Annotated in this window: 109 protein-coding genes, 2 tRNA genes and 1 riboswitch (2 of these 112 running past the window's edge); of the genes, 66 read left to right on the top strand and 45 right to left on the bottom strand. The window is 60.0% G+C overall.

The genetic code is table 11. From position 1 onward, the window contains the following. The 3 genes from purH to ACN0SC_RS13835 form a co-directional block, all read right to left on the bottom strand. Nucleotides 1–1,316, bottom strand: partial view of a bifunctional phosphoribosylaminoimidazolecarboxamide formyltransferase/IMP cyclohydrolase gene (gene purH, locus ACN0SC_RS13845; RefSeq protein WP_417250270.1) — the 5' portion only. Its footprint begins 274 nt before the window's first position; only the first 1,316 of its 1,590 coding nucleotides appear in the window; the start codon lies at nt 1,314–1,316; its stop codon lies off the left edge, out of view. Between the two features lie 29 nt (nt 1,317–1,345). Then, nucleotides 1,346–3,049, bottom strand: coding sequence for a heparinase II/III family protein (locus ACN0SC_RS13840; RefSeq protein ID WP_417250269.1), 1,704 nt, complete (start codon nt 3,047–3,049; stop codon nt 1,346–1,348). Nucleotides 3,050–3,183: 134 nt separating this feature from the next. Then, the gene (locus ACN0SC_RS13835) at nt 3,184–4,467 is read right to left on the bottom strand and encodes an RsmB/NOP family class I SAM-dependent RNA methyltransferase (protein ID WP_417250268.1); all 1,284 of its coding nucleotides are present in this window, start codon (nt 4,465–4,467) and stop codon (nt 3,184–3,186) included. 47 nt (nt 4,468–4,514) lie between these two features. Between ACN0SC_RS13835 and ACN0SC_RS13830 the strand changes: the two genes are divergently transcribed. Further along, nucleotides 4,515–4,730: a DUF1674 domain-containing protein gene (locus tag ACN0SC_RS13830; protein WP_417250267.1), complete on the top strand. Its 216-nt coding sequence runs from the start codon at nt 4,515–4,517 to the stop codon at nt 4,728–4,730. 40 nt (nt 4,731–4,770) lie between these two features. Here ACN0SC_RS13830 and dapB read toward each other — a convergent pair whose 3' ends face one another. Beyond that, nucleotides 4,771–5,580: a 4-hydroxy-tetrahydrodipicolinate reductase gene (dapB, locus tag ACN0SC_RS13825; protein ID WP_417250266.1), complete on the bottom strand. Its 810-nt coding sequence runs from the start codon at nt 5,578–5,580 to the stop codon at nt 4,771–4,773. 104 nt (nt 5,581–5,684) lie between these two features. On the opposite strand from dapB, the gene rbfA reads away from it, so the two are divergent. The 3 genes from rbfA to ACN0SC_RS13810 are packed head-to-tail and all read left to right on the top strand — an operon-like array spanning nt 5,685 to nt 7,580. Further along, nucleotides 5,685–6,104 (top strand): 30S ribosome-binding factor RbfA, encoded by a 420-nt coding sequence (gene rbfA / locus ACN0SC_RS13820; RefSeq protein WP_417250265.1) that lies wholly within the window; start codon nt 5,685–5,687, stop codon nt 6,102–6,104. Next, nucleotides 6,104–7,012, top strand: a complete 909-nt coding sequence (gene truB, locus ACN0SC_RS13815; protein WP_417250264.1) for a tRNA pseudouridine(55) synthase TruB — start codon at nt 6,104–6,106, stop codon at nt 7,010–7,012. The genes rbfA and truB overlap by 1 nt, the downstream gene beginning before the upstream one ends. A gap of 55 nt (nt 7,013–7,067) precedes the next feature. Continuing rightward, nucleotides 7,068–7,580 carry a DUF1643 domain-containing protein gene (locus ACN0SC_RS13810; RefSeq protein ID WP_417250263.1) on the top strand — a complete coding sequence of 171 codons (513 nt, stop codon included), beginning with the start codon at nt 7,068–7,070 and terminating at the stop codon, nt 7,578–7,580. A 20-nt stretch (nt 7,581–7,600) separates the two neighbouring features. Here the strand turns inward: ACN0SC_RS13810 and ACN0SC_RS13805 are convergent, their stop codons facing one another. Next, nucleotides 7,601–8,599 carry a calcium-binding protein gene (locus ACN0SC_RS13805; protein ID WP_417250262.1) on the bottom strand — a complete coding sequence of 333 codons (999 nt, stop codon included), beginning with the start codon at nt 8,597–8,599 and terminating at the stop codon, nt 7,601–7,603. A gap of 213 nt (nt 8,600–8,812) precedes the next feature. On the opposite strand from ACN0SC_RS13805, the gene ACN0SC_RS13800 reads away from it, so the two are divergent. Both ACN0SC_RS13800 and rpsO read left to right on the top strand, forming a co-directional pair. After that, nucleotides 8,813–9,115: a DUF5665 domain-containing protein gene (locus tag ACN0SC_RS13800; protein WP_417250261.1), complete on the top strand. Its 303-nt coding sequence runs from the start codon at nt 8,813–8,815 to the stop codon at nt 9,113–9,115. Between the two features lie 194 nt (nt 9,116–9,309). Next, nucleotides 9,310–9,579, top strand: a complete 270-nt coding sequence (gene rpsO / locus ACN0SC_RS13795; RefSeq protein ID WP_417250260.1) for a 30S ribosomal protein S15 — start codon at nt 9,310–9,312, stop codon at nt 9,577–9,579. A 135-nt stretch (nt 9,580–9,714) separates the two neighbouring features. On the opposite strand, the gene ACN0SC_RS13790 is transcribed toward rpsO, so the two are convergent. Next, the gene (locus ACN0SC_RS13790) at nt 9,715–10,425 is read right to left on the bottom strand and encodes an SGNH/GDSL hydrolase family protein (RefSeq protein ID WP_417250259.1); all 711 of its coding nucleotides are present in this window, start codon (nt 10,423–10,425) and stop codon (nt 9,715–9,717) included. Between the two features lie 284 nt (nt 10,426–10,709). Here ACN0SC_RS13790 and pnp point away from each other — a divergent pair, with 284 nt between their 5' ends. Both pnp and ACN0SC_RS13780 read left to right on the top strand, forming a co-directional pair. Then, complete coding sequence (gene pnp, locus ACN0SC_RS13785; protein WP_417250258.1) at nt 10,710–12,842, top strand: polyribonucleotide nucleotidyltransferase; 2,133 nt, start codon at nt 10,710–10,712, stop codon at nt 12,840–12,842. An 84-nt stretch (nt 12,843–12,926) separates the two neighbouring features. Further along, on the top strand, nt 12,927–13,679 hold the full coding sequence (locus ACN0SC_RS13780) for a glycosyltransferase family 25 protein (RefSeq protein ID WP_417250257.1): 753 nt from the start codon (nt 12,927–12,929) through the stop codon (nt 13,677–13,679). Between the two features lie 12 nt (nt 13,680–13,691). Here ACN0SC_RS13780 and ACN0SC_RS13775 read toward each other — a convergent pair whose 3' ends face one another. From ACN0SC_RS13775 to ACN0SC_RS13760, 4 genes are all read right to left on the bottom strand, one after another. Then, nucleotides 13,692–14,468 (bottom strand): Stf0 family sulfotransferase, encoded by a 777-nt coding sequence (locus tag ACN0SC_RS13775; RefSeq protein ID WP_417250256.1) that lies wholly within the window; start codon nt 14,466–14,468, stop codon nt 13,692–13,694. Between the two features lie 197 nt (nt 14,469–14,665). Continuing rightward, on the bottom strand, nt 14,666–15,319 hold the full coding sequence (locus ACN0SC_RS13770; RefSeq protein ID WP_417250255.1) for a peroxiredoxin: 654 nt from the start codon (nt 15,317–15,319) through the stop codon (nt 14,666–14,668). Between the two features lie 112 nt (nt 15,320–15,431). Then, entirely contained in the window at nt 15,432–16,079 is a 648-nt protein-coding gene (locus ACN0SC_RS13765) for an RluA family pseudouridine synthase (RefSeq protein ID WP_417250254.1), read from the bottom strand. Nucleotides 16,080–16,088: 9 nt separating this feature from the next. Then, nucleotides 16,089–16,547: a GAF domain-containing protein gene (locus ACN0SC_RS13760; RefSeq protein WP_417250253.1), complete on the bottom strand. Its 459-nt coding sequence runs from the start codon at nt 16,545–16,547 to the stop codon at nt 16,089–16,091. A gap of 108 nt (nt 16,548–16,655) precedes the next feature. Between ACN0SC_RS13760 and ACN0SC_RS13755 the strand changes: the two genes are divergently transcribed. Beyond that, a complete protein-coding gene (locus ACN0SC_RS13755) occupies nt 16,656–16,997 on the top strand; it encodes an STAS domain-containing protein (RefSeq protein WP_417250252.1) in 342 nt (113 codons plus the stop codon). A gap of 6 nt (nt 16,998–17,003) precedes the next feature. Next, the gene (locus ACN0SC_RS13750) at nt 17,004–17,480 is read left to right on the top strand and encodes an ATP-binding protein (RefSeq protein WP_417250251.1); all 477 of its coding nucleotides are present in this window, start codon (nt 17,004–17,006) and stop codon (nt 17,478–17,480) included. Between the two features lie 53 nt (nt 17,481–17,533). Here the strand turns inward: ACN0SC_RS13750 and hspQ are convergent, their stop codons facing one another. Further along, entirely contained in the window at nt 17,534–17,860 is a 327-nt protein-coding gene (gene hspQ / locus ACN0SC_RS13745; RefSeq protein WP_417250250.1) for a heat shock protein HspQ, read from the bottom strand. An 85-nt stretch (nt 17,861–17,945) separates the two neighbouring features. Here hspQ and ACN0SC_RS13740 point away from each other — a divergent pair, with 85 nt between their 5' ends. Further along, nucleotides 17,946–18,827 carry an AEC family transporter gene (locus tag ACN0SC_RS13740; protein WP_417250249.1) on the top strand — a complete coding sequence of 294 codons (882 nt, stop codon included), beginning with the start codon at nt 17,946–17,948 and terminating at the stop codon, nt 18,825–18,827. Nucleotides 18,828–18,917: 90 nt separating this feature from the next. Further along, on the top strand, nt 18,918–19,502 hold the full coding sequence (locus ACN0SC_RS13735) for a lytic transglycosylase (RefSeq protein WP_417250248.1): 585 nt from the start codon (nt 18,918–18,920) through the stop codon (nt 19,500–19,502). Nucleotides 19,503–19,522: 20 nt separating this feature from the next. On the opposite strand, the gene ACN0SC_RS13730 is transcribed toward ACN0SC_RS13735, so the two are convergent. Next, complete coding sequence (locus ACN0SC_RS13730; protein ID WP_417250247.1) at nt 19,523–20,128, bottom strand: LolA family protein; 606 nt, start codon at nt 20,126–20,128, stop codon at nt 19,523–19,525. A gap of 205 nt (nt 20,129–20,333) precedes the next feature. Here ACN0SC_RS13730 and ACN0SC_RS13725 point away from each other — a divergent pair, with 205 nt between their 5' ends. Beyond that, nucleotides 20,334–20,651 carry a DMT family transporter gene (locus ACN0SC_RS13725; RefSeq protein WP_417250246.1) on the top strand — a complete coding sequence of 106 codons (318 nt, stop codon included), beginning with the start codon at nt 20,334–20,336 and terminating at the stop codon, nt 20,649–20,651. A 54-nt stretch (nt 20,652–20,705) separates the two neighbouring features. On the opposite strand, the gene ACN0SC_RS13720 is transcribed toward ACN0SC_RS13725, so the two are convergent. The 3 genes from ACN0SC_RS13720 to ACN0SC_RS13710 form a co-directional block, all read right to left on the bottom strand. After that, nucleotides 20,706–23,648, bottom strand: coding sequence for a DNA translocase FtsK (locus tag ACN0SC_RS13720; protein WP_417250245.1), 2,943 nt, complete (start codon nt 23,646–23,648; stop codon nt 20,706–20,708). A 13-nt stretch (nt 23,649–23,661) separates the two neighbouring features. Beyond that, the gene (locus ACN0SC_RS13715; protein WP_417250244.1) at nt 23,662–24,843 is read right to left on the bottom strand and encodes an aminotransferase class I/II-fold pyridoxal phosphate-dependent enzyme; all 1,182 of its coding nucleotides are present in this window, start codon (nt 24,841–24,843) and stop codon (nt 23,662–23,664) included. Between the two features lie 147 nt (nt 24,844–24,990). Continuing rightward, entirely contained in the window at nt 24,991–26,319 is a 1,329-nt protein-coding gene (locus ACN0SC_RS13710) for an amidase (protein ID WP_417250243.1), read from the bottom strand. Between the two features lie 84 nt (nt 26,320–26,403). Here ACN0SC_RS13710 and ACN0SC_RS13705 point away from each other — a divergent pair, with 84 nt between their 5' ends. Continuing rightward, complete coding sequence (locus ACN0SC_RS13705; protein ID WP_417250242.1) at nt 26,404–27,627, top strand: FAD-dependent monooxygenase; 1,224 nt, start codon at nt 26,404–26,406, stop codon at nt 27,625–27,627. Here ACN0SC_RS13705 and ACN0SC_RS13700 read toward each other — a convergent pair. The 5 genes from ACN0SC_RS13700 to ACN0SC_RS13680 all read right to left on the bottom strand — a co-directional run bounded on the left by ACN0SC_RS13700 (nt 27,624) and on the right by ACN0SC_RS13680 (nt 31,198). Further along, nucleotides 27,624–27,812 (bottom strand): Trm112 family protein, encoded by a 189-nt coding sequence (locus ACN0SC_RS13700; RefSeq protein WP_417250241.1) that lies wholly within the window; start codon nt 27,810–27,812, stop codon nt 27,624–27,626. The two genes, ACN0SC_RS13705 and ACN0SC_RS13700, sit on opposite strands and share 4 nt — an antisense overlap. Next, nucleotides 27,812–28,441, bottom strand: a complete 630-nt coding sequence (locus tag ACN0SC_RS13695; protein WP_417250240.1) for an LON peptidase substrate-binding domain-containing protein — start codon at nt 28,439–28,441, stop codon at nt 27,812–27,814. Before ACN0SC_RS13695 ends, ACN0SC_RS13700 begins: the two co-directional genes overlap by 1 nt. Before the next feature lie 27 nt (nt 28,442–28,468). After that, entirely contained in the window at nt 28,469–29,380 is a 912-nt protein-coding gene (gene trxA, locus ACN0SC_RS13690; RefSeq protein WP_417250239.1) for a thioredoxin, read from the bottom strand. A gap of 70 nt (nt 29,381–29,450) precedes the next feature. After that, nucleotides 29,451–30,239: an exodeoxyribonuclease III gene (locus ACN0SC_RS13685; RefSeq protein WP_417250238.1), complete on the bottom strand. Its 789-nt coding sequence runs from the start codon at nt 30,237–30,239 to the stop codon at nt 29,451–29,453. A gap of 272 nt (nt 30,240–30,511) precedes the next feature. Then, nucleotides 30,512–31,198, bottom strand: coding sequence for a response regulator transcription factor (locus ACN0SC_RS13680; RefSeq protein WP_417250237.1), 687 nt, complete (start codon nt 31,196–31,198; stop codon nt 30,512–30,514). Nucleotides 31,199–31,367: 169 nt separating this feature from the next. Between ACN0SC_RS13680 and ribA the strand changes: the two genes are divergently transcribed. Continuing rightward, entirely contained in the window at nt 31,368–32,453 is a 1,086-nt protein-coding gene (gene ribA / locus ACN0SC_RS13675) for a GTP cyclohydrolase II (protein WP_417250236.1), read from the top strand. 23 nt (nt 32,454–32,476) lie between these two features. Continuing rightward, nucleotides 32,477–32,962 (top strand): L,D-transpeptidase family protein, encoded by a 486-nt coding sequence (locus tag ACN0SC_RS13670; RefSeq protein WP_417250295.1) that lies wholly within the window; start codon nt 32,477–32,479, stop codon nt 32,960–32,962. A 126-nt stretch (nt 32,963–33,088) separates the two neighbouring features. On the opposite strand, the gene ACN0SC_RS13665 is transcribed toward ACN0SC_RS13670, so the two are convergent. Further along, nucleotides 33,089–33,742: a YggS family pyridoxal phosphate-dependent enzyme gene (locus ACN0SC_RS13665; RefSeq protein WP_417250235.1), complete on the bottom strand. Its 654-nt coding sequence runs from the start codon at nt 33,740–33,742 to the stop codon at nt 33,089–33,091. A gap of 227 nt (nt 33,743–33,969) precedes the next feature. Between ACN0SC_RS13665 and ACN0SC_RS13660 the strand changes: the two genes are divergently transcribed. The 5 genes from ACN0SC_RS13660 to holA all read left to right on the top strand — a co-directional run bounded on the left by ACN0SC_RS13660 (nt 33,970) and on the right by holA (nt 39,913). After that, entirely contained in the window at nt 33,970–35,046 is a 1,077-nt protein-coding gene (locus ACN0SC_RS13660) for a porin (RefSeq protein WP_417250234.1), read from the top strand. Nucleotides 35,047–35,205: 159 nt separating this feature from the next. After that, nucleotides 35,206–35,760 carry a DUF3576 domain-containing protein gene (locus ACN0SC_RS13655; protein ID WP_417250233.1) on the top strand — a complete coding sequence of 185 codons (555 nt, stop codon included), beginning with the start codon at nt 35,206–35,208 and terminating at the stop codon, nt 35,758–35,760. Between the two features lie 100 nt (nt 35,761–35,860). Beyond that, nucleotides 35,861–38,410 (top strand): leucine--tRNA ligase, encoded by a 2,550-nt coding sequence (gene leuS / locus ACN0SC_RS13650; protein WP_417250232.1) that lies wholly within the window; start codon nt 35,861–35,863, stop codon nt 38,408–38,410. After that, on the top strand, nt 38,397–38,891 hold the full coding sequence (locus tag ACN0SC_RS13645) for a hypothetical protein (RefSeq protein WP_417250231.1): 495 nt from the start codon (nt 38,397–38,399) through the stop codon (nt 38,889–38,891). Before leuS ends, ACN0SC_RS13645 begins: the two co-directional genes overlap by 14 nt. Then, nucleotides 38,888–39,913, top strand: a complete 1,026-nt coding sequence (gene holA / locus ACN0SC_RS13640) for a DNA polymerase III subunit delta (protein WP_417250230.1) — start codon at nt 38,888–38,890, stop codon at nt 39,911–39,913. Before ACN0SC_RS13645 ends, holA begins: the two co-directional genes overlap by 4 nt. Here the strand turns inward: holA and ACN0SC_RS13635 are convergent. Further along, nucleotides 39,879–41,057 carry a TIGR03862 family flavoprotein gene (locus ACN0SC_RS13635; RefSeq protein ID WP_417250229.1) on the bottom strand — a complete coding sequence of 393 codons (1,179 nt, stop codon included), beginning with the start codon at nt 41,055–41,057 and terminating at the stop codon, nt 39,879–39,881. The two genes, holA and ACN0SC_RS13635, sit on opposite strands and share 35 nt — an antisense overlap. Beyond that, a complete protein-coding gene (locus ACN0SC_RS13630; protein WP_417250228.1) occupies nt 41,054–41,671 on the bottom strand; it encodes an enoyl-CoA hydratase/isomerase family protein in 618 nt (205 codons plus the stop codon). The genes ACN0SC_RS13635 and ACN0SC_RS13630 overlap by 4 nt, the downstream gene beginning before the upstream one ends. A gap of 141 nt (nt 41,672–41,812) precedes the next feature. Between ACN0SC_RS13630 and ACN0SC_RS13625 the strand changes: the two genes are divergently transcribed. The 3 genes from ACN0SC_RS13625 to ACN0SC_RS13615 are packed head-to-tail and all read left to right on the top strand — an operon-like array spanning nt 41,813 to nt 45,430. Beyond that, complete coding sequence (locus ACN0SC_RS13625) at nt 41,813–43,297, top strand: DUF2125 domain-containing protein (RefSeq protein ID WP_417250227.1); 1,485 nt, start codon at nt 41,813–41,815, stop codon at nt 43,295–43,297. A gap of 17 nt (nt 43,298–43,314) precedes the next feature. After that, a complete protein-coding gene (locus ACN0SC_RS13620; protein ID WP_417250226.1) occupies nt 43,315–44,661 on the top strand; it encodes a TldD/PmbA family protein in 1,347 nt (448 codons plus the stop codon). Next, the gene (locus tag ACN0SC_RS13615; RefSeq protein ID WP_417250225.1) at nt 44,648–45,430 is read left to right on the top strand and encodes an inositol monophosphatase family protein; all 783 of its coding nucleotides are present in this window, start codon (nt 44,648–44,650) and stop codon (nt 45,428–45,430) included. The genes ACN0SC_RS13620 and ACN0SC_RS13615 overlap by 14 nt, the downstream gene beginning before the upstream one ends. Before the next feature lie 6 nt (nt 45,431–45,436). Here the strand turns inward: ACN0SC_RS13615 and ACN0SC_RS13610 are convergent, their stop codons facing one another. Beyond that, nucleotides 45,437–46,657: a glycosyl transferase gene (locus ACN0SC_RS13610; protein WP_417250224.1), complete on the bottom strand. Its 1,221-nt coding sequence runs from the start codon at nt 46,655–46,657 to the stop codon at nt 45,437–45,439. Further along, nucleotides 46,650–47,456: an HAD-IIB family hydrolase gene (locus tag ACN0SC_RS13605; protein WP_417250223.1), complete on the bottom strand. Its 807-nt coding sequence runs from the start codon at nt 47,454–47,456 to the stop codon at nt 46,650–46,652. The genes ACN0SC_RS13610 and ACN0SC_RS13605 overlap by 8 nt, the downstream gene beginning before the upstream one ends. Nucleotides 47,457–47,624: 168 nt before the next feature. Here ACN0SC_RS13605 and ACN0SC_RS13600 point away from each other — a divergent pair, with 168 nt between their 5' ends. Genes ACN0SC_RS13600 through lpxK form a run of 3 tightly spaced genes read left to right on the top strand, consistent with a single transcriptional unit; the run spans nt 47,625 to nt 50,156 of the window. Then, nucleotides 47,625–47,870, top strand: coding sequence for a DUF4170 domain-containing protein (locus ACN0SC_RS13600; RefSeq protein WP_417250222.1), 246 nt, complete (start codon nt 47,625–47,627; stop codon nt 47,868–47,870). A gap of 12 nt (nt 47,871–47,882) precedes the next feature. Continuing rightward, nucleotides 47,883–49,160, top strand: coding sequence for a 3-deoxy-D-manno-octulosonic acid transferase (locus tag ACN0SC_RS13595; RefSeq protein WP_417250221.1), 1,278 nt, complete (start codon nt 47,883–47,885; stop codon nt 49,158–49,160). Nucleotides 49,161–49,163: 3 nt separating this feature from the next. Next, a complete protein-coding gene (gene lpxK / locus ACN0SC_RS13590) occupies nt 49,164–50,156 on the top strand; it encodes a tetraacyldisaccharide 4'-kinase (RefSeq protein ID WP_417250220.1) in 993 nt (330 codons plus the stop codon). A 15-nt stretch (nt 50,157–50,171) separates the two neighbouring features. Here the strand turns inward: lpxK and ACN0SC_RS13585 are convergent, their stop codons facing one another. Both ACN0SC_RS13585 and ACN0SC_RS13580 read right to left on the bottom strand, forming a co-directional pair. Continuing rightward, the gene (locus tag ACN0SC_RS13585) at nt 50,172–50,804 is read right to left on the bottom strand and encodes a DsbA family protein (RefSeq protein ID WP_417250219.1); all 633 of its coding nucleotides are present in this window, start codon (nt 50,802–50,804) and stop codon (nt 50,172–50,174) included. A 4-nt stretch (nt 50,805–50,808) separates the two neighbouring features. After that, nucleotides 50,809–51,345, bottom strand: coding sequence for a DUF721 domain-containing protein (locus ACN0SC_RS13580; protein ID WP_417250218.1), 537 nt, complete (start codon nt 51,343–51,345; stop codon nt 50,809–50,811). A gap of 79 nt (nt 51,346–51,424) precedes the next feature. Between ACN0SC_RS13580 and mutY the strand changes: the two genes are divergently transcribed. Beyond that, the gene (gene mutY, locus ACN0SC_RS13575) at nt 51,425–52,498 is read left to right on the top strand and encodes an A/G-specific adenine glycosylase (protein WP_417250217.1); all 1,074 of its coding nucleotides are present in this window, start codon (nt 51,425–51,427) and stop codon (nt 52,496–52,498) included. A 32-nt stretch (nt 52,499–52,530) separates the two neighbouring features. After that, nucleotides 52,531–53,664 (top strand): alkane 1-monooxygenase, encoded by a 1,134-nt coding sequence (locus tag ACN0SC_RS13570; RefSeq protein ID WP_417250216.1) that lies wholly within the window; start codon nt 52,531–52,533, stop codon nt 53,662–53,664. A gap of 198 nt (nt 53,665–53,862) precedes the next feature. Here the strand turns inward: ACN0SC_RS13570 and ACN0SC_RS13565 are convergent, their stop codons facing one another. The 3 genes from ACN0SC_RS13565 to ACN0SC_RS13555 form a co-directional block, all read right to left on the bottom strand. Continuing rightward, complete coding sequence (locus ACN0SC_RS13565) at nt 53,863–54,963, bottom strand: site-specific DNA-methyltransferase (protein ID WP_417250215.1); 1,101 nt, start codon at nt 54,961–54,963, stop codon at nt 53,863–53,865. Nucleotides 54,964–55,077: 114 nt separating this feature from the next. Further along, a complete protein-coding gene (locus ACN0SC_RS13560; protein WP_417250214.1) occupies nt 55,078–55,716 on the bottom strand; it encodes a ribonuclease HII in 639 nt (212 codons plus the stop codon). 128 nt (nt 55,717–55,844) lie between these two features. After that, the gene (locus ACN0SC_RS13555; RefSeq protein WP_417250213.1) at nt 55,845–56,285 is read right to left on the bottom strand and encodes a hypothetical protein; all 441 of its coding nucleotides are present in this window, start codon (nt 56,283–56,285) and stop codon (nt 55,845–55,847) included. 171 nt (nt 56,286–56,456) lie between these two features. On the opposite strand from ACN0SC_RS13555, the gene ACN0SC_RS13550 reads away from it, so the two are divergent. From ACN0SC_RS13550 to ACN0SC_RS13490, 13 genes are all read left to right on the top strand, one after another. Then, complete coding sequence (locus tag ACN0SC_RS13550) at nt 56,457–56,756, top strand: hypothetical protein (protein WP_417250212.1); 300 nt, start codon at nt 56,457–56,459, stop codon at nt 56,754–56,756. Then, nucleotides 56,728–57,426 carry a winged helix-turn-helix domain-containing protein gene (locus ACN0SC_RS13545; protein ID WP_417250211.1) on the top strand — a complete coding sequence of 233 codons (699 nt, stop codon included), beginning with the start codon at nt 56,728–56,730 and terminating at the stop codon, nt 57,424–57,426. Before ACN0SC_RS13550 ends, ACN0SC_RS13545 begins: the two co-directional genes overlap by 29 nt. A gap of 541 nt (nt 57,427–57,967) precedes the next feature. Then, nucleotides 57,968–58,825, top strand: coding sequence for a sulfotransferase family protein (locus ACN0SC_RS13540; RefSeq protein WP_417250210.1), 858 nt, complete (start codon nt 57,968–57,970; stop codon nt 58,823–58,825). Beyond that, the gene (locus ACN0SC_RS13535; protein WP_417250209.1) at nt 58,822–60,048 is read left to right on the top strand and encodes a DegT/DnrJ/EryC1/StrS family aminotransferase; all 1,227 of its coding nucleotides are present in this window, start codon (nt 58,822–58,824) and stop codon (nt 60,046–60,048) included. Before ACN0SC_RS13540 ends, ACN0SC_RS13535 begins: the two co-directional genes overlap by 4 nt. Further along, the gene (locus ACN0SC_RS13530) at nt 60,045–60,716 is read left to right on the top strand and encodes a sugar transferase (protein WP_417250208.1); all 672 of its coding nucleotides are present in this window, start codon (nt 60,045–60,047) and stop codon (nt 60,714–60,716) included. The genes ACN0SC_RS13535 and ACN0SC_RS13530 overlap by 4 nt, the downstream gene beginning before the upstream one ends. Next, nucleotides 60,713–61,900, top strand: coding sequence for a glycosyltransferase family 4 protein (locus tag ACN0SC_RS13525; RefSeq protein WP_417250207.1), 1,188 nt, complete (start codon nt 60,713–60,715; stop codon nt 61,898–61,900). The genes ACN0SC_RS13530 and ACN0SC_RS13525 overlap by 4 nt, the downstream gene beginning before the upstream one ends. 4 nt (nt 61,901–61,904) lie before the next feature. Beyond that, on the top strand, nt 61,905–62,654 hold the full coding sequence (locus tag ACN0SC_RS13520; protein WP_417250206.1) for a sulfotransferase domain-containing protein: 750 nt from the start codon (nt 61,905–61,907) through the stop codon (nt 62,652–62,654). After that, complete coding sequence (locus tag ACN0SC_RS13515; RefSeq protein WP_417250205.1) at nt 62,644–63,693, top strand: hypothetical protein; 1,050 nt, start codon at nt 62,644–62,646, stop codon at nt 63,691–63,693. The genes ACN0SC_RS13520 and ACN0SC_RS13515 overlap by 11 nt, the downstream gene beginning before the upstream one ends. Further along, nucleotides 63,686–64,900, top strand: coding sequence for a hypothetical protein (locus tag ACN0SC_RS13510; RefSeq protein WP_417250204.1), 1,215 nt, complete (start codon nt 63,686–63,688; stop codon nt 64,898–64,900). Before ACN0SC_RS13515 ends, ACN0SC_RS13510 begins: the two co-directional genes overlap by 8 nt. Beyond that, complete coding sequence (locus ACN0SC_RS13505) at nt 64,894–65,517, top strand: hypothetical protein (RefSeq protein WP_417250203.1); 624 nt, start codon at nt 64,894–64,896, stop codon at nt 65,515–65,517. The genes ACN0SC_RS13510 and ACN0SC_RS13505 overlap by 7 nt, the downstream gene beginning before the upstream one ends. Nucleotides 65,518–65,539: 22 nt before the next feature. Further along, entirely contained in the window at nt 65,540–66,859 is a 1,320-nt protein-coding gene (locus ACN0SC_RS13500) for a lipopolysaccharide biosynthesis protein (RefSeq protein WP_417250202.1), read from the top strand. A gap of 80 nt (nt 66,860–66,939) precedes the next feature. Next, the gene (locus ACN0SC_RS13495; RefSeq protein WP_417250201.1) at nt 66,940–67,689 is read left to right on the top strand and encodes a metallophosphoesterase; all 750 of its coding nucleotides are present in this window, start codon (nt 66,940–66,942) and stop codon (nt 67,687–67,689) included. Between the two features lie 95 nt (nt 67,690–67,784). Next, nucleotides 67,785–69,884 carry a GumC family protein gene (locus ACN0SC_RS13490; protein WP_417250200.1) on the top strand — a complete coding sequence of 700 codons (2,100 nt, stop codon included), beginning with the start codon at nt 67,785–67,787 and terminating at the stop codon, nt 69,882–69,884. 92 nt (nt 69,885–69,976) lie between these two features. On the opposite strand, the gene ACN0SC_RS13485 is transcribed toward ACN0SC_RS13490, so the two are convergent. The 4 genes from ACN0SC_RS13485 to ACN0SC_RS13470 all read right to left on the bottom strand — a co-directional run bounded on the left by ACN0SC_RS13485 (nt 69,977) and on the right by ACN0SC_RS13470 (nt 75,018). Next, nucleotides 69,977–71,797, bottom strand: coding sequence for a polysaccharide biosynthesis protein (locus ACN0SC_RS13485; protein ID WP_417250199.1), 1,821 nt, complete (start codon nt 71,795–71,797; stop codon nt 69,977–69,979). A gap of 173 nt (nt 71,798–71,970) precedes the next feature. Continuing rightward, nucleotides 71,971–73,326, bottom strand: a complete 1,356-nt coding sequence (locus ACN0SC_RS13480) for a polysaccharide biosynthesis/export family protein (protein ID WP_417250198.1) — start codon at nt 73,324–73,326, stop codon at nt 71,971–71,973. Nucleotides 73,327–73,521: 195 nt separating this feature from the next. Continuing rightward, nucleotides 73,522–73,788 (bottom strand): DUF6525 family protein, encoded by a 267-nt coding sequence (locus tag ACN0SC_RS13475; protein ID WP_417250197.1) that lies wholly within the window; start codon nt 73,786–73,788, stop codon nt 73,522–73,524. 15 nt (nt 73,789–73,803) lie between these two features. Beyond that, nucleotides 73,804–75,018, bottom strand: coding sequence for a GTP-binding protein (locus tag ACN0SC_RS13470; protein ID WP_417250196.1), 1,215 nt, complete (start codon nt 75,016–75,018; stop codon nt 73,804–73,806). Nucleotides 75,019–75,123: 105 nt separating this feature from the next. Here ACN0SC_RS13470 and ACN0SC_RS13465 point away from each other — a divergent pair, with 105 nt between their 5' ends. After that, complete coding sequence (locus tag ACN0SC_RS13465) at nt 75,124–75,552, top strand: Rrf2 family transcriptional regulator (protein ID WP_417250195.1); 429 nt, start codon at nt 75,124–75,126, stop codon at nt 75,550–75,552. Between the two features lie 40 nt (nt 75,553–75,592). Here the strand turns inward: ACN0SC_RS13465 and nusG are convergent, their stop codons facing one another. After that, nucleotides 75,593–76,111 (bottom strand): transcription termination/antitermination protein NusG, encoded by a 519-nt coding sequence (gene nusG / locus ACN0SC_RS13460; protein ID WP_417250194.1) that lies wholly within the window; start codon nt 76,109–76,111, stop codon nt 75,593–75,595. A gap of 266 nt (nt 76,112–76,377) precedes the next feature. Here nusG and ACN0SC_RS13455 point away from each other — a divergent pair, with 266 nt between their 5' ends. The 3 genes from ACN0SC_RS13455 to wecB are packed head-to-tail and all read left to right on the top strand — an operon-like array spanning nt 76,378 to nt 79,702. Then, on the top strand, nt 76,378–77,424 hold the full coding sequence (locus ACN0SC_RS13455; protein ID WP_417250193.1) for a polysaccharide biosynthesis protein: 1,047 nt from the start codon (nt 76,378–76,380) through the stop codon (nt 77,422–77,424). Beyond that, the gene (locus ACN0SC_RS13450; protein ID WP_417250192.1) at nt 77,421–78,545 is read left to right on the top strand and encodes an NAD-dependent epimerase/dehydratase family protein; all 1,125 of its coding nucleotides are present in this window, start codon (nt 77,421–77,423) and stop codon (nt 78,543–78,545) included. Before ACN0SC_RS13455 ends, ACN0SC_RS13450 begins: the two co-directional genes overlap by 4 nt. Next, nucleotides 78,542–79,702, top strand: coding sequence for a non-hydrolyzing UDP-N-acetylglucosamine 2-epimerase (wecB, locus tag ACN0SC_RS13445; RefSeq protein WP_417250191.1), 1,161 nt, complete (start codon nt 78,542–78,544; stop codon nt 79,700–79,702). The genes ACN0SC_RS13450 and wecB overlap by 4 nt, the downstream gene beginning before the upstream one ends. 41 nt (nt 79,703–79,743) lie before the next feature. On the opposite strand, the gene ACN0SC_RS13440 is transcribed toward wecB, so the two are convergent. Continuing rightward, nucleotides 79,744–79,820 (bottom strand) — tRNA-Arg (locus ACN0SC_RS13440). A gap of 294 nt (nt 79,821–80,114) precedes the next feature. Between ACN0SC_RS13440 and ACN0SC_RS13435 the strand changes: the two genes are divergently transcribed. Next, nucleotides 80,115–81,173 (top strand): LacI family DNA-binding transcriptional regulator, encoded by a 1,059-nt coding sequence (locus ACN0SC_RS13435; protein ID WP_417250190.1) that lies wholly within the window; start codon nt 80,115–80,117, stop codon nt 81,171–81,173. A 157-nt stretch (nt 81,174–81,330) separates the two neighbouring features. Then, entirely contained in the window at nt 81,331–83,175 is a 1,845-nt protein-coding gene (ilvD, locus tag ACN0SC_RS13430; protein WP_417250189.1) for a dihydroxy-acid dehydratase, read from the top strand. Nucleotides 83,176–83,415: 240 nt separating this feature from the next. Here ilvD and ACN0SC_RS13425 read toward each other — a convergent pair. Continuing rightward, nucleotides 83,416–83,502, bottom strand: a tRNA-Leu gene (locus ACN0SC_RS13425). 144 nt (nt 83,503–83,646) lie between these two features. Between ACN0SC_RS13425 and ACN0SC_RS13420 the strand changes: the two genes are divergently transcribed. Then, nucleotides 83,647–84,636, top strand: a complete 990-nt coding sequence (locus tag ACN0SC_RS13420) for a complex I NDUFA9 subunit family protein (RefSeq protein WP_417250188.1) — start codon at nt 83,647–83,649, stop codon at nt 84,634–84,636. A gap of 55 nt (nt 84,637–84,691) precedes the next feature. Here the strand turns inward: ACN0SC_RS13420 and ACN0SC_RS13415 are convergent, their stop codons facing one another. Further along, complete coding sequence (locus ACN0SC_RS13415; RefSeq protein WP_417250187.1) at nt 84,692–85,495, bottom strand: undecaprenyl-diphosphate phosphatase; 804 nt, start codon at nt 85,493–85,495, stop codon at nt 84,692–84,694. A gap of 225 nt (nt 85,496–85,720) precedes the next feature. Here ACN0SC_RS13415 and ACN0SC_RS13410 point away from each other — a divergent pair, with 225 nt between their 5' ends. The 6 genes from ACN0SC_RS13410 to ACN0SC_RS13385 all read left to right on the top strand — a co-directional run bounded on the left by ACN0SC_RS13410 (nt 85,721) and on the right by ACN0SC_RS13385 (nt 95,480). Next, complete coding sequence (locus ACN0SC_RS13410) at nt 85,721–87,154, top strand: NAD(P)-dependent oxidoreductase (protein ID WP_417250186.1); 1,434 nt, start codon at nt 85,721–85,723, stop codon at nt 87,152–87,154. Nucleotides 87,155–87,310: 156 nt separating this feature from the next. Continuing rightward, nucleotides 87,311–91,846 carry a glutamate synthase large subunit gene (gene gltB, locus ACN0SC_RS13405; RefSeq protein ID WP_417250185.1) on the top strand — a complete coding sequence of 1,512 codons (4,536 nt, stop codon included), beginning with the start codon at nt 87,311–87,313 and terminating at the stop codon, nt 91,844–91,846. A 114-nt stretch (nt 91,847–91,960) separates the two neighbouring features. Next, nucleotides 91,961–92,710: a monofunctional biosynthetic peptidoglycan transglycosylase gene (mtgA, locus tag ACN0SC_RS13400; protein ID WP_417250184.1), complete on the top strand. Its 750-nt coding sequence runs from the start codon at nt 91,961–91,963 to the stop codon at nt 92,708–92,710. A gap of 48 nt (nt 92,711–92,758) precedes the next feature. Continuing rightward, on the top strand, nt 92,759–93,424 hold the full coding sequence (locus ACN0SC_RS13395) for a glutathione S-transferase family protein (RefSeq protein ID WP_417250183.1): 666 nt from the start codon (nt 92,759–92,761) through the stop codon (nt 93,422–93,424). 29 nt (nt 93,425–93,453) lie between these two features. Continuing rightward, nucleotides 93,454–94,494 (top strand): tRNA epoxyqueuosine(34) reductase QueG, encoded by a 1,041-nt coding sequence (gene queG, locus ACN0SC_RS13390; RefSeq protein WP_417250182.1) that lies wholly within the window; start codon nt 93,454–93,456, stop codon nt 94,492–94,494. A 68-nt stretch (nt 94,495–94,562) separates the two neighbouring features. Beyond that, nucleotides 94,563–95,480: a DMT family transporter gene (locus tag ACN0SC_RS13385; RefSeq protein WP_417250181.1), complete on the top strand. Its 918-nt coding sequence runs from the start codon at nt 94,563–94,565 to the stop codon at nt 95,478–95,480. Nucleotides 95,481–95,484: 4 nt separating this feature from the next. On the opposite strand, the gene ACN0SC_RS13380 is transcribed toward ACN0SC_RS13385, so the two are convergent. Next, nucleotides 95,485–95,979, bottom strand: coding sequence for a hypothetical protein (locus tag ACN0SC_RS13380; RefSeq protein ID WP_417250180.1), 495 nt, complete (start codon nt 95,977–95,979; stop codon nt 95,485–95,487). An 80-nt stretch (nt 95,980–96,059) separates the two neighbouring features. Next, a complete protein-coding gene (locus ACN0SC_RS13375) occupies nt 96,060–96,929 on the bottom strand; it encodes a branched-chain amino acid aminotransferase (protein ID WP_417250179.1) in 870 nt (289 codons plus the stop codon). A 133-nt stretch (nt 96,930–97,062) separates the two neighbouring features. On the opposite strand from ACN0SC_RS13375, the gene ACN0SC_RS13370 reads away from it, so the two are divergent. From ACN0SC_RS13370 to dxs, 5 genes are all read left to right on the top strand, one after another. Next, nucleotides 97,063–97,575 (top strand): MarR family winged helix-turn-helix transcriptional regulator, encoded by a 513-nt coding sequence (locus ACN0SC_RS13370; RefSeq protein ID WP_417250178.1) that lies wholly within the window; start codon nt 97,063–97,065, stop codon nt 97,573–97,575. Then, entirely contained in the window at nt 97,572–98,270 is a 699-nt protein-coding gene (locus ACN0SC_RS13365) for a response regulator (protein WP_417250177.1), read from the top strand. Before ACN0SC_RS13370 ends, ACN0SC_RS13365 begins: the two co-directional genes overlap by 4 nt. A 102-nt stretch (nt 98,271–98,372) precedes the next feature. Beyond that, complete coding sequence (locus tag ACN0SC_RS13360) at nt 98,373–98,615, top strand: exodeoxyribonuclease VII small subunit (protein WP_417250176.1); 243 nt, start codon at nt 98,373–98,375, stop codon at nt 98,613–98,615. Next, nucleotides 98,616–99,482 carry a polyprenyl synthetase family protein gene (locus ACN0SC_RS13355; RefSeq protein ID WP_417250175.1) on the top strand — a complete coding sequence of 289 codons (867 nt, stop codon included), beginning with the start codon at nt 98,616–98,618 and terminating at the stop codon, nt 99,480–99,482. Nucleotides 99,483–99,494: 12 nt separating this feature from the next. Then, a complete protein-coding gene (gene dxs / locus ACN0SC_RS13350; RefSeq protein ID WP_417250174.1) occupies nt 99,495–101,423 on the top strand; it encodes a 1-deoxy-D-xylulose-5-phosphate synthase in 1,929 nt (642 codons plus the stop codon). Nucleotides 101,424–101,427: 4 nt separating this feature from the next. Here the strand turns inward: dxs and ACN0SC_RS13345 are convergent, their stop codons facing one another. Together ACN0SC_RS13345 and ACN0SC_RS13340 are read right to left on the bottom strand one after the other, a co-directional pair. Further along, nucleotides 101,428–102,015 carry an exopolysaccharide biosynthesis protein gene (locus ACN0SC_RS13345; RefSeq protein WP_417250173.1) on the bottom strand — a complete coding sequence of 196 codons (588 nt, stop codon included), beginning with the start codon at nt 102,013–102,015 and terminating at the stop codon, nt 101,428–101,430. Nucleotides 102,016–102,061: 46 nt separating this feature from the next. After that, nucleotides 102,062–102,928 carry an SDR family oxidoreductase gene (locus tag ACN0SC_RS13340; protein ID WP_417250172.1) on the bottom strand — a complete coding sequence of 289 codons (867 nt, stop codon included), beginning with the start codon at nt 102,926–102,928 and terminating at the stop codon, nt 102,062–102,064. A gap of 150 nt (nt 102,929–103,078) precedes the next feature. Between ACN0SC_RS13340 and ACN0SC_RS13335 the strand changes: the two genes are divergently transcribed. The 3 genes from ACN0SC_RS13335 (at nt 103,079) to ACN0SC_RS13325 (ending at nt 105,877) form a co-directional block, all read left to right on the top strand. Continuing rightward, entirely contained in the window at nt 103,079–104,530 is a 1,452-nt protein-coding gene (locus ACN0SC_RS13335; RefSeq protein WP_417250294.1) for an AMP nucleosidase, read from the top strand. Nucleotides 104,531–104,662: 132 nt separating this feature from the next. Next, nucleotides 104,663–104,950: an HU family DNA-binding protein gene (locus tag ACN0SC_RS13330; RefSeq protein ID WP_417250171.1), complete on the top strand. Its 288-nt coding sequence runs from the start codon at nt 104,663–104,665 to the stop codon at nt 104,948–104,950. Nucleotides 104,951–105,016: 66 nt separating this feature from the next. Further along, on the top strand, nt 105,017–105,877 hold the full coding sequence (locus tag ACN0SC_RS13325; protein WP_417250170.1) for a DMT family transporter: 861 nt from the start codon (nt 105,017–105,019) through the stop codon (nt 105,875–105,877). Between the two features lie 17 nt (nt 105,878–105,894). On the opposite strand, the gene aroC is transcribed toward ACN0SC_RS13325, so the two are convergent. Then, nucleotides 105,895–106,998 carry a chorismate synthase gene (gene aroC / locus ACN0SC_RS13320; RefSeq protein ID WP_417250169.1) on the bottom strand — a complete coding sequence of 368 codons (1,104 nt, stop codon included), beginning with the start codon at nt 106,996–106,998 and terminating at the stop codon, nt 105,895–105,897. 96 nt (nt 106,999–107,094) lie between these two features. Continuing rightward, a riboswitch (TPP riboswitch) is annotated at nt 107,095–107,198 on the top strand. A 38-nt stretch (nt 107,199–107,236) separates the two neighbouring features. Between aroC and thiB the strand changes: the two genes are divergently transcribed. Genes thiB through ACN0SC_RS13305 form a run of 3 tightly spaced genes read left to right on the top strand, consistent with a single transcriptional unit; the run spans nt 107,237 to nt 110,425 of the window. Further along, the gene (gene thiB / locus ACN0SC_RS13315; RefSeq protein ID WP_417250168.1) at nt 107,237–108,211 is read left to right on the top strand and encodes a thiamine ABC transporter substrate binding subunit; all 975 of its coding nucleotides are present in this window, start codon (nt 107,237–107,239) and stop codon (nt 108,209–108,211) included. Beyond that, entirely contained in the window at nt 108,187–109,737 is a 1,551-nt protein-coding gene (locus ACN0SC_RS13310) for a thiamine/thiamine pyrophosphate ABC transporter permease ThiP (RefSeq protein ID WP_417250167.1), read from the top strand. Before thiB ends, ACN0SC_RS13310 begins: the two co-directional genes overlap by 25 nt. Continuing rightward, nucleotides 109,724–110,425 carry an ATP-binding cassette domain-containing protein gene (locus tag ACN0SC_RS13305; RefSeq protein ID WP_417250166.1) on the top strand — a complete coding sequence of 234 codons (702 nt, stop codon included), beginning with the start codon at nt 109,724–109,726 and terminating at the stop codon, nt 110,423–110,425. Before ACN0SC_RS13310 ends, ACN0SC_RS13305 begins: the two co-directional genes overlap by 14 nt. Before the next feature lie 87 nt (nt 110,426–110,512). Here the strand turns inward: ACN0SC_RS13305 and ACN0SC_RS13300 are convergent, their stop codons facing one another. Then, nucleotides 110,513–111,331, bottom strand: a complete 819-nt coding sequence (locus ACN0SC_RS13300) for a cytochrome c1 (protein WP_417250165.1) — start codon at nt 111,329–111,331, stop codon at nt 110,513–110,515. A gap of 17 nt (nt 111,332–111,348) precedes the next feature. After that, nucleotides 111,349–111,605: the end of a cytochrome b gene (petB, locus tag ACN0SC_RS13295; protein WP_417250164.1), read on the bottom strand. It continues 1,069 nt past the right edge of the window; only the last 257 of its 1,326 coding nucleotides appear in the window; its start codon lies beyond the right edge, outside the window — the gene reads right to left on this strand; the stop codon is at nt 111,349–111,351.

Genomic DNA, 111,605 nt, shown 5'->3' with positions numbered 1-111,605 from the left:
CCCGCGCCGACGCCGACTGTGGCCTGATCCTTGACGTAGACGATGGCGTTCGACTTGACGTGTTTGCCAACTTTCCACGCGAACAGAAGATCTCTGAGCTGCTCTTCGGTCGGCGCTTTTTCTGTCACAACCTTGAGATCATCGAGACCCACGAAGCCCGCGTCCTTGTCTTGGAACAGATAGCCGCCCGCAACTTGACGGATCGTGCTGGGCTTCTCCAGAACATTGGGCAGGCCCTCGGTCGTCAACAGGCGCAGGTTCTTCTTCGCAGCGAAAATCTCCTTGGCCTCGTCAGAGGCACCAGGGGCGATGACAACTTCCGTGAAGATCTCGGTAATCGCCGCCGCAGTGTCCGCATCAAGTGCTTGGTTCAGCGCAACGATCCCGCCAAAGGCCGAGGTGCGATCGCAGTCAAAAGCCTTTTTATAGGCCTCCAGCAATGTCGCGCCCTTGGCCACGCCGCAGGGATTGGCGTGCTTGATAATCGCCACAGCAGGCGTTTCGGCGGGATCAAACTCGGCGACCAACTCAAAGGCTGCATCGGTGTCGTTGATGTTGTTGTAGGACAGTTCCTTGCCCTGATGTTGGGTCGCGGTAGCAACTCCCGCACGCGCGGAACCATCGGCGTAGAAAGCGGCTTCCTGATGGGGGTTCTCACCGTAGCGCAGGGTCTGTTTGATCTGACCAGCAACCACGCGGCGGCGCGGAGCGGTCTCGCCAATCGCGCCCGCCATCCAGTTCGACACTGTGGCGTCATAGGCCCCCGTGCGAGCATAGGCGATCTGCGCCATTTTCTGACGGAAGGCATAGGAGGTCTGACCGTCATTCGCATCAAGCTCGGCAATCAGCGCGTCGTAATCCTCGACATCCACCACAGTCGTCACAAACCCGTGGTTTTTCGCCGCTGCACGGATCATCGCCGGACCGCCAATGTCGATGTTTTCGATCATCTCGTCATAATCGGCACCGCGCGCCAAGGCGGCCTCGAACGGGTAGAGGTTCACAACCAACAGGTCGATGCCGCCGATCCCGTGTTCATCCATTGCAGCCACATGCTCGGCATTGTCTCGCAGCGCCAGAAGACCGCCGTGCACATTGGGGTGAAGCGTTTTTACCCGCCCGTCCATCATCTCGGGAAAGCCCGTGACATCAGCCACGTCGCGCACTTCCAGCCCCGCATCGCGCAACGTCTTGGCCGAGCCGCCCGTGGAGAGCAATTCCACCCCTCGCCCAGCAAGCGCCTGACCCAGTTCGACAAGGCCGGTTTTATCTGAAACGGAAAGAAGCGCGCGCTTCACGGGTGCAAGATCGGTCATATGGAAATCCCCAGAGTGTTGTCCCTAAATCAGGTCAGAATCTCGTCGTCCATCTCGAGATCGCGCAGGGTCGTCGGTGTTTCCTGCGCCTTCGCGAGTGTCCAACGGACGCGGGTCGCATAATCCATTGCGGCGGCAGATAGAACCACTTGTTTCGTCGCACGCGGCTTTAATCGCCCTTTTTCGAGATAAACCGACGGTTCAAGCGTCAATTTTGCCCGTCCGTCGTGCCGAAACACCCAAATCTCGCCCGACTTGAGCGCCATTGACACAGCCGCTCCACCCATATCCAGTTCCGCGTCAACGTCAGGATGCAGATGGAACCGCACATGGAAGGGGATGCCCTGAAGCCCAAGTCGATCCATTGCACGGTCAAACCGCTTCTCGTCCGCGGGTGTGATCGTGGCCAACGTATCCTCCCCCGCTATTCCGCGCCCGTCATGGCTGAGATCAATCTGGCGGATATGGGTCAGACCGTGACTCGACACGTAACCGTTGTGTCCGCCAACGAAGCCTGAGTCGTCTCCCGAATTGCGCATTTCGATCCGCACGTCATCGGGCACGTCGACCAACAATTCGCGCATGTGTCCGCCGATCATCCGACGCCCGCCCAGACGAGAGGACGAATATCCCTTGATCCCCAAGGTCGAATGCGAGGGCGTGGCCCGTCCTGCACGCCGCATGTCGGGCCCGAAACTCGATCCCGCACCACAGTTGACGACGAGCGGACGGCGCCCCGATGTCACCTCGAAAGCCAACGTGGAGGCATGCGCATTAAAGGAATACTCCTGCGCGGGTGGCGACGCGGCATCGACAATCACCGATGTGCGCCCCGCGTGCATACGAAGGTAGCCCATGTGCAATCCTGCGCGCGGAGCATCCTTATTACCTGAAGTCGCCAGTGCATGATCGAGCCGCCCCTCGGCCCCGCGACCTCCGCCATGGAACCGTGCCAAAGCACCGTCCGAATGCCGCAAGGCGCGTAGGGTGGTGGCGATCCGCGTGATCGCGGTCATATGCGGTCCCTCGACAAACCTGCCCGACTCCGACAGCGACGTCGCCGCCCACGTCAAAAGCGTAAAGACTTCGAGTAACTCTTCAGGGTTCCGCGTCGGCAATCCGCCATCACGATCAATCTGGGCCTCGCACTCACGCCCCAGAGCCTTCACCGCCGTGGGCACATGCCCCTCCATCCCGTTCAGCGACAGCCCCGAATAGATCAACCCCGTCAACGCCTCGAAGCGCGGCAAGCCCGCCGAGGCAGTATGCCAACGCCGCGCGAGGAAAATGGTCTGCTGTGCGAGGGTTTTATAGAAGTCGTCACTAACGCGCGTGTCCTGCCCTGACAGGAAGAAAAGCGCATGGTTGATCCACCGAATAAGCCGCCGTCCCGTCAGATCAGGCGTCCATCCTGGCCCCGAACCGCGCGCGAAACGCTCCATCCAGCCGATGATCCACTCCTGCGCCCGCTTGCGCGCCTTCAGATCACCAACGGCGGCGAGATCGTCGAGCCATGCAAACCCGTGCAATTCCTCGACGAATGCAGGACTCGGCGCTTCGATATCCCAAATGGACGTGTCGGGGGCCTCGACCAGATGACCCGCAAAAAGGAAATTCCCCGCGATCAACTGCCGCCCCTTGGCAAAGGAGCCGATGCTCTTGGGTTCAGGCGTGGAAACAAACCCCGTCGCAGGTTTTGCCCGCGCCGCGCGCCACGCATGAAACCGGTTCATGCGACGAATTCGTTTCGCTCGCCAATCATCCTGTTGCGACATACCGCCTGCCTCGCCCATGATTTTGGGCCGTTGTTTTGCGGGCAAGGATAGCGCCCCGAAATCGCGCTGTCATCGGTGATCTGGGATGCAGATTACAAGCGGCGGAAAACGGTGATGAAAAACCCGTCCATACCCCCTTGATCGGCCCAGAAGTCGGGTCGCGTGCGCAGGCCTTCGTCGCCGATCCACGCAGGGTCAACTCCCGCCACAGCCCGCAACGCATCAAGATCGACGGACACCCCCTCGTGCCGCTTCAATGCATCGCGCACCTGTTCCTCGCCCTCGTCGATAAGCAGGCTACAAGTGCAATAGACCAAACGCCCCTTCGGCTTGAGCAGGCCCAAAGCACGGTCAATCAGGTACTCCTGCAACTCGAACAGCCCTGGAAAATCGCTGCCATCCTTGGCGTAAGGAAGATCGGGGTGGCGGCGGATTGTGCCCGTTGCGGTACAGGGCGCATCTAGCAGGATCGCATCAAACGGCCCGCCCTCGTATTCCAGAGCGTCCTCCACCACCGTCGCGGCATTTAATCCGCACCGGTCAAGGTTCTCGCGCACGCGCTTCATACGGCTGTCGGAAATGTCGAGCGCGGTCACATCAGCACCCGCCGCCGCAATTTGCATCGTCTTGCCACCTGGCGCGGCGCACATATCGAGCACGCGCTCACCTGCCTTGGCGGACAGAACCTGCGCGGGGAGCGCAGCGGCAGCATCTTGCACCCACCAGTCACCCGCCTTGAATCCGTCGAGTTTCGTCACTTGAACCGAGCTGTCGAGCCGCACCGAGCCCGTCGGCAAAACCTTACCGCCCACGGCCTTGGCCACGGCATCTGTATCCCCCTTTGCGCTGAGATCGAGCGGCGCGCCTGCAGCATGTGCCGCCTCCACCGCCGCCACGACCTCCTTGCCGTAATCCGCAATGAGAGGTTTGCGAAGCCATTTGGGCAGCATCGGCGCAGGAAGCCCGTCCCACTTCGCTGCATCGTCGGCGACTTTGCGCAGCACCGCATTAACCAACCCTTTGAAATGCCGCGACTTCGGGCGCTCATCCATCAATGCGACATAGGCATTCACCACGCCATGTGCCGCCTCGCCCGCCGCGCAAATCTCGAAGGTTCCCAGTCGCAACGCATTCATCACGTGCGGCGCGGGGCGCTTCGACAGATGTGGCCCAAGCATTCGATCACAGCGGTCCAGCACGCGTAAAGCCTCGACCACCAACCGTTGCGCACGCGCACGGTCGTCGGCCTCCAGCCCAGCAAGACGTTTGGACAGTGTTTCAGACAGCAACCGCTTTTCGACGGTTACAGCATCGAGAAGCGCCAACGCAGCGCGGCGCGGGTCAAGTCCCGCGACTTTTGAAGAGCTTGTATTCATGCCTTTTCCGCGTATATCAGAATGCACAGACGGACAAGGAAATCCCGATGACCAAGCCATCCAAGACCCCGATTGAAGTAGATGGACGTGACATATCCGATCTGCCGCCCGCCGCACAACGCGCGCTGATCGAGGCTGCCGAACGCCGCAAGCAGGCACAAAAGGAACGCGACGCTATGCCCATCGAATTGGGTGGGCGCGACGGTCCCGAACCTGTGCGCTATGGCGATTGGGAGAAAAAGGGTCTCGCGATAGATTTCTGAGCGCGCACGAGCGCAGGTCTCTCCGCCGCGCGCGGGTCCGTTACAGGCCCAACACGTCGAACATATCGTATTGACCTGGCTTCTGCCCCTGCCCCCAGAGCGCGGCCTTGAGCGCCCCCTTGGCAAAGAGCGAACGGTCGCGGGCAACGTGGCGCAGGGTGATCTGGTCCTCGCCCGAGATGAACATCACGTCATGCTCGCCCACGATGTCGCCGCCCCGAATAACCGCAAACCCGATGTCGCCTTTCTTGCGCGCGCCAGTGATGCCGTCGCGCCCCGAATCGCGCTTCTCCGCCAGACTGACACCGCGCCCCTCCGCCGCTGCTTCGCCAAGCATCAACGCAGTGCCCGATGGCGCGTCGACTTTACGATTATGGTGCGCTTCGACGATCTCGATATCGTAATCCTCGTCCAAGGCCTGCGCGATCATCTTCGTCGCCTTAACCAGAATATTGACGCCCAAAGACATATTCCCCGCGCGCACAATCGTGGCGTGGCGGGAGGCGGGCTCCAGCGCAGCGATATCCTCTTCTGTCATGCCCGTGGTGCCGATGACATGAACGCAATTGGCCTGCGCCGCGACCTCGGCAAATGCAACGGTGGCCGCAGGCGCAGTGAAGTCGATGACCGCCTGCGCCTTAGCGAAGGTTTCCAATACGTCGTCTGAAACGATCACCCCGTTGGGCTGTCCGCCCATCATCTCGCCCACATCCTCGCCGACCCAGTCGTGACCCGACCGCTCCAGCGCGCCAACGAGTTTGCATTTCTCGGAAGCCAACACGGTCTTGATGACCATCTGACCCATTCGGCCCGATGCGCCTGTTACGACGATCCCTGGAACATCACTCATCGCTGGTCTCCCTTTCGCGAATTTCTCGGCGTGGTTTAGCGTGGGGGCGGCGATTTGGCAAAGGTCTGCTTGCGTGCGGGGGCATTCGGGACTATCTCGCCCCCATGGCAAAACGTTCCCATTCAGGCGGGCCCAGTGGCTCGCACCGCACCCTACGTGTCGGCGAAGCGATCCGTCGCAGGCTTTCCGAGCTGCTGACCCGTGGTGAAATTCATGACCCTGCTCTCACCGCGATGTCGATCACGGTGGGCGAAGTGCGCGTGTCGCCCGACCTGCGCGTAGCTACGGCCTTCATCCTACCGCTCGGCGGAAAGGATGCCGAAGAGGCCCTCCTCGCGCTGCGTCGGAACAAGGGCGAGATCCGTCACCATGTAGGCAAGGCCCTCGGGATCAAGCACACGCCCGAGATGCGCTTTGCACTCGACGACACTTTTGATCGCATGGACGCCACCCGTGCCATGTTCGCCGATGAACGTGTCCAGCGCGATCTGGCCAAAGACGACGATAGCGACGAGGACGCGTAATGGCGCGACGCAAGAAGGGACGCGACATCCACGGCTGGCTGGTTGTGGACAAACCCGCAGGTCCAACCTCCACCACAGTTGTTAACAAAGTCCGCTGGGCGCTTGACGCCAAGAAGGCAGGTCACGCGGGCACGCTCGACCCTGACGCAACTGGCGTTCTCGCCATCGCGCTTGGCGAAGCAACGAAGACCGTCCCCTTCATCACCGATGCGCTCAAGTCCTATCGGTTCTCGGTGCGCTTCGGCATTGCGACCAACACCGACGATGCGGAAGGTGAGGAAATTGCAACCTCCGACGCGCGACCGTCGGATGACGAGATCCTTGAGGCTCTGCGCGCCTTCGAGGGTGACATCATGCAGGTGCCGCCCAAATTCTCCGCCGTCAAAATCGACGGCGAACGCGCCTACAAGCGCGCCCGCGACGACGAGGAATTCGAGATTGCCGCCCGCCCGCTCTACGTGGATGAGATGGTCTTTGTCGAACGGCCCGACGCGGATCACGCGATCATTGACATGGTCTGTGGCAAAGGTGGCTACGTGCGTTCAATCGCGCGCGACCTTGGAGAAGCTCTGGGCTGCTACGGCCATGTCGAATGGCTGCGCCGTGAGTGGTCAGGCCCGTGGGAAGCAGCTGAAGGGATCTCCTTGTCAAAGGTCGAGGAACTGGCGCGCACGGAAGAACTCGACAGCTACCTGCGCCCCGTCGAAGAGGGCCTCGCCGATCTCTCAATGATGCGCGCGACACCTGAAGGGGCGACACGGCTTTTGAACGGCAACCCTGGCGGCGTTTACCCTGCTGATGGCGTGGAATACGGCGACGAGGTCTGGGTCTCTTTCGAGGGCAAGCCCCTTGCCGTAGGGCGTTTCAAGTCGGGCGAGGTTCACCCCTCGCGGGTCTTTAACCTCTGACGCCGAACGATGCGGTCTACTTGCGCACCTGTCGCATTCGGGTCATCAAAGGCGCATGATCGAACGCAGCCATACCAAGGGCGACGCCCCCTCCACCGCCGTCTATTCCGACTGCGAGCGTTACCGTTACTCGCTCACGCGAACATGGGACGCGGCGGGGCGCAAGGCGCTGTTTATCATGCTCAATCCGTCCACCGCCACCGAAGTGCAAAACGACCCCACAGTGGAACGCTGCGAACGGCGTGCGCGGACCTTGGGGTTCGGGGCCTTTTGCGTGACCAATATCTTTGCGTGGCGCGACACTGATCCACGCAAGATGCGCGCCGTCGCCGATCCCGTTGGCCCCGAAAACGACCGCACGATTTTGGCGTTTACCGATTGGGCCGATCAGATCATCTGCGCTTGGGGCACGCATGGTGCGCACCTAAACCGTGGGGCGCAGATGGAGACCCTTCTGCGCGCAACTGGCCGACCGCTCTATCATCTGGGTCTGTCGAAGGCGGGGCATCCGAAGCATCCGCTTTATATCTCTTACGAGACCCAACCCGAACTGTGGGAAGTGCCTTGAAAGGTTAACGGTTTCGAGCGCTATGCAACGCGGACCACAATGTCACCCGCCGTGAGGCCCGTTGCGCCGTTAACCACCGCGACATTGACACCGTTCACGAAGACCTCGCTCGACAATCCGTCCTCGGTTTCCCCAACCGTAACCTCCATATCCCCGCGCGCGGCCGTGACTTTATCGACCTCGATCATGATCACATCCTCTGCGTGTGCATAGTCGGTGATGGTGACAGCTGGCGCACCATTGGAACCGTCGAAATACAGACCGAATCCGTCGCTCCCAGCACCACCCGTCATGACATAGGTTGAGCCATCATCCCGACCTGCAAACAACAGATCATGACCATCGCCACCGTCCATGATCGCGGCCCCATCACCGCCATAAATTGTGTCATTTCCATCATTTGCATGAACCACAGAAGCGTCATCACCGAGAGCTATGGTGTCGTCGCCATTGCCACCGTTGACGATATTGAGCGTGCCATCTGTATCGAAAGTTAGCCCGCCTTCCTCCTCGACGATATTGGCCGCCACACCCCCGCTTTGCGGGTCGTCGGGCAGGACCAGGACATCGCCGTCGTCGCCGAGATCGTAAACGTCGATGCCGCCAGAATTGTCACCTACGACATCGTCCTTATCCACGTTGGGCGAAAGCACACTATCATCAGGCGAACCGACAGGACCTGCGACATCGGGTTTGTCGGGGTCATTGACGCCAAGAACCACATCCGAGGGCGAACCTATCGGCCCCGCCGTGTCGGGTGTGGCGGGATCATTGGCCTCAAGGATACCATCGCCGAAATTCGCGCCGTTCCCGTTCTCGACCCCACTCCATGAATTTTCTTCAATTTCAGGAAGTTCCGAATAGGCGAATTCCAGAAGATCACCATTCGTGGCCATGTCCATAGACATAGCCTCATCCGATTGATCAACGGCAGCATCCCCTTCGCCCTCATCCCCATCGTCGCCCACAAGCGTAAAGGCAGCAGGAACAAGCCCGAGCAATGCAAGAGCCCACAACATAGTCACACCCACAAAATTAGTCAGAGATTCTTATATCATTTGGCGGGGCTTGGCTCCTAGGAAAAGATAGATCAAAGTTAACCTAAACAACTGTTTTCAAGTCCGAATATCACCCTGCTCCACCCCGTCCCTTGCGGCCAAGGCACCCGCTCATAAATGCCGAAACCGATACGAGATATGGCGCGGGTGAGGCGGGTTTGCTATGAGACCATCATGGCAAAACACACCGACATCCCCGCCTCGCAATCCGCAATCGACGCGCTGACCGAAGAGGTCAACCGATTGAACAATCATAAGTTTCTGCGCATCCAGAACTCGACAGCACGGATGCTCTGGTACCAGTTCCTGCGCGGGCTGATGTTCGGGTTTGGCTCGGTTGTGGGGGCGTCGATCGTGGTGTCGATCGTGGGCTATGTCCTCAACCAGATGGAAGTCGTGCCCATCATCGGGGAATGGGCGAAACAACTCGCCTCCGAGATCATGGTGCAAACGGACCGTGTCGAAACGGGGCAGTAGCCCCCAAGGCCCCGTCCGCAAAGAGCACCTACCGTCACACCCGCACGAAGCGTACGAAACCTCTTCCTTTTTGCGCAGAATCCGCCTATACGCGCCCATCTCCGCTTGAATTGGCGGGGAAAGATTCTCCAAGGGCCCTGCTGGACGACATCCCGGCTTGCGCCATAACCCTTTGTTTATGAAAGGAGACCCCGATGTCGATTACTGCCGAGAAGAAGGCTGAGCTGATCAAGGAATTCGCCACCAAAGAAGGCGATACTGGTTCCCCCGAAGTGCAGGTCGCAATCCTGACCTCCCGCATTTCCACGCTCACCGAGCACTTCAAAACCCACAAAAAAGACAACCATGGCCGTCGCGGCCTTCTGATGATGGTTGCGCAGCGTCGTAAGCTTCTTGACTACGTCAAAGGCAAAGACGAAGCCCGCTACCAAGACCTCATCAAGCGTCTGGGTATCCGTCGCTAAGACGGTTTTCCAATACGGAATTTACGGAAAGCGCGTCCTTCGGGGCGCGCTTTTTCGTCATGGCGGGCGGGTTTCAGTGCGCATAAGAGTTAATGCAGCATGCATTGCGCGGAAGTCCACCACCGACACCGAGCGTCAGCGCGTCTTGTCGGCCTTTCGGATCACATCGGCAATTCGCGCCGCAATCGCCGCCGCGCCCTTGACTGAAGGATGGATACGGTCGCGGGTGTGGAAGCTGCGGTCACCCTCGGGAACGATATCCGTGAGCGGAACGAAGTACACCCCCCTGTCGCGCCGCGCCATTGCCGCCAATCGCGCCTCAAGCGTGTCACCCTCGTCGGCGCATCCCTCGATCAAAGAGCCAATGCCAGGGCTGCGCAGATAGCCGACGTAGACGACGCGTGCGCCCGTGGAACGCAGGTGCGCGATCAGTTCGGGAATTTTCCCCATTGCGCCATCCGCGCCGATCATCCGTTCGATCCGTGTATCACAAGCGCGACAGCCGCAGGCGAACATCAGATCGTTGCCGCCGCCATTGACCACCACCCAATCCCACGTGCCCTCTATGACCTGCGCCGATATCCGCATCCCCATAGCGCCCGTGAGCGGTAAGGCATGGATAACCTTCGCACCGTTCTTGGACATATTGCGCACAGGCTCGCCAAGTGCCTCCGCCAGAGCATCACCGACGGCGGCCCCCTTTTCGCGGTGCGAGGCGAGCATACTGTCACCGATCATCAGAATGCGGGGTGTCTCGGCACAAAGCGGGCTGGCGTAGGTGGCGAAGAGCGCGAAGGCAAACGCCATGGCGCGCAAGACAGTGGCGGGTGCGGCTATTTGGATCACGAGGCAGAACTCTTTCGCTAAAGGATCGCGGCTCATTCAGGCGTAGCCCGCACGTGCGTGCCGATCAAGGGTGCCGCAAAGGCGGATTGGCCTCCGCAGAGCCACCTACGGCACGAATGTTTTGCTAAATCCTTGCCAATGATGTATGCGCGAGAGCATCTGAGACGTAGGCGCGACGACCCCCGCGCTTGTGACGTAAGGATGATGGGGTCGGCGGCAATGGGGCCGCCATTCAAAACGGGAGACCCGCAGGGGCGGGAGTGCTCCCAACTAGGAAACGATATATGTTCAACGAAGTGAAAAAGACCATCCAGTGGGGCGAAGAAGAGCTTACACTGGAATCGGGTAAGGTTGCGCGTCAGGCTGACGGCACCGTTATCGCCACATTGGGCGAGACCTCTGTTATGGCAAACGTGACTTACGCGCGCCAACAGAAACCTGGGCAGGACTTCTTCCCGCTCACGGTTCACTACCAAGAGAAATACTATGCCGCCGGTAAAGTTCCGGGCGGCTTTTTCAAACGCGAAGCGCGTCCGACCGAGAAAGAGACGCTGACTGCCCGTTTGATCGACCGTCCGATCCGTCCGCTGTTCGCACCAGGTTTCAAGAACGAAGTTCTGGTGATGTGTACTGTTCTGTCGCACGACCTCGTCAACGATCCCGATGTTGTCGCGATGATCGCGGCCTCCGCGGCTCTGACGATTTCGGGCGTTCCGTTCATGGGCCCGATTGCCTGTGCGCGCGTGGGTTACGAGGATGGCGAATACATCCTGAACCCGACCGTCGACGATATGCACAAGCTGCGCGAGAACCCCGATCAGCGTCTTGATCTGGTTGTTGCAGGCACGAAAGACGCCGTGATGATGGTGGAATCGGAAGCCTACGAGCTGACCGAGGACGAAATGCTCGGCGCTGTGAGCTTCGCGCATGAGCAGATCCAGCCCGTCATCGACCTGATCATTGATCTGGCCGAAGAATGTGCGAAAGAGCCCTTCGACTTTCAGGCGCCTGACTATTCGGACCTGTTCGAAGCTGTGAAAGCGGCTGGCGAAACGGCGATGAAAGAAGCCTATGCGATCACCGACAAGCAGGAGCGTGTAGCTGCTGTTGCGGCCGCAAAGGAAGCCATCAAGGAATCGCTGACCGAAGAGCAGCTTGAGGACGCAAACCTCAGCGCGGCACTCAAGAAGCTCGAATCCACCGTCCTGCGTGGCACGGTTGTGAAAGAAGGCAAGCGGATCGACGGCCGTGCGCTCGACGAAGTGCGTCCGATCGAATGCGAAACGGGCTTCCTGCCCCGTACGCACGGCTCGGCGCTCTTCACTCGTGGCGAGACACAGGGTCTTGTCGTGACCACACTCGGCACCGGTGACGACGAGCAGATGATCGACGCGCTTACGGGCACCTACAAGTCGAACTTCCTGCTGCACTACAACTTCCCTCCCTACTCGGTTGGCGAAGTGGGCCGTGTCGGCTCTCCGGGCCGTCGTGAAATCGGTCACGGTAAGCTGGCTTGGCGTGCGCTTCAGGCTGTTCTGCCTGCCGCAACCGACTTCCCCTACACAATTCGTGTGGTCTCCGAGATTACCGAATCCAACGGCTCTTCCTCGATGGCTTCCGTCTGTGGCGGTTCGCTCTCGATGATGGATGCGGGTGTTCCGCTCAAGTCCGCTGTTGCGGGTGTGGCCATGGGTCTGGTGCTCGAAGATGACGGCGAATTCGCCATCCTCACCGACATCCTTGGCGACGAGGATCACCTCGGCGACATGGACTTCAAAGTGGCGGGGACCGAAAAAGGTATCACCTCGCTGCAAATGGACATCAAGGTGCAGGGCATCACGCCCGAGATCATGAAGAAAGCCCTCGCGCAAGCGAAGCAGGGTCGTCTTCACATCCTCGGCGAGATGAACAAGTCGCTCTCTGGTGCTGGTGAATTCTCCGCCCACGCCCCGCGCATCGAAACGATGCAAGTCCCCACAGACAAGATCCGCGAAGTGATCGGCTCGGGCGGGAAGGTGATCCGCGAAATCGTTGAAGTTTCTGGCGCAAAAGTCGACATCAACGACGACGGTATCATCAAGATCGCAAGCCCCAACGGCGACGCCATCAAAAAGGCCTACGATATGATCCACTCGATCGTCGCAGAGCCCGAAGAAGGCGTGATCTACAAAGGCACGGTCGTGAAAGTCGTCGACTTCGGCGCTTTCGTGAACTTCTTCGGCAAGCGTGACGGCCTCGTGCACGTCTCCCAGATCGAAAACCGCCGCCTCAACCACCCCTCCGACGTGCTCAAAGAAGGTCAGGAAGTTTACGTCAAACTCCTCGGCTTCGACGATCGCGGCAAGGTCCGTCTGGCCATGAAAATGGTCGATCAGGAAACGGGTGAAGAAATCGCACCGGAGACGAAAGAAGGCTGAGCGGCTGGCTCCATAGACTAACGGAATCCTCCGCCGCAAGGCGGGGGTATTCTTTCTAAGTAATAGGTTTGTAATAGGTTTTGAATGTTTACTACTTTTGTTCTGACCGTCGAGCAGCCCGATGGGCTGCGCAGACGTCATCTTGCCGAGGAGTGTGAGCGTCTCGGACTGGCCTGTCATTGCGTGCAAGGTGTCACCTTCGGTGATCGGGAGATTTCAGAAACATATTCGGTTCTGAGCAACCTCTTCTATTCCAAGAGAAGCATGACGCAGGGAGAAATAGCCTGCTATATTGGTCATCGCCGCACTTGGCAGGCGTTTCTCGATAGTGGGGCGGAGGTCGCCTTGATATGCGAAGATGATTTCAAGTCGATAAACGATGCTGACTTTCGCGAAGTTTTGGATCGGGCTGTGTCTCGTGACGACTGGGATATACTAAAGTTGTTCGATTTCGCGCCTAAGAAGATCTTGCATAGCGTGCCGCTCGGCTCTTTATCGATCGTTGACTACAAATATCCTGCAGCTGGGGCTGTGTGCTATCTCATTCGCCGCAAGGCGGCGCTGCGCCTCCTACGTCGCAAAAAGATCTTTCGCCCAGTTGACGAGGATTTCCTTTACTGTTGGGAGTTTGGGCTTCGCGTTCGGTCCGTTTATCCCAACCCGGTTGCTGAGGTTGCTGCGGACCTTGGGGGATCGGTTCTTGAAGCGGAGCGCGTCTCAATCAAGCGCAACCGAAACCGCATTAGATCTCTCTGGGGAATGTTTCTTGCCGGCTACAAGCAGATTCGCTCAAAGGCATACCGCGCATCACTCAGGCGTGGGGCTGATAATTCCTGATCCCACAGCTGCTTAATAGGCGTAGGGATAGGGCGAGAGAGGTTTTTTTCTAAGAAACCGTATCAGATTGCGCGGTGACCTTCCGGGAAGACGTGATGGTGTTGTACTGTCAATGAAGTCGCGAGTCTTTGCCTCTTCAAGGAAACGAACGCGCCATTTCTCGGTGGTCTCGTCGCGCTGGACGGTGAGACTGGATTCTAGCTTTGTCGGGTGCGTCACGCCAAAGTGGTCGGCGATGTGGTTAACAAACGGACTTGGATCGTCGAGAAGATCCTCATATATGAAATGCTGGATATCTTCGCTGATAACACCAGTGTAGCTCCTCCAGTAGTCATAGCTTCGATTGATGAGGAAATAGCAGCGACAGATCTGGTCGAAGTCGTAATCTGCATCTTTTTTCTTCTCTCCTTTACTCGTCCATTGTTCGGTCTGCAGTCCGCGCGAAAAAGATATCGCCTGACGCAGGCGATCATTTCGTGTCAGAAGAACAAGGCTGACATCGTGATTTTCGCGGCAATATCGGATGAAATCCTTATTATAGTAGTGATTAATCCAGTGCAGGTGGCGTGGAAAAATCTTGATGCAGAAGCCAGAGCTACCGTTCGTACCGTTTTCGATTGCGGCCTCAAAGTATGTCTTGCGATCCGTCAAAACGGGGTCGAGCTGCGATTGCTCACGACCAAGCCATTCTCCCGATCGCCCAAGCCCCGCACCGGTCGCCAAAGACCCAAGCCAATTAGACCCGCTGCGGCCCTCTGTCAGTATGAGCACACCCTTACGCTTTTCCATGCTACCGCCCTTTGCAATCAACGATCCTTGGCCAGATATACACTGCCTAGTTGAGTTATCGAGCTTGATCAACACAAGAGGCGTATCCTCCCAATCCGGCAGAGATCCTCCACCTTGTAGCCCTGCCGGTAAAACGGCAAAGAAAACGCCCCGCCCGCGCGGCGAGGCTTTGTCGATGCAAACAGAAGAGCCCTAGCTTACTTCGGATCTTTCGCGAACCGCAGGTAGGGCAGTTTCTTGTCGAGTTCGCCGTATTTTGCCTTCGCGGCGTCGTCGTCAAGCGATAGGGCCACGATCACATCCTGACCCGTTTCCCAGTTGGCGGGAGTTGCGAGGGGCTGTTCGTAGGTGCGTTGCAGACCGTCGAGGGCGCGCAGGACTTCGGCGAAGTTGCGGCCCACGGACATCGGGTAGGTCATGATCAGCTGCACCTTCTTGTTCGGCGCGATGATGTAGACCGAACGCACGGTGGCCGAGTCGGCGGGGGTGCGGCCATCGGGGAGGTAGGCGTCGGCGGGAAGCATGCCAAAGGCTTTCGACAGTTTCAGATCCTCGTCGGCGACAATCGGGAAGCCTGCCTTGGCATTGGCGAAGCTCTCGATGTCGCCTTTCCAACCCTTGTGCTCTTCCACGCCATCAACGGAAACGCCAAGCACCTTCGTGCCACGCTTTTCCCATTCGTCAGCGAGTTGTGCCACGGCGCCGAATTCGGTGGTGCAGACGGGTGTGAAATCTTTGGGGTGCGAGAACACGATGGCCCAGCTGTCACCAATCCAGTCGTGGAGCGAAATGTCGCCTTGGTCGGTGGTGACGGTGAGGTCGGGGACGATGTCGTTAATGCGAAGACCCATGGGTATTCCTCCTAGTTTGAATGCGTTGCAGCATAAATAAGCGCCTCAGCGCGGCTTTGCACCCCCTGCGTCATTTTGCACGGCTAAGGGGCGCGCAATTAGGGAGGGTGTTCTAGAAAGGACAACGGGCGGTGAACGACATTCCCTTGCCGCCATCAGGATGGCGAAACCGTAGGTTCTCGGCGTGGAGCATCAGACGCGGCGCATTGAGCGCTTCCCCCGTGGCATAGAAGGGATCGCCAAGAATCGGGTGGCCAATGGCGAGCATATGCACGCGCAACTGGTGCGAGCGGCCCGTTTTGGGACAGAGGCGCACGCGGGTCTCCCCGTCACCGCGCCGAACCACGCGCCAGTCCGTCACCGCCTGTTTGCCGTTGTCATGGTCAACCATCTGGCGCGGACGGTTGGGCCAGTCGACGATCAGCGGCAAGTCCACCGTCCCCGTCTTCTCCGCAATCTCGCCATAGACACGCGCGACATAGGTTTTCTTCGTCTGGCGTTTCTCAAATTGCAGACCGAGGTGCCGCTGCGCGTGAGGAGTAAGGGCAAAGACCATGACGCCGCTGGTGTCGCGGTCAAGGCGATGGACGAGCAATGCCTCTGGATAGGCTTCCTGCACCCGCGCGATCAGGCAGTCGGCGAGATGCTCCCCCTTACCCGGAACAGAGAGAAGCCCCGCAGGCTTGTCAACTAGGAGCACTTCGTGATCCGCATGGATGACCGTCACGGGTGTCTGAGGTGGATTATAGTCGCTGCTCATGTAGGGCGCTTAGCACGCTGCGGGCGCATCCGCAAAGACACGGTCGAGAAGGGATTGCAGTCGAGCCTCATCCTCGGAGGTAAAGGCGGCAGGTTGGTTGCTGTCGATATCGAAGACGCCGAGCAGGTCGCCCGCCCTATTGCGCACGGGTAGGACAAGTTCGGAGCGCGTCGTCGAGGAACAGGCGATGTGACCCGCAAAGGCCTCGACATCATCCACACGCTGCGCCACACCCTCGCGCGCGCAGGCCCCGCACACCCCGCGCGAAAACGGGATCACAAGACATCCGTGGCCGCCCTGATAAGGACCGATTTTAAGCAAATCAGGCGCAACGACACGGTAAAACCCCGTCCAGTCAAAACGCGCGTCGCTATGATGGATCTCGCAAGCCATTGTGGCCATGAGAGAAACCGTATCCGTCTCCCCCTCACAAAGCGCCACCACTCGCGCCTCGAGCTCACCGTCCATGCGCGCTCTCCTTTTTCAATTCAATGTCAGATGCAAACCCGCTCTTAACGAATAGGTCGTAGTTTGCCCTGCGAAGAATGCAATAGGTAGGGCGGCATAAGTAAAGCCATGAAGCTGACACATCGGGATTTTGACGATATTCGTGTGATCTCCGTCGACGAGGCGCGCATTGATGCTGCCTGTGCGATCCAGTTCAAGGACCAGATGCGGGAGAAGACCGACGACGCGCCATCGCGCGTGGTACTTGATCTTGGACGTGTCGCCTTCCTCGACAGTTCGGGACTCGGCGCAGTTGTCGCTGCGATGAAAGCGATGAAGGATGGTCACAGGCTGGAACTGGCCGCTCTCAATCCGCCCGTGCAACGGGTGTTTCATCTCACCCGAATGGACAACGTCTTCCGCATTCATCCGTCCATCGACACCGTAGTGCCAGGGGATGACGAGACCTGAGCGACCATGTCATCACAAACAAGTATAAAAGACTTGGCATTCCACAAACGCCTCGTGTTCACCGCAACGGACACCAATGTGCGACGTGGGCTGCGCGCGGTCTTTCACTCGCTCAGGGACATGACACTAGCGCCAGAGGAAGCCGCCTGCATCGAGTTGGTCCTTGCAGAGGCACTCAACAACATCGTCGAACACGCCTACACCGACACGCCCGACGGGCTAGTCGAGATTTGCGTAAGCCGCGATGCAAAAGGTCTGTCTTTCCAGATTTCCGACCGAGGCAAGCCGATGCCAGGGGGGCAGCCACCGCTTGGCATTCGAGTTCTCGACAACACAGGGGTTCAAGATCTGCCCGAAGGGGGGTTCGGCTGGCTCCTGATCCGCGAGTTGGCCAATGATCTCGACTATAGACGCGAAGGGAACACCAATATGTTCAGTTTCCGCATAAACGTAGCCGCACAGAACGAATCCTGCGGCGCGTGACGCAGCCTCACTTTACCCGTGCAGGGCTCCCACGAATGCACGAAGCGCGTGGATCAGTTCATCTGGAATTGAAGTGGATAAGTACCGTCGTCCATCGGGCCAAACAGATCGGGCAAATCAGGATGATCGACGGGCTGGCCCGAGTAATCCGCAATCAAGTTCTGCTCGGAGACATAGGCGAGATAGAAACTCTCATCGTTCTCCGCGAGCAGGTGATAGAACGGCTGATCCTTCTTGGGCCTGCTGTCCTCAGGGATCGCGTCATACCACTCTTCAGTCTTCGAAAATGTCGGATCGACATCGAAGATCACCCCGCGAAACGGATGTTTGCGGTGACGGACAACCTGTCCAAGGTGGTATTTGGCACGTATCGACTGCATTGCGTTGCAACCCCCTGACCATATTAGTAGACCATCAACCATGCGCCAGTCCACGGGTGCAAGCCCATAATCAGGGAAACAGTCTGTGCACCTCGTCTTTACAGTTCTGGAAATTGTGTCCCCTGTTTTCTTCCTCGCCGTGATTGGATTCGTGTGGGTCAAGACAGGTCACGACTACCGTCTGGAGTTCGTCACGCGCCTTGCGATGACCCTCTCGATCCCCGCGCTGATCTTCACTGCGCTGGTCGAAACCGAGATCGACCCCGCCGCGCTCACCACGCTGTGTTTTGCCTCGATCGTGGCCTATGCGGGAGTGACGGTGGCGGCTTGGATCGCAGTTAAAGTGATGCACCTCGACTTTCGCACCTACCTTGCACCGATCACATTTGGCAACACAGGCAACCTCGGTTTGCCGCTCGCCCTCTTTGCTTTTGGCGACGAGGGGCTGAGCTACGCGATCATCGTTTTTGCGGTCATGGCGCTGTGGTCGTTTACCTTCGGCGTCTATGTCACGGCGGGCGGCGGTTCTCCGCTCAAAGTGATCAAAGAGCCTCTTGTGGGCGCGACCCTGCTTGGCGGGATCTTTCTATGGCAGGGCTGGACCCTGCCCCGCTTCGCAATGAACACGCTCGACCTGCTTGGCCAGATTGCCATCCCGACCATGCTGATCACCCTCGGCGTCGCTGTGGCGCGGTTGCAGGCGAAGGGTATTGGGCGGGCAGTTGCTATCTCTCTGGGCAAGGTAATCCTGTGCACGGCGATTGCTGCGACGGCTGGAGCGGCCTTTAATCTCGCTCCTGTGCCCTTTGCGGTGCTGGTGGTGCAGGTCGCAACGCCTGTTGCTGTCACGAGCTACATGCTGGCGGAGAAATACGGCGCGGATTCAGGCGCAGTGGCGAGCCTTGTCGTCGCCTCGACGCTCCTGTCGGTCGCCTATCTGCCGCTGATCCTCGGTTTCCTGATCTGATCGCGCCCGATCCGGCCACTCACGGGAAAGACATTTCCCGCCCGCGCCAAATCGGTTAATATGCCTCAAAACAAAAAGCGAGAGGCAGATATGAGCAGATCCCTTCGCACCCTTGCGCTCCTTGTCTTTGTCGCAGCCTGCGGCAGTGGCAATTTTTCGGCGCCGCGCAATCTGGACAACGCCTGTGCCATCGTGGCGCAGCGTCCAGCCTATTTGCGGGCAATGAAATCGACCGAGAGCAAGTGGGGCATCCCCGTGTCCGTGCAAATGGCCACGATTTACCAAGAGAGCAAATTCATCGGCAACGCGCGGACACCGTATCGGTTCTCGCTCGGTGTGATCCCAATGGGTCGCCAGTCCTCGGCCTATGGCTATGCGCAGGCGCTGGACGCGACGTGGGACGAATACCGCAACGAAGAAGGTGGCTGGGGCGCGAAACGGGACCGCATCCGCGACGCTACCGATTTCATGGGTTGGTATATGAACCAGTCGCACGAAGATCTCGGCATCCCGAAAGACGACGCGCGTCTGCAATACCTCGCCTATCATGAAGGTCGCACGGGATTTGCGCGCGGGAGCTACAAGTCGAAATCGTGGCTGATGCGCGTTGCGAACGAAGTCGGCGAACGCGCCCGCACCTATGAGGCGCAGCTACGTTCCTGTCGTAAGAGCTAACGCGAACAGTGGCGCGCCTGTCAATCGACGGGCGTGCCGCGGTCGCGAGCGATGCGTGTGATGTTGAACAACGCGTCCGACAACTTTCCGCCAAGCCGCATTTTCGTCAATTGCACAGTGGTGGAGCCCCCTGCATCATCGTTAACGATCCATGCCTTGAGGATCGGGCGATCCCCGAAAATCAGGTCAATCGAGCCATACTCGGGATGGTCGGGATCTTGCGCGCGCACAAAGGTGTCGCCGTTTTTCTCGGTATGCGAGACCACCATCCGCGCCGCCGTCAGATCGACATTGCGCTTAAGGATGAGGCTGAGCGGGGTCTGTGACAGCGGGAATCGCTGCGGTGGCTCGTTGGAACCTGGATCAAAAATCGCGACCTGACCGCCACCCGTGACCACCAAAGCCTCTGAATCAGCGTATTCCAACCGCATCCGTCCTGGCCGTTTGATGGTCAGTGTGCCTTGCGAACGTGAGCCGTCATCATTTATCTGGGTGAATTCCGCCTCAACAGTGCCAAGCCCGTTGAGATAGGACGAAAGCTCGGACAGCGACAGTTTCTCCGCCGACGCAGGAAAGGCGATGGCGAGTGCGAAAACGGGTGCGATTGCAAAACGTAGAATACTCATAACATTGATATAAGCGGGGGCGTCGCGCATTGCATCTCAAAACGGATCACGCAGGCGTGGGCAGTGCGTCAAATGCGGCCTGTGGCGGATTGACAGAAATGCCCGCCCCGCCTATCCCTGCGCCCCATCACAAATCGACCCGCTGGGACGACCCAGCCTCGCACGGGTCTTTGTCAGGACGACCTGAATACGAAAAGAGGTTGAAATGGCTTGGTTCTATCTTCTCACCGCAGGCATTCTCGAAGTCGTTTGGGCAACAGGGTTGAAGCAACTCGGAGTGCGGTTTTCGTGGCTCCTCGGTGCGGGCACAGCGGTTGCCATGTTTGTGAGCCTGATCGCCCTTTACGCCGCGATGCAACGCCTTCCGCTCGGAATTGCCTACCCTGTCTGGACGGGGATCGGATCGGTTGGATCGGTGCTTTTGAGCGTGATCTTGTTCCAGCAAGGCCTCAGTCTGTCAGGGATCGCAGGCGTGATGTTCCTGCTGATCGGCATGATCCTGATCGGTGGCGACGCGCACTAACGCCGTGACGCGATCCCCCCGAAACCGATTTGGCAGCGGGGAGACTGTGTGCGCCTATTGCTCGGGGACCAGAATTTCGCGCTTGCCCACGTGGTTGGCCGAGGAGACCACACCCTCGTCCTCCATCTGCTCCACAAGGCGCGCGGCCTTGTTGTAGCCAATGGCCAGTTTGCGCTGGATGTAGGAGGTGGAGCACTTGCGGTCCTTGATCACGATTGCGACCGCTTGGTCGTAGAGCGCATCATCGCCGCCCGTGTTGCCGCCTGTCAGACCGAGAACCGCATCGATATCGGCCTCTTTCTCGGCCTCGGGGCCATCCTGCACACCGCCGACGTAATCGGGCGGGCCGTAGGCCTTGAGGTAGGAGACAACCTTTTCGACTTCTTCATCCGAGACAAAGGGCGCGTGACAACGTGTGATACGTCCGCCGCCCCCCATGTGCAGCATGTCGCCCATGCCCAGAAGTTGCTCGGCGCCCTGCTCACCCAGAATGGTGCGGCTGTCGATTTTCGACGTCACCTGGAAGGAGATCCGCGTGGGGAAGTTGGCCTTGATCGTGCCGGTAATCACGTCAACGGAGGGGCGCTGCGTGGCCATGATGAGGTGGATGCCAGAGGCCCGCGCCATCTGCGCGAGACGCTGGATGCAGGCTTCGATTTCCTTACCCGCGACCATCATCAGGTCAGCCATCTCGTCAACGATGACGACGATATAGGGCATCTTTTCGGGCTGGAATTCTTCCGTTTCAAAAATTGGATCACCCGTCTCGTCATCAAAGCCCGTCTGAACCGTGCGCGAGAACATCTCACCCTTGGCAAGCGCATCACCAACGCGGCCGTTGTAGCCGTCGATGTTACGCACGCCCATCTTGGACATCTTGCGATAGCGTTCTTCCATCTCCGCCACGACCCATTTGAGCGCGACCACGGCCTTTTTGGGGTCGGTCACAACGGGCGACAGCAGGTGCGGGATGCCGTCATAAACGGAAAGTTCGAGCATCTTCGGATCGATCATGATCAGGCGGCACTCGTCGGGCGTGAGCTTGTAGAGCAGCGACAGGATCATTGTGTTGATCGCCACCGACTTACCCGAACCCGTGGTCCCCGCGATAAGCAGGTGAGGCATTTTCGCAAGGTTGGTCACAACGGGATCGCCGCCGATATCCTTGCCAAGCGCAAGCGGCAGGCGGTGGTTCCCGTCGCCGAAATCGCGGGTCGACAAAAGCTCGCGGAAGGAGACCATTTCGCGGTGTTCATTGGGCAGCTCGATACCGATCACCGAGCGACCAGGCACGGTGGAGACACGTGCAGACAGCGCTGACATGGAGCGCGCGATGTCGTCGGCCAGACCGATAACCCGGCTCGCCTTAAGGCCCGGCGCGGGTTCAAGCTCATACATGGTCACAACGGGACCAGGGCGGACCGAGACAATCTCCCCCTTCACGCCGTAGTCATCCAGCACACTCTCAAGCATCCGCGCATTTTCCTCCAGCGCCTCGTCCGACAGCGTGTTGCGGTCAATGTGAACGGCGGGATTCAGGAGGTTAAGCGGCGGGCATTCGTATTCCGCCTCCGAGGGGTCGAATTTGAGTGTAGGTTGCGCTTCGGCCTGCGCGCGCTTGGAGGGCGCAGGGGCCTTCTTCGGCGTGTGCTGCACAACCCGCTTGGGCTCGGGCGCGGCAGGTTGCGGGATGTAACGCTCGGCCTGCGGCGCGACGTATTCGGGCGTATCAAGCGGCTCGATGAGTGCATCATCGAAACCGTCATCAAGGCCAACATCTTGCGGCGCGGCGAAAAGTGCGGGATCGGGCGTCGGCACGGGTTGCGGCTCAACCTCGGCCAGCACCATCGGCTTCGGACCTTTCTTGTAGCGCGCGGCGGCCTTCTGCGCTGCGGTGAGCGGCGGTTCGGGGCGCATGGCGGGGGCAGCGGGCGCGGCGGGTTGCGGCGCGGGAGCTGCCTTGCGCGCGGAGATCACAGAAGAGATTTTCGCCGCGATCCGCTGGCTGGTGTCGCTGGTTACGGGCACATCGGGCGCGAGGGCAGGCTCGACCAGTTCGGGCGTCAAGTCAGGCTGTGGCTCGCGTTTGAACAGGCCACCGAGGAGCGATTTCCCCTGCGCAGTCGTGCCCGCGTCAGGACCAAATCCATCATCATAGGCAGGGGCGGCAACGGGAGCCGCGACGGGCGCGGCAAGCGGGGATGCCGCCTCATGGGACGGACGATGCACTAGCGGTTCGCGGGCAATCATCTCGGCCTGAAGCTGCGCCTGTTCAGCGGCTTCGGCAGCGGCCAGCCTGCGGGCTTCGCGGCGCTCGGCGGCAGTCGCAGCGATACGCTGACCCGCGACGACCGAACCTTTTGCAGTGCGGCCAAGTAGATGCAGAACTAGCGCGTAGAGCGAGATCATGCCGTAGACAAGGAAACGCCCCGCAACGGACAATTCGGCGCGTGTTACACCAAGGGTGAAAAGCGCCACGGCGAGCGCTGCTGCCAGCGACAGGAAGGTAAGAAGCTTGAGGGCGAAACCCTGATCAATGGGTGAAAGCGACAGCAGCCCGGCAAGAGCGGTGTCACCGAACAGCCCGCCAAAACCCTGCGTCGAGGTGCCGTAAGAGGAAGCAAAAACGGCGGCAAGCGCAATGGCAATGGGCGCGAAAACGGCGCGCGAAAGGGCACGCTCTTCACCACGATGCAACACGAAACGCAGACCCCACACGGCAAAGACAACGGCAAACCCCCACGAGGCCAGACCCACGACGATCATCAGGGGCGAGGCAATCGTGGCTCCCATCCGACCGAGCATGTTCTGAACGGGCGCGTCGGTCACAGACAGCCAACTGGGATCTTCGGGCACATAGGAGCCGAGCATCAGCGCAAACAGGACACCCACACCGATGAGCGCCAGCCCGAGCAGTTCCTTGCCGCGGCGTTCGAGAACTGCCTGCGTGTTGCGATCAAAAAGCGGGTCGCGCCCGCGCGCTTGATACGATGCCATCTTGTGCCTCTCTTTACCCGAACAAACAGTCGCGCAGTGTTTCCAAGGCGCGCTGTGTCTCTTCTTTTGGGGCCACCAAAGCGACCCGAATGTAGCCTTTTGCGGGATTTTCACCCGCCACCGTGCGCGACAGATACGCGCCGGGAAGGACGCGGATACCTGTCTGCGTCCACAATTTCATTGCCGCCTCTTCGCCATCCGCGACAGGCAGCCAAAGGAAAAACCCCGCCTCGGGGGCCCCTGCCCCGTCGATGCCGTCGAACACGCGGTCAGCCATATCAAACTTCTCGACATAGAGCGCGCGCGATGCGGTGACATGGGCCTCATCCCCCCAAACCCGCGCACTGACCGCTTGGATCGGCAGTGGTAGCGGTGCGCCCGAATAAGCGCGCAAACGTTTCATGTGGTCGATGTTGCCCGCCCCCGATGCCACGAAGCCAGAGCGTAAGCCCGGAAGGTTGGAGCGTTTCGACAGGGAGTGGAAGATCACGACGCGGTCGGGGGCCGCGCCCATCTCCTGCGCCACTTGCAGGGCGGAGACGGGCGGCGTGCCACGGTAAATCTCGGAATAGCATTCGTCTGAGAAGACCTTGAAATCATGCTTCTCGGCAAGTGCGATCAGGTCGCGCAAGTAGTCAGCGGAAGCCACCGCGCCCTGCGGGTTCGACGGGCTGCAAATGTAGGCAACCGCTGTGCGGTCGAGAACCTCGTCGGGCAGCGCATGATAATCGGGCAGGAAGCCACTCTCGCGCGTAGCGGGCACAAAAACAGGCTCCGCACCCACCGTCACGGCGGCCACGGCGTAGACCTGATAGAAGGGATTGGGCATGAGAACGACGGGTTGCTTACCGCCCTTCGTCTCGGGGCAAAGCGCGATGCAGGCATTCATCAACCCCTCGCGCGTGCCGTTGAGCGCCATGATCTGACGGTCAGGATCGACGGTGACGCCAAAGCGCATCGCCAGCCAGTCGCGGATCGCGCCGAGCAAATCCTCAGTGCCATAGTTGTTGGGATAGCGGGCAAATCCAGCGACATTCTCAGCCAAAACTTCACCCACGAAGTCAGGCATCGCGTGGCGCGGCTCGCCGATGGTCATATGCACAACCTCTCCGCCCGGCGCATGAGCGTCGAGAAGGCTCCGCAGACGCGGAAAGGCATATTCTGGCAGGTTGGAAAACCGCTCAGGAAACGTCATGGGTGCTGCTACTGCCTCGTTTTCCGGATCATTTTTGCCCGGTTGATTGCCACCCAATGTAGCGATGCGGGCGCGCGCGGTCCAGAAAAAGAAGAACTAAATTGCCCCCGCGACGCGAACCCTGTGGCATTTCGGTCAGCGCGCGGATCAGCCAGCCAATGCCACCTCGCACGCCGCCGCAAGACGCAGAAGACGCGCCTCCTGAAGCGGAGGCATTTGCAGAGAGATCCCCGTCGAGGGCACGCCCGTTGGTAAGGTGATGGCACACAGCCCCATAAGATTGCCCACACGTGTGTTGCGCAGGGAGAGCAGGTTTTCGGTCACGTAATAGTCCCCATCACTCATGAGCCGTGCAGCATCAGGCGGCAGGATCGGTGCGGTCGGCACAAGCACCGCGTCATATTGCGCCGTTGCCGCGAGGTATTCGCCGCGCAGCCGGTGGAGCAATTTCCATCCCGCCACGTAGTCCGCGCCATTGAAGGCCGCGCCCGAGCGGAAACGTTCAAGAATGCGGTCGAACATCAGGTCGGGATTGGCCTCGATCACATCGCGCCATTCAGCATAGGCTTCGGTGGTGAACAGAATCGCGGAGAGGTCCATCGCATCAGTGACACAGGGGATCGGCCCGCGATCAATCTGCGCCCCCGCCCGTGCCAGTGCCTCAACCGCCTGCTCGAACCCCTGTCGTGGCGCATCACGGATGTCATCGAATACCACGTTTTCCATCACGAGAAGTCGCGTACCTTCGAGCGAGGCCTCTCGGAGATCGGGCGCAGCGCTATTGTCGAGCACGGCAAAGGTCAGCGCGGCATCTTCGACGGTCTTCACGAGCGGGCCGACCGTATCAAAAGCGGCGGCAAGCGGCACCACACCATCAAGCGAGAGTCGGCCTGATGTGGTCTTGAGCCCGACAAGATCGTTGAAGGCGGAAGGGATGCGCACCGACCCCCCCGTGTCCGTGCCAATCGCACCAGGTGCGAGGCCGAAAGCGACAGAGGCGGCAGCGCCCGATGACGACCCCCCCGAAACGGCGTCATGATCGTTAACGCAGGGCGGCGTGGCTGTAACAGGGTTGAGACCGAGACCTGAGAAGGCCAACTCGCTCATATGCGTTTTGCCGAGCCCCACAAGCCCAGCCGCCGATCCACGCGCCACGGCCTGCGCATCGCGGTCGGGAATGCGGTCCTTGAGCAAGGCAGAGCCCGCTTCAGTCGCCGTTCCCGCGGTGTCAAAAAGGTCTTTCCACGACACGGGCACACCGTCGAGCGGGCCGCGCCGCGTGCCATTTCGTGCGCGGCTGCGTGCGGCCTCAGCCTCGGCACGTGCGCGGGCAGGCGTGAGACGGGCATAAATGCGATCACCAAAAGGGTGTGCATCGGCGCGATCAAGGAAATATTCCGTTAATTCAACAGGATCGATAGCTCCCGCGGCAATATCCCGTCCCAGATCGCCCATGCTTTTGTCAAACTTGTCCACGCGCCGCTCCCTTGCCACTTTGTGGGTAAGCTAGCGACGCAAGAGCGCATGGACAATCCCGCGTTGCGCGTCATATTGAACGACATGACACAGAGTTCCGATCTTCTCATTGTAGGCGGCGGCCTGAACGGGCCCGCACTGGCACTGGCGACTGCGAATGCGGGCTTCAGAGTCACGATCATCGACGCCCTACCACGGGCCGCGCGGATGTCGGATGCCTTCGACGGGCGCGGCTATGCGCTCTCGGTGTCCTCGCAGCGGCTGTTAAAAGGTATCGGTATCTGGCCCGCCGTAGCCCCGCACGCCCAGCCGATTCTTGATGTGAAAATCACAGACGGAAAGCCCGGTGAGGCGCCCGCGCCGTTCATGCTGGAATTCGACCATGCGGAAATCGACGAGGGGCCAATGGGCTATATGGTCGAGGACCGCTTCCTTCGGCGCGCCTTTCTGGATGCGCTCAACGGGCATGAGCGGATCACACAGGTCGAAGGCCATGTCGCGGATCAGGAGGTGGACGCGCACGGCGCGCGGGTCACGCTCATGGACGGTCGCGTGCTTTCGGGTGCAGTGATTGTGGGATGCGACGGGCGAGCCTCGGGCACGGCGAAACGCGCCAAGATCGGGCGCACTGGCTGGGGCTATGGCCAGACCGCTTTGGTCTGTGCGATTGCGCATAAAAAGCCGCACCACGGCTGCGCACATCAGTATTTTCTACCGTCAGGACCACTGGCAATCCTGCCTCTCCCCAACAATCAAAGCTCGATTGTCTGGACCGAGAAGGACAGTGTGGCCGCAGATATCCAGTCGTTTTCCGATGAAGAATACCTTGAAGTTCTGCGCCCACGGTTCGGAGATTTCCTCGGCCCGATCAGCCTCGCAGGGAAACGCTTCACCTATCCGCTCAACATCACGCTGGCCAATTCATTTTACGCGCCGCGCGTGGCGTTGGTGGGGGATGCCGCCCACGGGATGCACCCGATTGCGGGACAAGGACTGAACGCGGGATTGAAGGATGTCGGGGCGCTGGCTGAAGTGCTCACGGCAGCGCGGCGGCGCGGTGAGGACATCGGGCGAGAAGACGTTCTGGCGCGTTATCAACAGTGGCGACGGTTCGACGTGGCCTCGATGGCGCTTATGACCGACAGTTTTAACAAGCTGTTTTCCAACGACAATCCGATCTTGCGTACAGTGCGCGATATCGGAATGGGCGTAGTAAATTCACTGCCAAATGTGCGGCGCGAAGCGATTCGCGAAGCTGCGGGGGTGAACGGTGACGTGCCGAAACTCCTGCGGGGTCAGCCGCTCTAGTCGTCGAGCCTGCGTGCTTCTGAGATCAGCATAATCGGAATGCCGCCACGGATCGGGAAGGCCAAACCAGCCGCTTTTGACACCAGCTCTTGCGCCTGAGCGTCGTAGGTCAGGGTTGTGCGGGTCTGCGGGCAGACGAGAGCCTCCAACATGCGGCGGTCGAATTCGGGTTGATCGGCGTCCATCAGTTCATCTCCTTGCCCGTGCCGCCCATCAGGGCGAACTCCATCAGCGTTATAAGCGTTTCGCGACGCGTTGGAAGGGTCGGACTTTCAAGCAGGGCCTGTTTGTCCTCCGGCTCGAACGGACACAACATGGCGAGCGAGTTGATCAGCATCTCGTCGTCGGCGTCGCGCAGGCTGTCCCAATCCGTGCGCAATCCCTCCTCCTCGAAGAAACGGTTGAGCAGCGTCATGAAGCTGTTGCGGTCCAATCCATCGTCACATTCCGCGCGGCCAAGGTCACCCTCGAAACCGGCCCAGTCAGCACAGAAACGGCGGTAGGGCGAAAATCCCGTTGCCTCCTCGCGCAGCCGAAAGCGCGACACGCCCGCGAGTGTGATCATGTAGCGCCCGTCCTCGGTTTCGGAAAACCCCGTCACCCGACCCGCGCAGCCGATGGCATTGAGTGCATCACCCTCGCCGCGCGGCTGGACCATCCCGATCAAGCGGGAGGAGGTTTTGAGGCAATCGTCGAGCATCTGCAAATAGCGCGGCTCGAAGATATGCAGCGGCAGACGCGCACGTGGCAGGAGCAATGCCCCGGGAAGGGGAAAGACGGGGATCACCTGCGGAAGGTCTGCGGCTGTCAGCATGGCGATAGATGTAGCGCGCGCACCACGTCAAGCAAACAGGATCGACGAAAGCTTGCGCCGTCCGTCGAGCACGCGTTTGTCATTGGCTGGCAGGCTGTCGAAGATGGTGAAAAGCTCGGCCTTGGCCGCGCCCTCGTTCCATTCACGATCCGTGCGCACGGCGTCGAGCAGCACTGCAATCGCGCCCTCCACATCGTCCGCGCCATGCAGCGCAGTGGCCAGCTCGATCTTCGCGGCCATATCTTTCGGGTCCGCCTCGACCTTAGCTCGCAATTCGTCGACAGGGCCTGCGCTCTCGGCCTTGCGGGCAAGATCGATCCGCGCTCGCACCGCCTCGATGGCGGGGTCTGCGGAAATGGCGTCGGGGACACCGTTGATCGTGGCTTCGGCCTCGTCCACCTGCCCGCTCGCAAGGTGGCAATTGGCCAGCCCTGCGAAGGCGGCTGCGTTTTCGGGGTCTTCGCCTAAGATGGCGGCGAAGGTCTGCGCCGCATCCACGAGCGCGCCCGTTTCTAGCATCTCTTCGGCCGCAGCAACGGCATCGGCCAGACCGTTGTCCGCCTCACCGCCGCCAAGGGCGACAAGCTTGGAGATGAATTCGTCAATCTGGCTTTGCGGAACCGCGCCTTGAAAACCGTCCACTGGCTGCCCTTGGAAGAAGGCGTAGACAGTCGGGATGGATTGCACGCGCATCTGGCCCGCGATCCCCTGATTTTCGTCCACGTTGATCTTGGCCATTTTGACCTTGCCACCCGCCGCCTTCACCGCCGCTTCCAAAGCGGGGCCGAGGGTTTTGCACGGGCCGCACCATGGCGCCCAGAAATCAACGATCACGGGGACGGTTTGCGAGGCCTCAACGACATCGGCCATAAAGGTCGCTTCGGAGACGTCTTTGATGAGGTCGCCGCCCGCGGCGGCTTGGTTCTGACCGAGGTCCATGCTCTGATCTCCCTAATTCAATCTGTTTGGGTCTTATATGAGGCTGTCCCCGCCCGAATTAAAGGGCGAACTACAAGTCAAAGGTAGCAAAGACGGGGGCGTGGTCGGAGGGCTTCTCCCATCCCCGCGCGGCACGCAGCACGCGGCTGGAATGCGCGGCGTTCGAGATATCGGGCGTGGCCCAGACGTGATCAAGGCGACGACCCTTGTCGGCGGCGTCCCAGTCCTTCGCACGGTAGGACCACCACGAATAGAGCAGCCCCTCGGGGATGTCCTGACGGGTGATGTCGACCCAGTTACCCGCGTCTTGTGTCTGTGCGAGATGTTCGATCTCGACGGGGGTATGGGAAACAATCTTGAGCAGTTTCTTGTGGTCCCAGACATCATCCTCGCGCGGAGCGATATTGAGATCCCCGACGAGAATGGATTTCTGCGGCGCGTCGGCATGGAAGGCATCGCGCATCTCGGTGAGGTAGTCGAGCTTCTGCCCGAACTTGTCGTTGATCTCGCGGTCGGGTTTGTCACCACCTGCGGGCACGTAGAAGTTGTGGATGGTGACGCCATTTTCGAGTTTACCCGCGATGTGGCGCGCGTGACCGAGAGAGGCGTAATCTTCCGCGCCCGCCTCGACCATCGGAATTTTCGACAGGATCGCGACACCGTTGTAGCCCTTCTGGCCCCGCGCAACCATGTGCGTGTAGCCAAGCGCGTGGAAACGCTCCAACGGGATTTTCTCGACGGGGGATTTGCACTCTTGCAGGCAAAGCACGTCGGGAGCTTCTTCCTCCAAGAGCTTCACCACAATCGGTTCGCGCAACCGCACCGAGTTGATGTTCCAGGTCGCAAGGGTAAAGGCCATGTCCGTCTCTCCGATTTGTTGAGGGGAGACTAACCTCCGTGCGCAGCCCTTGCCACCCGAAAGGGGCTTCTCAACAGCTGCGCAACCCCCAATGCCCCTATTAACCACCGGCGACCTTAGCGGACGATAGACGCGGCGGTCGAAAAAAATGGCCCGACGCGGGAAACGTCGGGCCGAGGGAACGAGGGACGCGTATCTAATCCGCGATACGCTGCGGCTTTGAACATGAAACCCGTGAGACCCAGTTTGGTTCCGGATCTCTTAATTTTTGGTTACGCCACCAAGCGATAACCGCCGCTTTCCGTCACCAGAAGGCGCGCATTCGAGGGATCGGGTTCGATCTTCTGACGCAGGCGGTAGATGTGGGTTTCCAGCGTGTGCGTCGTCACACCCGCATTATAGCCCCAAACCTCGTGCAGAAGAATGTCACGCGGCACCACGCCTTCGGTCGCGCGGTAGAGGAACTTGAGGATATTGGTCTCTTTTTCGGTCAAGCGGATTTTCTTGTCATCCTCCGTGACGAGCATCTTTTGCGCGGGTTTGAAGGTGTAGGGTCCGAGCTGGAACACTGCCGCTTCAGATTGCTCGTGAGTGCGTAACTGTGCGCGGATACGGGCCAGAAGCACGGGGAATTTGAACGGTTTGGTCACATAGTCGTTTGCGCCCGCGTCGAGGCCGAGAATGGTGTCGGCGTCGCTGTCCTGCCCCGTGAGCATGAGGATCGGGGATTTTACGCCCGCCTTGCGCATCCGCTTGCACAACTCGCGGCCATCGGTGTCAGGCAGGCCAACGTCGAGGATCACCAGATCATAGTGCCCCTCCTTGATGCGCTCCATGCCGCCCGCGCCATCGCCCGCTTCGAAAACGTCGAAGTCCTCGGTCATCACAAGCTGCTCGCTCAATGCCTCGCGCAGATCGTCGTCATCATCAACGAGGAGAATTCTCTTTAGGTTGGGCATTTTTGCCTCCGTTGTGTCAATCTCTTGAAGCCGATGTGAGTTTTCATCACGCCATCGGCAAGATTTACGACAATCTCCTCACGCAAGCGTGTCGACATTGCGCCAAATGTTTCACTTTGCGTCAGAAGCGGCTACATCGTGTAACACTATTACTATGGAATCTGCCAACATGAGTCTTGCCCCTGCCCTTCCCGAACTGATTGCACGCGCCCGCGCGGACATGCGCATGGGTGTTCCCGTTGTTCTGCGCTCAAGCGATCACATCAGTCTCGCCGCCGCCGCAGAGGGCCTGTCGCCCGAACGGCTTGCAGCACTCAAGGCACTCGGCACAACCTATATGGCGATCACCTCTCGACGGGCACAAACCCTAAGCGCGCGCGCATATGACGGCGATGTGGCGCGAATCATCCTGCCCGATGACGCAGACGTCGAGTGGATTGCGGCGGTCGCAGCCCCCGAACACGATCTTGCTGCGCCGATGAAGGGGCCGTTCAAGACACTGCGCAGTGACAGCGCCACCCATGCACGCACGGCGATTGCGCTGGCGAAAACGGCACGTCTACTTCCCGCCGCGATTATGGTGGACCTGCCCGTTGATACCAAAGAAGACCTCTCCGCGCTCACATCGCTCCCTGCGGAACTCGCGCTGCCTCATATGGCGACGCTCGCGCCGCTGGCCGATGTTGTCTCGGCCCGTGTGCCATTGACAGTATCGGACGCGGGCCGCGTGCATGTGTTCCGCCCTGACGACGGGGCCGAAGAGCATTTCGCCGTGGAAATCGGACGCCCCGACCGAAATGCACCCGTTCTCGCGCGCCTGCATTCGGCCTGTTTCACAGGGGACATCATGGGGTCGCTCAAATGCGATTGCGGGCCGCAGTTGCGTGCCGCACTTGCGCAGATGGGTGAGGAAGGCGCGGGCGTGCTGCTTTACCTCAATCAGGAAGGGCGCGGGATCGGCCACGCCAACAAGATGCGCGCCTATACGCTTCAGGATCAGGGATTCGACACGGTGGAGGCCAATCATCGCCTTGGATTCGAGGATGACGAGCGCGATCTGCGGATCGGGGCGGCGATCCTCAAGAAGATGGGATTTTCCTCCGTGCGCCTGCTCACCAACAACCCCGCCAAGATCGCGCGGATGGAAGATCAAGGCATCAAGGTCACGGAGCGCGTGCCGCTCAAGGTCGGCCAAACCCCTGAAAATGCGGGATATCTGGCAACCAAGGCGAAGAAGTCGGGGCACTTGTTGTGACGCCGTTTCCGGCCCGTGGGGATATGATCGTGACCCGTTGGGGGGTGCGGTTCATGGGGCGGCGGCTTCCTGTCTCCATCGGGCGCGGCGGAATGACCGACGACAAGCGCGAAGGCGATGGGGCGACCCCGCGTGGCGTTTGGCGCATGATGGAAGGCAGGTATCGCGCCGACCGATGCGCCCGCCCGCACACAGCGCTCACCATGCGCCCGATAGGGCCGCGCGACCTGTGGTCCGACGACCCTGACGATCCCGCATATAACCAAGCAATTACAGCGCCTTACCCGCACTCACACGAGCACCTTCGCCGCGCCGACAGGCTCTATGATGTGCTGTTCGTGACGGACTGGAACTGGCCCGTTGCTACCTCCGAAAAAGGCTCGGCGATCTTCGTCCACCAATGGCGAAAACCGCGCCACCCTACGGCGGGATGCCTTGCGTTTCGGCCCGATCACCTGCGCTGGATAGCGGCGCGGATCACGCCCCACACGCGGCTGTTTATCCGCTAAAAGGACGGTCTGAACCCTGTCGGATATGTGTCGGGCATCTGTCGGGCACGGCATCGGGCACCTCACCCGTCCGACCTGACAGACCACAAGGCGCCAGACCGAAACACCCGACCGATTCACCCCACCTCAGGAATAGTCCCGCTCGCCAAAGATCGCCGACCCGACGCGCACCGATGTCGCGCCCTGACCGATGGCGGTCTCGAAATCGCCCGACATACCCATCGAGAGCTTTTCGATTCCGTTGCGCTCCGCGATCTTGCGCAGAAGCGCGAAGTTCAGTGACGGTTCTTCATCGGCGGGGGGGATGCACATCAACCCCTCGATCTCCAAACCGAGATCACGACACTCGGCAATAAAGGCATCCGCATCGCGCGGGTGGACACCTGCCTTCTGCGGCTCCTCGCCCGTGTTCACCTGTATATAGAGACGCGGGCAGGTTCCCATCTCCTCGGCCAGCCGCGCAATCGTCTTGGCCAGTTTGGGACGGTCAATGGTCTGGATCACGTCGAAAAGCTCCATCGCCTGCCGCGCCTTGTTGGTCTGAAGCGGGCCGATCAGATGCAATTCGATTCCCTCATAGCGTGTGCGGAAGTCAGGCCACTTGCCCGCCGCCTCCTGCACACGGTTCTCGCCAAAGACACGATGACCAGCATCCAGCACAGCCTCCACACGTTCGTTGGGTTGCACTTTCGACACGGCGATCAACTCAACCTCTCCCTCCGCACGCCCCACGCGGGCCAATGCCTTGGAAATACGGGATTTCACCTCTTCTAGAGACATCGCACTGCCTTTCTGCAAAAGTTAACGCCACAACCGACCTTCTCCCGCGTTTCTAGGGGACAGTCGAACAGAGCCGCAACAGGTGTGTGTCATGATTGCATCATTTTACCCAGCGTTGCATTTTCAAGTGCGCCCTTTGCTTGACCCAAAAGGCTTCTCGGCGCATTCAACTGTCCATGTGTCGGACTGGCCGGCATTCCTGATATTCCAATTCCACGAGGGAACTCATGAAAAATATCCTTCTTTCTTCCGCAGCGATCGTCGCCCTTGCCGGTGCCGCTTCCGCTGAAGTCACCTTCGGTGGCGATGCTACGCTCGGCTACAACGACGACGTTAAAGACGCCGCTGGCGTTAGCAATTTCTACGTTGATGCTGGCCTTGACGTCGCGCTCTCCGCCGAACTCAACAACGGCTGGACCGCTGGCGCGACCTTCAGCGCCGACTTCGACGACCTGACCGAGGACACCGACCCCACTATTGACACGGACTTCACCGTCTACATCGAATCCGACATGGGTGGCCTCTACTACGGTGAATACTCCTCCGCAGTTGATCAACTGATCTCCTCGCCTGAGGGCCTCACCGACGGCATGTATGACTTCGACGATGACGACATCGGCGAAGATGGTGAGCAACTGGTTCTCAAAGGCAACTTCGGTTCCATCCAAGCCGCAGCATCGACTGTTGTTATCGACAACTCTCTGGGCGGTGGCACCGATGGTAGCACCTTCGCAATCACCGGCGACTTCGGCAACTTCTCCCTCGGCTTCGGCTATGTTGAAGGCTACACTGGTCTCGGTGGCGGCGACATTGGTTTTGGCGGTGTTGCTGACTCCATCGCTCTGACCGTTGCTACGTCCTTTGGCGGCGCAGACGTCAACTTCGGTATTGCTGACGCGGAAGGCGACACCAACTACGGTATCGAAGTTGGCTACCCCGTTGGCCCCGTTGCTCTCTCCGTGTGGTTTGCTGACGGCGACCAAGATCGCGTAATGGGCCTCAAAGGCGTCTACGAAGACGGCCCGATCTCCGTTACTGCTGAAGTCGAAGACGTCGACGATGGTTCCGACACCACCTACAGCCTCGAAGGCACCTACGACATGGGCAACGGCCTGCTGATCGGTGCTGGTCACGTGAGCGACGCTGGTTCCTACATCGGCGCATCCTACGACCTCGGTGGCGGTGCAACCTTCCTCGCTTCCTACGGTGATGCAGACACCGCAGGTGACGACGAGATCTCCGACACATACGGCGACTTCGAAGTTCAGGACGGTATCACTCTCGAAGTGTCCCTGTCCTTCTAATCTCACCTGAGATTGGATAAGTTTTGGGCCACCCTTCGGGGTGGCCCTTTTTCGTTGTCGATTACCCGCGTGAACAGCACATCTTTGCGACGCTAGACTCTTGTTCACGCTGCTTTTGGCCTATACGGTTGCCTCAACCAATCGTGAGGGACCGCATCCATGTTTCGCCAAAGCCTTTGCCTAATCGCAACGCTCGCGCTGACCGCCTGTTCGGGCGGCGGCAGCCTCGGAGGACTGGGAGACAGTTTTGGCTCCCTCGGCTTCGGATCGCTGGGCGGGGGCCGCACCGTTGTCACCGAAGGCGGCGAAGTCGTCGATACCCGCGCCACTGCGCAGGCTGTTGAGATTCCCAACGGCGAAGTCATCATCGTCGAACAGGCGAGCAAGCGCCGCATTTTCGGCGGCGGGCGCGGCTCGGCCACTGATGACGTTCAGGTCAACAAATACATCTGGAACGCGGCGCTGGACGTGCTGTCCTTCCTGCCTGTTCAAACCGCCGATCCGTTTACAGGCGTCATCACCACGGGCTATGGCACACCTCCAGGTGGCGGTCGCGCCTATCGTGCCGTGATCAATGTCACCGATCCCGCGCTTGATGCACGCACACTCAACGTATCGCTCTACACGCGCGGCGGCGCCGTATCGGGCGAAACCGTCCGCGCCGTTGAGAATGCGATCCTGACCCGTGCGCGCCAGTTGCGCTCTGGCAAGTAAGCGCAGTGCCGAACCCACTGGACCCTAAGGGGCCAAAGCATTATGACCACGCCGGGCCACCACGCCCGGCGTTTTCGATAAGACCCGAAGGACATCATCCATGAGCCGCTACGCGCCCGCCGATCTCGAACCGAAATGGCAACAGGCATGGGACGAGGCCGAGGTTTTCCTCGCCCGCCGTGACCCGTCCAAGCCGAAGTATTATGTGCTTGAGATGTTCCCCTACCCCTCGGGCCGTATCCACATCGGGCACGTGCGCAACTACACGATGGGCGATGTCGTGGCGCGGTATAAGTCGAGCTGTGGTTTCTCGGTTCTGCATCCGATGGGATGGGATGCTTTCGGGATGCCTGCCGAGAATGCGGCGATGGCGTCGGGCGGCCATCCAGGGGAATGGACCTACCAGAACATCGACACCATGCGCGGGCAGATGAAGCCGCTGGGCCTGTCGATCGACTGGACGCGCGAATTTGCGACCTGCGATCCCGAATACTACGGACAGCAGCAGAGCATGTTCATCGACTTCATGGACAAGGGTCTGGTCTATCGCAAGAACGCGACGGTGAACTGGGATCCTGTGGACATGACGGTTCTGGCCAACGAGCAGGTGATCGACGGCTGCGGCTGGCGATCGGGTGCGCCCGTTGAGCGCAAGGAGTTGACCCAGTGGTTCTTCAAGATTTCCGACTATTCCGATGATCTTCTGACCTCAATTGAAGCGCTCGATGATTGGCCCGAAAAGGTCAAGACGATGCAGAAGAACTGGATCGGCAAGTCGCGCGGGTTGCAATTCGCCTTCTCGCTGGTCGATGCGCCCGATGGCCATGACCGCGTTGAGGTCTACACCACCCGCCCCGACACGCTGATGGGCGCGTCCTTTGTCGGCATCTCCGCCGATCATCCGCTGGCCAAGAAGCTCGCGGCCGAGAACGCGGATGTAGCCGCCTTCTGCGAAGAGTGTCGCAAGGGCGGCACCACGGAAGAGGCGATTGAAAAGGCCGAGAAACTGGGGCTCGACACGGGCCTGACCGTGCGTCACCCGTTTGACACATCGTGGGAACTGCCGGTCTATATCGCCAATTTCATCCTGATGGATTACGGCACCGGTGCGATTTTCGGCTGTCCGGCGCATGACCAGCGCGACTTCGACTTCGCGACCAAATACGGCCTGCCGATCAACTATGTTTTTGCCCCCGTCGAGGGCGAGTTGAACGAGAGCGAAGCCTTTGTCCCGCTCAAGTCCGAGAAGGTGAAATACATTCGCGGCTTTGCGGGCGACGAGGTCCAAACGGGCGAAGAGGCGGTAAACAGCGCGGTTGATTTCTGCGAAGCCAATGGCGTCGGCCACGGCGTGACCAAGTTCCGCCTGCGCGACTGGGGTCTGTCACGGCAACGCTATTGGGGTTGTCCGATCCCCGTGGTCCATTGCGAGACCTGTGGCGTGGTGCCTGAGAAGAAAGAAAACCTACCCATCGAACTGCCCAAGGATGTCAGCTTCGACCAGCCAGGCAATCCGCTCGACCGTCACCCGACATGGCGCAACTGCGCCTGCCCGCAGTGCGGTGCGGATGCGCTACGTGAGACGGACACGATGGACACCTTCGTGGACAGTTCGTGGTACTACGCCCGCTTCACTTCCCCGCGCGCCGACACGCCGACGGTCAAGGAAGATGCCGAATACTGGATGAACGTCGATCAATATATCGGCGGCATCGAACACGCGATTCTTCACCTACTCTATTCCCGCTTCTTCGCCCGCGCGATGAACGCCACGGGCCACCTGCCCGACAGTGCGCGTGAGCCGTTCAATGCACTGTTTACGCAAGGGATGGTGACACACGCGATTTACCAGACCAAGGGCGAGGACGGGCGTCCCGTCTATCACTACCCCGAAGAGGTCGAGCTGCGTGACGGGAAGGGCTTCCTGAAAGACGGCACCGAGGTCGAGATCGTGCCCTCGGCCAAGATGTCCAAGTCCAAGCACAATGTCGTGGACCCCGTAGAGATCATCAGGCAGTTCGGTGCCGACACCGCGCGCTGGTTTGTCCTCTCCGACAGCCCGCCCGAACGCGATGTGGAATGGACCGCAAGCGGCGCCGAAGCTGCAAGCAAACACCTTGGCCGTGTCTGGCGTCTCGCGGCAGATGTGGAAAACGCCCCCGAGCAAGGTAACGGCGACGATGATCTGATCCGCGCATCGCACAAAGCGATGCTTGAGGTCACGCAAGGAATCGAGAGCTTCGGCTTTAACGCCTCGATCGCGAAACTCTACGGCTTCACCAACACCATCGCGAAGTCCAAGGCCGGACGCGAAGCCAAACGCTTTGCGCTCAAGACACTGGCCCAACTCATGTCCCCCATGACCCCGCACCTCGCGGAAGAAATGTGGTCCATGCTGGGCGGCGAGGGTCTGATTGCACAAGCCCCCTGGCCCGTGCCTGATGAGGCCATGCTGGTTGAAGACACAGTCACGCTTCCGATCCAGATCAACGGCAAACGCCGCGATGAAATCTCTGTTCCGAAGGATATGCCGAAAGAAGAGGTTGAAAAGCTGGTGCTGGAAAACGATGCTGTCAAAAGGGCGCTCGATGGTGGGCAGCCCAAAAAGCTGATCGTTGTTCCGGGCCGCATCGTCAATGTCGTCATTTGATCGCAGAACAGTTCTGGTCTCGCTCGTAGCCCTCGCGGGCTGCGGCTTTACCCCTGCCTATGGACCAAACGGCGCGGCGCAGGTTTTGCGCGGGACCGTCGAGGTTCAACAGCCGTCTGACCGCGAAGAGAACAGTTACTCACGCGCACTGACGGACGCCCTCGGCCCATCACAATCACCGCGCTATCGCCTCACCTATGAGATCACCACCGACGAAGATTCCATCGGCCTGACCCGCGCGCAAGAAATCAACCGTTACCACGTCACGGGAACGGCCAGCTACGCACTTGTCGAGATTGAGAGCGGCGCGACGGTGGCCAGTGGGGAAGTGTCGACCTTCACCGCCTATGCCGCGACAGCCAAGACGGGATCAACCGTGGCCTCTCTCGCGGCCACCCGCGACGCCTATGCACGCCTGATGCAGCAACTGGCCGATCGCACTGTGAACGACCTGATCATCGCGGTGAGCGCAGCGCGATGAAACTCTCGCCGCGTGATTCCGTCAGCTATTTCGCCAAGCCCGACCCAGCAAAGCGTGGCGTTCTGATCTACGGACCCGACACCATGCGTGTCGCGCTCAAGCGCCAGGAGTTGATCGCCGCACTCATCGGCCCCACGGGCGAAGAAGAGATGCGCCTGTCGCGGATACCTGCCGCGGAACTGCGCAAGGAGAAGGCGCTTCTCGACGACGCGATCAAGTCGCAGGGCTTCTTTCCTGGGCCGCGCGTGGCCTTTGTCGAGGACGCCACGGAGCAGGTGGCCCCCATCATCCTCGCCGCGCTTGAGGACTGGAAACCCGGTGATGCGCAGGTCGTCGTGACGGCCGGCAGTCTCAAGGCCACTTCAAAACTGCGCAAGGAATTCGAGAAACGCCCCGACACCTATGCCGCCGCCATCTATGCCGACCCGCCCTCGCGCGGGGAGATCGAAGCGGTTTTGGCGAAGGCAGGGCTACGCAATGTCTCCAAGGACGCGATGATGGATATCGAGGCCCTCGGACGCGTGCTTGATCCCGGTGATTTCCGCCAGACACTCGACAAGATTTCGCTCTACAAATTCGGCGACGACACGCCGCTGACGAGTGAGGAGGTCGAGGCCTGCTCGCCAACCACCACCGAAGCGGAAGTGGACGATGTGCTTCACGCCGCCGCCGAAGGACGCACCGACGAACTCGGCCCGCTCATGGCCAAGCTCGAAGCGCAGGGCACCGATGCCGTGGCGCTGTCGATCTTCACCATGCGCCATTTCCGCACCCTACACGCCGCCGCTTCCGACAAGGGCGGACCGTCGCAGGGAATCGCGCGGGCGCGTCCGCCGATTTTTGGCCCGCGCCGTGATCGCATGACCCGTCAGGCGCAGGGATGGGGGATGCACAAACTCGAAACAGCGCTGCGCATTCTGACTGAGACCGACCTGACGCTCCGCTCGGCATCGCGGGCACCGACGATGGCGGTGATGGAACGCGCGCTTATTCGGATCGCGATGCTGTCGCAGCGGCGTTGATAGCCGCAAGCGCGGCATGGCGCCCTGTCGCGAGGCAGGCGGTCAGCAGATAGCCCCCTGTCGGCGCATCCCAATCGAGCATTTCCCCCGCGAAGAAGAGATTGGGCCGTGAAGGCAACGCCAAGCCTTCAGTCAATCCATCGCAGCGCACGCCGCCAGCGGTCGAAATCGCCTCTTCCAACGGGCGCGGACGCGCACCTGTGGTCTCCAGAGATTTGATCTGCGAACCGATGTCTCCTGCCGCGTCGCGAAACTCCATGAAGAGCGCCGCTTTTTCGGGCGGGAGTTTGAGCCGCTTGCGCAGGGTGTTGGAAAGGCTTTCGCCTTTTTTGCGCTGCTTTAGAGACTGTTTTATGTCTTCGATTGTGCGGTCAGGCAGGAGATCAACACGCAGCGGATGCCCCTCCCGCAGGCCTCGCGACACGGTATAGATACCGCCGCCCTCCAGCCCGTTGCGCGAGATCACCATCTCCCCGCGCGAGGTGAATTCTCCGCAGGTCAGCGCGATATTCTTCACCGCGGAACCGAAATGGCGCGACATATGCGCGGTCCAGTCGCAAAGCACACCGACATTGGACGGCGCAAAAGGTGCGCAGGGCACCGCGCCGCCAAGCATCTCCACCCATGCGCCATCTGACCCCAATCTGGCCCAGCTCGCCCCACCCATAGCCATGACGCAGACGCGCGGCGTGAGGGTCACTGGTCCGTCGGGCGTATCGAAGGTGTAGCCGTCCGCAATCCCCATCAACCGCCAGCGCGTTTTGAGTGACACGCCCTGTCCATCCAGCCGAGCTAGCCACGCGCGCAGGAGGGGGCTGGCCTTCATTTCGGTGGGAAACACACGCCCCGTGGAGCCGGTGAACACCTCACGCCCCAGACCTTCGGCCCAAGCCACCACATCGCGCGGGCCAAAGCCGTTCAAAGCGGCGCGAACTTGCGGCGGCAGGGGATTATAGGCCCGTAGGAAGGCGGTCTCGCTTTCAATTTTCGTCAGGTTGAGACCCGATTTCCCCGCCATCAGGAACTTGCGCGCGGGAGAGGGTTTTGCCTCGGCCACGAGAACGGACAGACCCGCCTTCGAGAGAACCTCGGCGGCCATAAGGCCCGCAGGCCCCGCTCCGATGACCAGCGCGTCGGGGGTCACTTGGACGGCACCAATGCCTTGATCCCCGCGATATGGGCCGGCTGCGCGCCTTCGACCGCCGCTCCGAGGGCGGTGGCGCTTTCAAGGATGTCCTCGCGCGGCACGATGCAGTCGAGGAGCCCCCAATCCAGCGCCTCGTCTGCGGTGATTTTCTGCCCCGCCATTAGGATCATCTTCGCCCGCGACGGCCCGACCAACGCCGCGAGACGTTTGGGATCGGAGGGTTGGGGCAGGTAGCCAAGCGACATAACGGGATAGAAGAATTTCGCCTCCGCCACGGCGATCCGCAGATCGCAGGCAAGCGCCATGCCGAAGGCCCCGCCCGCCAAGGTGCCATTGAGCGCGGCGATGGTCAGGCAGGGCAAGGTGGCGATCTCGGACGAAAGCGCCTCCCAAAGTGGCGAAGTGGCAAGACCCGCCTTCGCCTCATCAAGATCCGCACCCGCCGAAAACACGCGCCCCTCGCCCGTCAGGATCAAAACCTTTGTTCCCTGCCGTGCCGCGCGCACGGTGTCCAAGAGCGTCTCAAGCATCTCGGTGGTTAGGGAATTGGCCTTTTCGGGCCGGTTTAGGGTCACAATGGTGGTTGCACCCTTGTTCGACACCTCGATCACATCAACTCTCCCAATCTTGTGCCGCCGCCAGTTTGCGGCGCGCTTCAAATGGGAGTTTAGTTTGCCCCGCGGGGACGTTCCAGCCTTGACCCTGCGAGCAAAGCAGGAAACCCTGCGGGCAACTGATTTTAGGAGAGTCCCATGCGCCCGACCCTGCGCCTTGTTCCCGTTTGTCTTACGCTTTTTTCCGCCACCGCCGCTATGGCCGATGTCACGTCGGAGGATGTCTGGAACGACATGCTGAGAATGAGCGAGGGCTTTGGTCAATCCGTCACCGCGGATTTGCGTCGTGATGGCGACACCTTGATCGCCGAGAACATCACTTTCGCCTTTGACAACGAAGAAGTCGGTAGCGGTGTCGAAACGACAATTGCGCGAATGGACTTCACCAACCTCAACGATGGCTCTGTGCGGATCTCCATGCCCGCGCCGCTGGTAGTGACGGTGACGCCGGGTGAAGACGGCGCGCTCGTCACAAACACGGTCATGCACACCACGGTCCAGATTTCGGGCGACATGATCGCGGCAGGTGATCCTGACGCGCTGCGCTATAGTCTCGACGCGGGTTCCATTCACATGGAAAACCGTCCCGTCGACGGGCAGGTTGATCCTGTCGGCGTGATCTTCACCGTCGATATGGAGGACGTGGTCTCGACATGGACCTCCGTGCAGAATGGTGAGCAAGTGTCGGGCGACTATGCCATGACCTCCAGCGCAGTGATCTATCGCGGCGAGAGCATTGGCGACAACGGGTTCCGCTATGATGTCGCGGGCCAGAATTACGAGACGAAAGGTTCCTACGCGCACGAATTGGGCGAGGATGACCAGTCATTCGAAAATATTCTGGCCACGCTCAATGCGGAGATGTTCCGAACGGTCGAGGCGAACACCTTCACACTCAACTTCGACGGCGACCGTCGTGCCAAGATCATCGGAACATCGGGCCTTTCGCGCTATGATGCGTCCATTCAGGACGGGCAAATCGACTACAGCGCCTCCACGGTCGATACGGTGGTTGAGGTCTCCTCTCCCGACTTCCCGCTCCCTGACGCGGGCGGAAGCCTTGCGCGGTTGGACATGGCCATGTCGATGCCCGTGACGCCTGCGGAAAGCCCCGCACCGCTCGACATGCGCATCGCGATTGAGGATCTGTCGGTTACGGATTCAATCTGGAGCATGTTTGATCCCAGCGGAACCCTGTCGCGCGACCCTGCGACGGTCATCATTGACGTGAGCGCAATGGCGCGGATTCCAGAAGGAATGATGACGCCAGCCTCGCCGCCGGTCTTGCCCGAAATGCCAGAGATATCAGAGGTGACGCTCAACGATCTGACCGTCAAATTGGCGGGCGCTATGATCGAGGGCACGGGGTCGGCAACCTCCCAAGGCGAGATCAACGGAATGCCCAATATGGTCGGGGCGCTTGACCTGAAGCTGACCAATGTTACGACGCTGATTGACCAACTTGCGGGTATGGGTCTTCTGCCGATGGAACAGGCGGGCATGGCACAAATGATGATCGGGATGCTGGCACGCCCCGGTGCGACACCTGGCGAGATGGTCGCCCATATCGAGCGCACCGCCGATGGGCAGATTCTGTCCAATGGCATGCCGCTTCCCTTCTGAGGTGCAACGAGGCGACAATGACACGTGACATTTCCAAACTTGCCGAACGACTGATTGATGCGGCACGCAAGGCGGGAGCCGATGCGGCGGATGCGTTGGTCGTGGATGGCACATCTGTGTCCATCGACGTGCGCGAAGGCGCGTTGGAACACGCTGAGAGGGCCGAGGGCGTTGATCTTGGGCTGCGCGTAATCGTCGGGCAGAAGCAGGCCTGCGTCTCCGCCTCCGACACGCGCGACGAGACAATCACAACGGTGGCCGAACGGGCAGTCGCGATGGCCCGTATGGCCCCCGATGATCCCTATGCGGGGCTTGCCGATCCCGCGCAGCTTGCCACGGCTCGCGACAACGATCCGCTTGAACTTGCCGACCCGAGCGATGAACCGAGCCCCGACGCACTGAAAGCCGATGCGTTGGCCGCCGAGGCCGCCGCGCGCGGTGTGTCGGGTGTGTCGCAGGTGCAATCCGCTTCCGCCGCCTATGGTCGCCGCCGTCTGGCCATTGCCGCGAGTAACGGGTTCGCGGGAGCCTACGGGCGCACGGATCGCATGATCTCTTGTGTGGCGATTGCGGGCGAAGGGACGGGCATGGAACGCGACTACGCGGGCGAAAGCCGTGTGTTCCAAAGCGACCTGCCGAGTGCGGAAGAAATTGGAACGCTGGCGGGCACGCGGACGGTCGAGCGGATCGGCGCACGCAAACCCGCAACAGGCCGTTTTCCCGTGCTTTATGACGAGCGCGTGGCGGCCTCGTTGATTGGTCATCTGCTCTCGGCGATCAACGGATCGAGTGTTGCGCGCGGGTCAAGCTGGCTGCGCGATGCGCTGGATACGCAAGTGCTTCCCGAACATCTTTCCCTCATCGAAGACCCGCACCGCAAGCGCGTCACCGCCTCGCGCCTTTTCGATGTTGAGGGGCTACCGACGCAAAAGCGCGCGGTGGTGGATCAAGGTCGGCTTACGGGATGGACGCTCGATCTTGCGACCGCTCGGCAACTGGGCATGACCAGCACGGCCAACGCCTCCCGCTCGGTGTCCTCCAAACCCTCGCCATCGATATCGAATGTGGCTCTAACGCAGGGCGAGAAAAGCCGTGATGACCTCATCCGCGACATGGGGACGGGGCTTCTCGTTACCTCGATGATCGGCTCGACGATCAACCCGACCACCGGGGACTATTCGCGTGGAGCGAGCGGCTTTTGGGTCGAGAACGGCGAGATTGCCTACCCCGTCAACGAATGCACGATTGCGGGCAACCTGCGCGAAATGCTGATGCGGATCATCCCCGCCAACGATGCGCGGCAACACCTGAGTCGCGTGGTGCCCTCCCTGCTTGTCGAAGGAATGATGATTGCCGGAAGCTGACGATCTCTCGCTGTTGATCTCCGCTGCGCGTGAGGCGGGCGAGATCGCCAAGCGTTTCTTTCGCAAAGACCCGCAGGTTTGGGACAAGGGTGGCGATGACGGTCCCGTCACCGAGGCCGATTTCGCGGTAGACAGTTATCTCTCGGAAAGCCTGACCCGCGCGCGGCCCGATTACGGATGGCTCTCGGAAGAGACCGCCGACACGCCCGCGCGCCTTGAGCGCACCCGCTGTTTCATCGTCGATCCCATCGACGGCACCCGAAGCTTCATCCATGGCGACAAGAACTGGGCGCATTCACTCGCGGTTGTGGAGGACGGGCAGCCCGTGGCGGCGGTGGTTTACCTGCCGATGCGCGACCGCCTTTTTACCGCCGCGAAAGGCAAGGGCGCCTTTCTCAACGACGATCCCATCAAGGTCGGAGACCATGCGCAACCCGACGGCGCCCGCGTCCTGACCGCCCGCCCGAATCTCGCCGCGACGCATTGGATCGGCACCTGCCCCGAATTCGTCCACAAATTCCGCCCCTCGCTGGCCTACCGCCTCTCGCTGGTGGCACAGGGGCGTTACGACGCGATGATCTCACTGCGCAACACGTGGGAGTGGGATGTCGCGGCAGGCACCCTGATTGTGACGGAGGCGGGCGGCACAGTGACCGACCGCATCGGGAATGCGCCCGAATTCAACCGTCCCCGCCCCGCGATTGACGGAATGATCGCCGCCAACCCGCGGCTCACACGAGAGATTTTGGACCGACTTCGCCCGCTCTAGGGTCGGTTATGCGTAGTCGTCCATATCGTCGGCAACTGCCTGAACCATCTGCATCACGATGTCCGGATCGGCGGCATGAACGCGCGACCAGTTCGGGATGAAGGGTGTTTCCATGGGATTTTCGAGGAACACCTGACCCGCGCTCATGATGTTGGAAGCGAAGAGTTCCACCGTCTGTTCCTCGATATGGCGGTCCACGTGAAGCCCGTTCATCCGCGCGTCGTTGAAATAGGTTTCAATGAGATCGAGCGCATCACGATAGTATGTCGCCTTGATCGAGCGGAATATCTCCTCGGAGAAGACCATGCCATCGGCGGCAAGCTTGCGGTAGAGCGCCTTGCAAATGTCCACGGACATGCGCGACAGACCCGTTGAGGCATCCTCCGCGCTGAGGTCTTGGTGCTTGTGATCGTAACGGTCGGAGACCTCGACCTGACAAACGGCGCGCGGGCTGAGATTGCGCCATGCCTCGCTCAAAAGGCCGATTTCGAGACCCCAATCCGAGGGAATACGCATATCGGGCAGGATGGAGGTGCGCATCGCGAATTCGCCCGCGAGCGGGTAGCGGAAGTCGCCCAGAAAATCGAGATAGTCACGCGGGCCAAGCACCTTGCTCATGGCGTTGAGAATCGGGGAGACCAGAAGGCGCGAGACGCGGCCATTGAGCTTTCCATCCGCGACACGGGGATAGAACCCTTTCGACATCTGGTAGGGGAAATTCGGGTTGGTCACGGGATAGACCAGCCGCGCTAGCATATCCGCCGAATAGGTCACAACATCGCAATCATGCACAGCGACCACGGCGCTATCGGCGCGCGCAGTCGTATAGCCCATGCAGAACCAGACATTTCGCCCCTTTCCAGGTTCGGAGGGAGACAGCTCCAACTCCTTGAGACGCGCGTCCACCGCCTTGAGACGCGGCCCGTCGTTCCACAGAACGACATGATCCGCCTTTAGCTTGGAGAAGAACTGGCGCGCGTAGCGGTATTGCTCTTCGGTGGCGCGATCGAGACCGATGACAATACGGTGGAGGAAATCGACCTTGTTCAACTCGTCGATGATGTTGGGAAGCGCCTCACCCTCGAGCTCGGAGAAGAGCGACGGCAGAATAAGCGTGATCTTCCGTGACGCGGAAAAGGCTTTCAGTTCGAGGATCAAATCCTCCGCTGTGTTCTGGCGCAAGTTGTGGAGCGTTGCGACCTTTCCGCCCTGATGAAAGTCAGCCATGTGAGTTTTCCTTTCCATATACCGCGTCGATGGTCGCGTTTACTTCCTCGTTCCACCCCACTGGCCCTGCCGCATTCGAGCGGCGAACGTGGCCCGCGTCCTCACCTGAAAGGCGGGGAATTTGCGCGCCGTGGGGGTTCTTGATGATCACGCCATAGGTGGCAGCAGAGATCATCTCGACATCATTGGGCGCGTCTCCAAGAGCCAGATAGGCTGGTTTCGGGTCTAATCCAGCACAGATCTCTTCCATGCGATCCGCCTTCGTCGCGCCGAAAGAGAGCGTCAGAAACCGTCCGCCCATCCGCGCGTGGACGCCTTGCTCTTGCAAAGCTGCGACAAAGGCCGTGCGCGCCTCGACGTCTCCCGACCACAGCCCAGGCTCGGAAAAGTCGCGTCTCTTGGCATCTTGTGCCGCCACCGCAGACAGGCCCGTGACCTCACTCACTCGGTGCGCACTCATGTCGCCGAAGCCTTCGAATTTCTCGCGCAAATCACTCGGCAGCGATGTCAAAATCTCCCTGATCCGAGCATAATCGCCCCCCGCCTCGACGGCATCCGTCCCTGCGGACAGCACACCCGCGCCGTTCTCGACAATCGCGGGGCAATGCGCAAATCCCATCTCGGCGCGAAGGCCTGCAATCTCAATGGAGGTCTTTGAGCTGGCCAGAACGAGTGGAATGCCCAATGCCTTCATCCGTGACAGCGCGGGGATGGCAGGGCTCCATGAGTAATTCTCGTGGTCAAGCAGTGTTCCGTCGAGATCAGAGAAAACGACGAGGTTCGGAACTGTATCGACCATGAAATCCATACCCCATGATGCCGCCTCCCTACGCTGAGGAAAACAGCAGCCGACACCAAAGCGACGAAAAAAGAGCATGTTGCCTATTTTTTGTGCGTCAGCGCTGACGCCTGCTTGACCCCCCTTACCAGTGAGGTAGGGTGCAGGAAATTCCCATTGGAGGTGCCCATGGCCCAGCGACTTCACCTCGTTTTCGGCGGCGAACTCGTCGATCCCACCAAAACCGTGTTTCGCAATGTGGATGATATTCACATCGTGGGGATTTTCCCCAACTACGAATCGGCACACAACGCGTGGAAGGCCGAAGCACAGCGCACGGTCGACAATGCGCATATGCGGTACTTCATTGCCCATTTGCACCGCTTGCGGGACGAGGAAGCTCCAGCAAGCTCGACCGAAGAACTCGGCGAGTAAGGTCGGGGCCGCATGGCCAAACCTCTCCCACTTCGCTCCTATCTCGCGCTTCACGCCCGCTCCGAACAGCAGGCGACGCAGAAGTTGCGCCGTCTTGAGGCGGCGGGGTCGATCTCCTCGGAAGAGTTTCAACGCCGCCTCGCCCGCGAGCTTCCTGCGCGCCCAACGGGCGAGCTTATCTGGTTCCATGCTGCGACACAGGATGCCGCCGAGGCGGCACTTGGCCTTTTCAACGCCTTGCTTGAGGAGCGCCCCGATCTCACCTGCCTGCTTACCCATGCACACGGAGTATCGATCCGAAAGCCGCATGAAAGCGTGATTTCCCTACCCGCGCCCGAAGAGCCCGCGCGCGTGGTGAACCGCTTTCTCGATCACTATCGTCCTGATGTGTTGTGCTGGATCGGGGAGGCGTTCCGTCCCGCGCTTTTGTGGCACGCAGCCGAACGTGGCATTCCCTGCTTTGCGGTGGAGGTTGCGATTGGCGGCCCCACTCTGGATGTCACCGCTACGGTCCCTGGCCTTCGCACGCTGGCGCGACGCTGTTTTGATCGCGTGATGGCGGGCACGCCCCGCAGCGCAACGCGGTGGCAGGCTGCAGTGCTAAACACCACCCATGTCGAGACACTCGGTTTTCTGGAACAAAGCAGCCAAGGCGCGCCGCTTGATGAAGAACGATATAGCGCGGTCGCACAAGAGGTGGGGACGCGGCCCACGTGGTTCGCATGCGACATCACAAAAGGTGAGACGGTTCAGGTTCTTCGCGCCCACCGTGAGGCCATGCGACGCGCGCACCGTTTGCTACTGGTCGTGTCGCTCGCCGATGACGCCGCACGGACCGCCCTGCAGCGCGATGCGACGAATAGTCCGCTGCGTTGCACCACCTACGTGGAGGGTGGTGCGATCACCGAGGAGACACAGGTGCTCATCGTGCCCGCAGATGACGATCTTTCGATCTGGTTCCGCGCCGCACCCGTTGCGTTTCTCGGGGCCTCGCTTTCGAGTGATGGCGGATGCTGCCCTTTGCAAGCCGCCGCGCACGGCTCCGCAATTATTCACGGTCCAGACGTCTCCGATCACGCCGATGCATATGAGCGACTGTCGCGCGCGGGAGCCACGCGGGTGGTGCGGGGTGAGATCGACCTCGCGGCTGCCGTCCGCGACCTGCTTGCGCCCGATGCCGCCGCAAAGGCCGCAAACGCGGCTTGGGATGTGACCTCGGCGAGTGCGATGGTGACAGAGCACGTGACGGCGCTGCTACATGGTGCGCTCGATGATGCCGAAGGGGTTTAACGGATGAAAGAGCCACGTTTCTGGTCCAATCCACCCGATGCTCCTGGACTGGTGGCACGGCTCTTGTCCCCGCTTGGCGCTCTCTATGCACGTGGCACACAGAAGGCACTTGCGCAGGATGGGTTCCGCGCCGACGTGCCTGTGATTTGCGTGGGCAATATAAATGCGGGCGGCACGGGGAAAACGCCAACTGTGATCGCGCTCCTGCAACGTCTCATCGCGCGTGGCTATCACCCGCATGTGGTCTCTCGCGGCTACGGCGGGAGCCTCGACGGACCAGTGCAGGTCGATGAACAGCGGCATTCGGCAGTGCAGGTCGGGGATGAACCCCTTCTGATCGCCGCATTCGCACCTGTTTGGGTGGCCAAGCAACGCGCCGAAGGCGTGCGTTCGGCACAAGAAGCGGGGGCGGACATCATCGTCCTCGACGACGGGATGCAGAACGGCACGGTCAAAAAGGATGCGACGCTGGTTGTTGTCGATGCGGGCAAAGGTTTCGGCAACGGGCGAGTCATCCCCGCAGGACCGCTGCGCGAACCGATTGAAAGGGGCATGGCGCGGGCGGACGTGGTGATCTCCATCGGCTCTGATGCGGCCCAAAAACAATTTGGCGAGACATGGGGAGATGCGTTGACCGTGCCCCGTGCGCAGGCGCGGCTTGAACCGCTTCAAACGGGCATGGAGTGGGAAGGATTGCGCGTTCTGGCCTTCGCGGGCATCGGCCATCCCGAGAAGTTCTTTGGCACGCTCCGCTCGCTAGGGGCGGATCTGTTGCGCGCGGAGGCCTTGAAAGACCATCAGCCGCTGTCGCTCCAACTGATGAAACGCCTTGAGATCGAAGCCCTCGCACTACGCGCACATATGGTCACAACGGAGAAGGACGCCGTGCGCCTTCCTCGCGAGTTTCGTCAGAAGGTTGTCACCCTGCCCGTGCGTCTGGAATGCGAGGATTGGGGCCCGATCGACGCGGTGTTGCGCCAGATCGGGCTGGAGTAGGGTCGCAGTCGCGCCCTACAGGAGAGCGTCGAGAACGTCCTTGAGGTCGCTGTAGGACATGTTCGAATGGTTCTCACCATTGATCACGAGGCTCGGCGTGGAGTTGATGTTATCGGCATCAGCCTCGGCTTGTGACTTCTCAACCATAGCTTTCGCCATCTCGCCGTCATTCATGCAGGCATCAAGCTGCTCATCGGACAGACCAGCCGTCTTGCCAATCGTGCGAAGGTTTTCGACGATCTGCATCGCGTCGCGGCCTCCAGCGAGCCAGTCGCTTTGTTGCTCGTAAAGCAGGCCCTGAATGCCGAAGTAGCGCATATCACCACCGCACCGTGCGACCATCGCCGCCCAAAGCCCGAACTTGTCGAAGAAGATTTCGCGATAGACGAATTTCACCTTACCCGTGTCGATGTAGTCCGCCTTGAGGTTCTTGAACACGGCGCTGTGGAAATTGGCGCAATGCGGGCAGGTGTAGGAAGCGTATTCGATAAGCTCGATTGGCGCATCGGCATCGCCCAGAACGAGATCGGGAACGGTGGTCATCTCGGCGTCGCTCTCGGCGGCATCCTGAGCAAATGCGCTCAGGGTCGGCATCGCGGAAAGCCCGGCGGCGAGAGTCGTCGAGGCGAGAAAGCTGCGTCGGTTCATGGAACTACCTTTTGTCTTTCGTGCGTTTTGTGATGAGATTTGCACCGAGCGTTTCAAGCGCCTTGCGCAACCCTTCATCCGTTACGGTTTCGGTCATTTTATGGGCCTGTTCGGCCGCTTTGGGGTCGACTTCAAATCCGTCGTCCCGCTGTTTCGTCTCAAAAGAAACCCGCCCCTCGGAAAACCCCGTGGGCGCGGTTTGGGTCACTTTGATCCGCGCGATGGCATTATAGCCATAAACCGCATTCACGCGCTCGCGGATCTGGGGAAGCTGCGCCTGTAGAAGCGGCGCAAAAGCCCCCGTCGTCAGAAGCGTGAGGGTCGCGCCAAACCCGCCTTGGGCATAGGAAACCTTCACAGGACGGGCCATGGCGGCGGTATCATCGCCCACAACCTCCGACCAATGGGTCAACAGACGCGACTCAGAAAACCCGCGTGCCTCAACGGCTTCACGGATGCGCGATTGCAAAAGGCCAGAGGTTGCCTCGAACCCTTTCTTGCGTCGCGCTTTCATTTTCTGATTGTCCGTTGCTGCCACCACTGGCGTCCTCCTGATTGTGGGCTATTGTAGTAGACCGCGCCACGGGCGCCAGTCCAAAGCCCATGACGGGAGCTAAAGTTTGCGTGACAAGTTGAAACCTGAAGGCACCGCGCCGCGCCTGCTTGCGTGGTATGACACCCATGCCCGCACCCTCGCGTGGCGTGTCTCGCCCTCCGACCGCGCAAAGGGCGTCACCCCCGACCCTTACCGTGTCTGGCTGTCCGAGGTCATGTTGCAACAAACGACCGTAGCCGCCGTGACCGCCTATTTCGAGCGGTTCACAACGCTGTGGCCCAGCGTGCAAGACCTTGCCGCCGCAGAGGATTCGGACGTGATGGGCGAATGGGCGGGGCTTGGATATTACGCCCGCGCCCGCAATCTCCTCAAATGCGCGCGCGCGGTTGTGTCGGATCACGGCGCGGAATTTCCCCGTTCAAGAGAAGCGCTTTTGACCCTTCCAGGCATTGGGCCTTACACGGCGTCGGCCATTGCCGCGATTGCGTTCGATCATCCCGAAACGGTGGTGGATGGCAACGTGGAACGGGTCGTGTCCCGCCTGTTTCGGGTCGAAACCCCGCTGCCGAAATCCAAACCTGAATTGACCGCATTGGCAGGGGAGCTGACGCCCAAGAAACGCGCGGGTGACTACGCGCAAGCGGTGATGGACCTCGGCGCGACGATCTGCACCCCGCGATCGCCCGCCTGTGGCATCTGCCCGCTGTCGGCACTCTGCGTGGCACAGGCGGAGGGCGTGGCGGCGGAGTTGCCCCGCAAGGAGAAGAAGAAGCCGAAACCCGTGCGCCACGGCCATATCTATGTCGCACGCACGATTGCTGGCGCGTGGGTTCTGGAACGGCGCGAGGATCGCGGGTTGCTCGGCGGAATGCTCGGCTGGCCAGGCTCGGAGTGGAATGACGCCCCTGAACCGACCCCGCCGTTCCACGCCGCGTGGCAGGAGGTGGGCGAGGTGCGGCACACCTTCACGCACTTTCACCTGATCCTTCGTGTCCACAGGGCGGAAGACATCACCGATCCGCCCGAGACTGCGCAATTGGTCGGCGCAAACGCCTTTCGGCCCAGTGACCTGCCCACGGTGATGCGAAAGGCATTTGACCTAGCGCATTCCACGTTCGACACTCCGCACGCAGAATAGAGTAACAGGCGACGTGTAACTGAGGTATCGCGATGAATATGGCAGAGATCCGAACCCGTAACGCCCTACCCTTCTGGCTCTCTCTGGGCACTGTTCCTCTGCTATGGATGGGGGCTGTCTGGGGCGGGATATTGACGTTCTTGGTGCCGATCTACGCTTGGTATCTCTTCGCCGCGCTCGACGCTCTTTTCGGCCTGAACCGCGACAACGCCGACCCCGACACGGATGACCGCGCGCTGTTCTGGTATCGGTTGGTGACGCTGGTTTGGTTCCCGATCCAGTTCGTCAATATCTTCGGGCTGATTTACTACGTGACGCATACCGACCACCTGTCGGTGCTGGAACAAATCGTGCTGTTCTTCGGCCTCGGCGTGGCGTCGGGGACGATTGGTATCGTCTATGCCCACGAGCTTGTCCACCAGAGAAACAGGTTGGAGCGCTGGCTTGGCGATCTGCTGCTCGCAAGCGTCCTTTACGGGCATTTCCGCTCCGAACACCTGCTGGTCCATCACGTCTATGTAGGCACGCGGCGGGACGCGGTGACGGCGCTTTACAACGAGGGGTTCCACCGCTATTTCGCCCGTGTCCTGCGCGAATGTCCGCGTTCGGCGTGGCGGGCGGAGGCGGCGCTTCTGGCGCGGCGGGGGCTGTCGCCGTGGCATCCGCGCAACCCGCATTTCCGCTACTGGACCCTGCAAATCCTGATGCTCATCCTTGCCGTTCTGCTCGGTGGTGTAGCAGGGTTTTTCCTCTTTCTCTGGCAGGCCATCGTGGCCATCTGGCAGTTGGAACTCACGAATTATATTGAACATTATGGCCTGACACGCCGCCACCTCGGGGGCGGGAAATACGAGCATGTCAAACCCCACCATTCGTGGAACGCGGCGCATATGGCGACCAACTGGCTGCTCATCAATTTGCAGCGCCATTCGGACCACCACTACAAGCCAGACCGCCGTTTTCCGCTCCTGCAAAACTACGACGACAGCGAAGCGCCGCAGCTTCCCTACGGCTACACGCTCACCGCGTTGGTGGCCATGATCCCACCGCTCTGGCGGCGTCGGATGAACCCTCGGGTGCGAGCTTGGCGGGAGCAGTATTATCCCGACATCGAGGATTGGGACGATTACAAATACGGGCGCAACCCGCTTCCCGATTCCCCCTGATCCACCACCAAATTGCCGACAAAAAAGCCCCGCCTTTTGAGGGGCGGGGCATAAGGTGATGCCGTGGAAGTCAGACCACAGGCACCAGGCGGTAACTGGTGGTTATTGCTTAAAATTCGCTGTCGGATTTGCGTCGGATACCTGTCGGACATGCGTCGGGCACCTTGTCGGCCCCCGACATGTCGCAAAACGCAGGTGTCAGGTCATCTCCGAGCGGATCTGCTGACGCAGCACGTCGATGGAAACCCGCTTCCCGTCGCGCTTGAAGTTCCAGTAGGTCCAACCGTTGCACGAGGGCGCGCCCTCAAGATGGGCACCGACCTGATGGATCGACCCTTTGATGTCATCACCGACGAGCGTGCCATCGGCGCGAACGCGCGCTTTGTGGCGGCCGTTCATGGAATAAAGCTCCTCACCCGGACGCAGCATCCCGCGCTCGACCAACTGGCCGAAGGGCACGCGCGGCTCGGCGCGTTTGGAGGTGGTGACGGTCAGGGCTTCCTTGTCGAATTTGCGCACGGCGGCGATACGCTTCTCGGCGACCTTGCGATATTTCGCCTCGCGCTCGATGCCGATGAACTCGCGGCCAAGCATCTTGGCCACCGCACCTGTCGTGCCCGTGCCGAAGAAGGGATCAAGCACCACATCGCCAGGGTTGGTCGTGCCGACCAGAACACGATGCAGCAGGCTCGCAGGCTTTTGCGTCGGATGCGCCTTGTCGCCGTTCTCGTCCTTGAGACGCTCGCCACCGTTGCAGATCGGGAGCACCCAATCGGAGCGCATTTGAATGCCTTCATTGAGCGCCTTGAGCGCCTCGTAGTTGAAGGTGTATTTTGCTGCTTCGTTCTTCGACGCCCAGATCAGGGTCTCATGGGCGTTGGTGAAACGCTTGCCACGGAAGTTCGGCATCGGGTTCGACTTGCGCCAGACCACATCGTTGAGAATCCAGTAGCCCTGATTCTGCAACTCGGCACCGAGGCGGAAGACGTTGTGATAGGAACCGATCACCCAGATCGCGCCATTGGGCTTGAGCAGGCGACGAGCGGCCTTGAGCCATTCGCGGGTGAATTGGTCGTAAACTTTGAAACTGTCGAATTGGTCCCAAGCATCGTCAACCGCGTCCACCTTGGAATTGTCGGGACGGTGCAAATCGCCGCGCAATTGCAGGTTATAGGGCGGGTCGGCGAAAATCAGATCGACGGATGCTTCGGGAAGAGCGTTCATTTGCTCAATGCAGTCGCCGGATAGAATCTGGTTCAAGGGCAGCGCGGGCGCTGCCTTACGGGTCGTTGTTTTCATCTCTGCCTCATAATCGCGTCCCTTGTGGGACGTCGTTTTAACGCGCCATTTTTGACGTCATTTATGGCTCTAAAGATGAGTCATTGCTGATTCGTGGTCAATTTCTTTTTTGAATCAGTCACTTACAGATTTTGCTTGATACAAGATATTGTGTATCGGCTTGAAGGAACGTCTATGGTGTGGGGTCACACCAATATTTCGGAGTCCTTCCATGTGGGCTTTTGTGCCGTAACCCGCGTTCTTTTCCCATCCATATCCGGGATGCTGTTGCGCTAAATCCACCATCAGCCGATCGCGCCATGTTTTGGCAATGATCGAGGCCGCCGCAATCGACACCGAACGCGCGTCGCCTTTGACCACTGCTTCGGCATCAAGGCCGAAGGCGGCGGGGATTTTGTTGCCGTCCACGAGGACATAATCGGCGGGCGTTTTCAGCCCCGCCACGGCGCGCTCCATGGCGAGAAGGGAGGCTTGCAGGATGTTGATCTCGTCGATCTCCTCCACCGTTGCCTGCGCGATGGAGACATCGCCCACCTCCATGATCTGTTCATAGAGAACAAGGCGGCGTTTTTCGGTCAGCGCCTTGCTGTCGTTAAGGCCCTCGGGCACGGCATCCATCGGGAGCCAGACGGCTGCGGCGACCACGGGCCCCGCGAGCGGTCCACGCCCGACCTCGTCCACGCCTGCGATTCGGGAATAGCCACGCCGCGCGGCGGCTTCTTCGAAACTGGTGTCGGGAGTATATTTCGTCATGACCTCCGACAAATACGATTGCGCGCAGGGAGGCAAGAAAAAGGGGCGGAAGGCACGCATGAAACCCTCCGCCCTTAGTTAACGTGACACATGGGGACATGAGGTCACGTTTGGGGATGAACTCTGTGTTAGTGGCGACGGTCGGCCACCTGATAGCCAAAGCGCGACAGGCAACTCACATCGTAGGCATCGAGGGTGCGGCGATTGGAGCGCACGTCCACTTCACACCGCTGCGGCAGGGGCGTCTTCACGTTGCTTTTGTTCTGGAGGCAGGATTTGAGCGCGATATTGGAATCGGCGGCGCCACGGCGGTCGAGGGTCACAACGCAGACCTGCGGAATGTCGAAGGGAGAGGCCTTATGACCTTTTCCGTTGTTATGCGGCGCGTTGTAGACGGGTGCGGGTGCGGGCTTTGAAGAGCCTTCGATGGCCTTGCCGATCACGATCAGCGCAAGCAACCCGCCCAGCGCCGTGGCCACGCCTTTATCATCGGCGCGCGCAGGGGCAGCGGCGGCGGAGATGGCAAGGGAGAAAGCAATCAGTCCAGCGGTGAATTTCGTGGTTTTCATGAGTCGCATCCTATGTCTGTCTGTGGGTGCGCCGTGGGGCGACGCGGTGGATGCAACGGTTGTGGTGCGAGATGCTCAAATCGCTCAATATCATCCGCTTGTTAGGCGATAACGACGCGCAAAGGGCACTGTGTTATTGAATAGCAACGGCATTCAGGACAGGGTGTGCGCATGACACACACACATTTTCTCCCCGCGTTCATTGCAACGCTTTTGGTTATTGCGCTTCCCTTGGGGGCGCAGGCCGCCTGTTACGCCGAGTATAAGGCGAAGCGGGAGAATCCCCTCAAGCTGCATTATGGCGTTGCCGAGATTGCGCCCAATGCCTGCACTCCCGCAAAAGCCGCCGCCGCGCTTGCCCCACGACTGGCAAAAGACGGATGGATTCTCCTCACAATCGTCGGCATGATCGACGAGACGAAACTGGAAGCGGTGAAAGATAGTGCTGGCGCGTTTTACCTCAAATACTGAGAGCGGGCGGTCGGCGCGCGTCGTAGGATTCGGCATCGCGGCGATCGTGTTGATTCTCGCCGCAACGGCGGTCTTCCTCTTCGTCAACCTGCCCGATGCCAACGCGTTTAATGCGCGGGTCGAGCGGATCTTTGTCGAGAACGATCTGACCAGCAGGGCGGAGATCAAACTCCTCGAAATTCTCGCGCAATCGGGCACGGCCTTTTCCGACACTCTGGCGAGTTACCGCATGGTGATTTTCGTGTTGCTGGTTTTTGCGACCGCGCTGTTGATTGCCACGTTGGTGTTTGTCGTGACGATCATCGGGCTGGGTCGCCGAATGAGCGAGATCGAGCGGCAGGGGCTTCAGGTCTCCTCGCTGATGATCGCGCGTGCAGAGAACGCGGTCTACCTCAATGACATGGCGTTCAAACTGACCCCCGCCGCGATGGAGACGCTCGCCGTTCTGGCCGAGGCGCGAATCGACGGTGATATGCTGACGGGGTCGCAGATCGAGGCGATGATCTCGGGACGGTCCGAAGCCGATTGCGACGAGGCGGCGGGTGCGACACGGATCAAGCGGCTGCGCGATACGCTCGGCAACCAGATGGTCAGCGAGCTTCTGGTCAAGAACATCGCGCGTAAGGGCTATGTGCTTTCGGTCAGCAAGGACGTGATCGACATGCGCTAAGGCGCGGTGCGACTCACGGAATTAACCAAGACGCAGGCAGAGTACGGTCGTCCGAAGGTCTGCGCTGATTGACTAAAATTTTCACGATTTCCTCCCGCGCGGCGTGGTAAACGACCGCGGCAGCGATCCCTGTGCGATGCCCAGATCGCCCGACAGACACCCTTCCGAACATAGCTAACGGTCGCAAAAGACTACACCAATCGCGCCCGCGCGCAGGGTGCGGCGTGAGGCTGATCTCCCCATGCCTCGCCCAGCCTCGTCGTGCCGATCCGCTCAGGTGGACCCCACGGAAAGCCATCGCCGTTTACCATTTCATAAACGAGTGGCCCTAACACTCGACTCTATCAGGACGGTCCAGATCTGCGGGTGAAGCGCCGCGATTGGACAGGGCTGCGGGGTGGAGAATTTTCCCCGACACGGCCCGTTCGCGGGACAGATGACGACACGGAAAATCCGAAGGAGCACAGCATGACGAGAGCACAGCAACCGAATCCCTCCCCTGTTCTCGTCATTGACCGTGTGGTCCGCGAGGGTGCCCGCAATGTCTGAGCCCGCTCCCATCATCCTCATCGGCGCGGCGCGGTCAGGCACGAAGTTCCTGCGCGATGTGCTCGCCTCTGGGCGCGGCACCGCCGCCGTGCCCTATGATGTGAACTACGTCTGGCGCTATGGCGCGGAAGCAGCGCCCGACGACATCCTTGACCCCGCAACACTCACCGAGCCGCGCAAACGCTTCATCCGCAAGACCCTGCGCTCACTGGCCAAGGCCGCGCCCGACGACATTCTTATCGAGAAAACCGTGGCCAACACCCTGCGCGTGCCCTTTGTCGAGGCGGTCTTTCCGAACGCGCGCTATGTCCATCTCATTCGCGAAGGGCGCGATGTGACCGAAAGCGCGATGCGCCAGTGGCGCCAGTCGCCCGACTGGTCAGCGCTCCTGCGCAAGCTGCGGCAAATCCCGATCCGCAACCTCGGCTATGTCGCGTGGTTCGGTCTCAATCTGGTCAAAGGGCTGCTGTCGGGGCGTAAGGGTGGCAAGGTATGGGGGCCAAGGTTCCCAGACATCGACACCGCCGCCGTGACCGAACCACTGTCCAAGGTCTGCGCGCGGCAATGGCTGGCGTCCTATACGCAGGCCAGCCGCGATCTCGCACGGATCAACGGGGCCGAATCGCGCGTCTTCACCATTCGCTACGAGGATCTGATCCGCGATGACGCGGCGCTTGCGGCACTGATCGACCATCTCGACCTACCCGACAAGGGAACGATCATGGCGACCTACCGCGCGAAACTGCGACCCAGTTCGCGACGCACGACACAGGCCCTTCCGCCAGAGGATCAGACAACGATTGAAGCCGTTCTCGCCCCCACACTCACCAAACTGGGATATATGTCATGAGCTACTCCGCACCCATCTTCCGTTCCAATGTGGCGCATAAACCTATCCCGCAGATTCCTGTGGGCGACGCGCCGCTGTCCGTGCCCTTCTTCCGCCCGTCCATAGGTGAGGGGGAAGTCAGTGCCGTGGTCGAGAGCCTGCGCAGCGGATGGCTGACCACAGGCCCGCAAACGGCGCGGTTTGAAGCGGATTTTCGCACCCTTTTGGGGGGCGACGTCTATGCCATCGCGGTCAACTCGGCCACGGCGGCGTTGCATCTGGGACTGGAGGCGCTCGGCGTGCGGGCGGGGGACGAGGTGATCGTGCCAACCCTCACCTTCACCGCCACGGCGGAAGTGGTGCGCTATCTCGGCGCGACACCTATTTTCGTAGATATGGACCCCGCGACCTTCTGTTTGGACATGGATGCGGTGGCAGAAGCGATCACAGAACGGACCAAGGTGATCATGCCCGTGCATTTCGCGGGCCGTGCCTGTGACATGACGGCACTTCGCGCGCTGGCGGACGCGCACGGGTTGCGCATTCTTGATGACGCCGCCCATGCCCTGCCGACCCGTCACCAAGGACACCTGATCGGCAGCATTGAAGCGGGCGCGGATGTCACCGCCTTCAGCTTCTACGCGAACAAGACGATGACCACGGGCGAAGGCGGGATGCTCGTGACCGCCGATGACGAGATGGCGGCACGGGTGCGCAAGATGCGCCTGCACGGGATTGACCGTGATGTCTTCGACAGGTTCACGAACATCAGGGCGGGCTGGGCCTATGACGTGGTCGAAGCGGGCTACAAATACAACATGACCGATCTGGCCGCCTCCATCGGGCGGGTCCAGCTCAAGCGCATCGACGACTTCCACGCCGCGCGGAAACGGATCGCGGCGCTCTACGATACGGCGCTGTCCGATCTGCCGCTTGTCCTGCCGCCACATGCCGCGCGGGGCGACGAACATTCGTGGCACCTCTATATCGTCCAACTGGGCGAGGACGCGCCCGTGACACGCGACCAGTTTATCCAATGCTTGCAGGAAAGCGGGGTGGCCACCTCCGTCCATTATCGCCCTCTACATCAAATGACCTACTGGCGCCCGATGGCACGGGGGCGGCGCTTCCCTGCCGCCGACGCCTATTTCCGCAATTGCGTCAGCCTACCGATGTTCATGGGGATGAGCGCAGCGGAGCAATCTCGCGTGATCGAGGTCGTGCGCGGAGCCTTGGGCCAATGAAACGCGCCATCGACATTGCACTGGCCGCAACGGCGCTGATCTTCGTGAGTCCGATTCTCATGATCGCGGCGATTGGCGTGCGGCTGTCGTCCAAGGGACCGATCCTCTATCGCGCCAAGCGGGTGGGGAAAGGTGGTGTGCCCTTCGACATGCTGAAGTTCCGCACCATGCATGTCGGTACGAGGGGCCCCGTCATCACCGCTCAGGGCGATGCCCGTATTTTCCCCTTCGGCGCCTTCCTGAGAAAGTCGAAGATCGACGAATTGCCGCAATTTTGGAACGTGCTCATGGGCGATATCTCGGTGGTCGGACCGCGCCCCGAAGACCCCGCCATTGTGGCCGATCACTACAGCGACTGGATGATGGAGACGCTCGCCGTGCGGCCAGGCATCACCAGTCCTGGTGCGATTTACTACTACCTGTGCGGAGAGGCGTTAATCGACCCTAAAGCTCCCGAAAAGAGCTATGTTGAGCATCTCCTGCCCGCCAAACTCGCGGTTGATCGGGCCTATCTGAAACGGGCGAACGTGGCGAGCGATCTTGTGGTCGTTCTACACACGGCGCTGGCAATCATCGGCCCCGCCATCGGCCTCAAGGCGCGCCCCCTCGCCCGTGACATCGCGGCGGCGGAACGCTGGGCGCCCGCAACATTCGGAGCGGCGGAATGAAGATATTGCTCACCCACCGCTACTTCGCTCCCGACAGTTCGCCCTATGGCGTCATCCTTCGCCAGATTGGCGTGGAGCTGGCCGCCCACGGGCATGAAGTGGAGGTCTTCACCACGCAGCCCGCCGCGCGCGCGCCCATGCCGAGCCGCGAGGATCTTGGAGGCATGGTCATCCGTCGGATACGGGTGCTGGACGAGACCTCGCGCAGTCCATTCCTACGCGCGGTGAATGCGGCGATCTATTGCGTCGCGCTCTTCTTCCACACCCTGCTCTCCCGTGCCGATGTGGTCACGGCGGGCACCTTCCCACCTGTCGTGGCCGCATGGTGCGCCAGTGCCGCCGCCCGCCTTCGTGGGGCGCGGTTCATCTACCATGTGCAGGACATTCACCCTGAGGTTTCGAACTATTCAGGCGGACGTTTGGGGCGCGGCCTGCCCGCGCGCCTCCTGCGCGCACTCGACAACCAATCGCTGCGCCGTGCGGAGGCGATTGTCACCCTGTCGGAAGATATGGCCTATACGCTGCGCGCGCGGGAAATCGGGCCGCTGCCGATTCATGTCATGAACAACCCGCCGCTCGATACCGATGGCGAGCCTGTCCCCGCGCCTGAGGAACTGGTCAAACCCGAAGGCAAAACGCGGGTGATTTTCGCGGGAAACCTCGGACGGTTCCAGAATCTCCCGCTGCTCACGGAGGGGGTTGCGAAGTGCTTCAACGCCAATCCCGACCTTGAGTTGATGTTCCTCGGTGACGGGATGGCGCGTGATGATCTCATGGCCCGTTGGGGCAATCATCCGCAAGTGCGCTTTGCCGATTTCCTGCCCTTTGAACAGGCCCGCGAGATCATCGCGGGGGCGGATATCGGATTGGTTTCGCTCGCGCCGAACATCTACCGAGTGGCCTACCCGTCGAAAGTGGCGACCTATGCCGATTTGGGGCTGCGTGTTCTGGCACTGGTCGAACCCGAAAGCCGGCTTGCCCGCGCTCTGGAACGCGACGGGACAGGTGCCGTACCGACCGCACCCACGGCTGCCGCCATCGCCAAGGCGCTTGATGCGCTGCTCACCACGGGGGCGAAACCGTACAGACACCCGCTCCCCACATCCACGCCCATCTCATGGCCCGCGCTTCTCGACAGCCTGACCGACAGCGACGCGCAGGGCTTTGAGCCCATTGGAGGATAGCCACATGCTTCTCATCTGCTGCGGAATGCCGCGCTCGGGCTCGACCCTTCAGTTCAACATCGCGTGGAAAACCGCCAGGGCGGCGCGAACGGGCGACCGCGTTGCATGGCGCAGCTCGGACGACTGGGCGCATTCCGATGCCGAGCTGGCCCGCTTGGAAGCCGCGCCCGAACTGCATGTGATCAAAATGCACTTTCCCCCCGACAACCTCCGCCGCCTCGCGGAGACGGGCGGACGAGTGCGGTTTCTCTACGTCCACCGCGATCTCCTTGATGTCGTCTATTCCATGAAAACGAAATTCGACTTCTCCATCTCGCGCGCTTTGGATCGCGTCGGGCAGGCTCTCGACGCCGAGGACTGGCTGCTCAGTCGCCCCTCCGAACATGTGCTGGTGCAGGACTATACGCTTTTGCTTAACGACCTGCCCGAAGCGGTTCGCCAGATCGCCACTTTCTCTGACGCGCCTTTGAGCGAGACCACCGTGGAGGAGATCAGCCGCAGCCTCTCCATCGACTCAGCCTACGAAAAATCGCGCCGCAAGACGCCGAAGTTCGAACACCTGCGCCGCAAGATCAATCGCGCAATGGGGCGGAAAATCGCCTTTGCCGACGACGAATTGATGCTGCATCCCAACCACGTCTCCGAACACCGTGGGCAAGTCGGGATCGGCCGCGCCAAGCTCTCGCCCGCCGAGATCACGACAATCGAGAATGCCTTTGGCACACGCATTTCAGGGCCCCGCCATGTCGGATAGCCCCCTGCACATGCACCGCTTCGTCCGCCCCGAGGCCGAAACCTGCGAACACATCGGCGCGGGAGCGGTCTATTGGTCGAAAGGACCGGACATCCTGCGCAGCGACACGATTGACGGACCTTGCAGACGCGTGGCCCGCCTGCCCCGTCCGTTGTTCCGCCGCGCCCTTGCCATGACACGTCTGGGACGGCGGCTGGCCCGCGAAACCTTCTACAACGTGATGCCGCTGTCGGACGGGAGCCTGTTCTACACCTACGCACGCGAGGCGGGTTTCATCACGCGTGACGGGGCCATCCGACCGCTCCGTGGACTAGCGCGGGCGCATCGTGTCCTGCGGGGCGGGGCGAGCGTCATGCCCGACGACAGCGTGGTATTCGGCGAGTATTTCGACAACCCCCAGCGCGACGCCGTCCGCATCTACCGCGCCACACCTCAGGACGCACACGCCACGGAAATCTATCGTTTTGGCCAAGGTGAAGTGCGACACATCCATTCGGTGCGCCGCGATCCCTTCACAAGGCGCACGATAGTCTGCACAGGCGACCTCGCACATGAGTGCCGTATTCTCTCCTTCGCCCCCGATTTCTCTGACTGCACCGCGCTAGGTGAGGGCAGCGAGGACTGGCGCACGATCAGCCCGCAGTTCTCCGCCAAAGCGATCTACTTCGGCACCGACGCGCAATTCGCGCCGAACCGACTGCTGCGCTTTGACCGCGCGACAAAGGCCCTCACGACCCTCGCGGAGGTCAACGGGCCCGTGTTCTATTCCGCCGCGGTCAAGGGCGGGTGGGTGTTTGCCACCACGGCGGAGCTTTGCCCCAGTCAGACATCCCCGCACGCGAGCCTCTACCACCTCGAAGCGGCCACGGAGGAGGTGCGCACCATCGCGTCCTTTCGCAAGGACTGCCTGCCGAACCGCTATTTCCAACACGGCATTCTGAACCTGCCAATCATGGAGAGATTGCAAAACCGCGTACCGATCTCGGGTGTCGCGCTCAAAGGGTTCGACGCGACTTTCAGGGTGCTTGAACATGGCTGAGAGCATGGCACATATCTCCCCCGTCACGCTGCCTTCCGTCATCTCGGTCGACCGTTTGCGCGCATGGTGGGTGGCTGCGGCGTCCTTTGGCTACGCATTTTTCGAAGTGCTGTCCCGCGACCCGCATATCGGCACATTCGCCAATTACGCAGGCATCCTTTCGGGGTTCGTCTTTGCCATCTCCTATGTGATTGCGCATCCGCAAATGGTGCGGGTTCGTCGCACCGAACTGATGGTTCTCGCGTTTCTTCTGCTTGCGCTCCCTATGGCGCTCGGACAGGCGCAAAACCCGTTGGACATCGCGGGCAACCTCATGCGGGCGCTCTTCCTCTTACTCGCGGTGGTGTTCTGGCGCACCCATAGCATTGATCTCGCGCAGGTGATCCATCACCTCTATCGCGCGCTTTGGGTCGTAGTCGTCGCTGTCGTCGCCTTTATCATTCTTGCGCGCGCAAGCGGGATGACCATGCCCGCCGCCCACCATGTTCCCGCGATCATTTTCCTCTTCTCCATCGCCCTGTTCAAAGGGCGTCGTTTGCCCGTCTTCGCGCTGTTGGTCATGGCGATTATCACGGGAAAGGAAGCCACGTATCTCGCGCTCCTGAGTGTGACGGGCGCCTACCTGCTCCTGCGGCAACGGCTGATTATCGGGCTTCTAGTGCTGGCCCTTGTCGGTGTCTTTGCCGTCGCTCCCGTCAACCCGATCATCTATGGCCTCAACGCTCTGGGCGGGAACTTTGCGCGTCTGGCCGATTTCCTGACCTCGCTGACGACGGGCCATTTTGATGACGAGCTGCTCACGCAGATCACCTCGAACCGCTACCTCGAGTATCTCTCCGTATTTCAGGACTGGCGTGATCAGGGCGTTCCCTATTTCGGGCGGGGGCTTGGCGCGACCGTGCTGGTGGAAGTCGGCTGGGCAAATGAATGGATCGAGCGCTCGACACTGCACAACAGCTTTCTGGTGATCTTTCACACCACGGGCGTCTTCGGCGCGGCCTTCGCGATGCACTACGTGATTTCCCCGCTATGGCGCATTCGCAAACAGGCGCCAGAGATCACGTTGGTTTGCGTCGGTTGCGTCGTCTACGCGCTGTTTTCCAACACGATGCTCCAGGCCCCGACACTCGTATTCAGCCTCGCATTAGCCAAACGGATTTCGGAGAGGATGGACCTCGCCACGCCTAAGAGGAGGCTGAAATGGTGATCCCGAAGAAGATTGTATTCGTCATCGGACAGGAAAGCTCAGGCAGTCGTCTGGTGGCCAAGGCCTGCGCCGCCTCGCTGGGGATAGTCGGTTTCGACGACTGGAACGCGATCGGCTGGACCCATGGTGCGGATGCGTCTGTCTGCCACCGCTCGTTGCCTTTCGGAACGCCGCCGCGCTTTCCCGATATCGGACGGTGGCTGTCGAAATACGGTGACGGGAACGAGCTGTTCTTCGTCATCACGACCCGCGACGTGACGCTCTCCGACCTGTCCAAGGTGGAGACGTTCGGCAAGTCCGCAGATCAGGTCGCCGCCGAGCGCGAGAAGGTGCGCGCCACGATCGGCGAGGTGATGGCGTCGGGGCATCCCTACAGGTTCGTGTCCTATGAGACATTGATGCTGCTCGGCGAGGCCTATTGGTCGGAGCTTTATGACGCGCTTGGCATCCCCCCTGCCGCGCGCGTCTTCCCCGAACTCAAGGACGCTAACCGGAAGCGCATCCACGAGATGATCGGCGACATCACCGCGCCGCCACGTCCCGCCATGCGAGCCAAGCGCCATATCCGTGGCACAGCGCGGCGGGCACTGGATTGGATCAAGGGCGAGGCCGATTGAGCCCGCAGGCATGAGAGACACGATGAACGCCAAACAAATCGCCACGAAAGCGGCTGGTTCGGGATCAGGGCTGTTACTGGCCTCGCTTGCCAGCTTTCTGGCGAGCGCACTCCTGTCCCGCCTCTTGTCTCCCGACGAATTCAGCGCGGTGGTCATAGCGCTGACCACGGCACTGATCGCCTCACAAATCGCGCAACTGGGGCTGATGAGAGCGGGCACCCGATTGGTGGCCGACCGCCGTGCAACGGGTAATCTCGGCGACCTCAAAGCCTTCGTGATCTTTGCCGCCACCGCCGTGACGGGTGCCTCGATTTTGACCGCCGGCATTGTCGGTGCGGCCCTGTCTGACGGGGGCACCACGCCACGCGAAGGTGTTATGGCGGCGTTTCTAATCTGGCCCTTCGCCATGTCGCGACTGGCGTCTGGGATCATGCTGGGCCACCGAAGGTCGTTTGCTGGGGCATTCTTTCAAAGCGGGCTGCCACATGCGGGCATTCTCTTCGCGACCGCAATCGCAGCCCTTACCCTCGGCACGGGGCTAAACACACAGATCGAGGTCATCGTCATTGGCGGGGCCTATACAATGGCGGTTGCGGGGCTTCTTCTCACGCTGCCTTGTCTCGCCGATCTGCGCCATGTGCGTGCGGCAACGCCCACGCCGCTCCCTTGGCTAGCAATGTCCCTGCCGCTCATGCTGGTCGGCACGATGCAGATTGCCAACCGCCACGCCAGCGTCCTGATCATTGGTGCAGTAGGTGAGATTGGCGACGTGGCGCGGTTCTATCCCGCGTTCCGTATCAGCGAGTTGGCCACCTTCGGCCTGATCGCCGTCAATGCCGCCATCGCACCGCGCATCGCGGAGGCCTATGGCATGGGCGACCTGCGAGGACTTCAGCACATCATGCGCAAGGCGGCTCACCTGTCGCTCGGTGCAACCGCCCTTTTCGTCATCGCGCTTTTCGCGCTGCATGGTCCGCTCTTCGGCCTCTTCGGCGGGATCGCGAATGAAGGGCGCGGCGTCCTTATGATCCTCTTGGTCGGGCAGGTGATCAACGCTGCGACGGGATCGGTGGGCATTTTGATGGCCATGACATGTCAGGAACGATTCGCCGCCACAACTTCCGCCGTGATGACCGCCCTGCACCTGTCCAGCCAGCCGCTCCTCGTCGCGCATTACGGGATTGAGGGCGCCGCAATCGGAATCGCCGCGGCCTCGATTGCGTGGAATTGCATCCTTCTCCATCGCGCGATTGGGACGCTTGGCATCAATCCGACGGTGCTTGCGCGCGACAGGCCGCGCCCTATCGGAACGGAACTTCCTGCGCACCGAAAGGGCGCGTGACAATTGGATTTTCAATGGCGTCGACATGGTGCAAAATCGCGCGTATTGCTCTGCTATAAATGGTCAAACGGGAGTTGATGATGGCTGGATTTCTATCTCGGTTCTTTGGGAAAAAGTCGACGCCCGAACCCGTCATCGCGGTCGAACCGCAGCACCTTTCGGTGCCCAAACCCGTAGCCGCAATCGGCGACATTCACGGATGTGCGACGCTTGCCGAAAAACTGGTCACACGCCTGCAAACCGACCACCCGAATGCACAGCTTCTATTTGTCGGTGACTACATTGATCGCGGCGACGAAAGCCGGCAGGTCATTGAAATGCTGATGGGGATGCCTGACGCGATCTGCTTGTTAGGCAACCACGAACGGATGCTTCTCGACTTTCTCGACGCGCCCGAAGAACGCGGCGGTCGGTGGCTGCGCAATGGCGGGCTGCAAACCGTGGCCAGCTACTCGGTCGCGGGCACGCAAACCGAACTGACGAAAATGCGCGACGCTCTGGCGCTCGCCATGGGAGATGCGGTGATCAACTGGCTGATCGAGCGCCCCCTCTACTCGAAACACGGCAACCTCTATGCGATCCACGCGGGTGCTGATCCAACGCGGCCAATCGAGGAACAGGGGGAAAAACCACTCATTTGGGGCCACCCCCAATTTCGCAAACAGCCCCGCACCGACGGTCATTGGGTCGTTCACGGACACACGATTGTCGAGCAACCCACATCGGAAGGCGCGCGCGTCAGCATCGACACAGGCGCCTACGCCACGGGCACATTAACCGCGGCCGTTTTCGATGGCGTTAACCTTGAATTCGTTCAATCGCGATACTGATAGGATCACTGGATTCGGCGCCTCAACCGATTGATGTTTTTCGCCGACCTGATACAACCGCGGCACTCGTTTTGCGTAACAAGAGGATTTATCAAGTGGCTGAACAGGCAAAAGAATTCGACGACGAAATTGATCTGTTGGCACTCCTTGGGACGCTGTGGCGCGGCAAATTCCTGATCCTGTCCTTGACCGTCGCCGCCACGATCCTCGGCATCGCATATTCGCTTTTTGTTGCGACACCGACCTACACCTCGTCAACCACGCTGGCCATTCAAGACAAAGGTGGGCCAGTCGTTGATATTGAGTCCGTTGTGTCGGGCGTATCGTCCGAAAGCGAGAGCCTGAACACCGAGGTCGAAGTCCTCAAATCGCGCACATTGCTTGAACGCCTTGCCACGCAACTCGATCTGACGTCTGACCCCGAATTCAACCCCGCGCTGCGTCCCGAGCCACTGATTTCGGTGGGCAAACTCGTTAAGCTTGTCACGGGACGCGAAGACAGGCAGCCCTCCGAACAAGAGGTGATGAACCGCGTCGTTGAGAACCTCCAACGCAAGATTTCAGCGACAGTGCGGCGCAACACCTTTGTCATTGCCATTTCGGTGACGACAGAAGACCCCGTGAAATCGCGGGAGATCGTAAACACGCTGGCCAAGCTTTATCTGGAAGGCCAGATTGAGGTTAAGTTCGAAACCCTTGATGATGCAGTCACTTGGCTTTCCACACGCGTTGTGGAATTGGAAGCCGAGTTGGAAGAGCGCAACGAGGCGCTCAAGGCCCGCACGTCAGAGGCCGATTACGTAAACGCCGAGGGTCTTTTCGCGCTGAACCAACAGGTGCGTGAGATGCGTGAGCGGCTGATTGGCGAGCGGCTGGATGCAGATCGTGCCGCATCGCAATATTCCACTTTGAAAGCCGTCGCTGAGTCGGGCGACGTCACCTCTATTCTGGAGCTTACGCAGGATCCGACACTGAACCGTCTGGCGCAGTCCGCGCCTGATGCAGCGATGCTTGCCGACGACAGTGCGTTCTCCGCGCGGCTTTCGGTTCTGCTTGAGCGTCAGCAGAAAGAAGCAGAACGCGCGCGCACGCAGGTGGCGGCACTGGAAGAGGCCATCGCCTCGATGGAAATACGCGTCGACGAGCAGGCCACGGAACTGGCAACGCTCCAACAACTCCAACGTGAGATCGACACGACTTCGGTGCTTTACGACACTTTCCTGACCCGCCTTAAGGAAACCACCATTCAGCAAGGTATCCAGCAAGCCGATGCGCGCGTTCTCTCGCCCGCCATCGACGGCAAGCAGGTCTCTCCACGAGTCGCCATGATCGCGGCTTTGTCTCTGGTGCTCGGCTTTCTGATCGGCGCGGCGCTTGTGCTGATCCGCGAAATGCGCGCGAACGGGTTCCGCAACGCGGAAGAATTGCAGGAAAGCACGGGCCTTCAGGTCATCGGCCAGATCCCGCTTTTCCCCCTCGGCAAACGCGGCGACCTGATCCAGTATATCAAGGAAAAGCCGACCTCCCCCGCCGTCGAAGCCGTGCGAAATCTGCGCACATCCATTTTGTTGTCGAATGTCGACAACCCGCCGCAGGTCATCATGTCCACGTCTACGATTCCGGGAGAAGGGAAAACTACGCAGGCCATCTCCTTGGTTCAAAACCTTTCGGGAATGGGCAAAAAGGTGCTCCTCATTGAGGGCGATATCCGACGTCGCACGCTCGACGAATATTTCAAGGCAGATGCACCGGAGCACGGCCTTTTGTCGGTGATTTCGGGTGACGCCGACCTCGAAGACGCGGTCGTAAAGAGCGATCGTATTGGTGCGGATGTTCTGATGGGACAGCAAACCCACATCAACGCCGCCGATGTATTCTCGTCCGAGAAGTTCATCGCCTTCCTGAAACGCGTGCGCGAGATTTACGACTACATCATCATCGACACGCCCCCTGTTCTGGTCGTTCCCGATGCGCGTGTTATTGGCCAGCATTGCGACGCGATCATGTATACCGTGAAGTGGGACAGCACCACCAAGCCGCAAGTTCTTGCCGCACTGCGCGAGTTGGCCGCAGTCAACCTTGAACCTACAGGCCTCGTATTGTCGCAAATTGACCCCAAGGGGATCAAAAAATATGGCTACGGTGAATCCTATGGCGCCTATTCGAGTTACGGTAGCGGGTACTACGACGCCTAAGCGCGCCCGCCTCACAGCCCAAAAACAAAAGCGCCCGCAAGCCTATTGCTGCGGGCGCTTTTCTTGTTTCAACTTGCAGAAGTCGAAGTGGATCAGGCTCGAAGCTTTTTCAATGTCGGCTTGTGGTAGCCATCAACACGGGCTTCAATCAGGGCTCGCAGTTTCTTGTGATCCGAGGTCTCTACCGCGGCGTCGATTTCGCGCAACATGGCCGCGACTTCGATCTGGGAGAGTTTCATCTCTTCGGCGCGCATGATCTTCGGATGCGGTGTCGCCACAAGGCTGTCGTCGTCGATCAGCAGTTCCTCGTAGAGTTTCTCGCCAGGGCGCAACCCGACAACCTTGATCTCGATATCGCCCTCTCCCGTTTTGGGATCGCGGACCGTGCGCCCCGACAACTGGATCATGCGCCGCGCGATATCGATGATCTTTTGCGGCTTCCCCATATCCAGAACGAACAGATCCCCGCCCTCGGCATAGGCGCCTGCGAGAAGCACAAGGCGGCTCGCCTCGGGAATAGTCATAAAGAATCGCGTCACATCCTCATGCGTCACTGTAACGGGGCCGCCCGCGCGAATCTGGCTTTCAAACAGGGGCAGGACCGATCCCGATGACCCCAACACATTGCCAAAGCGCACCATGGCATATTTCGTCTGAGTGCTGCGTGTCTGGAAATCCTGCACAACCAGCTCGGCCATGCGCTTGGTCGCGCCCATGATATTCGTCGGGCGCACGGCTTTGTCGGTCGACACAAGAATGAACCTCTCGACGCTCTCTTCAAAGGCGACATCCGCGACGACATGAGTCCCGATGACGTTGTTGTGCGCGCCCTCGAGTTCGTTCTCTTCCACCAACGGCACATGCTTGTAAGCCGCGGCATGGAGAATGATCTCGACACCCTCCTCGCGGACCAAGGATTGCACCCGTTTGCGGTCGGTCACGGAGCCCAAACGAGTGACAATAGATACGGGATTGTCCATCTTTGCGGTGAGTGCGCGCATTTCACGGTCGATGGTATAGAGCGCAAACTCGCTCTGCTCAAAGAGCACCACCTTCTTCGGCATACAGTTGAGAAGCTGCCGACACAATTCCGAACCGATCGAGCCACCCGCGCCTGTAACAAGAACCGTACGTCCCGCGTAGGCTTTCGACACCTCGGGAATATCCAATGCGACTTTATCGCGGCCCAAAACCTCGTCTGGGGTGACTGGACGCAGGGAGCGTTCCAATCCACCCGTCTCCATGATGTCGACATAGGATGGCAGGAGCATCACTTCGACCGAGAGCTTCGCGAGTCGCTTCATGATTTTCGCACGTTCGACTGCACGGATGGACGGTATGGCCACCAACACACGCTCGATCCCGTGCCGTGCAATCCGTTTCTCAAGACAGTCCGGTGTGTAGACATGCAGCCCGTTGACCAGAAGCCCGCTGAGATTGGGGTTGTCGTCAACGAAGAAGGCCGGGCGCACCTCGCGCGATTGGCTCAGCGCGGAAGCAAGCTGGATACCTGCCGCACCCGCCCCATAGATCGCGACAGGAACGCGCGACGAGGCCGTTCTGGCCATCGTCGTCAACATATGAAGGGCACCAACGCGCACCATGACCGAAGTCAGAAAGAAGAGCGCGCCAAAGATCAAAGGGACGGATCGGGGCGCCGAAATACCGAGGATGAAGCTGGCCGACATCGTGACCAGCGACAAAAGCACCGCCGCCGATCCGAGTCGCAACACAGCGCTGCTGTCCATCGCGTGAAGCTTGATCCGCGGGAGGCGCAGGGCATTGAAGATCACCGCGCCGGAAACGATGGCGCAGCCGAAGAGCGCCCAGTTGTCACGCACCAAAGCCATAGGATTGAACATCCCGTAGCGGAGCGCGTACGCCGCTGACAGGCTCATAACGAGTAATGTCATGTCGACATAAAAAAGGACAAGGCGTTTGGTTTGTCGGGATAATCCCAACAGGCTATCAACAAGCACTAGTGATCTCACTTTTTACTACCTCAAGCGCAAGTCGGACATTGCACGCGACCCTCAGGCTACACACAATTTTTACGCGAATCAAACTGTCGATTAAATCATTACAATCACTGCAGAGCTTCGACACCTGCCTGAACGACTGTACCCATGGCTTGCTGGAGCGCTCTACCCCAGGTTGTGATGGGTTGGGCTTTTACAAAGACAAAATCGTCAGGACGCATTTCGAACCGCGACGCAATTGTCAGATTGACCACGTTCTTCGCGTCAAGGTGATAGGCGGTAACAGAACCGTCATCTTGAGCGCGCAACACGTAGATATGTGCGGGGTTCCCAGTCGTCATGGAAAGCCCGCCATTTTCGAACAGGACTTCTGCAAGTGAGCTCGTGTGCCCGAACGGCAAGGGAACCAGCGCTTGCTTACTCACTTCACCGATGAGGAAAACGTTATGACGTTCGATGGCGTTGAGGTCCAACTGATTCTGGAACACCTCGCGGCGTTCGCTCAACTCGGAGCGGCGCATGTCGATTTCGGCCCTCAACTCCTGAAGCGCCGACAAACGTGCCTGCCTGCGCAGATCGAGCGTGTTGATTTCCCGCTCGTAGTAGGCCTGCGCACGGCTGAGGTCATAGGCATCATCAACAAAGATGCTATCGCCGTCGGTCAGAACAATTTGCTGAAGGCTCTGATTGGCAAAATACTGCTTGAGCGGGATTTGGTAGAGTTTGCCATCGCGGTAGATATGGATCGACGCATATTCGCGATCGCCAACGGTGAATCCGCCCGCTGCAGTGATCGCCGCGTTGAGGCGAAGCGGGCTGGCGGAAATCGGCAGGTTGACGGCATTCGCAACCGAACCGCCGACGCTTACGCTCTTGGAGTTGAACTCCGCAATCTCAAGGCTGAATTCGGGATCGATCTGATTCTGGACCAAGCGCTGAAACACACGGTCCTCGGCCTCTTCGATGGTCAGCCCTGCGAGTGTGACGGCACCCACTTCGGGCACAGCAATCGCTCCGTCATCACGCACAGTATATGCCTGCCGCTGGCTTTGGGCCGCGCCCAGGCCGACGACCTGCTCCGCCGCCGCGCTTTCTGTTGAGCGGGTTGCCAAAACGATCACATCGCCGATTCCGATCTGATACGGACCATTCGAAACCTCGGGCGGGACGCGGAGGGGCATATCACCGGGCGGTGTCAGGTTGGGAAATTCAGGGGCAGTCGGCAAGGCGCCCAAGCCACGCGGGCTACCACCGGCGCCAGCAGTCGCACCGAAAGCGGCAGGCAGGTTAAGCGGTGTATAGGAACTCTTGTTTGCCTGCGCGACAACGGTCGGCGTCATTTCCACAACAGAGACATCAAGCGGAGTGTCATTCTCTGCCACGGTTTGCGCGGAAAACGTCACGCCACAGGCGTTCAACGCAAGAAGCGCAACAAATGCGAAGACTAGGCGGGGTGACTGCATCAAACTATCCACATGGTTAACACGTTTTTTGTGCAACCTATTCGGGAAAGCGCGCGATCTCCATCCTCATTTTCTACTCGCGCATTTCACAGTCTGCGCCCTGTTGTCCCAAAGACACGGCACACCGCCGCCCAGAAAAGGCATACCTTTGGCTGCCATTTTCAAACGAACCGTTGGACCCGACGAGTGTCACGGTCAGGAGTCGAGCCTAGTTTCCATGGAGTGCCGATCTCGCGCAAGTGTGCGGACTTCGGCATGGGCAAGAGATTGAAGCGCTTCTTCTGCCGACAGCCCTTTTGCGCGCGACTTCTTCCAAATGCGACGAACCGACGTGGGCGACCATGGCAAGGCTGCCTGCGCGACCCAGTGCCGCACAGGTGCGGGCAGGCTGTCATAGGCCTCCATCGGATTGCCCGACCGCCTTTTGCGCCGCAGACCGCTTTGTCCGAGATTGCGATTCATGTCATCCCATCCTGCTCAGAGATCAGGCCCGCCACGCTCCCAAGCGGGAAATGGATCAGGCATATCGAGCGGCAAGGCGTCAGGCCCGTCCGCCATCACAGTCGGAACAAGGCAGGCGTCGAGTTTGGCTTTCAACGAAGCCCAGTCAATGTCGGAGCCGATGAACACCAGTTCTTGTCGACGGTCACCCCAAGGCTCCACCCAATGTTGTTCCATGTATTGACGCGCACCAGCGTGATCGGGCCAGCGCTCTTCCGGGACCGACGCCCACCATGTGCCAATCGGCTTTACGCTGGACAGGGCGCCCGCGAGCGAAAACTCAGTGACCCATTCGGGCCTTGTGGCGATCCAGAAATGCCCTTTGGCGCGGATCACCCCAGGCATGTCGCCATTGAGGACCGCCAGAATCTTCTCGGGAAAAAAGGGCTGGCGCGCGCGATAGACATAGGACGCGACGCCATATTCCTCGGTCTCTGGAACGTGGTCGGCAAAGCCGTAAAGTTCTTTCGCCCACATCGGATGTTCATGCGCCTTGTCGAAGTCGAACAGGCCCGTATTCAGGATCTTCTCAGCGGGAACATCCGAATGATCGGCCTCGATGATCTCGGCATCGGCGTTGAGGCTACGGATGATCTTTCGGGCCGCGTCGACCTGCGCCTCCGTCGCATCGGAAACCTTGTTGAGAATCACGACATCCGCAAATTCCATCTGGTCAGTGAGCAGATGCACCAGAGTTCGCTCATCCGCCTCGCCCATGACCTCGCCACGATCACTCAGGAAGTCATGACTGGAGAAGTCCTTGAGAAGGTTCACGGCATCCACGACCGTAACCATCGTGTCGAGCCGCGCAACATCAGCGAGACTCTCGCCAAACTCGTCACGGAATTCAAATGTAGCCGCGACGGGCAAAGGTTCGGAAATTCCCGTGCTTTCAATCAGCAGATAGTCAAACCGGCCTTCCGATGCCAAACGACGCACTTCCAGCAGAAGATCATCGCGCAGCGTGCAGCAGATGCATCCATTAGACATTTCGACCAGCGTTTCATCGGTGCGGCTTAGCTCTGTATCCGCCCGAACAAGATCCGCGTCGATATTTACCTCGGACATATCGTTGACGATAACCGCCACCCGCCGCCCTTCGCGGTTGTTGAGAACACGGTTCAGCAATGTGGTTTTGCCTGCGCCCAAAAATCCGGACAAGACGGTGACGGGAAGCCGTGAATCTGCCATGTATTCTCTCCAACCTGCGTGATAACGATCACGTAACTTACGCAGTTACTAGACTAATGCAACTACTATTGTTACATTTACTGCCGATTTGGAGGAACGTTGCACATGAAGCGGAACAGTCGCCTATCTCTCGCCCTGCACACGCTCGGCCATATGGCGGGCGATCCGCACTCTATGCGCACCTCCGCAGACATCGCCGAGCATGCTGGAACAAATCCGGTGGTGGTGCGTCGTGTACTCGGAAAACTTCGCGAAGCGGGACTGTTGGTGTCCGAGAAGGGACACGCGGGCGGCTGGCGTCTAGCTAAGCCTGCGAACAAGATCACGCTTGCCGATGTTTACATTGCACTCGACGAACGCCTCGTATCGAGCGGCCCCTCAGACGCCGCGCACGCGCAGTGCAGCGTCGAAGCGGGCCTACAGCAACGTGTGACCGAGGTGCTTGAGGAAATTGAAGAGAGCCTGGTGCAACGGCTGCGCGAGACAACGATTAGCGATGTCCAACCCTGCTCGTGCAGCTATTGCAAGACGTGAGCCGACAGTTCCTTGCGATGCGGGACGGAGAATAGGTGCACTACACCGCCCGTAGCTGTGCCTCGTGCGTCTTCACCCGCGTTTGACCGCCCATGAGGTCCAGCAAGACCCAGACACGCTGACGGGCGTCGATCTTCTCGATCTGCCCTACGTAGTCGGAAAACGGCCCCTTGATGAACGCCACGGAATCACCGCGCGACAGCGAGGGAGCCGCCACCAGCTTGCCTGCCTGATCGCACCGCGTTTTCAGCCCATCCACCAGACCGGACGGAACAGACGCGGGGGCACGGCCAAAACTGACCAGCCGAGTAATACCCTGCGTCGAATTGATGGCCCGCCAACACCCCTGAACCGCGTTGAACGCGACAAAAATATAGCCTGGAAAGAGAGGGCGGCGCGAGGTCACAAACCTGCTTCCACGCGGTTTCGTAACCTCTTCGAGAGGGAGAAAGGTCTCGAATCCCTGCCGCTCAAGATTGCGTTTTGCAATCTGGGCGCTATTCGGCTTCAATTGAGCCAGATACCAACCCGTTTGCGAATTAAACTCGTTGTCCGCCATTTCATACCCCTTACTAAACACCGCCGAATATATCGTTCAATTCCGAACGATTTCAATGCTAATGCCACCCGAAAAATTTGCATTGGCATTCAACGACTTCTTTTAGAAATTTTCGCAGTTTCGAGGCGGGTCTTGGCGTAAACCGAGGGCCAAGGCGACCGAGTAAGCTGTCGAGCATTAAGAAACGGAAAACCATTTTTCAGTAGCTTGAGATTTGTTCCCACTTTGACGCGGGGACCGTCAGATCTCATTGAAAGTTACTGCCTATGAACACCCCGAAACGACAAAAGCCTAATCGTGTATTAATCACTGGGGGAACGGGGTCTTTCGCCAAAACGATGCTGCGCGATCTTCTGGAGGACGGGATTGAAGAGGTCCGCATTTTCAGTCGCGACGAAGAGAAGCAGGACGCGCTTCGCAACGATCTGCGCGATGATCGGGTGCGCTATTATATCGGCGATGTGCGGGATCGGGGGGCGGTTGATCGGGCTGTGCAGGGTGTTGACGCGATTTTTCACGCGGCCGCGCTGAAGCAGGTTCCGAGTTGCGAATTCTTCCCGCATGAAGCGGTTCTCACCAACGTTATCGGATCGGAGAACGTCATTCGCTCGGCGATTGCGGCCAAGGTGCAAAGTCTCGTTTGCCTTTCCACGGACAAGGCTGTGCATCCGGTTAACGCCATGGGCATGACCAAGGCGCTGATGGAGAAATCCGCGCAGGCCGCCGCACGGACCTTGGGCCCTGATGGAGACACGATCATTTCGGCGGTGCGCTACGGCAACGTCATGTATTCCCGCGGGTCAGCCATTCCGCTTTTCGTGCGCCAGATAAAGTCGGGCAACCCGATTACCGTCACCGAGCCGACAATGACACGCTTCCTGATGCCGCTCCGTCACAGCGTGGCGCTGGTTCACCACGCTTTCCAGAATGCCAATCAGGGAGACCTGTTCATCAAGAAAGCGCCTGCGTCCACCATTGCGGACCTAGTCACGGCGCTCAAGGAACTCTTTAACGTCCCCGACCATCCCGTTGAGGTGATCGGTTGGCGCCACGCCGAGAAACTCTACGAGACGCTGGCCAGCGCGCAGGAACTCGGAAGCTCGGAGGACATGGGCGACTATTACCGCATCATGCTCGACATGCGCGACCTCAACTACAAACCCTACTTCTCGGAAGGCGACACCGAACAGAAGCGGCAAGAGGACTACCACTCGCACAACACCGAACGGCTGGATGTAGCGGGTGTGAAGGAGCTCTTGCTCACTCTCCCAGAATTCAGAGCGGAACTGGAGAACTGGAACAGCGCGCAATGAAGCGGATCGTAGTCACTGGAGCGGCCGGCCTGATCGGCTGGCACGCACATGCGCGCCTGCACGCGGCCAATTGCGCGGCGGATTTCAAAGGCGAGGAACGCCCCTTCGACATCGTCGTCCTCGATCACGCCGCTTTCGATGACGACACAACCTTGCACAATGCGCTGTCGGGCGCGCAGGCCGTGCTGCACTTCGCGGGCGTCAACCGTGCGCCAGATGCCGAAGTCGAAGCCGCAAACCCCGCCATCGCTTCCCGTCTGGCGAAGGCATGTAAGGCGGCGACCGTCACGCCCCACATCGTCTACGCCAACTCGACACATGCGGCCAGCGACACACCCTACGGACGCTCGAAAAGGATCGCGGGCGAGGTTCTGTCGCAAGTAGGTGGCAAATACACCGACATGATCCTGCCTCATATTTTCGGAGAATGCGCCCGCCCGAATTACAACAACGTCACGGCGACCTTCATCGACGCCGTCATCAAAGGCGAGGAGCCTGACATCAACCCCAACGGGCGGGTGTCGCTCCTACACGCGGGCGATGCGGTGGCCGCGGCGATAGAGGCGGTGACAACGGGCACCACCGGCACCCTGCGCCCCAAAGCGCGTGACGTTGCGGTCCTCGAACTCTTCGAGACCCTTCAACGTTTTCACGCCAACTACCAAGCCAACATCTTTCCCGACCTGGCAGACCTGTTCACCGTTGCCCTCTTCAACAGCTATCGCGCGGCGCTGTATCCAAACGGCTTCCCGCGCCCGCTAAAGCTGAACACCGACACGCGCGGAACGCTTTTCGAGGCGGTCAAAGGTGGTGGCGGAGGTCAGACCTTCCTGTCCACCACGAAGCCAGGCGTGACCCGCGGCGACCACTTCCATCTCCACAAGGTCGAACGGTTCCTCGTTGTGCAAGGTAAGGCGACGATCCGCATTCGTAAGGTGCTGGGCGACGAAGTCTGGGAATACAGGGTCACGGGCGACACACCCGCGCCAGTGGACATGCCAACCCTACACACCCACTCGATTGAGAACACAGGCGACACAGATCTGCTGACTTTGTTCTGGACCCATGATTTGTTCGATCCCATCAACCCCGATACGTTTGCCGATAAGGTGCTAAAATGAAACGTCTCAAAGTTATGACCATCCTCGGCACCCGTCCTGAGATCATCCGCCTGTCGCGTGTCATGGCGCGGCTCGACGACTTCACTGATCATGTCATGGTGCATACGGGGCAGAATTGGGACTACGATTTGAACGAGGTTTTCTTCGAGGATCTCGACGTGCGCAAACCCGATCATTTTCTCGGCACGGGAGGCGGCACCCTCGGCGAGACGCTGGGAAAAATTCTGTCGGAGAGCGAGAAGGTACTCGCACAGGAACGCCCCGACGCGGTTTTGGTTCTCGGCGACACCAATTCGGCGATTTCCGCAATCATGGCGCGGCGGATGAAGATCCCCGTCTACCACATGGAGGCAGGCAACAGGTCGTTCGACCGCAACGTGCCGGAAGAGACCAACCGCAAGCTGGTGGACCACATCTCGGATTTCAATCTGGTCTACACCGAACACGCGCGCCGCCATCTGTTGTCGGAAGGCTGCCATCACCGTCGCATCTACCTGACGGGATCGCCAATGCGAGAGGTGCTTGAACACTACCGCCCTAAGATCGAAGCCTCCGATGTCCTGACGCGTCTCGGTCTCAAGGACCGCGGCTATTTCATCGTGTCGTTACACCGCGAAGAAAATGTCGACAGCGCCGCCCGCCTCTCATCTCTGGTCGATGCGCTCAACCGCATTGCAGACCAGTACGACATGCCGATCATCGTCTCGACCCATCCACGCACCCGCAAGCGGCTCGACGCTCTGGGGGGGCTGACGCTGGACAGGCGCGTACAATGGATGAAGCCCTTTGGTTTTCATGACTATAACAAGCTGCAAATGCGGACCTTCTGCGCGATTTCCGACAGCGGCACAATCGCGGAAGAGAGCTCCATACTGGGCTTCCCCGCCATCACCCCGCGCGACGCAATCGAACGCCCCGAAGGGCTGGATGTCGGTTGCCTGATCATGACGGGGCTGAACTCCAATACGATCCTTGATGGAATTGCAGCCATAACACGCGGCTTCGCGGATCGTCAGGCGGCCAGCCAATCCCACCCCGTGCCCGCCGACTACTGCATCACCAACACTTCCGAGCGGGTTGTAAATCTGATCCTCGGAACAGCGCGACTATCGAACGCGTGGGATGGGATAAGGGTAGGCGACCGCGCATCACGATAGTTCGATGCCAGGAGAGGCCGTTTATATCAGCGCGGCATGAATGGCGATCCCGGCAGGGTTCGAACCTGCAACCTGCCCCTTAGGAGGGGGCTGCTCTATCCAGTTGAGCCACGGGACCGCTTGGCGTTTTGTAACTACAGAGCGCGATGAGGGGCAAGGGGAAAGCCTTGGTGTCGTCTGTCTCGGTCAGGGAAATCGGGGGATGAAAAGGGGGAGCGAAATTGGCCCACCACTCCCCCTTTAAAATCCGAAACCGCACTGAGAGTAGAGAGCTTGCAGGACGATCCGGATTAGCTGTGCGTGAACTGTAGGCTCACAAAGTCCGTTAGCGATAACATACACGCGTTGTGCAGCGTGGACAAGGACGATTTAATTTGTATTGTAAACGCACATGACTTGAGAGGTTACCGGCATGTCACAGGCTCCTGAACGCACGCCACCGAAGCGTCCCTTAACTTTGCGAGACGTTTCCGAGGCTTCGGGTGTGTCGGAAATGACGGTAAGCCGCGTGTTGCGCAACCGTGGGGATGTTTCCGAGGCCACGCGCACCAAGGTGCTCGAAGCGGCGCGGGAGTTGGGATACGTGCCGAACAAGATCGCGGGCGCCCTGGCGTCGAGCCGCGTCAACCTCGTCGCAGTCATCATCCCTTCGCTGTCAAACATGGTTTTCCCCGAAGTTATGACCGGCATCTCCGAGATTCTTGATGACACGGAACTTCAGCCTGTGGTGGGCGTGACCCATTACAAGCCCGAACGCGAAGAAACAGTCCTCTACCAGATGTTGAGCTGGCGTCCTTCAGGGGTGATTATCGCGGGTCTCGAGCACACCGAGGCGGCCAAGGCGATGCTTGCCGCTGCGGGCATTCCCGTGGTCGAGATCATGGATACCGATGGCGATGCGATTGATGCCAACGTCGGCATCTCCCACCGCCGCGCTGGTCGCAAGATGGCGCAGGCAATCATTGAGGCTGGCTATCGACGGATCGGGTTCCTCGGCACGAAAATGCCGCTTGATCACCGCGCCCGCAAACGGTTCGAGGGCTTCACGGAGACCCTCGCAAAGTCTGGCCTCGAGATCGCCGATCAGGAATTCTACTCGGGTGGTTCGGCTCTGGTGAAGGGTCGCGAGATGACGCAGACCATTTTGGAGCGCAACGCCAAGAATCCGCTCGACTTCCTCTATTACTCCAACGACATGATCGCGTCGGGCGGCCTGCTCTACTGCCTCGACAATGGTATCGACGTACCTGGCGACATTGGTCTGGCGGGGTTCAATGGGATCGAGTTCATCGACGGGCTGCCGAAGCGCCTTGCGACCATGGACGCCTGTCGCGCCGAGATCGGACGCACCGCCGCAAAGATCATCGCGAAACGTGTCGCCGACGAGACCGTTCCACCTGGAGAAGAGGTGGTTCTGGAGCCGCAACTCGCCATCGGTGAGACCCTGCGCAAATCCAAAAAACCTCTTTAGGCTTCCACTACTGCCCTGCGCAAACGTGCTGTGACTGGAAACGGACGCGGAATCCGCGTAAACGGACGGGAACCGCGTCTGGTGGCTTGCACCTGACGCGCCTACGCCGCGCGAGGACACGTCCCGCATACCCTGACTGACACAGACGGATATTAACATGCCCCATTACAAATCCCGCCGTTCCACGCATGGACGCAACATGGCTGGTGCCCGTGGCCTCTGGCGCGCCACGGGGATGACCGATGGTGACTTCGGCAAGCCGATTATCGCCGTCGTCAACTCGTTCACCCAGTTTGTTCCAGGTCACGTTCACCTCAAAGACCTCGGTCAAATGGTTGCGCGCGAGATCGAGAATGCGGGCGGTGTTGCGAAAGAGTTTAACACCATCGCGGTAGATGACGGGATCGCCATGGGCCACGACGGGATGCTCTACTCCCTGCCCTCGCGCGAGATCATTGCGGATTCCGTGGAATACATGGTCAACGCCCACTGCGCGGATGCTATGGTCTGCATCTCCAACTGCGACAAGATCACACCCGGCATGATGATGGCCGCGATGCGCCTGAACATTCCTGTGATTTTCGTCTCTGGTGGCCCGATGGAAGCTGGCAAGGTGCAGGATGGTGACATCGTGCAGAAGCTCGACCTCGTGGACGCAATGGTATCGGCGGCAGATGACAAATACACCGACGAGCAGGTTGATGCGATTGAGAAGGCCGCATGCCCGACGTGCGGCTCCTGTTCGGGCATGTTCACCGCGAACTCGATGAACTGTCTGGCCGAAGCGCTTGGCCTCGCCCTCCCGGGTAACGGGTCGACACTGGCCACCCACGCAGATCGCAAACACCTCTTCCTTGAGGCGGGCCGCAAGATTGTAGAGATCACCAAGCGTCACTACGAAGGCGAGGAAGAAGGTCTTCTGCCGCGCGAGATCGCGACTTTCGAAGCATTCGAGAACGCCATGTCGCTTGACATCGCAATGGGCGGGTCCACCAATACCGTGCTGCACCTTCTGGCAATTGCGCATGAAGGCAAGGTGGATTTCACCATGCGCGACATTGATCGTCTGAGCCGCAAAGTGCCCTGCCTGTGTAAAGTGGCGCCGAACATCCCCAATGTTCATATGGAAGATGTACACCGTGCGGGGGGGATCTTCGGCATCCTTGGCGAAATGTATCGAGGCGGTTTGCTCCACGGTGACACGCGAACGGTCCACACCGAGACTATGGCCGCGGCGATCGCCAAGTGGGATATCAAGGTTGCCAACAACCCTGACGCCGAAAGCCTCTTCAAAGCCGCACCAGGTGGTGTCCGCACGACTCAGGCGTTTTCGACCGAAAACCGCTACAAAGAGCTTGATACCGACCGTGAAAACGGCGTGATCCGCTCCGTCGAACATGCCTTCTCGAAAGATGGCGGCCTTGCAGTCCTCCTCGGGAACATTGCCGAGCGTGGCTGTATCGTGAAAACCGCGGGCGTGGATGAGAGCATTCTGACCTTCACGGGCAAAGCGCGTGTGTTCGAAAGTCAGGACGAGACCGTGAATGCAATTCTCAACCGCAAGGTCGAGCCAGGTGAGGTCGTCGTGATCCGCTACGAGGGTCCGCAAGGTGGTCCAGGGATGCAGGAAATGCTCTACCCGACCTCTTACCTCAAGTCCAAAGGGCTGGGTAAGAAGTGTGCGCTCCTGACCGACGGGCGTTTCTCGGGCGGCACCTCGGGTCTGTCCATCGGCCACGTCTCCCCCGAAGCGGCGGAAGGCGGGCTGATCGGGCTGGTCGAGACAGGTGACCTAATCGAGATCGACATTCCAAACCGCACCATCAGCCTCAAGGTGGACGATGCCGAACTGGCTGCGCGTCGTGAAGCGAAAGGCCCGCTGCCGTGGAAGCCCGCCGAGGCTCGTCCGCGCGCGGTGTCCACTGCGCTGAAAGCCTACGCGCTTCTGGCGTCTGCTGCGGATAAGGGTGGCGTGCGCATCCTGCCCGACGACCATCAGTAAGACACACGGCACACGTTGCAGAAACGCCGCTCCCTTGGGGCGGCGTTTTTCTTTGCTCACACCTTGCTCTATGAACCCGCCCGTTACGAAAAGCGTATGGTCAGAACAGTTGCAAACGTTGAGGCAGGAAGCGCCGAGATTTTCTCTGGGAACACGACCAACCTCCCCATTAAAAGTGATGAAAAGTAGGCGCTAAATCCGTAAGAGACGACAATGTTACCAACACCTTACGGTGGGTAGTGGTGCCCAGAAGAGGACTCGAACCTCCACGTCCATACGGACACCAGCACCTGAAGCTGGCGCGTCTACCAATTCCGCCATCTGGGCAAGATGTCGTGAGACCGCGAGATATAGGCCTCTCACGGGCGTGTCAACGCGATTCTCTTCCCTTTTTGACTTGGCTCATAGCGTCTTGTTCATTCTGGCCCGAAAAGCTATTGAAATGGCGACACTCAGGCATTGGAGATGCAGATGACGAAATTGGTCACCATCTATGGCGGCGCGGGCTTTGTCGGGCGGTATATTGCACGACGTATGGCGAAAGAGGGTTGGCGCGTGCGCGTTGCGGTTCGTCGCCCCAACGAGTCGCTTCACGTCAAACCCTACGGCGCCGTTGGTCAGGTTGAGCCCATTTTCTGCAACATTCGCGATGATGTCTCGGTACGAGCCGCGATGCAGGGAGCGGACGCTGTTGTAAACTGCGTTGGTGTGCTGACCCAGCGGGGCCGCAATTCCTTTGCCGCCGTGCAGGCCGAAGGGGCTGAACGCGTTGCGCGCATCGCCAGCGAAGAGGGTATCGGTCGTCTGGTCCACATCTCCGCGATTGGCGCGGATGCGCAGGCCGCCAGCGAATATGCCCGCACCAAGGCATTGGGCGAGGAAGGTGTTCTCAAGGCGTTCCCGAAGGCCGTGATCCTGCGTCCATCGGTCATGTTCGGTTCCGAAGACGACTTCTTTAACCGCTTCGCAAATATGGCGGCAAAGACGCCTTTCGTTCTGCCCATCGTTGGAGGGGAGACCAAGTTTCAACCCGTCTATGTCGATGATGTCGCACGTGCTGCGGTTAAAGGAACCCTTGAGGACATCGAGCCTGGTATCTACGAGCTTGGCGGCCCCGATGTCGCAACTCTGCGCGAGTTGATGCAGGAGATGCTCCACGAAATCCGTCGTAAGCGCCTTCTCGTGAACCTGCCTTTCTGGGTCGGACATATCATGGGAGCTATGTTCGGTCTTGCGCAGGTCGCCACGGGTGGCCTGTTCCACAACTCCGTGCTGACCCGCGATCAGGTTAGAAACCTGCGGGTAGACAATATCGTGTCTGACGATGCGAAGACATTCGCCGATCTCGACATCACGCCCACGAATATGGGTGCCGTCCTGCCCGATTACCTTTGGATCTATCGCCCCACAGGCCAGTTCGAAGCCATTCGCGAAAGCGCCAAAGGGCTTCGTAGCCACTGATCCTGCCGCGGCTGGAAGCTATGATGAAATGGACGCGCCCTTCGGGGCGCGTTTTTTATGTGTAAGAGATGGTCAGCAGGATGATTCCGAGGATCACGCGATAGATGACATAGGGCGTGAAGCTCACCGAACGAAGTAGGCGCATCATGAATGTCAGCGCGAGAAGCGCAGAGACGAATGCGAAGAGAGCAGCAATGCCCGCGAGTTGCATCAGCATCCAGTTGGCCTGCCCAACAACATCCGCGCCAAGCAGAACACCAGAGGCGACGATCGTGGGAATCGACATCAGCATAGCAATCTTCGCCCCGTCCGCTCGTGTATAGCCAAGCGCACGGGCACCCGTAATGGTGATACCCGATCGTGACGTTCCTGGGATGATCGCCACGGCCTGCCACAGCCCCAAGATCACGGCGTCACGCGTATTCCAGTCACCTGCCCCCTTGGTCGTCGGTCCCTTTTGATCGAACCAATAGAGCACGAGCCCGAACACAAGCATGGCCCAGCCGATCACCGTGATCGACCGCATGGCATCCGCCAGCCCGGTCACCTTGGCGACAAAGCCGACAAGCACCACGGGGATCGTCGCGATGATGAGGAGGAAGGCCAGTTTTGATCCTTCGGTATCAATTCGCCCCGCCACAAGCCGCGGCACGCCCGCAACAGCACCGCGCACGTCCCGCCAAAAAAACGCAACAACCGCCCCGAGTGTGCCAACATGCACCGCCACGTCGATTACCAACCCTTGGTCCATTGCACCCGTCAATTGCGGGAGGAGAATCAGGTGGCCAGAAGAAGAAACAGGCAGAAATTCGGTGATGCCCTGAATCAATGCCACAAGGAGAAGGTAGAAAAGTGTCATGTGCATCCTGTCCATGCCTGCGCTGCGGCGAACGTAAACCCATTGATTCTCAATAAGAAGAACAAAGTTATGGAATATATACTGACCTATTTTCGACAGCTAGAGATGGAAACCAACCCACGCCTATCAAAAAATATAGAAATAGGTCACTAGTTATGACTTTTCTTTTCAATAGAGGGCGTGTAGGTAGGCGGGGATTTCTGGAATGCTTGGAGAACCTTTGAAATGGCCAAGGAGCCTATGCTGAAATTCGTGTCTGTCGGGCGCGATATGCCTCTCAAACGGGAAGCAGAGGAGCGCACGGGCGACTTCCTCGAAATCTATGGCGAGTTCATCGCCGATAAAGCGCAAGAACAGGCATCGCGCTGTTCGCAATGTGGCGTGCCATATTGCCAGTCGCACTGCCCGCTCCACAACAACATCCCCGATTGGCTCCGCCTCACAGCGACGGGCCGTCTCAAGGAAGCCTACGAACTGTCGCAGGCCACCAATTCCTTCCCCGAGATCTGTGGCCGCATCTGCCCGCAGGACCGTCTGTGCGAAGGCAATTGCGTCATCGAGCAATCGGGCCACGGCACCGTCACCATCGGCGCGGTCGAGAAATACATCACCGACACCGCGTGGGAAGAAGGCTGGGTCGAGACCATCTCCCCCGCCGTTGAACGCGAGGAAAGCGTTGGCATCATCGGCTCCGGACCAGGTGGCCTTGCCGCCGCAGACCGCCTGCGTCGCGCAGGTGTGCAGGTCACAGTCTATGAACGCTCCGACCGCGCGGGCGGGCTGATGATGTACGGCATCCCGAGCTTCAAGCTCGAAAAGGACATCGTCCTCAAACGCATCGAACAGCTCGAAAAGTCGGGCGTCGAGTTCGTGCTGAACTGCAATGTCGGCGAAGACATCTCCTTTGACGCGATCCGTGGCAAACATGACGCGGTGCTCATCGCGACAGGCGTCTACAAATCCCGCGACCTCACAGGACCAGGCGCAGGGGCCGAAGGCATCGTGCGCGCGATCGATTATCTCACCGCATCCAACAAAGTCTCCTTTGGTGACGACGTGGCCGAGTTTGATAGCGGTGCGCTGAACGCCGAAGGCAAAAAGGTCGTCGTGATCGGCGGCGGGGATACGGCCATGGACTGTGTGCGCACGGCGATCCGTCAGGGCGCAACCTCGGTGAAATGTCTCTACCGCCGCGACCGCGCCAACATGCCCGGCTCCCAGCGCGAAACACAAAACGCCGAAGAGGAAGGCGTCGAATTCGTCTGGCTCTCCGCACCCAAAGGCTTCACTGGCGATCCCGTTACGGGCGTCATGGTTCAGAAAATGCGCCTCGGCGCGCCTGACGCATCGGGACGCCAATCGCCTGAAGTGATCGAGGGGGCCGATTATATCGAAGAGGCCGATCTGGTCATCAAGGCATTGGGCTTCTCTCCCGAAGACCTGCCCGAGCAGTGGGAAACACCCGAACTTGAAACGACCCGTTGGGGCACGGTTCTGGCCGATTTCGCCAGCCACGCCACATCGCTCGATGGCGTCTATGCTTGCGGCGATATCCAGCGCGGCGCGTCGCTCGTTGTCTGGGCAATCCGCGACGGGCGCGAAGCGGCGGATGCGATGCTGGAATATCTCACAAATGCGGCCTCTGTGGCTGCCGAGTAATCACGAGATTGCCTGCGCGGATATCGTCGTTTCGGTGGGTCGGATACCCGTCTGACATCTGTCGGACATCTGTCGAACCCCAGCGAACGTTGCGCAGGACGGAAAATTCTATTTAGGGCAGCAGCCCTGACCCACCAAAGAAGGAAGGGTTAACAAATGGCAAAATTTGACGAAAGCTGGGCCGCACGCGAAGAGGCAAAGCGCAAGTGGATGGCGGAGAACTCGCTCTTCCGCGAAGAAGACGAACACTCGTCATGCGGTGTGGGCCTTGTGGTTTCGGTCGACGGATCGCCCTCGCGTCAGGTTGTCGAGAACGGCATCACGGCACTGAAAGCCATCTGGCACCGCGGCGCGGTTGACGCCGATGGCAAGACGGGCGACGGCGCGGGTATCCATGTTCAGATCCCCGTCCCCTTCTTCTACGATCAAGTCAAACGCACAGGCCACGAGCCGCGCACGGACGAGCTGCTCGCCGTGGGTCAGGTGTTTTTGCCGCGCACGGATTTCGGCGCGCAGGAAACCTGCCGCACGATTGTCGAGACCGAAGTGCTGCGCATGGGGTATCAGATCTACGGCTGGCGCCACGTTCCCGTAGACACCTCCTGCCTCGGTGAGAAAGCCAACGCGACCCGCCCCGAGATCGAGCAAATCCTGATCTCTAATTCCAAAGGCGTGGACGAAGAGACCTTCGAACGCGAGCTTTACGTGATCCGTCGCCGCATCGAGAAGGCCGCTGCTGCCGCAGGTGTGGGCCAGCTCTACATCTGTAGCCTGTCGTGCCGCTCGATCATCTATAAAGGCATGATGCTCGCCGAGCAGGTTGCGGAGTTCTACCCCGACCTGATGGACGAACGTTTCGAGAGTGCATTTGCGATCTATCACCAGCGCTATTCGACCAACACCTTCCCGCAGTGGTGGCTGGCACAGCCGTTCCGCATGTTGGCGCACAACGGTGAGATCAACACGCTCAAGGGCAACCTGAACTGGATGAAGAGCCACGAGATTCGCATGGCCTCCTCCACCTTTGGCGACATGGCCGAGGACATCAAACCGATCTGCGCGCAGGGGTCGTCGGATTCGGCGGCACTTGATGCCGTGTTCGAGGTTCTGGTGCGCGCTGGGCGTAATGCGCCGATGGCCAAGACGATGCTCGTGCCCGAATCGTGGTCCAAGACCGCCGAGGAACTGCCGCAGGCGTGGCGCGATATGTATTCCTACTGCAACAGCGTGATGGAGCCGTGGGACGGCCCTGCTGCTCTTGCCATGACCGATGGCCGCTGGGTCTGTGCGGGTCTTGACCGCAACGGCCTGCGCCCGATGCGTTACGTTGTGACGGGCGACGGCCTTGTGATCGCGGGTTCCGAGGTTGGCATGGTGCCGACCGATGAGGCGACCGTTGTGGAAAAAGGCGCGCTTGGTCCGGGTCAGATGCTGGCCGTGGATATGAGAGACGGCAAGCTTTACCACGACACCGAGATGAAAAACATGCTCGCGGATGCGCAGCCCTTCGGTGAATGGGTTGGCAAGATCAACGATCTCGACAGCGAGCTGGCGGGCATTTCCGAAACTGTGCTTTTCAAAGGCGACGAGCTGAAGAAACGCCAGATCGCGGCAGGCTATTCCATCGAGGAGCTTGAACAGATCCTCGCGCCGATGGCCGAAGACGGGAAAGAGACCTTGGCCTCGATGGGCGATGACACGCCCTCGGCGGTTCTCTCGACCAAGTATCGCCCGCTGTCGCACTTCTTCCGTCAGAACTTCTCGCAGGTCACGAACCCGCCGATTGACAGCTTGCGCGAATACCGCGTGATGAGCCTCAAGACGCGGTTCGGCAACCTCAAGAACGTGCTCGACGAGGACAGCAGCCAGACCGAAATTCTCGTGCTGGACAGCCCCTTTGTCGGCAACGCGCAGTTTGAAAAGCTCAAGGAGCATTTCAACGCGCCGATGACCGAGATCGACTGCACCTTCCCCGCGAATGCAGGGCCAGATGCGCTGCGTCAGGGTCTCGACCGCATTCGCGCCGAGGCCGAAGAGGCCGTGCGTTCTGGTGGCGGGCACATCATCCTGACTGACCAAAATCAGGGTGTGGACAAGGTTGCCATGCCGATGATCCTTGCCACCTCCGCCGTGCATAGCTGGCTGACGCGCAAGGGTCTGCGGACCTTCTGTTCGATTGGTGTACGTTCCGCCGAATGTATCGACCCGCATTACTTTGCGGTTCTGATCGGCTGTGGCGCGACGATTGTGAACGCCTATCTTGCCGAGGACAGCCTCGCGGATCGTATCGACCGTGGGTTGCTGGATTGCACGCTTACCGAAGCGGTGCAGCGCTATCGCAATGCGATCGACCAAGGTCTGTTGAAGATCATGGCGAAGATGGGGATTTCCGTGATTTCCTCCTATCGCGGCGGTCTCAACTTCGAGGCGGTCGGCCTGTCCCGCGCCATGTGCGCCGAGTTCTTCCCGGGAATGCATTCGCGGATTTCGGGCATCGGTGTTGGAGGTATTCAGCGCAAGGTCGAAGAGGTCCACAAACAAGGCTGGCTCGGGGGCAACACCCTGCCCATCGGTGGTTTCTACAAGTCGCGTAAATCGGGCGAGACCCATGCGTGGGAAGCGCAGGCGATGCACATGCTGCAATCGGCCTGTGACCGCGCGTCCTACGAGATGTGGAAGCAGTATTCCGCACGTATGCAGGCCACCCCGCCGATCCACCTGCGCGACCTGCTCGACATGAAGTCGCTGGGCAATCCCGTGCCAATCGAAGAAGTGGAATCGATCACCTCGATCCGTAAGCGTTTTGTCACGCCGGGTATGTCGCTGGGCGCCCTGTCTCCCGAGGCGCACCGCACCCTGTCGATCGCCATGAACCGTATCGGCGCGAAGTCGGATTCGGGTGAAGGTGGCGAAAGCCCCGATGATTTCACGCCCGAACCCAATGGCGACAACGCTTCGGCGAAGATCAAACAGGTGGCTTCGGGTCGCTTTGGTGTGACGGCGGAATACCTCACCCATTGCGAAGAGCTGGAAATCAAGGTCGCCCAAGGCGCGAAACCTGGTGAAGGCGGGCAGTTGCCTGGCATGAAGGTCACGGACCTGATCGCCAAGCTGCGCCACTCGACGAAGGGCGTCACGCTCATCTCGCCGCCGCCGCACCACGATATCTACTCCATCGAAGACCTTGCTCAGCTGATCTACGACCTCAAGCAGATCAACCCGCGCTGCAAAGTCACGGTAAAGCTCGTCGCCTCCTCCGGCGTCGGCACCATCGCCGCAGGTGTGGCGAAGGCGAAAGCCGACATCATCCTGATTTCGGGCCACAACGGCGGCACAGGCGCATCTCCCGCAACCTCGATCAAATTCGCAGGTCTGCCGTGGGAAATGGGTCTGACCGAGGCGCATCAAGTGCTGGCCATGAACAACCTGCGCGAGCGTGTCACGCTGCGCACGGATGGTGGTTTGCGCACGGGTCGTGACATCGTGATGGCCGCGATGATGGGGGCCGAGGAATACGGCATCGGCACCGCTGCGCTCATCGCGATGGGCTGTATCATGGTGCGTCAGTGCCAGTCGAACACCTGCCCCGTTGGCGTCTGCACCCAGCGCTACGACCTGCGTGCCAAGTTCACGGGCAATGCCGACAAGGTGGTGAACCTGATCACCTTCTACGCACAGGAAGTCCGCGAGATTCTCGCCTCCATCGGCGCGCGGTCGCTCGACGAGGTGATCGGTCGCGCCGATCTTCTGACGCAGGTGTCGCGTGGCTCCGCGCATCTCGACGACCTCGACCTGAACCCGCTTCTGCTGACCGTGGACGGGGCGGATCGCATCGTCTACGACCGCTCGAAGCCGCGCAACGCCGTGCCCGACACGCTGGATGCACAAATCGTCTCGGACGCCGCTCGTTTCCTCAAAGACGGGGAAAAGATGCAACTGTCCTACGCGGTGCAAAACACGCTTCGGACCATCGGGACGCGCACATCGAGCCATATCGTGTCGAACTTCGGTATGCGGAACGATCTCCAGCCAGATCACCTCACGGTGAAGCTGACGGGATCGGCGGGTCAGTCGCTTGGCGCTTTCGCAGCACCAGGCCTGAAGATCGAAGTCTCGGGCGATGCCAATGACTACGTGGGCAAAGGGCTTTCGGGCGGCACAATCGTCGTGCGTCCGCCGATGCACTCGCCTTTGGACGCCTCCGAGAACACGATCATCGGGAACACGGTGCTTTATGGTGCGACCGATGGCTATCTCTTTGCCGCGGGCCGCGCGGGCGAACGTTTCGCCGTGCGTAACTCGGGAGCGAAAGCAGTGATCGAGGGCTGCGGTTCCAACGGTTGTGAATACATGACGGGCGGGATCACTGTGATCCTTGGCTCCATCGGCGCGAACTTCGGTGCGGGGATGACGGGCGGTATGGCCTATCTCTACGATCCCGAAGGCAAGGCGGGGAACCTGCTCAACATGGAGACGCTTGTGACCTGCCCCGTGACGGTGGATCACTGGGAAGCCGAGCTGAAGGGCCTCATCGAGCGCCATGCGGCCGAGACCCATTCGCTGTGCGCCCGTGAAATCCTGTCGAATTGGGACGTCGAAAAAGCCAACTTCGTCCAGATCTGTCCCAAGGAAATGCTGGTGCATATCCCTGCCCCGCTGTCGCTGGAACAGGGCGCAATTCCCGCCGAGTAAGGCAGATTGCATCGCAAACAAATCGCCCCCGCCTGTCACAGGTGGGGGCTTTTTCATGCGGTGGTGTATCGTGGCGCTTGACCCGCGCGCGCAATCCGTGAGACCAAATTCGCCATGGCCAAAAAAGCAAAAGCAAAGAAGCAAAGCGCCAAGAGCAGTCAGCGCAACGCGAAGAAAGAGACCCCAAAGCAGGGGTTTTTCGCGCGTTGGCGTCGTCGTGTGCGGCGCACGCTTTTCGCGATTGTCGCACTATGGCTGATCTGGATTGCGGCCTATGGCATGTTCCCCGTGCCGACCACGCCCTATATGATGGCCGAATCCGTTCGCCACGGTGACGTGGATTACCAATGGGTTCCGATGGACGACATCGCCCCCGTTATGGCGCGCTCTGCGGTCGCTGCGGAGGATGCGAACTATTGCCTGCACTGGGGGTTTGACATTACCGCAATCCGCCACGCCATCGAAAGCGGCGCACGGCGCGGGGCTTCCACGCTCTCGCAACAAGTGGTCAAGAATGCCTTCCTGTGGCACGGGCGCAGTTGGCCGCGCAAAGCGCTTGAGGCGCTGACGACACCGGTGGTGGAACTGATGTGGTCGAAGCGGCGGATACTGGAGGTCTATCTCAACATCGCCGAATTTGATACGGGTGTCTTCGGGGTGGAAGCCGCCGCGCGGCATTACTACGGCGTGGGGCCAGAAGCGCTCACACCGACTCAAGCCGCCCGCCTCGCCGCGATTCTTCCCAGCCCGAAATCGCGCGATGCCGCCAATCCGGGGCAATTTACACGGCGGCGCGCCGCTCAGATTATTGATGGTGCCGCGACAATTTCCGCCGACGGACGCGCATCCTGTTTCGAGGATTGAAACGGGGTCGCATTCGCGGCAAGTAGGGCTAAAAAACGAGTGACCGACATGAACCGACTGTACCACGTGCCCCTCTCCCCCTTTTGCCGCAAGGTGCGCCTGTGCCTCGCCGAGAAGAAGATCGAGGTCGAGCTGGTCGAGGAACGCTATTGGGAACGCGATCCCGACTTCCTGCGGCGCAACCCCGCAGGCAAGGTGCCGATCCTGCGCATCGGTGAGAAAAACTATGCCGAAAGCAGCGCGATTTGCGAATATCTCGAAGAGAAGCACCCCACCCCGCCGCTCATGCCCTCGGACGCCGAGGGCCGTTTCGAGGTGCGCAGGCTGGTGTCGTGGTTCGACGACAAGTTCCACAGCGAAGTGACCGCGAATCTGCTCTACGAGCGGGTGAACCGCAAGATCACCAAATCGGGCTATCCTGTCTCCGCCAACGTCAAAGCGGGTGCAAAGGCGATCAAGTTCCACCTCGATTACATGGCGTGGCTGCTCGACCGTCGCCGTTGGCTAGCAGGTGACAACATGACGATTGCCGATTTCGCAGCCGCCGCGCATCTGTCCAGCCTCGACTATATCTCGGATGTGGACTGGAACCGTTCGGCGGTGGTCAAGGACTGGTATGCGAAGATCAAGTCGCGGCCAGCCTTCCGCTCGCTTCTCGCCGATCAGGTGCCAGGTTTCCCACCGCCCGAACATTACACCGATCTGGACTTCTGATCCCGCTGGCGCCAGCCGAAAGGGAGACCATGTCCCCCATCGACAAACAATCCGTGATCGACCGCGCCCTTTCGGAGGGGTTCTCCAAGGTCGGCTTCGCGCGGCCCGACCTGCCTGAAGCGCGGGCGCGGCTGGATGCATTTGTCGAGGCGGGGCGTCACGGGCAGATGGGCTGGATGGCCGAGCGTATGGCATGGCGCGGCGATCCCACCGCGCTTTGGCCCGAGGCGAAAACCGTCATCATGCTGGCGGAGGCCTATACGCCCGACGTTGATCCGATGGAGGTCGTGGGTAAACCCGACCGTGGCGCGATCTCGGTCTATGCGCGCAATCGCGACTACCATGACATCGTTAAGAAGCGGCTCAAACGGGTCGGGCGCTGGCTGATCGAGGCGGCTGGCGCGGACACCGAGATCAAGGTTTTCGTCGACACCGCCCCCGTGATGGAAAAGCCGCTCGGCGCGAAGGCAGGGTTGGGCTGGCAGGGTAAGCACACCAACCTGTTGGGGCGTGATCTGGGCAGTTGGTTTTTCCTCGGCGCGATCTTCACCACGCTCGAATTCGACCCTGATCCAGCGGAAAGGGAGCGTTGCGGGTCGTGCCGCGCCTGTCTCGACGCCTGCCCGACCGATGCCTTCCCCGCGCCGTTCCAACTCGACGCGCGGCGGTGCATTTCCTATCTCACCATCGAGCACCACGGCCCCGTGGACGAAGAGCTACGCGCGAAGATGGGCAACAGGATCTACGGCTGCGACGATTGCCTCGCCGCCTGCCCGTGGAACAAATTCGCCGCCTCCGCAAAAGAAGTGCGCTATGCGGCGCGGGCGGACCTGCAAGAGCCGAAACTGGCGGAGTTGGCCCAGCTCGACGACGCCGCGTTTCGCGCGAAGTTCTCGGGATCACCGATCAAACGGGTCGGACGGAACCGTTTCCTGCGCAATGTTCTCTATGCCATCGGAAACTCGCAGGATCCGTCCCTGATCCCCGCCGCACAGGCGTCCTGCGACGATCCCGACGAGACAGTGCGCGATGCGGCGCGATGGGCGGTAGGGCGGCTTGCAAAAACATAGGTGCCCGCGATGTTGAGCCTCGCCGCAGGATCGCTACGCTACGAGCGAGCCAAAAGGACGCTTGAATCATGAATGTGATGCGAGGGATCGGATTGAAATTGGCGTCATTGGCCATTTTTCTGGCGATGGCCTCTTTCGTGAAATCCGCCTCCGCTGAAGTGCCCTCATATCAGGCCGCGTTTTTCCGATCTCTGTTCGCCATTCCGATCGTTGTGGGCTTCCTGCTCGCGCGCGGGGAATTGCGGAAGGGGCTGAAAATGGTGCGCCCGAAAGCGCATTTGGTGCGCGGCATTCTGGGCGCGGGCAGCATGATGCTCGGCTTCACGGCGCTATCAAAATTGCCCCTGCCCGATGCCACCGCCATCGGCTATGCGCGTCCCTTGTTCATCGTGATCCTGTCGGCCGCGTTGCTCGGTGAGCGCGTGCGCGTGTTCAGATTCACCGCCGTGGCAATCGGTATGACAGGTGTGCTGATCATCCTGTCGCCACGCCTGACCATGCTACACGGCACGCCGACACAAGACGAGATTTACGGGGCGATGGCAGCATTGCTCGCCGCGATCATCGTGGCCTTTATCCAGATCCACCTGCGAACCATGGTGAAAACGGAAAGCACGACCTCCATCGTGTTCTGGTTCTCCGTAATTGCCACGATTGTCACGGGGCTGACCTTCCCCTTCGGCTGGGTCATGCCGAGTGGCTGGGTGATGGTGCAACTGATCCTCGCGGGGCTACTTGGCGGGTTCGCGCAGGTGCTTTTGACCTCCGCCTATCGCCATGCGCCCGCCTCGACGCTTGCCTCGTTTGAATACACGTCGATGGTCTTCGCGATTCTTGTAGGCTACATCTTCTTCGATGAGGTGCCGACATGGATGACGATCATCGGGGCCGCGATTATCGTTGCTTCGGGGCTTCTTGTGATCCACCGAGAGCGGCAATTGGGCCTTTCTGCCGAACGGCTGAAAAAGACCACCGCCGTGATGTAGGCACCTATTCCGCAAATATCCGCTCCCAGAAACTCGCATCCTCAAGGCTTTCCTCCTTCTGCCGCTCAAGGATCGCCCGTTGCCTCGTGATCATGCGCTCGGCCTCAACGGCGGCGCGGATGCCCTCGGCGGCGCGTGTGATCGGATAGGGGCCAATGATGCTGTTACCGACCTTATAGACGATCGTGATCTGATTACTGCGCGGGCGGGATCGGAAGCGCACCTGCACCTTGGTCTGGAAGGTATCGAAAGCCTTCGCCAGCGCCGCCTCATGATCCGCGAGCGACATATTCGTCTGCGCCTCGGTGCCGAAGGTAATTTCCGCGATGATGAGGTTGCGGTCCTTGATCTGACCTGCGGCGATCAGCTTCTCCAGCGTGATAGCAAGCGGTCGCAGGCTCGGATTGCGCGTGACGTAATAGGCGGTCAGCGACACAATCGCGGGCGTGATGACCAACGCCGCGATGGTTGTAAGTCCGATGACGTCGCGCGTTCTCACAATTGGGCTCCACCATGATCCGTCGAAAGATCATGGCAGACACCCGTTTATGTCAGGTTAAATCGAAACGCGGCGTGGCGTCAGGCGCGCACCAGTGTCTCGTAGCTCTCCGCGATGTCGCGTGTGAGCGTGCCCACCTCGAAGGTATAATCACCGATCTGGCCCACGGGGGTCACTTCGGCGGCAGTGCCCGTCAGCCAGCACTGCTCGAAACCTTCAAGCTCTTCGAGTTGGATGCGGCGCTCGTGGACGGTGATGCCCTTTTCCTTGAGCATGGCGATCACAGTCTGACGAGTGATGCCATCGAGGATCGCGTCAGGGATGGGTGTGTGCACTTCGCCATCCTTGACGAAGAAGATATTGGCCCCTGTCGCTTCGGCCACATAGCCGCGATAGTCGAGGAAGAGCGCGTCAGAGCACCCTTTCGCCTCGGCGGCATGTTTCGACATGGTGCAGATCATGTAGAGACCCGCCGCTTTCGCCGCTGTCGGAATGGTTTCGGGCGAGGGGCGTTTCCATTTCGCGATGTCGAGCTTTGCGCCCTTCATCTTGGCGTCGCCATAATAGGCGCCCCATTCCCACGCAGCCACGGCCATGCGGACAGGGTTGCGGTTGGACGCCACGCCCATGTCTTCGCCCGCACCGCGCCATGCGATCACGCGCACATAGGCATCGGTCCAGCCGTTGGCCTTGAGCACATCGTATTTGGCTTTCTCGATCTCTTCGACCGAGTAGGGGATCGGCATATCGAGCATCTCGCCAGAACGCAGAAGGCGCTCGGAATGCTCGACGGATTTGAAAATTTTGCCGTTGTAGCAGCGCTCACCCTCGAATACCGACGAGGCATAGTGCATCGCGTGGGTCAGGATATGGACATTGGCGTCGCGCCAGTCCACCAGCGAGCCGTCCATCCAGATTTTACCGTCGCGATCGTCGTATGCACCTGCCATTGTATTTCCCTCGGCTTGAACCCTATCGGCGTGATTTGGTCCTGTCTTAAAATCGTGCTTCGCTACCAATTCAACCTTGGAATGTCAATAAGGCTGACTTAAAATGCCCCAACTCTGAAAGGACGGTTGGTCTATGGCAGATGGTAAAAATGGTAGCAATTCGGCTGGCGGCGCGCTGCTGTTCCTAACGGACGAACAGTTGCGAAAAGGGATCGAGGCGATGTTCTTTGCCTACCGCGGGTTCACGCAAGACCCCGACCGAATCCTTGACCAACACGGGTACGGGCGGGCGCATCACCGCGCTTTGCACTTCATCAACCGCTATCCAGGCACGACGGTGAACAACCTGCTCAGCATTCTTGGCGTGACAAAACAGTCTCTAAACCGCGTGCTTCGAGCCTTGATCGAGGATGGTCTGGTCGAAAGTCGTGTCGGCACCATGGACAAACGCGAGCGCAACCTGTTCTTGTCTGAGAGGGGGAAGTCACTGGAGGCGGAACTGTCCGAAGCCCAGCAAGCGCGTATGCGCGCAGCCTACCGCGAAGCGGGTCACGAAGCTGTTGCTGGATTTCGACGAGTTCTTGAGGCCATGATGGACCCCGATCAAAAGGCGCATTTCGACGCCTTCGAGGAGGGGAACGGTTGAAGAGTGACGTCCATCTACTGATTGTCGATGACGATGAGCGGATTAGAGACCTACTGAAGAAATACCTGATCCGCCACGGGTTCTGTGTCACCTCGGCACGGGACGCGGCCCATGCGCGACGGCTTCTTGACGGGTTGGAATTCGACCTCATTGTGCTTGATGTCATGATGCCGGGTGAGGACGGGGTCACGCTGACCCGCGACCTGCGCACACGGATTGCAACTCCGATCATGCTTCTGACCGCCAAGGGCGAGACAGAGGATCGCATCACGGGTCTTGAAGCGGGGGCGGATGATTATCTTGCCAAGCCCTTCGAGCCGAAAGAGTTGCTCCTGCGGATCAACGCGGTTTTGCGCCGCGTGCCCGAGGAAGCCCCCACCAAAGTTGCACCGAAGCTACTAAACTTGGGTCGCTTTCGCTATGACACCGACCGCGGCGAGTTGTGGGAGGGCGAGGCCCTTGTGCGGTTGACTGCGACCGAAAGCCAGTTAATGCGGATTTTCTCCGCCACCCCCGCCGAGCCTGTCACACGCAGCGAACTCGTCGAGCGGCTCGGGCGCGATGGCGGGCAGGCGCAAGAACGCGCGGTCGATGTTCAGATCACACGGCTGCGGCGCAAGATCGAACACGATCCGCGTCAGCCGCGCTACCTCCAAACCGTGCGCGGCGCGGGTTACATGCTGGTACCCGATTGAGCGGCAACACCACGTCCGAGTGACAAAAGTGGCTGGCAAGCCGCATCGCCACCCGTTAGGTTCTCAAGCGAAAGCAACCGACTTCCTTTGGGGGATGATCCAATGGCCGAACCAGATGTACAGACGATGAGCTTTGAGCAAGCCATGGCCGAGCTTGATCAGGTCGTTGGCAAACTCGAACGCGGCGAAGTAGCACTCGAAGAGAGCATCGCTCTTTATGAGCGCGGCGCCAAGCTCAAGGCGCATTGCGAGGCCAAGCTCAAGGACGCTCAGGAAAAGGTCGAAAAGATTTCGGTCGGTGGCGATGGCACCGCCACAGGCACCACGCCCGCCGAAGGCCTTTGAATGCAATCCGCCATGGAACACTGCCGCGCCCGGGTTGACGCCTGCCTGACGGAAACCCTGTCCGATCTGGGCACGCGCCCTGTTGAACAGGCGATGCGCTATGCGCTGACGGGCGGCAAGCGGCTGCGGGCCTTTCTGGTTATGGAAGGGGCGCAACTTCACGGGATCGGTCCCGACCAATCCGTTTGGGCGGCCAGTGCGATTGAGGCGATGCACGCCTATAGCCTCGTGCATGACGACCTGCCATGCATGGATGACGACGATCTGCGGCGTGGCCAGCCGACGGTTCACAAACGCTGGGACGAGGCGACGGCGGTGCTGGTTGGCGACGCGCTTCAGACCCTATCTTTCGACCTTCTGACACGACCCGAATTGGGCGTTTCGAGCGAGATTAGGGTCGAATTGATCGCCGCGCTTGCGCGTGCGGCGGGTGCCAATGGCATGGTCCTCGGACAAGCGCAGGACATTGCCGCCGAAACGGCGCAAACCCCACTCGACCTTGCCGCGATCACCGAATTGCAGGGGAACAAGACAGGGGCGCTGATCGAATGGTCGGCGCGCGCAGGCGCCATCCTCGGCGGCGGCGACCCGACGGCGCTTGGCCACTATGCCAAGGCACTCGGCCTCGCCTTTCAAATCCACGATGACATTCTCGATGTCGAGGGCGATATCGCCAAGACGGGCAAAGCGGTCGGCAAGGACGCCGACGCGGGCAAGGCGACCTTTGTCTCGCTGCTCGGTCTTGATGGCGCGAAAGCGCGGGCACAGGAGCTTGTTGACGAGGCCTGTGCGGCATTGAACCACTATGGAAGCCGTGCGGATGCCTTGCGGGACGTGGCCCGTTTCGTTATTTCGCGGGAAACATGACAGGAGACGTCCGTGTCTGATCGCCCCAATACGCCGACCCTCGACCGTGTGTCCGTTCCCGCCGATCTCAAGGCGCTGAGCGATGCCGAGCTTAAACGTCTCGCCAACGAGCTTCGGGCCGAGACGATTTCCGCCGTGTCCGAGACAGGCGGGCACCTTGGCGCGGGGCTGGGCGTGGTCGAGTTGACCGTTGCGCTCCATGCGGTGTTCGACACGCCGAAAGACCGTCTGATCTGGGACGTGTCGCACCAATGCTATCCGCATAAGATTCTCACAGGCCGCCGTGACCGTATTCGCACCCTGCGTCAAAAGGACGGTCTATCGGGTTTCACCAAGCGCTCGGAAAGCCCCTATGATCCCTTCGGCGCGGCGCATAGCTCCACCTCGATCTCTGCCGCACTCGGCTTTGCCGTGGCGCGTGATCTGGGCGGGGCAACCGAACACGGGATCGGGGATGCGATTGCCGTGATCGGTGACGGGTCGATGTCGGCGGGCATGGCATTCGAGGCGATGAACAACGCGGGCCATCTGGGCAAGCGGATGATCGTGATCCTCAACGACAATGAAATGTCGATTGCCGAACCTGTGGGTGCGCTGTCCTCCTACCTCTCGCGTCTCTACGCAGGCGCGCCGTTCCAAGAGCTGAAAGCCGCCGCCAAAGGTGCCGTGTCGCTCCTGCCCCACCCGTTCCAAGAGGGCGCAAAGCGGGCCAAGGAAATGCTCAAGGGCATGACCGTTGGCGGCACTCTGTTCGAGGAACTTGGCTTTTCCTATGTCGGGCCGATTGACGGGCACGATATGGATCAACTGCTGTCGGTTCTGCGCACTGTGAAATCCCGCGCGACTGGCCCCATCCTGATCCACGCTATCACCAAGAAGGGCAAGGGCTACGCCCCCGCCGAAGAGGCCAGTGATCGGGGTCATGCAACTGCGAAATTCAACGTGGTCACGGGCGAGCAGAAGAAGGCGAAGTCCAACGCGCCGTCCTATACCTCGGTGTTTGCAAAGGCTCTGCTCGACGAAGCCGCACGCGATGACAAGATTTGCGCGGTTACGGCGGCGATGCCCGATGGCACGGGTCTGAACCTCTTTGCCGAGCGCTATCCGTCGCGCTGCTTTGATGTCGGGATCGCCGAACAGCATGGCGTGACCTTTAGCGCGGGTCTGGCAGCGGGCGGGATGAAGCCCTTCTGCGCGATGTACTCGACCTTCCTGCAACGCGGCTACGATCAGGTTGTGCATGATGTGGCGATCCAACGCCTCCCCGTCCGTTTCGCGATTGATCGTGCGGGTCTTGTGGGTGCCGATGGTGCGACCCATGCGGGATCGTTCGACGTGGCTTTCCTCTCCAACCTGCCTGGATTTGTCGTGATGGCGGCAGCCGACGAGGCGGAACTGGTGCATATGGTCGCCACGGCGGCGGCGCATGACGAAGGGCCAATTGCGTTCCGCTATCCGCGCGGCGAAGGGGTTGGCGTCGAGATGCCCGAACGCGGTGTTCCGCTCGAAATCGGCAAAGGACGGGTCATCTCCGAAGGCTCGCGTGTAGCGCTTCTGTCCTTTGGCACACGGCTTGAACATGTGTCTAAAGCGGCTGAAAATCTCGCCGCACGGGGTATTTCCTGCACCGTCGCCGACGCGCGCTTTGCAAAGCCGCTGGACGAAAATCTCATCGCGCAACTGGCCGCAAACCACGAGGCATTGATCACCGTCGAAGAAGGCGCAATCGGTGGTTTCGGCTCACACGTGGCCGACTTCCTCGCCAATAGCGGTGCGTTCGACGATGGATTGAAGTTCCGTTCGATGTTCCTGCCCGATACCTTCATTGATCAGGCAAGCCCCGAAGATATGTACGCTGTCGCACAACTCGATGCAGCGAGCATCGAGCGCAAGGTTCTAACCGCCTTGGGCCTCGGCGACATTCGCGCGAAGCTGGCCTGACGCGCTAGAACATCGACAGGGACACGCCCAGAACAATTGCGGCAAACACCCCGATGGTGAGATATCCCGCGACGATCAGGAAACCGTCGCGCACCATTATGCCGAGAATCAATAGGGAGATCGCGAAGCAGGCCAGCGATGTCACCATTGGAAGGATTTCCAGAAAGGGCATGGTGATCGCAAGCAATGCGGTGAGCGAGAGTGCAACGAAACTCCACGGGCGCTGTGCCAGAAATGACAGGCGCTTTTCTGTGTGACCATCAACCCATTCCACGGGCCGCTCCAGCCAGTCGACCGCCTTGTTCACCCGCGAACAGGGCAGATTGCGTGAGCGAATGATCCGAGGAACCCATATGTGATCCGCACCAATCAGTGCCTGCACGGTGAAGACAAGGATGAGAATGGCGCCGAAGGTCGGCAATCCGGGAATGCCAGAAACGGGCGAGACCAGAAGCACCGCGGGCACAAGGATAGCGGGCGCGAAGGAACGGTGCCCGATCTCGTCAAGCACATCGCCTATGGATACCGTCGAACCCGAACAGGCATTTCGGAGCGCGTCGAGTATGTCGTTGAGTGAGCGAGGTTCCCGCATCATGATCTCCTTTATGAAGACCAAACGCGGTTCCCCCTGATTTCGTTCATTCCTGATCGAGCAATGCGCGGAGACCACCGCGATAGTCGGAATATAGAAGCGTGACGCCGAGATCCTCTTTGATCCGTGTATTGCGCACCTTTTTGCTCTCGGCATAGAAGCTGCGCGCCATGGGGGTCAAATCCGCTGTCTCGAAGTCGATTGCGGGCGGCACGGGACGCCCCAATAGCTCCGCCGCATAGGCAATTACATCCTGCGGAGGCGCGGGATCATCGTCGCAAACGTTGAAGATTCCGCTGGATTGGGGTCGATTCATGGCCGCCTCGACAACCTGCGCAATATCCTCGACATGAGTGCGGGAGAACACCTGTCCTTTTTTGATAATCCGCCGCGCCGTGCCCGCGCGGACCTTTGCAAAGGGACCGCGACCTGGCCCGTAGATGCCCGCCAAACGGAAGATGGCGAGGGGGATATCACGGGCGGCGGCATACGATTGCCACGCCGTTTCCGCTTCGACACGCATCTGACCGCGTTTTGTTGCTGGGGTGAGGGGTGTCGTCTCGTCAACCCAATCGCCCCCGTGATCGCCATATACACCCGTGGTCGAGAGGTAGCCGATCCACGACAGCCCCCGCGCGGCATCGAGCGCGTCCGTGAACCCCGCCAGCATCGGATCACCCTGCGCGTCGGGCGCGGCAGAAACCAGAAGATGCGAGGCCGCCGCGAGTGCGGGTGCGATATCATCGTCAGGCACCACCAGTGGCGTCACGCCCATCGCGCGCAACTCCTCGGCCTTCGCCCTGTCGCGCACCGTGCCCGTCACTTGCCACCCGTCACGCAAAAGTCGCCGAGATAGGGTAGTCGCACTATATCCGTGGCCAAAGACGAAGAGGTGTCGTGATTTCTCGGTCATCTGTGTTAGGGTCTCGCTCTTGCACAGCTAGGTGAAGTGATGACAAATGACCCTAATGTGCAAATACAAGAAGCCAAGGGCAAAGCCAGCCCAACCGACAGGAAAGAAGACGCAGCCGTGATCAAGTCCAGTGAAACGCTCCCCATCGAAATGCCTCAAATGCCCGCGCCGAAGGCCTTCTCGAACGCGGCCGAAGCCGTGGATATGCTCACAGAACTCTATTTGACGGCGTCTCATTTTCTGACCGAGAAGTTCTCTTTGGCCGCATCAGGCACCGCACCGACAGCGCGCTATCGCGCTTTTTATCCCGAGATTCGCGTCCGCACGACGTCCTATGCAGCGATGGATACGCGCCTGTCCTTTGGCCATGTCGCCAATCCTGGCATTTATTCGACCACGATCACCCGCCCCGACCTGTTCCGCAACTACCTGATCCAACAGATCGAGCAGATCGTGCGTAACCACGGCGTCAACGTCGAAATCGGCCCGTCCGATGTGCCGATGCCTGTGCATTTTGCCGTCGCCAATGACGCCGAGATCACCATCCCGCAGGAAGGCGCGATGGACTATCCGCTGCGCGATTTCTTCGACGTGCCCGATCTTGCGACCACTCACGACGATATCGTCAACGGGTTGGGCTATGTCCACGGAGACGGGTCGGGTGCGCTTGCTCCTTTCACGGCGCAACGCATCGACTATTCGCTCGCACGCCTGTCGCATTACACCGCGACCGATCCCGTACATTTCCAGAACCATGTGCTCTTCACCAACTACCAGTTCTACGTGAGCGAGTTCGAGGCCTATGCCCGTGCGCAGCTTGATAATCCCAAGAGCGGTTACACCTCCTTTGTCTCGACGGGCAACGTGGAGATCACAAGCGGGGAGGAACCGATCCCGCCCACGACGAAAATGCCGCAGATGCCGACCTACCACCTCAAACGTGCGGACGGGTCGGGGATCACTCTGGTCAACATCGGTGTTGGTCCGTCGAATGCGAAAACCGCAACCGATCACATCGCAGTTTTGCGTCCTCATGCGTGGGTGATGGTCGGGCATTGCGCGGGGCTGCGTAATTCGCAGCGGCTCGGCGACTTCGTACTGGCGCACGCCTACCTGCGTGAGGATCACGTCCTCGATGACGACCTGCCTGTTTGGGTGCCGATCCCTGCCCTGGCCGAGATCCAAACCTCCCTTGAGGCCGCGGTGGCTGATGTGACACAGCTTGAAGGCTACGACCTGAAGCGGATCATGCGCACAGGCACCGTCGCAACGATCGACAACCGGAACTGGGAGTTGAGAGATCAGTCCGGTCCCGTGCAGCGCCTGTCACAGTCACGCGCCGTCGCCCTAGATATGGAAAGCGCGACGATTGCCGCCAACGGCTTCCGCTTCCGTGTCCCCTATGGCACGCTCCTGTGCGTTTCTGACAAGCCCCTGCACGGTGAATTGAAGCTTCCAGGGATGGCGTCGGACTTCTATACAACACAGGTAGCCCGCCACTTGTTGATTGGCATTCGGGCGATGGAAAGACTGCGTGATATGCCCATAGAACGCATCCACAGTCGTAAATTGCGCTCTTTTGAGGAAACGGCCTTCCTCTAGAGCCCGAAAAACCAACAAAATACGGGAAAAATGCCCCTGATTGCATACTAATCGTTGTGCGCCCCCACAATATTCGCTTAAAAATGCGCAATAACCCCCTACCACAGGGGGGAGGTACGAGGAGATACACGAATGTCGAAACCGATGACCAAGACCCAACTTGTTGCCGCTCTCGCGGAAGAAATGGGTACAGACAAAAAATCCGCTAGCGCCGCTCTGGAAGCTGTGACTGGCATCATCACGAAGGAAGTCTCCGCCGGTGGCGCAGTGACCCTTCCCGGTGTCGGCAAAATCTACTGCCGTGAGCGCCCCGAGCGCATGGTCCGCAACCCGCAGACCGGCGAGCAGATGAAGAAAGAAGCGGACAAGGTTGTGAAAATGACCATCGCTAAAGCACTGAAAGACAGCGTGAACGGCTAAGCCCGTTGACAGAAATTCAGTGAGGGCCGCCCGATTGGCGGCCCTTTTCTTTTTCGCGGGGGTCGCATGGATATCAAATCGGTTGTTATGGGTGTTACCTTCGTCCTGATGTGGTCGTCGGCGTTCACCTCGGCACGGGTCATCGTATCAGACGCGCCAGCACTAGCTTCGCTTGCCGTGCGGTTCTACCTCTCTGGCGTCGTGGGGATCATCCTAGCGCGCGCTATGGGGCAGACATGGACCTTCACGCGACCGCAATGGCACGGGATCATCCTATTCGGCCTATGCCAGAACACCGCCTACCTCGGCCTCTATTTCCTCGCAATGAAAAGTGTCGAGGCCTCGCTTGCCTCGGTGCTGGCCTCATCCATGCCGCTCGTTGTGGCACTTTTGTCCGTTGTCCTCCTGCGGGAAAAGCTGCGTCCAATGGCTCTTGGCGGTCTTGTGCTCGGCTTTATCGGTGTCATGCTGATCATGGGCACGCGCCTTTCGGCAGGCAGCGATCCCCTCGGCCTTCTGATGTGCGTGGTCGGCACTGTGGCGCTTGCCATTGCCACACTGACCGTTCGCTCTGTTGGTGCGGGGAAAAACGTCTTGATGGTCGTGGGCATCCAGAGCCTGATCGGCGGGACGGCGTTGGTGTTCATATCACCCTTCGTCGATACCTATACCGTCAACTGGTCAAGCACGCTCGTCGGTGCAATGCTCTACACCACCTTTGTGCCAGGCCTGATGGCCACGTGGATTTGGTTCAAACTCGTTGAACGGATCGGCACGGTCAAATCCGCCGCCTATCACTTCCTCAACCCGTTCTTCGGCGTGGCGATTGCCGCCGCACTTCTGGGTGAAAAGGTTGGTGTCTGGGACGTGGCAGGCGTGTTGACGATCATGATCGGCATTCTCGCCGTGCAATTGTCGAAAGCCTGATTGAGCCGCGTTAGGGTCTATTCCCCGACAATTCCGCGTGGTCCATCACCCACCTGCCCACGATGCAAGAGCAGGTGGTCGAGCAGAACGCATGCCATCATGGCCTCGCCCACAGGCACGGCACGAATACCGACACAGGGATCGTGGCGGCCCTTGGTGATCAAGTCCGTTTCCTCGCCCGATTTCGTCACGGTTTTGCGCGGGGTCAGGATCGAGGACGTAGGCTTCACGGCGAAACGCACCACGAGGTCTTGCCCCGTGGAAATGCCGCCAAGGATACCGCCCGCGTGGTTGGAGGCGAACTCGGGACCATTCGGCCCCATCCGCATCTCGTCGGCGTTCTCCTCACCCGTGAGACAGGCCGCGTTCATCCCTTCGCCGATTTCCACACCTTTGACCGCGTTGATCGACATCATCGCCGCGGCCAGATCAGTGTCTAACTTGGCATAAATCGGTGCGCCGAGGCCCGCAGGAGCGCCTTTGGCGACCACTTCGACCACGGCACCCACGGAAGACCCCGACTTTCGAATCGTATCGAGATAGGCAGCCCAACTTTCAGCGGCTTTTGCCGAGGGCACCCAGAACGGGTTGTTGTCGATCTCGGCCATGTCGCGCGCGCCTTCGATCCCGTGCGGGCCGATTTGGGTCATGTATCCCTTGATCTCAATCTCTGGTGCGAGCTGCGCCAGAACGGCGCGTGCAATACCACCCGCCGCGACCCGTGCCGCTGTTTCACGTGCGGACGACCGCCCGCCACCTCGATAGTCACGGATGCCGTATTTCTGGAAATAGGTGATATCTGCGTGACCTGGGCGGAAGGCTTGCGCAATCTCGCCGTAATCCTTGGACCGCTGGTCGGTGTTGCGGATCATTAACTGGATCGGCGTGCCCGTTGTCTTTCCCTCGAACACACCCGAGAGGATTTCCACCTGATCGGGCTCGCGCCGTTGGGTCGTATATTTCGACGTTCCGGGTTTGCGCTTGTCGAGCCAGACCTGAAGCATCTCCTCGGAAATCTCGATACCAGGAGGGCAGCCATCGACGGTGGCCCCCAAGGCGGGCCCGTGGCTCTCACCCCAAGTGGTAAAGCGGAAAAGATGTCCGAACGTATTCATGCTCATGATGCGGCTCCTTCGCCCCCTCCTTTATCGTCTCGACGCCGCGCAGGAAAGGCCCCGTTGGTTCCCCTTGCGCTTTCCATCCCCTGCGCTACATTCGCGGCTACCTCGGGGTGCCAGACAATCTGGCTGAGATGCGCAATCGCGGACCCGTTGAACCTGAACCGGCTAACACCGGCGGAGGGAAGGTAGCAGCCCAACACGCTGACCTTTACTTCGCCCATACTATATGGAGCGAGCCATGAAATATGGACTGACACTTGCGGCAGGGATCGCCGCATTCGGCGCACAGGCCGATCCTCTCACGATCTACGCACCCGACTATTTCGCCTCGGAATGGGGCCCTGGCCCATCGATCAAAGCGGCCTTTGAGGAAAGCTGTGACTGCGAAATCGAATATGTCACGGGCGATGTGCTTCCGCGCCTGCTGCTTGAAGGCGAGCGCACCCGCGCCGATGTCGTGATCGGGCTGGCTTCCGATGTGACCAAGAAGGCACGCGAGACAGGGCTATTCGCGCCTCATGGGCAGGATTCGTCTCTGTTGACGCTGCCTGTTGAGTGGACGGACGACACCTTCCTGCCGTTCAACTGGTCCTATACCGCCTTCATCTACGACAACACGAAGATCACCAATCCGCCGACCTCGTTTGAGGAGCTGGTGAACTCTGATGAGGATTGGACCATCGCCATCCAAGACCCGCGCACCTCCGTGTCGGGCTTGGCCATGGTGCTTTGGGGGCATGAGGTTTTTGGCGAAGGTGCGCAAGAGGCATGGGCCAAGCTCGCGCCGAAAGTCAGCGTCGTCACGCAAGGCTGGTCAGAGGCTTATGGCCTCTTCGCCGATGGCGAAGTCGACATGGTGCTGTCCTACACCACCTCGCCCGCCTACCACATCATCGCCGAAGAGGACGACACCAAGTCGGCCGCGATCTTCGACGAGGGGCATTACATGCTTGTCGAGCTGGCGGCGAAGGTTGCAGACACGGATCAACCTGAACTGGCCGATGCCTTCATGGCCTTCATCCTTGACGAACGGTTCCAGTCGCTCATTCCGACCGCGAACTGGTCCTACCCCTCGGCCCTGCCCGAATCCGAGTGGCCCGCCGCGTTTTCGGAACTGAACTACCCGTCAAAAGCGCTCTACCTGCAGGAAGCGGACGCCGCCGCACTGCGTGACCAAGCGATTGCCGAATGGCGCGCCGCGTTCAGCCAGTAGTGCTCTGGTCGGGGCTGGGGGCGGCGGCGCTTGTCGCCTTCCTCAGCTTCGGCACATTGGCAACCGTCGCGCTGTCGGCGGAGAGCGTGAGCGCGCTCGGGCAGTTCGACTGGGCCGCTGTCCGCTTCACGGTCATGCAGGCGACACTCTCGGCGTTCCTGTCTGTCGGCTTCGCAATTCCCGTGGCACGCGCACTAGCGCGGCGTGACTTTCCGTTTCGCGGTCTCCTGATTGTCCTGCTCGGGGCACCGTTCATCCTGCCTGTGATCGTCGCGATCCTTGGGCTCACGGCCGTGTTCGGGCGATCGGGGTTCCTGTCGCATGTACTCGATTGGGCTGGATTTGAGCCTATTTCCATCTATGGCCTGCATGGCATTCTCATCGCGCATGTGTTTTTCAACCTACCACTTGCCGTGCGGCTCCTGCTTCATGGTTGGGGCACGATTCCCGCCGAACGGTTTCGTCTTGCTGCCGCGCTCAGGTTCAACGGATGGCAGACCCTGCGCCATGTTGAAGGGCCGATGTTGCGCGACATCGTTCCAGGTGCGTTGGCGGTGATCTTTCTCATTTGCACGACCTCTTTCGCGGTTGCCCTGACCTTTGGCGGGGGTCCGAAGGCGACCACAGTGGAACTCGCGATCTATGAGGCGTTTCGCTACGATTTCGACCTCGGCAAAGCCGCGCTTCTATCCCTGATCCAGTTTGGTATCTGCGCCATCGCCGCTGTGGCCTCGCTCCGGTTCCAAGTGCCGCAAGTCCTGTCGGGCGCACTGGGGCGTAAGGTCGAGCGCTTTGACCCTGATACGATTGCTCGACGTTTGGGTGACAGTTTCTGGATCCTCGCGGCGACACTGTTCCTGCTTGCGCCGCTGGTTACGTTGGCCTTCGACGGAGCAAATGGCCTCTTGGACTTGCCAACGTCCGTGTGGACGGCCGCAGGACGGTCGCTCATGGTCGCGCTCGGCTCCACTGCACTGACACTTGGCCTTGCCCTTGCGCTCTCCTTAGCCGCAATACAGTGGCGATGGTTGGAAGGCATCGCGCTCACCTCCATCGCTGCGTCACCCTTGGTGATGGGGACGGGTCTCTTTATCCTCGTATTTCCCTTCGCCGACCCAGCCTCCCTCGCCCTACCCGTCACCATGGTGGTCAATGCGATAATGGCGCTCCCTTTCGCGGTACGAATCGTGGCACCATCGGTAAGCGCGACCGAACGGAGCTTCGGGCAGCTGGCTGACGGATTGGGGGTAACAGGCTGGGCGCGGTTCCGCTTGGTGCTGTTGCCGCGCATACGCGCCCCTCTTGGCTACGCAGGCGGCCTTTCGGCGGCGCTATCCATGGGCGATCTCGGCGTCATTGCACTCTTCGCACGCCCCGATGATGCGACCCTGCCGCTCCAGATCTACCGTCTGATGGGCAGCTATCGCATGGAACAGGCCATGGGCGCTGCGCTGCTTCTCCTCGCTCTCAGCCTGATGCTGTTCTATGTGTTTGAACGAGGAGGACGTGGCCGTGCTGACGATTAAGAATGTGGTGATCCAAAGGGACACCTTTGAACTGTCCGCCAATTTCACGGTGCCCGATGGGGTCACGAAACTGGCGATGGTCGGCCCCTCAGGAGCGGGAAAGTCCACGCTGCTCGGCGCGATCGGTGGTTTCGTTCCGTTGGATCAGGGTCGGATTTCGTGGGAAGGACGCGACCTGACAGAGATGCCTCCTGTGGCCCGTCCAATGTCGCATCTGTTTCAAGACAATAACCTCTTCCCACATATGACCGCCGCGCAGAATGTCGGGCTTGGGATCGCACCTAACCTGAAGCTCTCCCCGCAAGATTGGGAGCGTGTCGAGAACGCGCTCGCCGCCGTGGGAATTGGTGGCATGGGGGGAAAGCGGCCAGCGCAGCTTTCGGGCGGGCAGCAGAGCCGCGTGGCGCTTGCCCGCATTCTCGTGCAGCGACAGCCGATTGTCCTGCTGGACGAACCCTTCTCCGCGCTCGGCCCCGCGATGCGGGTAGAGATGACCGCGCTTGCAAGTAAGGTGGGCACGGGCCTTGGCGCGACGATGTTGATGGTCAGCCACGACCTCGCCGATGCACGCCGGTTTGCGGATTACGTGATCTGGGTCGACACGGGCACCGCACATGCGCCGCAATCATGGGAAGAACTGGAAGCGGAGCCTCCAGCAGGATACCGCGCCTATGTCGGTGATGGTTGATCCCGTCCTCCATTCCAATCCGCAGAAAAAGAAAAAGCGCCCCGAGATGATCGGGGCGCTTTTCAATGCTGTCAGGGATCGTCGCGATCAAAGGTCGAATTTCTTGCCTTTATGCGGAGCCCAGAGCTTCTTGTTCGTGAGATAGAGAAGCGAGGTCAAAACCACGAGGAAGACCACCGCGAGGAAGCCCGCGTGTTTACGATCCATCATCTTCGGCTCGGCGGCCCACATCAGGAAGGCAGCAACGTCTTCTGCTTCGTGGTGCAACTCGTTGGAGTGACCATCGGCAAATTCGACATCCTCACCATAGAGCGGCGGAGCCATGGCGATCCAACCACCCGAGAACGCGGTGTTCTCGTAGTAAGTGGTGCCAGCTTCGACTTTCTCTTCACCCGTGTAACCCGTGAGAATACCCACGATATACTCTGGTCCGCCAATCCCTTTCAGGAACTGGTTGATCCCCGTGCCAGCGGGACCGTGGAATGCCGCGCGAGACTTCGCCATGAGCGAAAGATCGGGGGCATTCTGGCTTTCGTTGGCGGGGAAGTGGTCATTCGGCGTCAACGCGCGGAACTCGTCCTCAACCGCATCATAGAGATGCATGTTGGAGGCTTCGTCCATCACCGTGAACTGCTCCGCAAATGCACGGACCTGATCCTCAGGCAGCTGCGGCCCGCCCTCATCCGCAAGCGTGCGGATGGGAACGAATTTCAGACCGTGACACGCGGCACAGACCTCGGTGTAGACCTGCAGACCACGCTGAAGCTGCATCTGATCGTAGGTGCCAAAAGGCCCCTCGAACGAGAAGTCCACATCGTGGATATGGGCCGCATCGCCTGCTGCCATCGCCGCACTAGCGGAAAGGCCCAGTGCGGTGAGGGCGGAGAGGGTAAGTTTCTTCATCATTTTCCCTGTTTCCTTTCTCACTTGGCCGCGTCTTTAGCAGCGCCCGGGTAGTGAGCGACAAAATCGTCTTCGATGGTTTCGGGCGTCGGCAGCGGCTTCTCGATCACACCAAGCAACGGCAGGATAACGAAGAAGTAAGCGAACCAGTAAGTCGCACCGATCAGAGCGATCGTCGAGTAGGGCGGCTCGGCAGGCATAGCGCCAGCCCACATCAACACGATAAAGTCGACGACCAGAAGCCAGAACCACCACTTGAACATCGGGCGATATTTAC

It is taken from the genome of Celeribacter sp. (assembly GCF_048261515.1).
In the GTDB taxonomy this organism is placed as follows: Bacteria; Pseudomonadota; Alphaproteobacteria; order Rhodobacterales; family Rhodobacteraceae; genus Celeribacter.
This window is presented reverse-complemented; position numbering and strand designations above follow the sequence as displayed.

What these genes read in the sequence shown, in the direction of transcription:
- ACN0SC_RS13840 (WP_417250269.1), bottom strand. Translation starts at nt 3,049, where the DNA reads ATGAACCGGTTTCATGCGTGGCGCGCGGCGCGGGCAAAACCTGCGACG.
- ACN0SC_RS13835 (WP_417250268.1), bottom strand. Translation starts at nt 4,467, where the DNA reads ATGAATACAAGCTCTTCAAAAGTCGCGGGACTTGACCCGCGCCGCGCT.
- ACN0SC_RS13830 (WP_417250267.1), top strand. Translation starts at nt 4,515, where the DNA reads ATGACCAAGCCATCCAAGACCCCGATTGAAGTAGATGGACGTGACATA.
- dapB (WP_417250266.1), bottom strand. Translation starts at nt 5,580, where the DNA reads ATGAGTGATGTTCCAGGGATCGTCGTAACAGGCGCATCGGGCCGAATG.
- rbfA (WP_417250265.1), top strand. Translation starts at nt 5,685, where the DNA reads ATGGCAAAACGTTCCCATTCAGGCGGGCCCAGTGGCTCGCACCGCACC.
- truB (WP_417250264.1), top strand. Translation starts at nt 6,104, where the DNA reads ATGGCGCGACGCAAGAAGGGACGCGACATCCACGGCTGGCTGGTTGTG.
- ACN0SC_RS13810 (WP_417250263.1), top strand. Translation starts at nt 7,068, where the DNA reads ATGATCGAACGCAGCCATACCAAGGGCGACGCCCCCTCCACCGCCGTC.
- ACN0SC_RS13805 (WP_417250262.1), bottom strand. Translation starts at nt 8,599, where the DNA reads ATGTTGTGGGCTCTTGCATTGCTCGGGCTTGTTCCTGCTGCCTTTACG.
- ACN0SC_RS13800 (WP_417250261.1), top strand. Translation starts at nt 8,813, where the DNA reads ATGGCAAAACACACCGACATCCCCGCCTCGCAATCCGCAATCGACGCG.
- rpsO (WP_417250260.1), top strand. Translation starts at nt 9,310, where the DNA reads ATGTCGATTACTGCCGAGAAGAAGGCTGAGCTGATCAAGGAATTCGCC.
- pnp (WP_417250258.1), top strand. Translation starts at nt 10,710, where the DNA reads ATGTTCAACGAAGTGAAAAAGACCATCCAGTGGGGCGAAGAAGAGCTT.
- ACN0SC_RS13780 (WP_417250257.1), top strand. Translation starts at nt 12,927, where the DNA reads ATGTTTACTACTTTTGTTCTGACCGTCGAGCAGCCCGATGGGCTGCGC.
- ACN0SC_RS13775 (WP_417250256.1), bottom strand. Translation starts at nt 14,468, where the DNA reads ATGGAAAAGCGTAAGGGTGTGCTCATACTGACAGAGGGCCGCAGCGGG.
- ACN0SC_RS13770 (WP_417250255.1), bottom strand. Translation starts at nt 15,319, where the DNA reads ATGGGTCTTCGCATTAACGACATCGTCCCCGACCTCACCGTCACCACC.
- ACN0SC_RS13765 (WP_417250254.1), bottom strand. Translation starts at nt 16,079, where the DNA reads ATGAGCAGCGACTATAATCCACCTCAGACACCCGTGACGGTCATCCAT.
- ACN0SC_RS13760 (WP_417250253.1), bottom strand. Translation starts at nt 16,547, where the DNA reads ATGGACGGTGAGCTCGAGGCGCGAGTGGTGGCGCTTTGTGAGGGGGAG.
- ACN0SC_RS13755 (WP_417250252.1), top strand. Translation starts at nt 16,656, where the DNA reads ATGAAGCTGACACATCGGGATTTTGACGATATTCGTGTGATCTCCGTC.
- ACN0SC_RS13750 (WP_417250251.1), top strand. Translation starts at nt 17,004, where the DNA reads ATGTCATCACAAACAAGTATAAAAGACTTGGCATTCCACAAACGCCTC.
- hspQ (WP_417250250.1), bottom strand. Translation starts at nt 17,860, where the DNA reads ATGCAGTCGATACGTGCCAAATACCACCTTGGACAGGTTGTCCGTCAC.
- ACN0SC_RS13735 (WP_417250248.1), top strand. Translation starts at nt 18,918, where the DNA reads ATGAGCAGATCCCTTCGCACCCTTGCGCTCCTTGTCTTTGTCGCAGCC.
- ACN0SC_RS13730 (WP_417250247.1), bottom strand. Translation starts at nt 20,128, where the DNA reads ATGAGTATTCTACGTTTTGCAATCGCACCCGTTTTCGCACTCGCCATC.
- ACN0SC_RS13725 (WP_417250246.1), top strand. Translation starts at nt 20,334, where the DNA reads ATGGCTTGGTTCTATCTTCTCACCGCAGGCATTCTCGAAGTCGTTTGG.
- ACN0SC_RS13720 (WP_417250245.1), bottom strand. Translation starts at nt 23,648, where the DNA reads ATGGCATCGTATCAAGCGCGCGGGCGCGACCCGCTTTTTGATCGCAAC.
- ACN0SC_RS13715 (WP_417250244.1), bottom strand. Translation starts at nt 24,843, where the DNA reads ATGACGTTTCCTGAGCGGTTTTCCAACCTGCCAGAATATGCCTTTCCG.
- ACN0SC_RS13705 (WP_417250242.1), top strand. Translation starts at nt 26,404, where the DNA reads ATGACACAGAGTTCCGATCTTCTCATTGTAGGCGGCGGCCTGAACGGG.
- ACN0SC_RS13700 (WP_417250241.1), bottom strand. Translation starts at nt 27,812, where the DNA reads ATGGACGCCGATCAACCCGAATTCGACCGCCGCATGTTGGAGGCTCTC.
- ACN0SC_RS13695 (WP_417250240.1), bottom strand. Translation starts at nt 28,441, where the DNA reads ATGCTGACAGCCGCAGACCTTCCGCAGGTGATCCCCGTCTTTCCCCTT.
- trxA (WP_417250239.1), bottom strand. Translation starts at nt 29,380, where the DNA reads ATGGACCTCGGTCAGAACCAAGCCGCCGCGGGCGGCGACCTCATCAAA.
- ACN0SC_RS13685 (WP_417250238.1), bottom strand. Translation starts at nt 30,239, where the DNA reads ATGGCCTTTACCCTTGCGACCTGGAACATCAACTCGGTGCGGTTGCGC.
- ACN0SC_RS13680 (WP_417250237.1), bottom strand. Translation starts at nt 31,198, where the DNA reads ATGCCCAACCTAAAGAGAATTCTCCTCGTTGATGATGACGACGATCTG.
- ribA (WP_417250236.1), top strand. Translation starts at nt 31,368, where the DNA reads ATGAGTCTTGCCCCTGCCCTTCCCGAACTGATTGCACGCGCCCGCGCG.
- ACN0SC_RS13670 (WP_417250295.1), top strand. Translation starts at nt 32,477, where the DNA reads ATGATCGTGACCCGTTGGGGGGTGCGGTTCATGGGGCGGCGGCTTCCT.
- ACN0SC_RS13665 (WP_417250235.1), bottom strand. Translation starts at nt 33,742, where the DNA reads ATGTCTCTAGAAGAGGTGAAATCCCGTATTTCCAAGGCATTGGCCCGC.
- ACN0SC_RS13660 (WP_417250234.1), top strand. Translation starts at nt 33,970, where the DNA reads ATGAAAAATATCCTTCTTTCTTCCGCAGCGATCGTCGCCCTTGCCGGT.
- ACN0SC_RS13655 (WP_417250233.1), top strand. Translation starts at nt 35,206, where the DNA reads ATGTTTCGCCAAAGCCTTTGCCTAATCGCAACGCTCGCGCTGACCGCC.
- leuS (WP_417250232.1), top strand. Translation starts at nt 35,861, where the DNA reads ATGAGCCGCTACGCGCCCGCCGATCTCGAACCGAAATGGCAACAGGCA.
- ACN0SC_RS13645 (WP_417250231.1), top strand. Translation starts at nt 38,397, where the DNA reads ATGTCGTCATTTGATCGCAGAACAGTTCTGGTCTCGCTCGTAGCCCTC.
- holA (WP_417250230.1), top strand. Translation starts at nt 38,888, where the DNA reads ATGAAACTCTCGCCGCGTGATTCCGTCAGCTATTTCGCCAAGCCCGAC.
- ACN0SC_RS13625 (WP_417250227.1), top strand. Translation starts at nt 41,813, where the DNA reads ATGCGCCCGACCCTGCGCCTTGTTCCCGTTTGTCTTACGCTTTTTTCC.
- ACN0SC_RS13620 (WP_417250226.1), top strand. Translation starts at nt 43,315, where the DNA reads ATGACACGTGACATTTCCAAACTTGCCGAACGACTGATTGATGCGGCA.
- ACN0SC_RS13610 (WP_417250224.1), bottom strand. Translation starts at nt 46,657, where the DNA reads ATGGCTGACTTTCATCAGGGCGGAAAGGTCGCAACGCTCCACAACTTG.
- ACN0SC_RS13605 (WP_417250223.1), bottom strand. Translation starts at nt 47,456, where the DNA reads ATGGTCGATACAGTTCCGAACCTCGTCGTTTTCTCTGATCTCGACGGA.
- ACN0SC_RS13600 (WP_417250222.1), top strand. Translation starts at nt 47,625, where the DNA reads ATGGCCCAGCGACTTCACCTCGTTTTCGGCGGCGAACTCGTCGATCCC.
- ACN0SC_RS13595 (WP_417250221.1), top strand. Translation starts at nt 47,883, where the DNA reads ATGGCCAAACCTCTCCCACTTCGCTCCTATCTCGCGCTTCACGCCCGC.
- lpxK (WP_417250220.1), top strand. Translation starts at nt 49,164, where the DNA reads ATGAAAGAGCCACGTTTCTGGTCCAATCCACCCGATGCTCCTGGACTG.
- ACN0SC_RS13585 (WP_417250219.1), bottom strand. Translation starts at nt 50,804, where the DNA reads ATGAACCGACGCAGCTTTCTCGCCTCGACGACTCTCGCCGCCGGGCTT.
- ACN0SC_RS13570 (WP_417250216.1), top strand. Translation starts at nt 52,531, where the DNA reads ATGAATATGGCAGAGATCCGAACCCGTAACGCCCTACCCTTCTGGCTC.
- ACN0SC_RS13565 (WP_417250215.1), bottom strand. Translation starts at nt 54,963, where the DNA reads ATGAAAACAACGACCCGTAAGGCAGCGCCCGCGCTGCCCTTGAACCAG.
- ACN0SC_RS13560 (WP_417250214.1), bottom strand. Translation starts at nt 55,716, where the DNA reads ATGACGAAATATACTCCCGACACCAGTTTCGAAGAAGCCGCCGCGCGG.
- ACN0SC_RS13555 (WP_417250213.1), bottom strand. Translation starts at nt 56,285, where the DNA reads ATGAAAACCACGAAATTCACCGCTGGACTGATTGCTTTCTCCCTTGCC.
- ACN0SC_RS13550 (WP_417250212.1), top strand. Translation starts at nt 56,457, where the DNA reads ATGACACACACACATTTTCTCCCCGCGTTCATTGCAACGCTTTTGGTT.
- ACN0SC_RS13540 (WP_417250210.1), top strand. Translation starts at nt 57,968, where the DNA reads ATGTCTGAGCCCGCTCCCATCATCCTCATCGGCGCGGCGCGGTCAGGC.
- ACN0SC_RS13535 (WP_417250209.1), top strand. Translation starts at nt 58,822, where the DNA reads ATGAGCTACTCCGCACCCATCTTCCGTTCCAATGTGGCGCATAAACCT.
- ACN0SC_RS13530 (WP_417250208.1), top strand. Translation starts at nt 60,045, where the DNA reads ATGAAACGCGCCATCGACATTGCACTGGCCGCAACGGCGCTGATCTTC.
- ACN0SC_RS13525 (WP_417250207.1), top strand. Translation starts at nt 60,713, where the DNA reads ATGAAGATATTGCTCACCCACCGCTACTTCGCTCCCGACAGTTCGCCC.
- ACN0SC_RS13520 (WP_417250206.1), top strand. Translation starts at nt 61,905, where the DNA reads ATGCTTCTCATCTGCTGCGGAATGCCGCGCTCGGGCTCGACCCTTCAG.
- ACN0SC_RS13515 (WP_417250205.1), top strand. Translation starts at nt 62,644, where the DNA reads ATGTCGGATAGCCCCCTGCACATGCACCGCTTCGTCCGCCCCGAGGCC.
- ACN0SC_RS13510 (WP_417250204.1), top strand. Translation starts at nt 63,686, where the DNA reads ATGGCTGAGAGCATGGCACATATCTCCCCCGTCACGCTGCCTTCCGTC.
- ACN0SC_RS13505 (WP_417250203.1), top strand. Translation starts at nt 64,894, where the DNA reads ATGGTGATCCCGAAGAAGATTGTATTCGTCATCGGACAGGAAAGCTCA.
- ACN0SC_RS13500 (WP_417250202.1), top strand. Translation starts at nt 65,540, where the DNA reads ATGAACGCCAAACAAATCGCCACGAAAGCGGCTGGTTCGGGATCAGGG.
- ACN0SC_RS13495 (WP_417250201.1), top strand. Translation starts at nt 66,940, where the DNA reads ATGGCTGGATTTCTATCTCGGTTCTTTGGGAAAAAGTCGACGCCCGAA.
- ACN0SC_RS13485 (WP_417250199.1), bottom strand. Translation starts at nt 71,797, where the DNA reads ATGACATTACTCGTTATGAGCCTGTCAGCGGCGTACGCGCTCCGCTAC.
- ACN0SC_RS13480 (WP_417250198.1), bottom strand. Translation starts at nt 73,326, where the DNA reads ATGCAGTCACCCCGCCTAGTCTTCGCATTTGTTGCGCTTCTTGCGTTG.
- ACN0SC_RS13475 (WP_417250197.1), bottom strand. Translation starts at nt 73,788, where the DNA reads ATGAATCGCAATCTCGGACAAAGCGGTCTGCGGCGCAAAAGGCGGTCG.
- ACN0SC_RS13470 (WP_417250196.1), bottom strand. Translation starts at nt 75,018, where the DNA reads ATGGCAGATTCACGGCTTCCCGTCACCGTCTTGTCCGGATTTTTGGGC.
- ACN0SC_RS13465 (WP_417250195.1), top strand. Translation starts at nt 75,124, where the DNA reads ATGAAGCGGAACAGTCGCCTATCTCTCGCCCTGCACACGCTCGGCCAT.
- nusG (WP_417250194.1), bottom strand. Translation starts at nt 76,111, where the DNA reads ATGGCGGACAACGAGTTTAATTCGCAAACGGGTTGGTATCTGGCTCAA.
- ACN0SC_RS13455 (WP_417250193.1), top strand. Translation starts at nt 76,378, where the DNA reads ATGAACACCCCGAAACGACAAAAGCCTAATCGTGTATTAATCACTGGG.
- ACN0SC_RS13450 (WP_417250192.1), top strand. Translation starts at nt 77,421, where the DNA reads ATGAAGCGGATCGTAGTCACTGGAGCGGCCGGCCTGATCGGCTGGCAC.
- wecB (WP_417250191.1), top strand. Translation starts at nt 78,542, where the DNA reads ATGAAACGTCTCAAAGTTATGACCATCCTCGGCACCCGTCCTGAGATC.
- ACN0SC_RS13435 (WP_417250190.1), top strand. Translation starts at nt 80,115, where the DNA reads ATGTCACAGGCTCCTGAACGCACGCCACCGAAGCGTCCCTTAACTTTG.
- ilvD (WP_417250189.1), top strand. Translation starts at nt 81,331, where the DNA reads ATGCCCCATTACAAATCCCGCCGTTCCACGCATGGACGCAACATGGCT.
- ACN0SC_RS13420 (WP_417250188.1), top strand. Translation starts at nt 83,647, where the DNA reads ATGACGAAATTGGTCACCATCTATGGCGGCGCGGGCTTTGTCGGGCGG.
- ACN0SC_RS13415 (WP_417250187.1), bottom strand. Translation starts at nt 85,495, where the DNA reads ATGACACTTTTCTACCTTCTCCTTGTGGCATTGATTCAGGGCATCACC.
- ACN0SC_RS13410 (WP_417250186.1), top strand. Translation starts at nt 85,721, where the DNA reads ATGGCCAAGGAGCCTATGCTGAAATTCGTGTCTGTCGGGCGCGATATG.
- gltB (WP_417250185.1), top strand. Translation starts at nt 87,311, where the DNA reads ATGGCAAAATTTGACGAAAGCTGGGCCGCACGCGAAGAGGCAAAGCGC.
- mtgA (WP_417250184.1), top strand. Translation starts at nt 91,961, where the DNA reads ATGGCCAAAAAAGCAAAAGCAAAGAAGCAAAGCGCCAAGAGCAGTCAG.
- ACN0SC_RS13395 (WP_417250183.1), top strand. Translation starts at nt 92,759, where the DNA reads ATGAACCGACTGTACCACGTGCCCCTCTCCCCCTTTTGCCGCAAGGTG.
- queG (WP_417250182.1), top strand. Translation starts at nt 93,454, where the DNA reads ATGTCCCCCATCGACAAACAATCCGTGATCGACCGCGCCCTTTCGGAG.
- ACN0SC_RS13385 (WP_417250181.1), top strand. Translation starts at nt 94,563, where the DNA reads ATGAATGTGATGCGAGGGATCGGATTGAAATTGGCGTCATTGGCCATT.
- ACN0SC_RS13375 (WP_417250179.1), bottom strand. Translation starts at nt 96,929, where the DNA reads ATGGCAGGTGCATACGACGATCGCGACGGTAAAATCTGGATGGACGGC.
- ACN0SC_RS13370 (WP_417250178.1), top strand. Translation starts at nt 97,063, where the DNA reads ATGGCAGATGGTAAAAATGGTAGCAATTCGGCTGGCGGCGCGCTGCTG.
- ACN0SC_RS13360 (WP_417250176.1), top strand. Translation starts at nt 98,373, where the DNA reads ATGGCCGAACCAGATGTACAGACGATGAGCTTTGAGCAAGCCATGGCC.
- ACN0SC_RS13355 (WP_417250175.1), top strand. Translation starts at nt 98,616, where the DNA reads ATGCAATCCGCCATGGAACACTGCCGCGCCCGGGTTGACGCCTGCCTG.
- ACN0SC_RS13345 (WP_417250173.1), bottom strand. Translation starts at nt 102,015, where the DNA reads ATGCGGGAACCTCGCTCACTCAACGACATACTCGACGCGCTCCGAAAT.
- ACN0SC_RS13340 (WP_417250172.1), bottom strand. Translation starts at nt 102,928, where the DNA reads ATGACCGAGAAATCACGACACCTCTTCGTCTTTGGCCACGGATATAGT.
- ACN0SC_RS13335 (WP_417250294.1), top strand. Translation starts at nt 103,079, where the DNA reads ATGCCTCAAATGCCCGCGCCGAAGGCCTTCTCGAACGCGGCCGAAGCC.
- ACN0SC_RS13330 (WP_417250171.1), top strand. Translation starts at nt 104,663, where the DNA reads ATGTCGAAACCGATGACCAAGACCCAACTTGTTGCCGCTCTCGCGGAA.
- ACN0SC_RS13325 (WP_417250170.1), top strand. Translation starts at nt 105,017, where the DNA reads ATGGATATCAAATCGGTTGTTATGGGTGTTACCTTCGTCCTGATGTGG.
- aroC (WP_417250169.1), bottom strand. Translation starts at nt 106,998, where the DNA reads ATGAGCATGAATACGTTCGGACATCTTTTCCGCTTTACCACTTGGGGT.
- thiB (WP_417250168.1), top strand. Translation starts at nt 107,237, where the DNA reads ATGAAATATGGACTGACACTTGCGGCAGGGATCGCCGCATTCGGCGCA.
- ACN0SC_RS13310 (WP_417250167.1), top strand. Translation starts at nt 108,187, where the DNA reads ATGGCGCGCCGCGTTCAGCCAGTAGTGCTCTGGTCGGGGCTGGGGGCG.
- ACN0SC_RS13300 (WP_417250165.1), bottom strand. Translation starts at nt 111,331, where the DNA reads ATGATGAAGAAACTTACCCTCTCCGCCCTCACCGCACTGGGCCTTTCC.